This window comes from Cobetia sp. MMG027 (genome assembly GCF_027947415.1).
GTDB classification, from domain to species: domain Bacteria; phylum Pseudomonadota; class Gammaproteobacteria; order Pseudomonadales; family Halomonadaceae; genus Cobetia; species Cobetia marina.
Map to the genome: position 1 here is coordinate 287,395 of NZ_JAQJIO010000003.1, position 115,343 is coordinate 402,737.

Below are 115,343 nucleotides of genomic sequence, written 5' to 3' on the forward strand. Positions count from 1 at the left end.
ACGAAGCGATATTCCACCGCACGACGACTGACGGGGGCCTTGTCGCTCGCCGGGGCAGACAGCGACAGGCGGTAATGATGCCAGCCATCCGTGATGCGGGCGTTGGTCTCGTCGGCACACTGCGGGTGGATCAGGCGCTCATGGCTGAATTCGGCCAGTGCCTTGCGCACCAGCAGGCGATTGGCCTGCTGCCAGTCCGGCCCGGTGAGATGCTGGCCGGCCGCCGCCGGATTGGCGGTGATGGCGGTATCCAGTCGCGGGCTGCGGCTCGCCAGGGCGGCGCGGAAGTCCTGCGGGGTGCAGAAGCACAGACGCGCGGGCTTGCCGTCGAGATCCAGCGGGCCGTGATCGACGAAGCCGACGGCGGCATTCAGCGGGTGAATGGCGGTATTGCGGCTGTCGGGTTCGACCACCACGCGAGTGACCGGGCGGACTGCCTCACCGGTATCCGCGGCGTGCTCGTCACGGAACTGGCCGGCGAAGATCATCGCCATGATCGTTTCGATCACCGCACGCGAGAAGCCGCTGATGGGGGCTTGGTCATCGCTGCGCGGCGCGATGAGGAAGTGCATGCCGAAGTCGCCTGGCTGCACGGCGTAATGCTTGCCGAGCGGGTCGTGTGCCGGGTCATACAGCTCGACCAGAAACGCCGGCTGGTCGTTGTAGAGACCGAGCCAGCCCTGGGCGTGGCGACTGTCTTCCAGGCCCTGATAGAAATCGTGCTTGGTGGTGAGCAGGTCTTCGCTCATGCCCCAGAAGCTGGCGCGCGCGCCACTGGTCCACTCGTCCACCAGCGCCATGTCGGCGGCGAGATCCAGCGGGCGCAGCGCGAATTCCGCTCGCTCCGGCGTGCTGTCATCCTGCGGCTTGCGCAGGCGCGACTGGGCCTGTTCGAGCTCCACCGAGCGGCGCGAGAAACGTGTGCCGGGTACCGGGCTCAGCAGGTCGAGTGCCGGGGAGGTGTCCAGTGATGTCTCGCCGAAGATCTGCTGGGCCGGGGTCGCGGCGCTGTGGGCGTTGGCACGGGTGGTGGTGATGTCGACGGGCATGTTCATGCGGTGGTCTCCCGGTCTTGCGCTGCGCGTGAGGACTCGGTGGGGGCGGTGCTGGACGAGGCGGTCTTTTCGCTGGCTGCACTGGCATGCAGGTCGGTCTCGCCGTAGGCCAGATGGGCGGCGGGAAGAGGCGTGAAGCCGTTGCCGTTGCCCTTTTCAACGCCCGGGGCGCCGAAGCTCTGGAAGGCGATGCGTCGCTCGATGGGATAGACCTCACGCCCGGTGATGGCGCGCAGGATGCAGCTGTTGCGGTAGCAGGCCATGCCCAGGTCCGGGGCGGCCAGCGAGTGGGTATGCAGCTCGGCGTTCTGGACGAAGATCTCGCCGGCAAAGGGCGACTGGTCACCTTCATTGCCTTCGGCGTCTGCGGTGCTCTGCGCATCGACGGCGTAGAAGCGCCCGACGGCGTAGCGGCCTTCGGCGTCACGACGGATGCGTGATTCGATGCTCTTCAAGAAGGGCGGGGCGACGTAGTGATAGCCGGTGGCCAGTACCACGGCACTGGTCTCGTGGCGCCAGGCCTGCTGCTGTTCGCGCTGATAGAGCCCCAGGCTGAAGTCGCCATCGGCGCTCTCGCGAGTCAGCGAGGTCAGCTCGGTATTGGTCATCAGGGTGGTGGGCACCACGCCCTGCAGCTGCTTGGCGTAGAGGGTGTCGTAGATCTCGTTGATCAGTTCGAGATTGATGCCCTTGTAGAGGCCCTTCTGGGTCGCCAGCAGGGTGTTGCGCTGTTCGCGCGGCAGGGCATGGAAGTAGTCGATGTAATCCGGTGACGTCATCTCCAGCGTCAGCTTGCCGTATTCCAGCGGGAAGAAGCGCGGCGAGCGCGTGATCCAGTTGAGCTGGTAGGCGTGCTGGTCGATCTCGCGCAGCAGGTCGAGATAGATCTCGGCGGCGCTCTGGCCGGAGCCGATGATGGTGATGGCCGGCTGGGACGTCAGTTCGTCCTTGCGCGCCAGGTAGTGGGCGTTGTGGCACACGCGGCTGCCCGCCACCGGCACCTCGCCGCGTACCGCATCGGCAGCGCCGGGCAGATACGGCTGGGTGCCGGTGCCCAGCACCAGCTTGCGTGCGCGATAGGTGAAGGCCTCGCCGGTGCTGGGGCGAGTGCCGCGCACCACATAGATGTCGCCGACATGCTGGATGTCCTGGACCTCGTGATCGAAACGCAGGCTGGTCAGCTCGCGCGCCGCCCACTGGCAGTACTGGTTGTACTCGCGGCGCAGCAGGAAGAAGTCTTCGCGAATGTAGAAGTTGTAGAGCTTGTCATGCAGCTTCAGATAATTGAGGAAGCTGAAGTGGCTGGTCGGGTCGGCCAGCGAGACCATGTCCGCCATGAAGGGCGTCTGCATGCTGGCGTCTTCCAGCAGCATGCCCGGGTGCCAGTCGAACTCGGCCTTGCGCTCCAGGAAGACGCCGTTCACGTCCTCCAGCGGCTCGCTCAGACAGGCAAGGCTCAGGTTGAAGGGGCCGATGCCGATGGCGACGAAGTCGAGCACCTCATTGCGCGTTTCAGCTGTGTCGGTGACGTGAGGAGTCGAGGTGTCATGCATGACGGCTTTCCTTTGCTTCTGTGGTGTGGCTGCGACGGCTGGCGGCCGGAATGTCGGCCAGTGGTGCGCCATGGCCTGCCTGGGCCGTGGTGCTGACGGCGAGATGATGCGCCTTGACCAGCGCCTGACCATGCTGGCGGATCAGCTCGACCACCGCGGCGATGTCGTCGCGGGTGGTGTCCGGGTTGAGCAGCGTGAACTTCAGATACTGACGGCCGGAGACCTTGGTGGCGGCGACGATGGCTTCCCCGCTGCGCGACAGGCGCTTGCGGATCTCGCGATTCAGGGCGTCCCACTGTGCATCGCTGAGGGTGTCTTCGTTGGCGTCATGGAAGCGGAACACCAGGGTGCTGAGCTCCGGGGCCTGGACGACATCGATGTCCGGTGCCGCCGCGAGTAGCTGATGGCCCTCGCGAGTGAGGTCGATCACGCAATCGAGCATGTCGCCGAGGGCATCGGCGCCCATCAGGCGCAGCGTCAGCCACAGCTTGAGCGCATCGAAGCGCCGCGTGGTCTGCAGGCTCTTGTTGACCTGATCCGGCGTGCCCTCGCGGGCCTGGAGTTCCGGGTTGAGGTAGTCGGCGTGATAGGTGACGTGGCGCAGCTGGGTGCGATCACGCACCACGCAGGCGCTGCAGCTGACCGGCTGGAAGAAGGTCTTGTGGTAATCGATGGTGACGGAGTCCGCCATCTCGACGCCCTTGAGCCAGTGACCGTGACGACGCGAGGTGATCAGACCGCCGCCGTAGGCGCCATCGACGTGGAACCAGATGCCACGTGCATGACATTCACGGCCGATGGCCTGCAGCGGGTCGATGCTGCCGAAGTCGGTGGTACCGGCGGTCCCGACCACGGCCATCGGAATCAGGCCTTCCGCGCGCGCCTTGTCCAGCGCCTCACGCAGGGCTATCGGGTCCATGCGGCGACGCTCATCCACGGCGACGGGGATGACGGCGTTGTGGCCGAGGCCGAGCAGGGCACAGGCCTTCTGCAGGCTGAAATGGCTGATGCCGGAGGCGAAGACGCGCAGGCGCCCGGCTTCCGGCGGCAGGCCGTGGGTCTGGTTGCCGGGGTGGTTGGGCAGCTTCTCGCAGACCGCGTCACGCGCCAGCAGCAGCGCCATCAGGTTGGATTGGGTGCCGCCGCTGGTGAAGATGCCGTCCGCGGTCGGACCCAGGCCCAGTCGTTCGGTGGTCCAGTCGATCAGGCGCTGTTCGATCAGGGTGCCGCCGGCGCTCTGATCCCAGGTGTCGAGGGAGGAATTGATCGCGCCGAGCAGGCTTTCCGCCCAGACACCCGGCAGCACGACCGGGCAGTTGAGGTGTGCGATGTAGCGCGGGTGATGGAAATAGACAGCATCCTTCAGGTAGAGCGACTGGAGCTCCTCCAGGCCCGCTTCCAGATTCTCGAGGGGCGTCTCGAGATCCAGCTCGGCAAAGGCCGGGCGCAGGGCTTCCGGGGTGATGCCGCTGAAGGGTTGCTGAACGTTCTCGAGCTGTTCGGCGATCAGACTGCTGATGCGTTGCATGCCGGCCTGCCAGGCATCCATGTTGGCAGGTGAGAACAGGGCGGCGCTGGGCGAGCGGGACAGGGAGCTCGCGGCGGCAGCGGCCTGGGGGGCAGACGCGGGGGATCCTGCAGCCGCGCCATAGGTGGCGGCGGAATCATGAAGGCTGTGCATTACATAACCTTATGCGAATGTTCGCAGATAAAGACTTGGAAGAGACTCGCAGCCAGCCAGGGCAGGTGGCACAGGAGCGAGGACCAGTCAGGACATTCATCAAGTGCCGCGTGATGCGGTCGTTGTTGTTGGTGAAGTTGTTGGCAAAGCGGTTGGCGCGGTCAGACACGCCTGCCGTGGGCATCGGCAGAGAGTGAGTCGTCACCGAGCGCCCCTGTGTCGGGCAATCTCGATGTCATGTGCGGCACACGCCAGAGGTATCAGATGATGAGTGGTTCAGGGCGATGGTGCCGGCGACATCCTTGCCGCCGGCGGGTCATGCGGGTCGATTCAGAATCGACGGACGGCGGACGTGTAGGAATCAGAAATCATAGGTCAGTGTCGCGGTCACGCTGCGCTCGGCACCGTAGTAGCAGAAGCTGGTGCTGTAGCAGGACGCGATGTATTCCTTGTCGAACAGGTTGCTGACGTTGAGCTGCACGCTGGTGCCGCTCCAGCCGACCTGGCTCAGGTCGTAGCCTACCAGGGCATCGACGAGTGCGTAGTTCGGGACCTTCTCGGTGTTCTCGGAATCCGCCCACATGTCGGCGTAGTAACGCACGCCGAGGCCGGCATTCAGGCCGGTCAGAGGGCCCTCGTTGAAGGCGTAGTCACCCCAGACGCTGACCTGGTGCTTCGGCACCTGATTGGCATCGTTGCCTTCGGTGCCATCTTCCGCCTTGGCATAGGTCACGTCGGTGTAGCTGTAACCGGCCTGCAGCGCGAAGTCGCGGGTCAGCTGGGTGCGGGCTTCCAGCTCCAGGCCCTGGGACTCGATCTCGCCGTAGGACGTGTAGTAGCTGTCTTCCGGGTCCTTGGAGGCGACGTTTTCCTGATTGATGCGGAACAGCGAGACGCTGTACTGATCACGCGTGCCGTTGGGCTGGTACTTCATGCCGACTTCCACCTGCTTGCCGGTGGTCGGGTCGAGCAGGTCGCCATCCTCGTCGGTGTAGGAGTTCGGCGAGAAGGACGTGGAGTAGCTGACGTAGGGCGAGATGCCGTTGTCGAAGCCGTAGATCAGGCCGATACGGCCGCTCATCTCGTTGTCGTTCAGCTCACTGCTGGTGTTGTAGTCGCGATCGGTATTCTTGATGTTGACCCAGTCCTGACGCAGGCCGGCGGCCAGGTTCCAGCGGCCCCAGCTGAGCTGATCCTGCAGGTAGACACCGGTCTGATCCAGTTCACGCTTCTGGTTCTCGGTGGCATAGATGGAGACATCGGCATCGCTGCTGCTGGTGACGTCCAGCGAGCTGGCGGTGCCGTATTCCCAGTCCACGTCGTTGGTGCGGGTCTGATAATCGGCACCGAACAGCAGGGTGTGATCGATGTCGCCGGTGGAGAAGCGGGTCTCCAGCTGGTTGTCGACCGTCCAGGCACGCAGGCTTTCCTCGCCACCGGAGTAGTAGCGGGTCAGCTCGGTATCCGAGGCCCAGCCATAGGCGTAGACCTGCTCGAGATCCACGTCGGAACGCAGGTAGCGGAATTTCTGGCGCGCGGTGACATCGTCATTGAAGCGATGCTCGAAGTCATAGCCGAGCATGCGTTCGGTGCGATCGAATTCCTCGTAGTCCTCGTCGCCTTCGTAGAAGTCGTTGCCGAGCTTGATGCCGTCGTGGCTCACCACCGTGCCTTCGTAGGGGAGGCCTGAGTGGTAGCCGCCTTCCGGGTCCTTCTGGAAGTAGCCCATCAGGGTGACGGTGGTGTCGTCGGTGACATCCATGGTGATCTGCGGCGAGAAGGCATAACGCTCTTCGCTGACGGAATCGACCTGGGTGTCTTCGGCGCTGGCAAGGCCGGTCAGGCGATAGGCGATGCGCTTCTCGTCGTCCAGCGGGCCGGTGAGATCGAAGGCCGCGCTGCGCTCGTTGTCGTCACCGACGGTGAAGCGCACCTGGCCGGAGTCCTGGAACTCGGGGCGCTTGGACTGCATCGCGACCAGACCGCCCGGCGAGGAGCGGCCGTAGAGGACGGAGGACGGCCCCTTGACGACTTCGATGCTGTCGAGGAAGTAGGGGTCGATGGTCATCGAGCTGTAGGAGCCCGAGTCACCCATCAGCTTCAGACCATCCAGGAAGGTGTTGCTGACACTGCCATCGGAGAAGCCGCGCAGGACCAGATAGTCATAGCGGTTGGAAGCACCGATCTGATTGGTGAACACGCCCGGCGTATAGTCCGCGGCACGCTGCACCGTCTCGGCGGCGCGCTTGTCGATGTCATCACGGGTGATGGTGGAGACAGCCTGGGGAGTTTCCAGGTAACCGGTCTGCGTCTTGGTAGCCGCCGTGGTGGTGACCGTCATGGTATCCAGCTGCTCGTCCTGAGCATCCCGATGGTCGGCCGCCACGGCCTGCCCGGTGAAGGGTAGGCTCAGGGCAATCGCCAGTGCCAGCGGGTGCCGTGGCAGTGAAAGCAATGGGGATTGATGCGGGTGTCGCGTGGCGGAGTCTTTCATGAGTGACGATGTTCCATCCTGAATGATGTTTTTGCGAATGCTTCTTGTTTGTCGTTCTCTCATGAGGGAAGACGTACAGGGTTGGCATTTCTGAACCATGAATGAGAATTATTTTTGTTATCTGATGTCAGTGGGCCGTGCACGTGGCCTGGCGGGGGCTTCCGGTGGCGCTCAGACATGCAAAGACCGCCCCGAAGGGCGGTCTTTGTCAGAGGTCGGTCTTTGTCAGAGGGCTGTCCTTGGCAGAGGGGCACCTCGACGGAGGATGGCGCCGGCGGGGGATCAGCGGTCCTGCATCTCGCCCTGCAGCGTGATGGGAATATCGCCGACCAGATTGCCATAGCCCAGCAGGCCAAGCAGGGTACTGCCGACCTGGTTCTTGGCGACTTCCGCGCTGTCCAGCGCCATGGGCTCGGCGTTGGCGAAGCTCAGGCGGTCGGCACTCTCGCGGGTCACGTTCAGGGGCAGGGCATCGCGGTGAGTGCGGTTGCCATCGGTGGCCGTGAAGGGCACCTGCATGCGTGTCGTCCTGCCTGTCTCCAGCGCTGCCAGAGCCACGGGGTCCAGATTCAGTGTCAGGGTGGCGAGACGCATCTGACTGACGCCTGACAGCCACGGCGGCAGCTCGCCGACCTTGTCCAGCAGGTCGGTCTGACCGACGCTGAGCGGAATGCTCATCTTGCCGTCATCACCGACGGTGCCGCTCAACCCACGCAGGTGGTGGACGTGCTCGACATTGCCCTGCGCCTTCTGTTCGGTCAGCGTGGCGGTGGCGCCACTGGCATCCGGGATCAGCTGCCAGGCTGCCTGGCTGGGCACGCTGATGCCGATACCACTCATGGCAACGGCCAGGGCGAGGGCCTTGATAGGGGCGCGAAGGCGCTTGTGGAAGGAAGAGGTCCAGCGAAGAAAGGGAAATGACATGGTGACTCCTGATGGCTGGGCGCTACGAAGGGTGAGCTCTGTGCGGCGCATTGAGGCATTGGACACGCCAGTGGCGCAAGGGTTCGTGACAGGGTGGCAGGCGGGATGGGGCTGATCGGAGGCGGTGACGGCGGCTCGTGTCCAGCGAGGTCTATGTTGTTGAGTTTTCGGGCTTTCCTGACGCTTTGGCTTTCGCTATCATAGCGGCGCTGTCCGGGCCCATAGCTCAGTTGGTTAGAGCACTCGACTCATAATCGATTGGTCGCAGGTTCAAGTCCTGCTGGGCCCACCATCCCGAGGCGCTTTTCTGTAGCGCCTGCCAGGTCGCAATCGGCGGCTTTTTTTGTGCCTGCCCGTTTCGCCAGATCGATGGTTTTCCGCTTTCGGCTCTCCTCCGTGGCTCTTCGCCTTTCGCTGGCGGGGATCTCGGTTGCATGGGCTCGCATCAGCACGTCAGTCGTTCCGGCTCGCCTTCGCACCGCCAGATACCAGAACGCCCCGTGCCAGGTGGCGACGGGGCGTCGGCTCGAACGTCATAAAGGACTGCTCTGATGTCACTGCCTTGCGGGCGGCGACGAATCCTTCATGTCACTGCCACGAGAATGGCGCAAGACGCTTCGGTGTCAGTGGTGATCACTGAGTTTCGTCTGCCATCTCATCCTGGGCGTCATTGGCGGCACCGCTGATCGCGTTGCCTGCCGAGGTCAGGGCATTGGCGGTTGCCTGACGAGTGTCCTGCCAAGCGCTGGCAGCAGTGTCCTTGGTCTCATCCCAGGCAGCGGCCGCGCTCTTGCGAGTGTCCTGCCACCAGTCGGTGGTGTACTGCGGCTGTTCCTTGAGCTGAGCCTCATCCATGTTCACATGAATGCGATATTCGAGATTGTCGATGTCGTCACCCTGACGGGTTTCCAGCGTGAACTTGCCGGTCTCGACCACGTACTGCTGATCATCAAGGCCCAGCACTTCATCACTCTCGACCACCAGCGCGGCGACCTGCATGTTGTCGTCGAGCAGCACATCTTCCACTTCACCCACGACTTGCTGGTCGTCGTTCTGCAGATAGACGTCAGCATCCATCAGTTCATCAGCGGAGTAGAGTCCCTGCGGATTGGCCATGGCCAGGCCGGAGGTGGTCAGCAGAGTGGTCGCGGTGATCGCACCCAGAATCTGTTTGCGGTTCATCTTGCTCATGCCGTACTCCTTGCGTGTCGATTCTTCGTTGCCGTCTGCCCTGATGTAATCCGCCGGCGACTGCGTGGCGTGCTGCAGTGGTGGGCCAATCAGGACATGGTCGATGTCGGGCTGCCATCTCGTGCAGCCATGCTTCCTAAGATTCAGATGACGCGATCAAGTTTCAAGGGGGGAGCGGAAAAACTTGTACGGTAGTTCATGCGCTCGTCACGAATCAGGTGCACTTTTCGGCCAGCGAGATGCCGGCGTCTGGCGGGGCTACGGCGGTCTGCCGGCAGAACAGGAGGGCAAGGCATGGAGGTGTCCATCAGTGAATATCGACGGCCAACCGCGCTGTCATCCGTGCTGGCGGAGGAGAATGTCGCACTGTACCTGCAGTTTTCATTGCACGATCACTGAATTTGTAGCGAAGTGTTACGGTCGGGGCGTGACGATCGTCAGTGGTGAGATCGACATCTGCAGGGGGATCAACGCTGCGTAATCGCAGTTCAAGAGGGGAAGTTCAGGGTGTACGTTAGCTATACAGATACGTTTTGATACTCAGAAAAACTTGTACAGCAGTTTTCAAGTGTCTAACTTTGAGGGTGTCAGAGCGCAGCGAGGCCAACGATGAACGCCTCGCCAAGAGAGGGAATGGAGATCCGCAGCGTGCTTTTCAAGCCCTCGTCCTTTCCTTGCTCGAGATCTGGCAGGTCACGGTCGAATCTATTGAGGAAGGCCGTGAGAGTTTTCATCAAGGATCCAGCGGAGGGCATCGAGATGAACGCAGTGCGCAAGGTTCCCATGGAGTGTTCACGTTGTGGCAGCAATCGCGTCAATCTGGGAGAAAGCCCGGCAGATGACGATATCGTGAGCTGCGCCGAGTGCGACGAATTTCTCGGGGTGTGGTTCATGCTGCGCGACCGGCTTGAAGCCAGCGCTCGCAAGCGTGCCACCATCGACCCTGCCTTGATGGCCAACCAGGTGATCAAGCAGCTTGATGCACAGGCTTGAGATGTTCTACCCACTGACAGCCAGCAGGTGATACGGCATTCATCAGTCGTCCAGCATGCTGGTCAGTGAGATGTGAGAGTCAGGCTTCGGCAATCGTCATCCTTTCGGTCAATCGTCCATTGCCGTAGCCCCGAGCAAGTGCCTTGTCAGAGGCGACATGAATTCGTGATACCGCTGGCGACTGTCCAGCGTCCTGGTCGACCCCCTCGGTGAGCGTTGGCTCCCGATTCAGGTCCTGTTCTGCCTGAGAGTGTTTTCCCGGCCATTGGCCGGGATTTTTTTGTGTGTCATCCGACAAGGCAATCAGCGTGTTTCGAGACAGCCTTGATCTGCATCATCCGTGGGAGTGTTATTCGTTTGTAAGATTGTCCTGCCAGAATGAGGCGCGTCTGATGCCCTGTCGCGGATGAGACATGCTGGAGATGCCTCGAGATATCCGGGACATCAGCAGGGAATCTGATATTTCTAACATAAAGTGCAATGGAGTCTGCGGCCTCGTGTCTCCATCATGCGCACGCATGCTGAGCCATGTCTGCATGATCCCCTTATCGAGAGCCTGGTCATGACAACGTCACCTCTTGCGCCGAAAAGGAGTTCGCGCATGTTTTCTACTTCAATCCCGACCAGTAATGGTCCTCGCTGCCCCGAGTGCAATGAATCATTGCATTGGCCAGCCTGTGATCTCCCCGATGAGCACCTGTTGAAATGCCCGAATGGTCATGTCCTGTGTTCCATGGGGGACTTCCGACTGGCAGCACGTGAGATGGCACTCCAGGAAGAGTTTCGTCTGACGCGAGATGGTGCCCGCTCCCATGCGCAGCGACGCCCTCTGGAGCACTCCGCGAGAAATCGTCAGGATGCCATCGTCAGCGGTGAACGCATCAGCGCGGCTTGAGAGTTCGCGCATCCTGAGGTCTCCAGCTCAATGCAAAGCCCCCGCCCGCGTCGGGGGCTTTGCGTTCCTGGCACACGACGCGAGCGGGAAGGAAGTCGTGTGCAGGAGACAGGCAGCCGCCTAACAGCTGCTCTTCTCGACCTTCGGTGGCAAGCACGCCATGGGGTTGCAAGCAGGATGCCTGCCCCCATGTCTTTCACAACCGCATGGATCCTGCGCACTTCCCGTTCCCCGGGCTTGCGTCGCGGATGCATGCCTTCCAGAGACTGCACAGGAGGCTGTTACATGTCCGATCTATCCGAGGAACTGCGTATCCCCAAGCCGTGCCCCGACTGTGGTAGCAAGCGGATGCGCGTCTCTCAGGTGCACAATCCGGAAGACAAGGTCTTCTGCGCCTCGTGCGGCACTTACGTCTGCCTGTATGCGGATGTGGCCAGGATGCGCGAGGAGGGGGCGTCCAGTGAAGCCGAAGAGCTGCTGGAGCAGGCCGCCAACAAGGGTATCAAGAAGTAACGACATCACCGGGGTATCCGGAGATGCCACGCCCTGAAACGCAAGAGGCCCTCACGTCGGTGAGGGCCTCTTGCGTTTCAGGGCGTGGCGCGAATCAGCTTTCGTCAGAGCCTGTCGGCGTCGATGCCTTGGCGATGGCGCCGGTGTTGTCGGCGGCTTCCAGCTTGGCCAGCATGTTCTGTGACTCACGCTTGAAGGCGGCCAGCGCCTTGCCGGACAGTGACTTGTTGTTCGGCAGCTGGACGCGCATGGCATCGACCTGACGATTGTTGACCATCACCTCATAGTGAAGGTGCGGGCCGGTGGAGCGGCCGGTATTGCCGGACAGGGCGATCTTCTCGCCCATCTTCACGCGCTCGCCTTTCTTGACCAGGGGTCTGGAGAGGTGCAGGTAGCGGGTCTTGTAGCCGTTGTCCATGCGCAGCACGAGGTAGCGGCCCGCCAGCGGATGGTTGCCGACCAGTTCGACCACGCCATCAGCCGTGGACAGGACCGGTGTACCGACGCGAACGGCAAAGTCGGTGCCCTTGTGCGGGCTGATGCGACCAGTGACCGGATGGCGACGGCTCAGGTTGAAGGGCGAGCTGATGCGCGCCTTGTGAGCCAGCGGGTAGCGATTGAAGGCCGGGTCGAGCCCCTTGCCGTCCGGAGTGTAGTAGCGGCCATCGGCGGCATTGCGCACCACGGTCAATGACTTGCGGGTACCCTCGTAGCGCGCGGCCAGAATGCGCGAGTCGGTGCTGGTGCCATCGATCATGTCGGACTCGACCAGCACCTGGAACTTGTCGCCCTTGCGGGTATCGCGGCGGAAATCGATCTTCTTGCCCAGTACCTGGGTCAGCTGGGTGACATCCGCCACGCCAAGACCGGTGGCCTCCGCCGAGAGCGAGAAGCTGCCGCTGACGGTACCGGCGAACAGACGCTGGGTCGCTTGAGTGGCCTTCTCTATCTTGGCGACGCTGAAGGAATCCTGCTGTGGGTCACGCTTGACCATGAAGCCGCGACGCGCATCCTTCATGATGCGCAGCGCCAGCAGGTTGCCGTCCTCGTCGAGCTTGTAGTCGAGGCTGTCACCGATGCGCCAGTGGGTCAGCACACGCTTGTCCGGCAGCGACTTGATGATGCGGGTGGTCTCGCGATAGCCGAGCCCCAGAGAACGCTCCGCCATCACGGCAAAGGTGTCGCCCGCCTGAACGGTGTAGGTCTGCCATTCCGGGACATAGACTTCCTTGGCTGCCAGTTCGGTCTGCAGCGTCGGGCTCTCGCCCAGCTCGACCGGATCGACGGACAGATCATCGTAGGAGGTCCCGCCGGCCTGCTCATCGGTCGCGGTGGCGATCACCGCCTCGGCCGTCTTCACGGCAGAAGGTGCCAGTGCCACGATCGGGCCGGGCTCAGCTTCACCGGCAGGGTAGTTGGCGTCGGTCAACATCACCGGCATGTCGAAGTCGACATCGATGACCTCACTCGGCGTCAGCGCGGAGAGCGGCACCTCGCCAGCTGCGCTCAGTGCCTGATGCCCCGCATCAAGACTGGCCGTGGCCAGCGGAGCAGGCGTCTGTTGCGCGTGCGCGATGGCAACCGGCAATGCGTTCGTCACCTCCGAGCTGGCATTGGCCAGGTCGATGGCGAGGTGGCGAGAGGCAGGTGAGATCTCTTGAGAGTCCAGAGTTTCAAGAAGCTTGTGAGCGCCCAGCACGGTGACCATTGTGGCAACAGGTAAAAGAAGATACTTGTGCACGCGTGGGAGCGAATGAAGGATTCGCAGCATAGTTGACCGATGATGTGATGAAGTGAACAGAACAGAAGACGACAGATTCGCATCCGAACCTTAACCAAGCTTTTGCGCATTCGATAGGCTGGACACATGTCCAGTATTAGGAATTCAACCCTGTTTTGATCATCAGGGGTCGTGCTAGCGGTGTCTGTTTTATGAGGACAGTCGAAAATCCCGCCATTTTTGCTTAAGAAACGCTGTTCTCACAGTAATATCTGCTTGCTGTTAAATTTTGTAACTTCGTCGAAATATTCTGCAAGTCAGTGCGTACATCACGAGGATAGCGTCCTGTTGTCAGAGGATTGTGACGCAGAGTGGCGAACGTGTTGGCACATGATGCTCTGGCGTCGCAACATGAGATCTCTGAAGGGGGCGAAGATTGTCCAGAGGGACAGCAGGGTGGCGTCGCTCGTGTCGCCCTGTCTCGCCTTTCGTGCGCCCGCGTGGCAACAGGAAATCAGTGGAGAATGTCCGATGTCGTCTCGAGTGACTCTGGCCCAATGGCAGATGCTGGCCGCCGTGGTCGATCATGGCAGTTTTGCCCGAGCCGCCGAGGCCGTGCACAAGAGCCCCTCCACGCTCAATCATGCGGTGCATCGCCTGGAGGCGTTGCTGGGAGTGCCGTTGCTGGAGCCGGTGGGGCGCAACGTGCGCCTGACCGAGGCCGGCGAGATGCTCCTGCGTCGCGCACGCCAGTTGATCGAGAGTGCCAGCGCGCTGGAGGATGTGGCCCAGGCGCTGTCACAAGGCATGGAGAGCGAGATAAGCCTGGCCGTGGATCAGCTGTTTCCCTCGGACCTGCTGGCCCGTGCGTTGGAGGGGTTCTCCGCGGCCTATCCCCAGGTACGGATACAGCTGCACGAAACCACCCTGACGGGTGGCAGTGAGCTCTGGGATGCCGGCCAGGTCGATCTGCTGGTCAGCGCGCTGCCACAGGAAGGGCAGCTTGGTAGCCTGCTGGTGCGGGAAACCTTCGTGGCGGTAGCGGCGCCAAGGCATCCCCTGCATGCGCTGGGACGGCCGCTGGATCTGCGTGACCTCGAACAGCATCGGCAGCTGGTGGTGCGCGACAGCAGTCGCTCGACAGGCATGGATGCCGGCTGGCTGAAGGCAGAGGAGCGCTGGACGGTGAGTCATCTGGCGACGTCCGTCGATCTCGCCGAGCGTGGCCTGGGCTTTGCCTGGCTGCCGCGTTCACGAATCTCGCAGGCGCTGACCCAGGGGGCACTCGTGCCCTTGCCCTTGCTCAACGGCGGCGAGCGTGAGATCGACATTCATCTCTACCTGCCCGATGCCGACAGCGCCGGCCCTGGCGTGCGTGCGATGGTCGAGCAGCTGCATCACAGCGTTCAAGGGGGGTGAAGCACTCCTGAGCCACATGAGGAAGCGGCTGGGGATTGGAAAAGCCTCTGGGCGCTACCACCTGTCAAAGAGGCGTCATTCGTTGCGTGCGGGGACCATGGCTCCTCTGCGATCCCTTGAATGGCTATCCTCACCTTGCATGACAGGACATTTCCTCATGGGCTTACTGGTCGATGGCACCTGGCAGAACCGTGGTTACGATACCGACAGCAATGGCGGGGAATTCAAGCGCGAGAGTGCCAGCCTGCGTGACTGGGTCGTACCCCCAGGTGCGGCCGAGCAGGGCCCTGACGGCCAGTCTGCCGTGCCCGCCGAAGTCGGGCGCTATCATCTCTATGTCTCGCTGGCCTGTCCGTGGGCCCACCGTGCGCTGGTGATGCGCTCTCTCAAGGGACTGACGCCGGTCGTGGGCATGTCCTTCACCAGCCCCTACATGCTGGAACATGGCTGGAGCTATCTCGAGGAAGAGGGCTCCAGTGGCGATCCGATCAACGGCGTGCGCTACCACCATCAGCTCTACACCATGACTGACCCGCACTACACCGGCCGTGTCACCGTACCGGCGCTGTGGGATCGCAAGGCGGGGCGCATCGTCAACAACGAATCCGCTGACCTGGTGCGCATCTTCAACGACGCCTTCGATCCGCTGACCGGCAATGACCTGGATTTCTCTCCCGAGGACCTGCGCGGCGAGATCGACGCTCTCAATGCCGAGATCTACGACAAGGTCAACAATGGCGTCTACAAGACCGGTTTTGCCACCAGCCAGCAGGCCTATGAGCGTCACTTCACCGCGCTGTTCGCCTGCCTGGATTCACTGGAACGCCGTCTGGCCGACTCGCGCTATCTGGTCGGTGAGTGGTTGACCGAAGCGGACATCCGCCTCTTCACCACGCTGCTGCGCTTCGATGTCGTCTATCACGGCCACTTCAAGTGCAATCAGCGCCGCATCAGTGACTATCCCAATCTCTCGAATTACCTGCGCGAGCTGTACCAGTGGCCGGGCGTCGCCGAGACCTGCGATCTCGCGCAGATCAAGACCCACTACTACGGCAGTCAGCTGGCGGTGAATCCGACCGGTATCGTGCCCCTCGGCCCGATGCTGGATCTCGAGGCACCGCATGATCGTGAGCGCCTGACAGGGCAGGGCATTCGCCGCCACCACTGAAGCCATCGCTGCCGGGACGAGGCGTTCGGCCTCACGGCCTGGTTCGTCTGGCCTTGGCCAGCCAGCGGTCCAGCGCATTGCCGAAGTCGCGCTGCTCGCGCTGGCCATAGGCGGAGGGGCCGCCGGTGTGTTCGCCGCTGGAACGCATGCTCTCCATGAAATCGCGCATCTGAACCTTGGCGCGGATGTTGTTGGCATCCAGTGTCTCGCCGCGGCTCGTCATCACCAGGGCACCTTTCTCGATCGCCTCCAGCGCCAGCGGCAGGTCGGACGTGATCACCATGTCGCCGGGCCGGGCGCGCTCGACGATCAACTGGTCCGCCGCATCGGCACCGGCAGGGACGGACAGCGCCTTGACATGCACCGAGCGTGGCAGCGGCACCTGATGATTGGCCACGAACCAGGTGGGGGTCGCGGTCCGCTCCGCGGCGCGGACCAGGATGTCGCGCGCCGCGCGCGGGCAGGCGTCAGCATCGACCCACAGCGTGGTGATGGGCTCGGCGGGTGAGGGGGTGGTGGGGTCTTGCACGTCAGTCATGCCGTCTCCTGTCAGAGGGAATTGGCGAGTGTGGCCTGCGCCGATAGACGCCTGGCCTGCGACCAAGGTCAAAAGAAAGGATGCAGAATGCGCGAGGGACTGCTAGAATGCCAGCTCCTCGCATGTAGTGACCCACCATCCTGAGTAGCCGAAGCCGGTGATCGCCTTTCTTGACAGGCCTTCAGACGGTAATTTCGCGCCTCCCGGACCGAGTGGCGTAGCTTGCCCCGAGCCCTCCGTGACCCCTCGATCCTTCGATGTCCGGCCGCCGCGACGCAAGACCCGTCCCAGTCCACAGTGTGCATGATGGAGCGCCCCGAGACTCTCAAGTGGAGAGCCTCTGGTTGCTGTACGGTCGCCGCAGCGTTGTGCCTGATAGCGGAAATGCGTCTGCCATCAGAGCAACCCGGGCCCGTCCATGCCAAGACGTCCAAGCACTCGTACGTTTTTTCTGATGATGCCAGCGCCTCGTGCCTGACGGCATCGCCAGACGGAGCCCTTACGCTTCGTGTCGGTTCAAGCCGACCCATTCTTCAGCTACAAGCTTCACTTGTAGCCATTTAGGTGTGAGATATACATGACCACGACTTCCGTCGTCGATCGCTTCAGCGATCTTGCCCTGCTGCCTGCCGTCCTGACCTCTCTCGAGAAGCTGGGCTACGAAACACCGTCCCCCATCCAGGCCCAGACCATCCCGAGCCTGCTCGATGGCCGTGACATGATCGGTCAGGCCCAGACCGGTACCGGCAAGACTGCGGCCTTCGCTCTGCCGCTGCTGACCCGTCTGGACCTCGACCGCCGCGAGCCGCAGGTTCTCGTGCTGGCTCCGACCCGTGAGCTGGCTCAGCAGGTCGCTGTCAACTTCACTCGTTACGGCCAGTTCATGCGTGGCCTGGAAGTTGCCACCCTTTGTGGTGGTCAGGACTACCGCGAGCAGATGCGCAGCCTGAAGAGCGGCGCCCAGATCGTCGTCGGGACTCCGGGTCGTGTCATCGACCACCTGGATCGCAAGAGCCTGAAGCTCGACGGCCTGTCCGCCCTGGTGCTGGACGAAGCCGACGAGATGCTGCGCATGGGCTTCATCGATGACGTCAAGCGCGTCGTCGCCGATACCCCGAAGGAAGCACAGCGCGTGTTCTTCTCCGCGACGCTTCCGACCGAGATCGAGCGTATCGTCAACCGTTACCTGGTTGACCCGATCAAGGTGGCCATCAAGTCCGAATCCAAGACCGCTTCCACCATCGAGCAGATGATGGTGCGTGTCGAAGGCGGCGCCAAGCTGGAAGCGCTGTCTCGCCTGCTGGAAGTCGAGACCGTCGATGCCGCCATCGTCTTCGTGCGGACTCGTGCCGCCTGTACCACCGTCGTCGAGCAGCTGATGGCTCGCGGTATCTCCGCTGCGGCACTGTCCGGTGATCTGGACCAGTCCCTGCGTGAGCGTACCGTGACGCGTCTGAAGCGTGGCAAGGTCGACGTGCTGGTCGCGACCGACGTCGCCGCTCGTGGTCTGGACGTGGCGCGTATCACCCACGTCTTCAACTACGACCTGCCGGGTGACAGCGAATCCTTCGTGCACCGTACTGGCCGTACTGGTCGTGCCGGTCGTGAAGGTCGCGCCATCACCTTCGTCAGCGGTCGCGAGATGCGTAAGGTTCGCTGGATGGAGCAGGCCCTGGGCCAGCGCATCACCGAACGCCAGCTGCCGAGCGAAGAAGAGATCCGTGCTCACCGTGACGCGGCCTTCCGTGCTCGCGTCGTCGAAGCCCTGGGCAGCAGCTCCAATGGCCACCGCGCCCTGGTGCAGAGCCTGATCGAGGAAGGTCATGATCCAGTCGAGCTGGCCGCGGTCTTCGTCAAGATGGCTCGCGCCGAAGAGACACCGATCCAGTCCCTGCCGAAGCCGGGTGCGCGTCGCAACGAGCGTCCTGAGCGCGGCGAGCGTCCGGAACGTGGTGAGCGTCGCAACTCTGCGCCGGTCGCACGTGAAGGCATGAAGCTCTACCGTGTGGCCGTCGGCCATCGTGACGGCGTCAAGCCGGGCCAGCTGGTTGGCGCTCTCGCCAACGAAGGTGGCATCGAAGGTTCGCGCATCGGTCGCATCGACATCCGCAACACGCACAGTGTCGTGGAACTGCCGAGCGGTCTGCCGACCAGCATCGTGTCCAAGATGGCGCGCGCTCGCGTCGCTGGCCGTCCGCTGGAACTGGCAGAAGACGGTGCGGGCGCTCGTCCGCAGCGCCGTGAAGGTGGCAACGACGACCGTCGTCGCGCCTGATCAGGCCTGAGTCTGGCCGGCGCTGAACACAGTGCTGGCCACGGCTTCTGAAAAGACCGGTACCTCTCACGAGGTGCCGGTTTTTTTGTGCCTGGACGAAAGGCGCCACAGGGGCTGGTATCCTGTTCTGGCATAGCGGTGGAGCGTCCACCGTCCATCATTTCCCGAGGATGCCCACATGATCTCTTCACTCGATGCCCTGCGCCGTGGCCTGAAGGCCGCGCCCGCCCGCCAGCTGATACTGTGCGCTCTGCTGGCGACACCCTGGTTGTCGCTCAGCGCGGCCCACGCCGAGTCCGGCATGCCCGCCAGCAGCGCCACGCCGGAGATTCGCGTCCCGCTGGTCTCGCTGGAGGCCCTGCGGCTGTCACCGGTGGTCACGCCGCAGGGCGAGGTGCTGGGTCGGGTCGAGGATGTGCTCAGTGATACGCGTGGCCAGATCCATCGTCTGTTGATCCGTCCGGAAGGCGGTGACAAGGCGGCCAGCATCGACTTCACGCGCTTCACTCGTGAAGCCGTCAGTGATCCGCTCGCCGCCACGGCCCCCGGCGACATCCGCTACCGCCTGGTGCTCGACATGACGCTAGAGCAGCTGGCGGCACGCGCGGATCAACCGCTTTCCAATCGGCTCTCGCGTCAGCTGGAACGCAGCATGGGAGAGGTCGGCAACGGGCTGGACAGCTTCCGCAACCAGGCGGCGGAGGTGCTGCGTTCATTGGGCAAGCAACTTGAAGGTGAGGGCGATCGATAGCATCTGAGAGGGAGAGACCCGCAACCGCCGTGAGGGAATGCATGAGTAAGTGCATGAGTGAGTGGACGACAGCACTGCACGATTGGAATCTCGACCCTGCCGACGCCGTCGCCAAGCAACGCGAAATGGCGACGCGACTGACGCTGACGCCGCTCTGGGGAGCAAGCCCCGAGGACTGGCCGGCGACCATCACGGGGGTCGATATCGGCTTCGAGGATGCAGGCGAGGTGACACGTGCGGCGGTGGTGACGCTGGATCTGGCGACCCTGGAACCCCTTGAGCAACAGCTGATCCGTCAGCCGACCCGCATGCCCTACATTCCGGGCCTGCTGTCGTTTCGGGAGCTGCCCGCTGCCATCGCCGCCATTGAGGCACTCGAGCGGCCGCCCGAATGCCTGATGGTGGACGGTCATGGCATCGCCCATCCGCGCCGCCTGGGCGTGGCGGCGCATCTTGGCCTGTGGTGTGACCTGCCGTCCTTCGGAGTGGCCAAGAAGCGTCTGTGCGGCAAGCATGGTGAGCCGGGCGATGCGCGTGGTGACTGGGTCGCGTTGACGGATCGCTTACGCGAGGCGGATGCCGAGCTCGGCATCATCGAGGACACCGCGCTGCCCAGACGCGAACAGCGCAGCCAGCTGGGCGCCGTGCTGCGCTCACGGGCGAAGGTCAAGCCGGTGTTCGTCTCGCCGGGCCAGCGCATGAATCTGGAGACGGCGCTTTCGATGACCCTGCACTGTCTGGGCAAGACCAAGCTGCCCGAGCCGACCCGACTGGCGGATCAGCTTGCCAGCCGGCGTCTCAAGCGGCTCCGTGATGCCTAGCTTCGCATTACCTGTCTTCGCGTTATCTGTCTCTGCGTTATCTGTCTTTGCGAGGCCTGGCGACGCTTAGCCTTCGATCTCCAGACGGCTCTGACCGTTGCCCGAGGGGCGCACCGCGATACGCACCGGAATGCGTTCATGCATCTCGGCCACATGCGATATGACCCCGACGCGACGGCCGCTGGCCTGCAGGCCATCCAATGCCTCCATCGCCAGCGCCAGCGAATCCGGGTCGAGACTGCCGAAGCCCTCATCGATGAACAGCGATTCGATGCGCAGCTCGCCGGAAGCCATGCCCGCCAGGCCCAGCGCCAGTGCCAGCGAGACAAGGAAGGTCTCGCCGCCGGACAGCGAGTGAACGCTGCGCAGCTCGTCCCCCATCTCGGTATCCACCACCACCAGCCCCAGCGGGCTGGCGCCGCGGGCCAGACGATAGCGACGTGTCAGATTGGTCAGGTGCAGATTGGCATGCTCGATCAGGCGCTCGAGATTGAAGGCCTGGGCGATGGTGCGGAACCTGGCGCCGCTGGCGCTGCCGATCAGCTCCGACAGCGCCCCCCAGCGCTGATGTTCGGCACGCGCGGCTGCGAGACGCTCGGCAAGCGCGGCGCTGCCACTGCGGCGCTGATCATCATTGAGTATCGCCGCCTGTGCCGTCTGATGGGCCTCGCGCACGGCATCGAGCGGTGCCTTGAGTGCCGTGATCAGACTGGCCAGCGCCTCGCCAAGCTCGCGGGTGTCGTCCTCGGGCCCTGGCGGCGCATCCGTCAGTGTGCCAGCGGCTCCTTCTTCCGGGGCCTCCTGCAAGCGGGCCTGCAGACCAGCATGCAATGCCAATGCCTGCTTGGCCTGGCCGCGAATGACGCCGAGCTCTTCAGCTCCTGATGCACCGTCTCCCGCGGTACCGTCTGCCTGCGTATCGTCTCCAGTCGTGTCCTCGGCGGGCGCTGCCAGCTGTTCGAGTGCTGCCTGCCAGTCGGAGGTCCGAGCGGCCTGCCAGTGTTTGAGCTGACGCGCATTGCGCTCCTCACACAGGGCATCCGCGCGTGCGACTCGCTCGTGGGCGGTACGCAGTTGCTGGCGCAGTGCCTGCAGGTCGTGATCCTCGACGGCCAGCAACTCCTCGATACGCGCGTCATCCAGGCCAGGGTTCTCGGCCTGCCAATGCGCGCGTTCACTGTCGAGCGCGCGCTGCTCCTCTTGCAGCTCCGTTTGGCGTTGCTGCAGGTTGGCCTGCTGCTGCGTCAGCTGCTGTTGCTGGTCGCTCAGCTCTTGCAGCGCCTGACGCGCATCCTCCTGCTCATTGCGCATGCGGGTGGTCAGCGATTCGACCCAGTCGGACCAGTCGCTCACGCTGGCATGCTGTCGCCTGGGGTCTGCGCTCAGCTGCTGGGCAAGCGTGCCGCTCAGCTGCTCGATCTCGCTCGCCAGCGCCGCGATGCGTGCCTCACACTGCTGAAGCTGCGCTTCGCCATGCTGGCATTGCGTCGTCAGCGTGGCGTGGCGTGTCGCCAGTGCCTGGCGTTGCTCCCGCAGCGGCGTCAGCTGACGCAGCGTCGTCACCAGCGCGTTCTGACGGGCGTCCAGTTCGCCAAGGCGCTGCTCGATCAGTTCCAGTGCTCGTGCGGCAGGCAGCTGGGGCAGGGACTCAAGCAGCGGCTGCTCTGACAGCGAATGCCGAGCCAGAATGTCGGTCAGATTCGACTGACAGGTCTGCGCCTGCTGCTGCAGATGTTGCCGCTCCGTGTGCAGCTGCGCCTGTTCCTGCTGCAGGTAGCCGAGCTGCTGCTCGAGACGTGCGTGCTCGTGACTGGCCGCCTCCATGGCGTGCTGCGCGGTGGCCGTGGCCTGTCGGCGCTGTTCAAGGCGCTCGCGGGCCTGCTGTTCCAGCTGCGCGATCAGCGCCTCGGCCGGCGCGGCCTGGCCGGCGGCGGGGTGCTCATGGCTGCCACATACCGGACATTCCTCGCCATGGACCAGCCCACGGCGCAGCGCCATCACGTTGTCGCTGCGTGCCAGACGCTCCTGCTCCTGCTGGCGGCGCTCGGCGTCTTCCTCGTGGCGCGCCTGATCACGGGCCTGCAATGCCTGGGCCTGCCGGGCAGCCACATCGCGCAACGCCTCTTGCTGCCGAGGCAGCAGCTGCTCCAGCTCGACAAGGCGCTGCTGGACCTCATCACGGCGGGCCAGGCCATTGATCTGCTCACTGAGCACAGGTTTCAGCTGCAGCAATGCATCGCGCTGACGTTGCAGCTGGTCCCGATGGTCTTCGGCATCGCTCAGCGGCTGACCGGACTCGTCGACCAGCGTCGCCTGCAGCTGCTGGAGTTGCTGATCCAGCTGCTGGCGCTGGCGATCCTGTGTCTCCAGCTCCTGCTGATGGTGGCCGAGCGTGTCGCGCAGGCGTTGCTGCTCACTCTGCTGGCTGACATGTGTCTCGCGTTGTTGTGCCAGACGCGAGGCCACCTGACGGGCCTCTTCCAGCTTGGGCAGCTGCTCGCCACGCCAGGTCTCGCAACGCTGCATGCGTTCATCGGCGGCCTGCTTGTCGGCCCGGGCCTGCTCGGTGCGTGGTGACAGAGTGCCGAGCTGTTGCTGTACTCGGGTGAGCTGCGTGGTCAGCTGGGCATGCTGCGGCGAGATCGCCTTGAGGCGCAGCAGGGCAGGGCGAATCGGTGCGAGGGCTTCCAGAGCGCTGAGTTGCTCGCGCTGACGGGATAGCGCAGCACTGGCGGCGTGAGCCTCCTTCTGTTCAAGCTGCGCCTGACCCAGGGCCTGTTCGAGCTCGCCCGCCGTGGTGGTCCACTGGTGATAGGCCGTCAGCGCATCATGCTGTTCGCTGAGGCGGGTCATGGCCGTCTGGCGTAGACGGACCTCATCCTCGAGTGCCTGGCGCTCGTCCGGGCTTGCCGGCAGCTGGCCATCCAGCTGGCGTTCGAGCTCGTTGACGGCCTCGCGGGCGCTGCGCTCACGCTCGTGGGCGGCGATCGAGATATCGGAGTAGTGGCCGGTGTCGGTCAGTTTCTCCAGCAGCTCCGAGCGCTCGTTGTCGTTGGCGCGCAGGAAGGCGCTGAACTCGCTCTGGGCCAGCAGCACGGCGCGGGTGAACTGCTCGAAGTTCAGTCCCAGTCTGTCGATGATCAACGCCTTGGCGTCATTGCTGGTGGTATTGAGGGTCTGAGCTGACTGGGTGTCATCGGCCGTGGGCAGCAGCTGGAGATGTTGCTTGGCGTTCTGCAGGCGCCCGCCGGGTTTGCCGCGCGCGCGGCTGACCGTCCAGCCGGCGCGATAGCGCAGGCCATCGCGGCCGATGAAGTCCACCTCGGCCTTGCCTTCGCCGCAGCCGCGCCGGAGCAGGCTGCGCGGGTCCTTGAGGGTCAGCTGATGCTCGCCGACATCCTCCAGCTGACCGCCGCTCGGGGTCTGGCGCAGGCGTGGCGTGGTGCCGTAGAGCGCCAGACACAGGGCATCGAGCAGCGTGCTCTTGCCGGCCCCGGTGGGTCCGGTGATGGCGAACAGGCCCGCATCGGACAGCGGCGCCTTCTCGAAGTCGACTTCATGCGCGCCGGCCAGTGAGGCCAGGTTGTCGAGGCGCAGGGCGAGGATCTTCATGCCTGACCTCCCTTGGCCTTGTCTGCCGAGGCTGTCTTGTCGGCCTGGCGACCGGGCTTGGTGGCCTTGCTCGGTTCCCCTGCCAGGCGTGCCTCACGCGCGATCTCGACCTCCTCGAGCAGCTGGGCGAAATCCTCGATCAGCGTCGGGGCCGGCTCGCTGTCATAGGTGGCGCGATAGTGGCGCTCGAACAGCCCCATCGGTCCCAGCTCATCGAGCTTCACGCCCTTCGGCGCGCGATTCTCGGCGCTGGGCGCCGGATAGCGGGTGACCAGCTTGATCAGCCGCAGCGGCGCGTCTTCCAGCAGTGCCTCGATGCGCGCGCGCAGGTCGATGACGGGCGCTTCCAGCTGCACGCTTACCTCAAGCCACGGCCAGCGTGCCGGCTCGAGTTCACGGTCTGCCTCGGCGACCAGCGCCGTGAGCTGGGCGGTGATCTCGGTCAGCGGTGCAGGCCCGATGCGCGTGAGCGCGACATGGCAGGGCACGCGATGCTCCTCGACGCCCGCGAGCGTCTCGTCTTCGAGAGTGATCTCCAGCACGCGGTGACCGTAATCGACCTCGGAGAAGTCCATCGCCAGCGGCGTGCCGCAATAGCGGATACGCTCCTGGCCGCCCACGCGTTGCGGACGATGCAGGTGGCCGAGCGCTACATAGGCGATGTCGTCGGGGAACAGGCTGGTCGAGAGCGCCTCTTCGCCTCCCATCAGGATCGGACGCTCGCTGTTCTCGGAGACCTCGCCGTCTCGCATGTGCGCGTGCCCCATGGCGATCAGCGCCTCGCCGGGCTGGCGGGCGGCACGCGCCGCGCTGACCAGCTGCTCGTGCACACGGGCCACTCCCGCGCGATAGGCCTCGCTGCGGGTGCGCTCAGGCTTGTTCACGTCCTGCGACTCATCCTCGCCAGCTCCCAGGCCGGTGACCTCGGCCGGGCGCAGAAAGGGCACCGCCAGACACAGGGCGCGGCGCTTGCCGTCACGATCATGCAACGGCACCAGCAGATGCTGACAGTCGAGATGGTGGGCATCCCCTCCGTCGGCAGAATCATCGACCCAGCGCACACGGCCCAGTGCATGGGTCTTGAGGCGGGCCAGCAGGGCGGCTGGCAGCTCGATGCGCGAGCCGGAATCGTGATTGCCGGCGATCATCACGATCTCGAGCGCCGCGTCCTGCTCGTGGGCGCGCACGATGAAGTCGTAGAGCAGCTCCTGGGCGGCGAGGCTCGGATTGACCACATCGAACAGATCACCGGCGATCAGCAGGGCGTCCGGGGTCAGACACTTGAGCCGTGCCAGCAGCCAGTCGAGAAAGGCGGCATGTTCGACATGGCGACTCTGGCCATGGAAGCTCTGGCCGAGATGCCAGTCCGAGGTATGCAGAAAGCGGAAGCTCACGATGCGTTCCTTGCGGTGTCAGAAGGAGAATCACGAACCCGGTCGAGCTGACGTCCGAGTCTGGATGTGCTCAGTGTACGGATTGCGTCTGGTCGGGCGAAGGGGAGGGCATCATGTGTCGTGCATCTGGAGCGCATTTTCAGGCAGTTGATCTGGATCAATCCCGTTCACGGGCAAAATCGACAAAAGTCGCTACGCTGAAAGTCGAGGCCTGTGTCGAAATCCGACATGCCCCGGCGATGGCAGCGTCAGGGTGGCTTCAGAAAGGCAGGAATCGATGGACGACCAATGAACAACAATCAGGCCGGCAACATGGGAAGCCGTTGCCGATGCCCAGAGATGACAGGAAGGAATCGCAATGCGCCACGGTCTTTTTGCCTCACCTCGCCCCGATAACCTCGGCCTGCATGATGGGCTGCTGGCACCAGCCCCGAGTACCCCCAACGGGGTCAGCTCCCAGGCCTCCGACAGCAAGCATTACGTAGCGCCGCTCCCGATGCCGACGGACTGTTGCCTGAGCGCGATGGAGAAGATGCACAGCATCATCGAATCCATGGGGCATGCGGAAATCATCAGTACGGATGACGGTTATCTGCATGCGGAATTCCACACGCCCCTGCTGGGCTTCGTCGATGACGTGGAAATCGTCTGCAATGAACAGGAAGGCGTCTGTCATGTACGCAGCGTGTCACGCATGGGACATTCCGACCTCGGCAAGAATCGTCAGCGGGTCGAGGATATCCGTCATCGCCTAGAAGGCTGGGGTTACTGCAGCTGAAGCTGCCCCGAGAAGGGCATCGCTCACGTCGATGCGCCACCTTCACCTCGCCAATGCACCTGTGTGTCTCCCGACGACTTCCCATCACCCCGGTCGGCCTGTTCAGGCGCCGGGGTGTTTCGTCTGCGTCTTTCGTGCCTGATCTGCCTGGCCGGGCTTTCATGTCTCTTCGCGCGCTTGCGACATTTCGTGCCCCTCGCTGCAGAAACCGCCCGTAATCCGTGAGCGGGCGCTACCCAGCCACGGACGTGTTTGCTACTCTGGGTGCGTTACATGAGACGCATGACTGCATCGAGCAATATTGTGTTTTTCGCAATACAGTGATGCAGCGTACGCTGGCAGGATTCCGCACCATCGCCACGCCCGGGGCAACCCCGGTGCTTTCCGCCATTGCGCTCGCTAGAACGCCTGACCGTGGCGTCTGCGAGGCTTGTGCTGAAAGACGACACGACAACAAGATGCGCGACGCGTGAATCACTCTTGACCATCGCTGGACACCAGCCCCCGCTAACACAGAGATCCATGAACGATTCCGTCCCCGCAGCGGGCTCAGCCACCGCTGCCCACGATTTGCCCAACGAAAATTCGCTCAAGCGTGGTGATATCAAGGTACTTGGCCTGTCCGCACTCGGCGGCGCCCTCGAGTTCTATGACTTCGTCATCTTCGTGTTCTTCGCCACCGTCGTCGGTCAGCTGTTCTTCCCGCCCGACATTCCCGAATGGCTACGTCAGGTGCAGACCTTCGGTATCTTCGCCGCCGGTTATCTGGCGCGCCCGCTGGGCGGCATCATCATGGCCCACTTCGGCGATACGCTGGGTCGCAAGAAGATGTTCACGCTGTCCATCTTCATGATGTCGTTGCCGACCCTGCTGATGGGCATGCTGCCGACCTATGCCGTCATCGGCATGTGGGCGCCGCTGCTGCTGATCATCCTGCGCATCTTCCAGGGTGCGGCAGTCGGCGGTGAGGTGCCGGGGGCCTGGGTGTTCGTCAGCGAACACGTCGCACCGCGTCACAATGGTCTGGCCTGCGGCACCCTGTCGATGGGGCTGGTGGGCGGCATCCTGCTGGGCTCGCTGATGGCCAGTGCCATCAACAGTGTCTATACCCCCGAAGAGGTGAGTGATTTCGCCTGGCGGATTCCATTCATCATCGGTGGCGTGTTCGGGCTGTTCTCGGTCTACCTGCGTCGCTGGTTGCACGAGACCCCGGTCTTCGCCGAGATGCAGCAGAAGAAGGCGCTGGCCGCCGAGCTGCCCTTGAAGATGATCCTGCGTGAACAGCGTCCGGCGATTGCCGTGGCGATGGCCGTCACCTGGGTGCTGACCGCCGCCATCGTGGTGGTGATCCTGATGACACCGAGCCTGATCGCAGAGCTTGAGGGGCTGACTCGTGCCGCCGCCTTCTCCGCCAACAGTCTGGCGATCGTGGCGGTGTGCATCGGCTGCATCGTGTCCGGTTACATGGTCGATCGTATCGGTGCCGGGGTGACCCTGGTGCTGTGGAGCGCTCTGCTGGGCATCACCTACTGGGTCTTCCTGGCCACCATGCACTCGGACCCCAGCCTGCTGGTGCCGCTCTACTGCCTGACCGGCTTCAGCGTCGGCATCGTCGGCGCGGTGCCGAGCATCGCGATCCGCGGCTTCCCGCCGGCAGTGCGCTTCACCGGGCTGTCGTTCTCCTACAATGTCGCCTACGCCATCTTCGGTGGTTTCACGCCGATTCTGGTCTCGCTGATGATGACCGTCTCGCCGCTGTCGCCCACCTGGTACGTGGCGGCGCTGTCGCTGATGGGCGTGGTGCTGGGTCTGTGGCTGGCGCTCAGTCCGCGCGGCCGCGAGCTGATGGAAATCACGCGCTGAGCAGAGCACTGACTCGGCGCCAGGGCGACTGTTCCCGACCAGTCAGGCATTCATCTGTCTGAAAACGCGCATCACCCTCCGGGGTGGTGCGCGTTTTCGTTTGGGCCAGCGCCGAGGCGGCGCTAGGATGGAGGCACTCGTCACGCCTCGCTCTCGACTCGTCTCGCCTCGGCCATGAGGGCTCGGGGGCTTTGCCAGCAGGATGCCCGCATGTTTACCGTTCTTCACGCCAATCACCTCGAGGATCTGCGCGATCTGGCGCTCAAGGTGATCAAGGCCGCTCCCCAGCCTCCGCTGGTGCCGGAAACCTTTCTCGTCCAGTCCAACGGCATGGCCCAGTGGCTGAGGTTGTCATTGGCCGAGGCCGATGGCATCGCTGCCTCGGTCGATTTTCCACTGCCCTCAAGCTTCGTGTGGCGTGCCTATCGCGGGGTCCTGGGTGGCGTGCTGGGCGACGAGATTCCGGAGCTGTCACCCTTCGACAAGGGCCCGCTTGCCTGGCGTCTGCTGCGCCTGTTGCCGGGCCTGCTGGCCGATGAATCCCAGGCGGAATGCTATGCGCCGCTCAGGGATTACCTGTGTCGCGATGAGCGTGGCCAGCTGATCGAGGCAGTCGATGAGGGTGCCCTGCCTGCACTGCCCGAGGGGCCGGAGGCAGAGCGTCAGCAGTGGCAGCTGGCCTGCCAGCTGGCGGATCTCTTCGACCAGTACCTCAACTACCGTCCCGAGTGGGTGCGCAGCTGGGAGAGCGGGCTGGAGGATGACAACTTCCGCGATGCCTTCGCGCGTCAGCAGGCCGCAGGCGAGCTGCCCGCCAATCTGCTGCCGGACAACCTGCCCGCCAGCCAGAAATGGCAGCCGGCCCTGTGGCGCGCGGTACTGGCGGATGCGCCGCCCAGCAGCCGACAACATCACCGTGCCGCTCTGCATGGTCGCTTCGTCGCGGCCGCGCGCGCGCTGGAATCACTGCCCTCATCACGCCGCCACCCGTTGCCGCCACGGCTGTTCGTGTTCGGCATCTCGGCACTGCCGGGGCAGACGCTGGATGCGCTGCATGCGCTGTCCGGGGTGATGGACATCTACCTGATGATCACCAATCCCTGCCGTCATTACTGGGGCGATATCGTCTCCGACCGCGAAGCCGTGCGGCGCAGTATGAGAGCCGACAGCCTGCGCATGGACAGCGAGCGCGTCGCGCGACAGCGTGCCCGTCACCCCGAGGCACCGGCGCTGACCGGGCTGGCGGAGGAGGAGCTGCACCTCAAGGCCAATCCGCTGCTGGCCGGGCTGGGTGCCCAGGGGCGTGACTTCATCGTCAATCTGTATGAATTCGAGAGCGCGCTGTCCGGCCGCGATAGCGGTTTCGATCTCGAACTGGACGTCTTCGTGCCGCGCATCAACGAGGATACGCCGCCCGAGCACGCACCGCTGCTGCATCAGATCCAGGACGAGATTCTCGAGCTGGTGCATCCCGGCGAGCGCGCCCTGGCCGAGGGAAGTCCTCGCAGGCTGGAGGCGCAAGATGATTCCATCAGTCTGGTCAGCGCCCACTCGGCGCTGCGTGAAGTCGAGATTCTGCATGACCGCCTGCTGGCGGCCTTCGAACGTGCCCACGAGGCGGCCAGGCAGGGTGGGGGCGAACCGCTGCGGCCGCGCGACATCCTGGTGATGGTGCCGGACATCGACCGATATGCCCCCTATATCGAGGCGGTCTTCGGTCAGCTGCCGCCGGGCAATCCGCGCCATATTCCCTTCACCATCGCCGACCGAGTGGCCAGTCAGGCCAATCCGCTGCTCGGACTGGTCTTGATGCTGCTGGAGCTGCCGGAGCGCCGCCTCGGCGTCAGCGAGGTGCTGGATGCACTGGATGTCGCCGCCTTCCGGCGTCGTTTCGCCATCGAGGAGGGCGAACTTGAGCGCCTGCGGCGCTGGCTGGCCGACAGCGGCGTGCGCTGGGGGCTCTCCGGTGAGCACCGTGAGCAGCTCGGCTTCATGCCTCTCGACGAGAACAGCTGGCGCTTCGGGCTCGAGCGCATGCTGCTGGGCTACGCCACCGGGGCCCCGGCGGCCGGCTCCCCGGCGGCCGGTGCCCCGGAGGCCGGCGATCCGGCGGCCGGCTCCCCAGTACAAGGTGAGCAGAGCGCCGACCTGATGGACGGCCTGATGGACGGCCTTGTCGACATGAACGGCCTGAGCTTCGATGGCGTGGTGCCCTTCGATGAAGTGGCCGGTCTCGAGGCCGAACTGGCAGGCAAGGTCGGCGAGCTGATCGAGAGCCTGGATCGCTGGCGCCGCTGGCTGGACACCTCGCGTACGCCAGCGGACTGGGCGACTACGCTTCAGCGATTGTGGGAGGAGAGCCTCAGCCCGGACAGTGCCGAGGAATTCGACATTCTGGCGCGTCTGCAGGCGGCGCTTTCCCGCCTCGACAAGGGCTGGCAGCAGGCCGGTTTCGAGGGCTGTCTGTCGCTCAAGGTGGTGCGCGAGGCGCTGCGTGGCGAGCTGGACAGTGGCGGTCTCGCCCAGCGCTTCCTTGCCGGTCGGGTCAACTTCGCCACCCTGATGCCGATGCGTGCGATTCCCTTCCGCGAAGTGCACCTGCTGGGCATGAACGATGGTGACTACCCGCGCGTGCGCATGCCGCAAGATTTCGATCTGATGGCCAGCCGCCCTCAACCGGGAGACCGCTCACGGCGTGACGATGATCGCTACCTGTTCCTGGAGGCGCTGCTGGCGGCGCGGGATCGCCTGTCGATCTCGTGGGTCGGGCGTGACCAGCGCGACAATGGCGAACGGCCGCCCTCGGTACTGGTCGGGGAACTGCTTGATTACATCGAGCTGGGCTGGACCCCCGAGACGCATGCCGAGGCACCGGGTGTCTCTCGCGAAGCTGCCCTGCGCGAGCGTCTGATCACCGAGCATCCATTGCAGCCCTTCTCTCGGCGCTACTTCCATGCCTCTCAGGCAGCGGTCGTAGATCTGTTCAGCTATGACGCCAGCTGGTCGAGCCTGTATCGCGCGGCGGGTCAGGCTCCAACCTCAGAGGCATCCCCGGTGAATCAACGCGAGGCCAGTCAGGCGAGCGCGGCGGGGGCCGCCGCCTTGAAGCAGCTGGTGGAGCAGGCGCCGGAGTCCCATCTGCGTCTCGGCGCGGACTCGCTGGCGCGCTTCCTGCGTCGCCCCTGGCAGCTGGGGCTGGACCGCGTCGGCGTGCGCTTCCGCGATGCCGAGGTGCCGGATGAGGACAACGAACCCTTCGCCCCCGACGGGCTGGAGAACTTCACCCTGACCCGCGAGCTGCTGGACGCCGCGCTCACCGGACAATCCTTGCCGCTGGCCGCCGAACGTCTGCGCCGGGCCGGGCGGCTGCCGGCGCTGGGCTTTGCCGATGCCTTGATCGAACCGCGCCTCAAGCGTCTCGACCAGCAGTTGGCCAGCTGGCGCGACCAGCTCAGCGATGCCACCTCGCTGCTGCCGCGCACCCTCGAGGTACCGCTGATCATGCAGGATGAGGACGGCAAGCCCTTGCGGGTGACGCTCACCACGCGTCTGATCAGCCGTCGGCAACTGCGCGATGACGCCGAGGGCGAGAGCCGCCTGCTGGCCACGCTGGAGGCGACCCACTTCGGCACCCTCAAGCCTGGCAAGGAGGGCCGCTACAAGAAGCTCGGCAAGCCGCATCGTCTGCTGGCCGGCTATCTCGACTGGCTGATGGCCAACGCGCGCCCCGGCCTCGGGGAGGTGGCGGGTGATCAGGGCACGCGCCGTGAAGGCTATCAGTGGCTGGCGGTGTTCGAGGACCGCTGGCTGCTGTTCCCCGCGCTGCGCATCGAGCAGGCCGAAGCTTCGCTGCGCCATCTCGTCAAGGCGTATGCCCAGGGCTGGCAGGCGCCGCTGGCCGCCGCGCTGGAACTGGCGACCACGCTCTGGGAGGTAGTGGGCGAGGAGGATCGCAGTGCCTTGTTCGGCGCACTCAAGGCGCAGGCCGCTGACGGCACGCCAACGCTTGAGACGGCGCTGGCCGCCATCCACAAGCCCTGGCTTGCCGACAGCCTGTCGCGCGCCATGGAAACCCGCTTCAGCGAAGACATCTTCAAGGGCCCCCAGGCGCTCAGGCGACAGGAAGGCGCGCTGGGCGAGCTGTGGCCGGAGTTTGACGCCTTCGCCCGTGCGGGCGGCGTGCTCAACAGCGTGCAGCTCTATCAGCCGTTGATCGAGAGCATGATCGGCGTGCGTCAGGGCATTCTCGGCGAGCGCGCGGTGGAGCTTGCCACCGGGAAGGGTCAGTCATGAGCGATACCAGAGTGGAAGGCATGAGCGGTGTGGAGAGTGGCGTGAGGAGTGGCATCGCTCAGGACAAGGAAGCGGCAATGAGTGACGAGATGGATCAGAGCCAGCAGGGCCAAGCCCTCGATATTCCGACGCTGCCCCTGCTCGGTCAGCATCTGATCGAGGCGAGTGCCGGCACCGGCAAGACCTTCACCCTCGCCGCGCTCTACGTGCGGCTGGTGCTCGGGCCCTTGCCCGGGCAGGCGGCCAGCGTGAGCTATCCGCGTCCGCTGACGCCGCCGGAGATTCTGGTGGTGACCTTCACCGAAGCCGCCACCGCAGAGCTGCGTGACCGCATTCGCGCGCGTCTCAAGCAGGCGCGTGAGGCGCTGCTGGGGCGTGCCAGTCCTGATCCGATCCTGGCCGAATTGCTCGCGCCGCTGCTGACATCCTCACCTGCCGAGGACGCATCACGCCTCAAGGCCGCGGCGGCGCGGCGGCTCGATCAGGCCGCGCGCCTGATGGATGACGCCGCCATCTTCACCATCCACGGTTTCTGTCAGCGCATGCTCAGTCGGCATGCCTTCGATGCCGGCGGACGCTTCGGCGCCGAGCTGCTGCAGGATGGTCAGTCATTGCTGACACGTTGCGTCGAGGATTACTGGCGCTGCGAATTCTACCCGCTGGCCCGTGAGTGGCAGGCCTTGATCCGTGGGCGCTGGGCCGGCCCGGAAGCACTGGGAGAGGAGCTGCGCGGCCTGTTGCGTGACGGCACGCCACGCCCGCTGTATCGCGACGGTGAATGTCTTGAGGCCCCGCAAGACCTGAGCGAGCTGCTCGGCAATGCCGAACAGTGGCGTCAGCAACAGGAGGCCGCCCGGCGCGCCGTCGAGGAAAGCTTCGATGAGCCGGCCATTCGCGACGTGATGGGCGAGGCCTTCGCCAGCAAGGCCCTCAACGGCAACAGCTACAAGGAAGCCGAACTCGAGCCCCGCCTGGCGGCGACGGCCGCCTGGCTGGCCAGCGGCGAGCACGATTTCGCCGCCGACATGCTCGACAGCAAGAAGCTGTGCTGGCTGAGTCAGGCCAAGCTCGAGAAGGGCACCAAGAAGAATTGCCAGACGCCGCGTCACCCCTTCTTCGCGGCGCTGGACCTGCTGGCCGAGGTACCGGCACCGGACGCCGTGCTGCTGGATCAGGTCGCCGTGCACGCGCGTGACAGTGTCGCCCGCGCCCTGATCTGCGAGAAGCGCCGTCTGGGGCTCTGGGAATTCTCGGACCTGCTCAATGACCTCGACCACGCGCTGGACCCTTCGCTCAATGGCGAGGCCAGCCAGCGTCTGGCGCGTCAGGTCCGTCGGGAACTGCCGGTGGCGATGATCGATGAATTCCAGGATACCGACCCGGTCCAGTACCGCATCTTCCGGCGCATCTATCCGCAGACGGCGGGCGATGGCTCGTGCGATGGGCCGCTCGATGAGCAGCACGTTGACGCTACTGACAGCGACGACGCTGACGAGGTACCCAGCACGCTGTTGATGATCGGTGACCCCAAGCAGGCCATCTACGCCTTCCGCGGCGCCGATATCGATACCTATCTGGCGGCGCGCCAGGTCACCCCCTCGCGCTTCACCCTGCCGCGCAACTTCCGCTCCAGCGCCGCGATGGTGGCGGCGGTGAATGCGCTGTTCGCCCAGCATCCTGCGCCCTTCGGCAGTGAGGACATTCCCTTCCAGCCGGTCGAGGCCCAGGGCACGCGCACCCGGCTGGTGCTGCGGCATCCGGATGGCCGCGAAGAGGCCGCCTGTGCACTGAATCTGTGGTGGGCCAACGGTGAGCGCCTGAGCGCCGATGCGCATCGCCGCGACATGAGTCGCGCCTGCCGCACCCAGATCCAGACACTGCTCGAGGGCCAACAACGCCTGGCGGCGGGCGAGCCGGGACTGGTGTTCATGGACGCGGGAGATTCGACGGTGCGGGGCGTGGCCGCCAGCGATATCGCGGTGCTGGTGCGCAATGGGCGCGAGGCCGCCGCGGTGCGTGGGGCGCTTGCCGAAGGCGGTATCCGCAGCGTCTATCTGAGCGAGAAGAGCTCGGTGTTCGACACGCCGGAGGCCTTCGAGCTGCTGCAGCTGTTCGAGGCTGTCGCCCATCCGCGGGATGACCGTCGTCTGCGCGCCGCGCTGGCGACACGCCTGCTGGCGGATGACCTCTCGCTGGTCGAGCGTCTTGTGGTGGATGAGCTGGCCTGGGAGCGCGAGGTCGAGCGCTTCGATGGCTACCACCGTGACTGGCAGCGGCGCGGTGTGCTGCCGATGCTGCGCGGCGTGATGCGTGACTTCCGGGTCGGTGAGCGGCTGGCGGCCCGCGCCGGGGGGGAGCGTGCCCTGACCGACGTGCTGCACCTGGGGGAGCTGGCCCAGAATGCTGCCCAGCGGCTCGATGGCGAACAGGCGCTGCTGCGCTGGTGGCATCAGGCACTGGAATCCGGCCATGAAGCGCTGGACAGCGACAGCCTCAGTCAGCGACTGGAAAGTGATGAGGGGCTGGTGCGGGTCGTCACCATCCACAAGTCCAAGGGGCTTGAGTATCCCATCGTGCTGTTGCCGTTCATGGCCAGCTTCCGCGCCGCCGAGCCGGACAGGAATTTCGGCCTGCTGACCCTCAAGCAGCGCTGGCTGGCTGTGGCTGACGTGGGAGGTGATGACCAGGGAGGTGATGACCAGGGAGGTGATGACGAGGAAGTACCTGCTCGGAGAGTCGATCAGGAGGATGACGCGCTGGATGACAGCATCCTGGTCAAGAAGCCCTCCAAGGAGGCCATCGCGGCGGCCGACCATGCACGGCTGATGGAAGACGTGCGCCTGCTCTACGTGGCGCTGACGCGTCCCAAGTTCGCCTGCTGGCTGGGGCTGGCGCCCATCGGCAAGGGCGGCTTCAGCAAGCAGCTCAGCCTGCCCGTCACCGCCATCGGTTATCTGCTCGGCATGAGTGACAACGAGGAGATCGAGGCCAGCGCCATCGAGGCTGCCTTGTGCCGCTGGTGTGAACAGCAGTCGGCCGGACTCGCTCGCGTGTCCGGTCTGCCGGAGTTGCCCGGTCATGACTATCAGCCACCGGCGGAGCGCGATCAGCACTTCCATGGCGCGCGTCACTTCGCCGGCGGCATCGAGGATGACTGGTGGATCGCCTCCTACACCGCCTTGCTCACGGATGCCCGTCAGGTGACGGCGGCGCTGGAAGACACCGGCGATGCCGAGGATGACCGCGTGCCCGAAGGCGCCACCGAGATCGCGCTGGAAGAAGGCGAGCAGGGCCTGACCCGCCCGGACCGCGAGGTGGCGGGCCAGTCAGGCCCGCTGCTGGCGGGCGGCCTGCCGATGACGGTGGGCGAGATCCACCTGCATGATTTCCCGCGTGGGCCGCGCCCGGGGACCTTCCTGCACGGCCTGCTGGAGGCGGTGGATCTCGATCGGCTCGGTGCGGATGACTATCGCGGCGAGCTTGAGCGGCTGGTGGGCTCGCGGCTGCATTTCGGTGGCTTCGATGCCAGCTGGCAGCCACGTCTCACCGACTGGCTGGAGCAGGCGCTGACCCGCCCGCTGCAGGGCTTCGAGGGCGAGCCTATCCTGCTCAACCGGCTGGATGCCTGGCAGCCGGAGCTGGAATTCTGGCTGCCGGCCGTGCACGCGCGCAGTCTGCCGCTGGACGCCGTGGTCACCGCGCTGGAACCGTTGCCGCGCTCGCGGCCCAGGCTCGCGCCACGCCGCATGCACGGCATGCTCAAGGGCTTCATCGATCTGACCTTCCAGTCCGGCGGCCGCTGGTACGTGCTGGACTGGAAATCCAACTATCTGGGCGAGCGCCCCGAGGATTATCTTGGCGAGTCACTGGCCCGCGCCATGGTAGAGCACCGCTACGACCTGCAATACGTGCTCTACACCCTCGCGCTGCATCGCCTGCTCAAGGCGCGCCTCGGCGAGGACTACGATTACGAGCGCTGCATGGGCGGGGTGCTGTATGTCTTCCTGCGCGGCCTGGATGCCGGCGGTGACTCACCCGCGCTTGCGGTGGATGAGACTGAAGCGACGCCCGGCCGGCCCCTTGAAAGGACAGCGACGCCCGGAGTGTTCCAGCGCCGCCCATCACAGGCGCTGATCGAGGCGCTGGACCTCTGGCTGGGCGGTGACAGCTCCGCATTGGACAGCCTGCTCCTTCACACCACCGACACCTCGCCACTCACGCAAAGCGGCCAGCAGGGGGCCTTCGATGTCTGACGCCACGCCTTTGGAAACGCAGCAGCACAGCGCTGCCCCTGACGCCCCGACTGCCGAGACCCTGCTCGCGACGCTCGGCCTGTGGGTGGAGCTGGGCTGGCTCAGGCGAGTCGATGCCCATCTGGTGCGCTTCATGGCGCGTCATGTGCCGGAGGCCCCGGCCAGCGTGCTGCTGGCGGCTGCGCTTGCCAGCCACCAGCTGGGGCGCGGGCATGTGTGCCTGTCGCTGTCGCGGGCGCTGGCCGAGCCACGCGCGACCCTGTCGCTGCCACCGCTGGAGCAGTCCGAGGCGCATCTTGCCGAGGTCAGCGTGGCCCTGCCGGAAGCCTTCCTGGCGGATCTCGATGCCGGCCGCTGGGCCGAGCAGCTGGCGGAATCGCGGCTGGTCAGCGTGCTGGCGCAGGCCGATTCCCCGGCAGGCCATCTGCCGCTGCGCCCGCTGGTGCTGGTGGGCGAGCGCCTCTATCTGCGCCGTTACTGGCAGGCCGAGCGTGAAGTCGCGGCGGGGCTGCGTGCGCGGATGGGGCCGAGCGAGGAGGGCGAGACGCGGGTCAGCGATGCGCTGGGCGAGCGTCTGCGTGAGCTGTTCACCAGCAATCAGCCGGACCCCCACGGTGAGCCGGACTGGCAGAAGCTGGCTTGTGCCCTGGCGCTGCGTCAGCGCCTGACGGTGATTTCCGGCGGCCCCGGTACCGGCAAGACCACCACCGTCACGCGCCTGTTGGCACTGTTGCAGGCGCAGGCGCTCTCTGGTGGAGCTGGCGGTGTGGAGGTGGAGAGCGGTGTGGTAGGCAGTGTCGGGAGCGATGAGACAGGCCATCCGCATGAACGGCGGGCGCTGGATATCCGACTGGTCGCCCCGACCGGCAAGGCGGCCGCGCGGCTGTCGGAGTCGATCCGTGGCGCGGTGGCGAAGCTCGAGGTGCCAGACGCGGTGCGCGCCGCCATCCCGCGTGAGGCAAGCACCGTGCACCGCCTGCTGGGCGCACGTCCGGATTCCCGCCACTTCCGCCATCACGCCGGCAACCCGCTGGCGCTGGATCTGCTGGTGGTGGATGAAGCCTCGATGGTCGATCTCGACCTGATGGCGGCGCTGCTCGGCGCGCTGCCCGCCCACGCCCGCCTGATTCTGCTCGGCGACAAGGACCAGCTGGCCTCGGTGGAAGCCGGCGCCGTGCTGGGCGATCTCTGCGAGCATGCGCTGCCGCCGCGTTACTCACCGGCAGTGTGTGCAGACCTCGCCCGCCTGACCGGCGAAACGCTGGATGAGGCCATCGCCACGCCGGATGTCTCGGAGACGCAGGACACGGCAGACCGCGGCCGACTCGCCGATCACGTGGTAGTGCTGCAGAAGAGCTACCGCTTCTCCGCCGACAGCGGTATCGGTGCCCTGGCGCGTGCCTGCAATGCCGGAGACCGCCAGGCGTTGCGCGCCGTCTGGAAGACCGGTTATCGCGATATCGCCTGGCTGAAGCTCAGCGGCCCGGAGGACCGCGATCTGGAGACGCTGGTGATCAATGGCTATCGCCCGGCGCTGGAGGCCGTGCGTGAGCGGCGCCCGGCACGAGAGGTGATCGATCTGCTGCTCGAGTTTCAGCTGCTGTGTGCGCTGCGCCGTGGCCCCTATGGGGTCGATGGCCTCAACCAGCGGGTGGCGCGGGTGCTGATGCGCCGTGGCCTGATCGCCGAGGAACGCGGCTGGTACGCCGGGCGTCCGGTGATGGTGACGCGCAATGATCGCGCGCTGGGGCTCTACAACGGCGATGTCGGCATCACCCTGCCGGACCCCGCCGCCGGGGGGCGCCTGCGTGTGTTCTTCCCGGTCGAGGAGGAGGTGTCGTCAGACGCCGAGCGTGATGGGCAGGACACCGAGATCCAGCGTTTCCACCGTGGCGTGCGCGCGGTATTGCCGTCACGTCTCGAGGCGGTGGAGACGGTCTTTGCGATGACGGTCCACAAGTCGCAGGGCTCCGAGTTCCGCCATGTGGTATTCGTGTTGCCTGAGGGAGCCAACCCGATTCTGACCCGCGAGCTGGTCTACACCGGCATCACGCGGGCCAAGTCGCGGGTCACGCTGGCGGGCACCCGCCGCGAGACGCTGGAAGGCGCCATTGAACGACGCGTGGTGAGAGCCAGCGGGCTGGTGCTCTAGACCGGACGCCGACGGATGATCGTCAGGTCAGGCCCCGCTGCGCTCGACAGGAGGAGGGGACATGACGGATGTCAGCAGTCGCGTGAAGGGAAGGCCGCAGCCACAGAGCGAGATGATTGCCGTACCGCTGGCCACGGCGGCCAGCCAGCTCAAGGACCCGCAGGCGGTGGTGGCCGAGCTGGCCCGAAAGCTTGATGACTCGCTCGGTGGCCGCCAGCGGCTCGGCGGGGTGCTGTTCTTCTGCTCGGCGGATTACCCCCTCCCGGCACTGGGTCAGGCGCTGGCCGATGCCTTCGGTGAGGTAGCGGTGAGTGGCTGCACCACCGCCGGCGAGATCACGCCCGAGGGCTATGCGCGCGGCTCCATCACCGCCATCGGCCTGGCGCGCAGCGACTTCGCGTTGGCGCAGGTGTTGATCGATGATCTGAGCGGCTTCGACCTTCCGCGCGCCCAGACGTTGAGTGATGAGCTGCTGGCGCGCTGTCGCGAGCAGGCCGTGGCGCCGGTGATGGGCAACAGCTTCGCGCTGACGCTGCTCGACGGGCTCTCGAGCAGTGAGGAGCAGGTACTGGCGACGCTGGATGCGGCGCTGGGCAGCATTCCCGCCTTCGGTGGCTCCGCCGGGGACGACAACCGGTTGGCGCATACCTATGTCTACGCCGATGGGGTCTTCCATGATCAGGCGGCGGTCGTGGTAGTGATCAATACGCGGCTGCCGTTCGAGGTCATCAGTACGCACCACCTCACACCGCTGGCCGACAAGCTGGTGGTGACGGCGGTGGACCGCGATTCACGCCGCGTGCTGGAGCTGAATGCCGAGCCCGCCGCCGAGGAGTATGCGCGGCTGGCCGGTGTCGCGCCCGAGGCGCTGGAGGAGGCGGTCTTCGCGCGCTGCCCGCTGGCGGTGCGCATCGGTGAGGCGCATTACGTGCGCTCCATCCAGCGCGTGAATGCCGATGCCAGCCTGAGCTTCTACTGCGCGGTGGAGACCGGCATCGTGCTCACTGCCATGCAGGCCACGCCGATTCTCGCGCAGCTCGAGCAGCGGCTGGCCGAGGTGGAGGCGCGTCTGGGGCCGCCCGCGCTGACCATCGGCTGTGACTGCTTCCTGCGGCGCATGGAGATCGAGGCGCTGGGGCTGGAGGCAGAGGCTTCGCGTCTGCTCAGGCATCACCGGGTGATCGGCTTCAATACCTACGGTGAGCAGCATCACGGCATGCACATCAACCAGACCTTCACCGGCGTGGTGATCGGCCAGCGCCGTCTCGCGGCCGATGGCACGGGAGGGCAGGATGGCGCCTGATACGCCGCTGACAGATTCCCGAAAGGACGGCCTGAGCGCTGAACTCGCCGCCCTCAAGGCGCGCAATCGCCAGCTGGAGAAGATCAACGCCGCCCTGATCGAGCGGGTCGAATCCAGCAGCCCTTCACCGAGCGCGCCCTACGCCGCCTTCGAGCACGCCGTCCTGCTGGCGGATCAGGTGCGCGAGCGTACCGACACCCTGCACCGCACCCTCGATGAACTGGGGGCACTCAATCGACGCCTGACCGCCGCCAAGGCCGCCGCCGAGGCGGCCAATCACTCCAAGACCCGCTTTCTCGCCGCCATCAGCCATGATCTGCTGCAACCCCTGAATGCCGCCCGATTGTTCGCAAGCGCTCTGGAAGAGCAGCTGGCGAGGCTGGCACTTGATGACCCCACGCCGCGCGACGCTTCGCCGGGCGAGCTGGTGGCGCGGCTGGGGCGCTCGCTGGCCGATGTCGAGAGCCTGCTGGGCACGCTGGTGGACATCTCGCGGCTGGATGCCGGCGTGCTGACGGCCGATGTCGCCACCTTCCCGGTGCGTGAGCTGCTGGATGTGCTCGCCGAGGAATATCGTCAACTGGGCGCTGCCCGTGGGCTGGAGTTGCACTACGTGGCCAGTCACCTGAGCGTCGAGTCGGACCTGCAGCTACTGGCGCGCGTGATACGCAATTTCCTGAGCAATGCGCTGCGCCATGTCCCGGATGGCTCGACGCGCGGACGCGTGCTGCTGGGGTGTCGCCGGCGTGGTGACTGGCTGGAGATCACGGTGGCCGACAACGGCCCCGGCATCGCCGAGCATCAGCGTGAGGTGGTCTTCCAGGAATTCCGGCGTCTCGCACCGCGCCAGGACAATGAGCAGCGCGGCCTCGGGCTGGGGCTGGCGATCGTCAAGCGCATCACCGGCCTGCTGGAGCACCCCCTGTCGTTGGCCAGCACGCCGGGGCGCGGCGCTGCCTTCGCGGTGCGCGTGCCGATTCGACAGCCTGCCAATGTGATGGGCCCGTCGGCTGACGCGCCTTCTCCCGGTCAGCCTTGCGCGTCACCGCTCGCGCAGCCGCTGCTCGATACCGTTATGTGGGTGGTCGAGGATGATCGGGAGGTATGTGCCGGCATGCAGTCATTGCTCGAGGGCTGGGGCGCGAGTGTCCACTGCGCCGATACCGCCGAGGTGCTGTTGCGGCAGGCGCTGGCCGCGCCGCCGGAGGTGTTGATCGTCGATCATCAGCTGGGTGACGGGCAGCCCGATGGTCTGGCGCAGGCACAACGCCTGCGCAAGCGTTGGCCAAACCTGCCGGTGGTGGTGATCAGCGCGGACCATTCGGCGCCGCTGAAGGCCAGGGCACGCGCGCTCGGCTTCGGGTTCCTCCTCAAGCCGGTCAAGCCGCTGCGCCTGCGCCAGCTGTTGCTCCATTGTCGTTAGCCTTCGCGGGGGAGGAAGAGGCAGGAGGGATTGAAGGAGACTATCAGCTACCGCGCTGAATTTTAATGAGAACTAATCGTATTTAGCATGTATGCTCGTGTCATGACATCCCGCATCCCCTTTCTCTGTTCGCGGGCCATTGATCTGGCAGGTTTCCCCCCCATGCTGAATATCATGTCCGATAAATCCGTACGTCATGCCGCCAGCATGTCGCTGGGCAGTGAAGGTGAAGCCTCTGCTGCCGGCGGTGTGCGCACTGCATCCCCTCTGTCCCTTGCGGGACGCCTGCGTCGCGCGCTGCCGTTTCTCGGCCCGGCGATGATCGCCGCCGTCGCCTACATCGACCCCGGCAACTTCGCGACCAACATCGAGGCGGGCTCCCGCTATGGCTATACCCTGCTGTGGGTGGTGCTGTGGGCCAACCTGATGGCGATGTTGATCCAGACCCTGTCCGCCCGGCTGGGGCTGGCCACCGGCAAGAATCTGGCCGAGGTCATCCGTGAACGCTTCCCGCGCCCGGTGGTCTGGGCCTTCTGGGTGCAGGCGGAGATCGTGGCCATCGCCACCGATCTGGCCGAGTTTCTCGGCGCGGCGCTGGCCTTCAATCTGCTCTTCGGGCTCAGCATGCTGGAAGGGGCGCTGTTGACCGGTGCCATCACCTACGCGGTGCTGGTGATGCAGCGCTACGGCTTCCGCATGATGGAGATGATCATCGGGGCGATGATCCTGGCGGTATCAGCGGGATTCCTGCTCGAGATCATCCTCAGTCGTCCGCCGGTGGAGCCGATCATCTACGGCCTGCTGACACCAGGTTTCCCGGATAGCCATGCCATCTTCCTGGCGGCCGGTATCCTGGGCGCCACCGTGATGCCCCACGTCATCTACCTGCATTCCGCGCTGTCCCAGAACCGCATCCGGGTGCGTGACAGCGGTCAGCGTCGTCGCGTGATGGGTTACTACCGTCTCGATGTGATCATTGGCATGGCGCTGGCGGGGCTGATCAACATGGCGATGCTGGTGCTGGCCGCCAAGGTCTTCCATGGCAATGGCGAGACCGGCGTGGCTTCCATCACCGAGAGCTACAAGCTGCTGTCGCCGCTGATGGGCCAGAATGCCGCCAGTCTGATCTTCGGCTTCACGCTGCTGCTGGCGGGGCTGTCCTCGTCCATCGTCGGCACCCTGTCCGGGCAGGTGGTGATGCAGGGCTTCGTCAACTTCCGCATTCCGCTGTGGCTGCGCCGCGTGATCACCATGGCACCGGCCATCGCCATCATCCTGATGGGGCTGCCGGAGCAGCAGGTGCTGGTCGCAAGCCAGGTGGTACTCAGCTTCGGGATTCCCTTCGCGCTGGTGCCACTGTTGATGTTCACCGCCAATCGCCGCCTGATGGGAGACCTGGTCAATCGTCACTGGGTGACGGCCATCGGCATGCTGGTGGCAGCGGTCATCATCCTGCTCAATGGCTATGTGCTGGTCGGGGAGCTGATGTAGGGCGAGTCACTCTGTCCCGACACCTGATGGGCAACGCCCCGGTTCGCGCCTCATTCGTGAGCGTTGGACCGGGGCGTTTCGCGTCGTGGGGCGGCAGAGGTCTCACTCGGGCCTGACACGGCAGGCAGGGCGTGGCTGGCCAGCAGGATCGCCTGCACCCGGCTGGCGACCCCCAGCTTGTGCAGGATGGCGGAGACATGCGACTTGACGGTGGTCTCCGCCACGCCCAGCTGCCAGGCGATCATCTTGTTGGACTCGCCCTGCACCATGCGCTCCAGCACGCCGCGCTGCTTGGTGGTGAGGGTCTGCCAGCGCCGCGCGAATTCAGCATCGCTGAGGCTCGGCGCCAGTTGGGGCGCTGGCGGTGGCACTGGTACCGATGATGCTGGTGCCGATGATGCTGAGAGCGGCGCTGGACGCGGCGCAGCGCGCATCAACTGGGCAGGCACGTAGACCTCCCCGGCCAGCATGCGTGCGAGGGCATCGCGCAGGGTCTGCGCCGAACTCGACTTGGACAGATACCCCACCGCACCGAGCGCCAATGCCTCGAGTACCGTCTCGCGCGCCTCGTGGGCGGAGAGAATCGCCACCGGCAGCCAGTCTGCCTCCTCGCGCAGGCGCGCCAGGCCTTCCAGGCCGTGGCTGTCGGGCAGGTCGAGATCCAGCAGCAGCAGGTCGAGGCTGTCAGCATGATGAGCGATCACGCTGAGCGCTTCCTCGAGGCTGGCGGCCTGCAGCAGCTCGTATTCTGGCGTAGAGCCGTCAGCGACGGCCAGATTCAGGGTACGACTGATGGCATCACGGAACAGCGGATGGTCATCCGCGATCAGCAGACGGTACATGAAGGCTCCTGGCCGGTCGTTGGCGGGCGATGTTCTGGTCATGACGTTCCAGGCCATGGCTTTCCTGATCATGACCTTGCTGACAATAGCTACCCTGAGCATAACGTCATGGCGTGGTGTCGTGCCTTGCGGCCTTCGCGGTATGGCCCGTCTTTCCTGTCCCCACCTGTCTTCCTGTCCCATCTTTCTTGCCTGCCGGGTTTCTCCCTTTTCTCCTCCCAAGGGATGAGACAGTTTCCGCCCATGGGCGCATGTCGCGAATGCCACAAGTGAACAAGACTGTGAGGGTCGCCTGATCAAGCAGTTCTTGATGCAGTCATTGATCCAGTCGTTGACGGTCAGGCGAGGGACAGGAGTGCCATCTCCTGTCCACATGACTTACAACAACAGGTCGTCGATCACGAGCGCCACTCGTGAATCCGACCCACAGGAGTTCGCCATGATCTACGCCTCCCCGGGCAGCGCCGACGCGCTGGTCACGTTCAAGGACACCTACGGCAATTACATCGGCGGGCGTTTCGTCGAGCCGGTGAAGGGGGAATATTTCGACAATGTCAGTCCGGTGACGGGTGAGGTGTTCTGCCGTATCCCGCGCTCGAGTGCGGAAGACATCGATCTCGCGCTGGACGCCGCCCACAAGGCAGCCCCCGCCTGGGGCAAGACCTCTGTGCAGGAGCGTTCCAACATCCTGCTCAGGATCGCGGATCGCATCGAGCAGAATCTCGAGATGCTGGCGGTCGCCGAGACCTGGGACAACGGCAAGGCGGTGCGCGAGACGCTGAACGCTGATATCCCGCTGGTAGCGGATCATTTCCGCTACTTCGCCGGTTGCCTGCGCTCCCAGGAGGGCACCGCGGCGGACATCGATGCCAATACCGTCTCCTATCACTTCCACGAGCCGCTGGGGGTGGTGGGGCAGATCATCCCGTGGAACTTCCCGATCCTGATGGCGGCCTGGAAGCTCGGCCCGGCGCTGGCGGCGGGCAACTGCGTGGTGCTCAAGCCGGCGGAACAGACCCCGGCCTCGATCCTGGTGCTGGCGGAGCTGATCAATGACCTGCTGCCGGCAGGGGTGCTCAACATCGTCAACGGCTATGGCGCCGAGGCGGGACAGGCACTGGCGACCAGCAAGCGCATCGCCAAGATCGCCTTCACCGGCTCCACCCCCGTGGGCTCGCACATCCTCAAGTGCGCCGCGGAGACCATCATTCCCTCCACGGTGGAGCTGGGCGGCAAGTCCCCCAACATCTACTTCGCTGACATCATGAATGCCGAGCCCGAGTTCATCGACAAGGCCGCCGAAGGGCTGGTGCTGGCGTTCTTCAATCAGGGCGAGGTGTGCACCTGCCCGTCACGCGCCCTGATCCAGGAAAGCATCTACGACGACTTCATGGCCCGTGTGATGGAGCGCGTGAAGACCATCAAGCGCGGCAATCCGCTGGATACCGACGTGCAGGTTGGCGCACAGGCCTCCCGCGAGCAGTTCGACAAGATCATGTCCTATATGGATATCGCCCGTGAGGAGGGGGCCGAGGTGCTCACCGGCGGCAGCAGCGAGCAGCTGGAGAACGAGCTGGCCAACGGCTATTACATCCAGCCGACCCTGCTGAAGGGCCACAACGCGATGCGTGTCTTCCAGGAGGAGATCTTCGGGCCGGTGGTCGCCGTCACCACCTTCCGCGACGAGGCCGAGGCGCTGGCCATCGCCAATGACACCGAATTCGGTCTCGGCGCCGGTGTCTGGAGTCGCGACATGAATGTCGCCTTCCGCATGGGCCGCGGTATCCAGGCCGGTCGCGTGTGGACCAACTGCTACCACCAGTATCCCGCCCATGCCGCCTTCGGTGGCTACAAGAAATCCGGTGTCGGTCGCGAGACCCACAAGATGGCACTGGAACACTACCAGCAGACCAAGAACCTGCTGGTCAGCTACGACATCAATCCACTCGGCTTCTTCTAGGCCTGACCGTCAGCGCCACCGAGGCTAGTGGCGCTGAATCCACCTCCCGCGATGCCTCCTCGAGGAATTCCTCTCGATGCCCGCGCCAGATCCGACTTGCTTGATCTGGCGCAGGGCAGGGAGCACCGCGTCTGGTTTCAATGAAGAGGCAGGTCCGGGGCGTGCGCGAACACTAGCCCTCGCTCACGACCGGACGGGATCGCACTCTCCGCCTGATCTCTGGCTCGCCTTTCCAAGGTTCGTCTTTCGACAATGAATGAGGAGTCCATCATGGATAACAGCATGAAAGCCGCCGTGGTACGTGAATTCGGTGCACCGCTGGTGATCGAGGAAGTCGCGGTACCGCGACCGGGGCGTGGCGAGATTCTGGTCGAGGTCGCCGCCTCCGGGGTCTGTCACACCGACCTGCACGCCGCGCATGGCGACTGGCCGGTGAAGCCCAACCCACCGTTCATCCCGGGACATGAGGGAGTGGGGACCATCGCGGCGGTGGGCGAGGGTGTGACCCACGTCAAGGAAGGCGACCGGGTCGGGGTGCCCTGGCTCTACTCGGCCTGTGGCCATTGCGAGCATTGTCTGGGCGGTTGGGAGACGCTGTGCGAGAGCCAGCAGAACACCGGCTATTCGGTGAATGGCGGCTTTGCCCAGTACACGCTGGCGGATGCCGGCTACGTGGGGCGTCTGCCGGACAGCGTGGGCTTCGTGGAGATCGCGCCGGTGCTGTGTGCCGGGGTCACGGTCTACAAGGGGCTCAAGATGACCGACACTCGTCCCGGTCAGTGGGTGGTGATCTCGGGGATCGGCGGCCTGGGTCACATGGCGGTGCAGTACGCCCGCGCCATGGGCCTGAACGTGGCGGCGGTGGATGTCGATGATGCCAAGCTGGAGCTGGCCCGCCGTCTGGGGGCCACCGTGACCGTGAATGCCATGAAGGAAGATCCGGCAGCCGTCATCAAGCGCGAGATCGGCGGCGCGCACGGCGCACTGGTGACGGCGGTGTCGCCCAAGGCCTTCGATCAGGCCCAGAACATGCTGCGCCGTGGCGGTACCCTGGTGCTCAACGGCCTGCCGCCGGGTGACTTCCCGCTGCCGATCTTCTCCACGGTGCTCAACGGCATCACGGTGCGTGGCTCCATCGTCGGCACGCGTCAGGACCTGCAGGAGGCGCTGGACTTCGCCGCGGAAGGCAAGGTCGCGGCCACCGTGCAGACCGGCAGGCTCGAGGACATCAATGACATCTTCGGGCGCATGATCGACGGCAAGATCGAAGGGCGCATCGTGCTCGACATGAAGTCTTGAGGCGTTCAGTGTCCTGAACTTGAATCCTCTCCACCGACGACAGGTCTGCAGGAATCGGCAGGACTCGGCAGGCGGCAGGAGACCAGACACGACAACGCCAGCCCTCGGGCTGGCGTTGTCGTGTCTGGCATGGCCGTGTGCGTCAACTCTCACGCGGTCACTTCAAAGAGCTCTCCATGACGAGCTCGGGCTTCTGCTCATACCGTGCCGAATTTCTCGTTCTCACCCATGTCCGGGGTGTGGTCCTTGTCGAGGTTGGCGCGCGCAATCTCATAGAGTTGATACGCCTTGCTCTCCTTGGCCTTCCAGTGCTCACCGGATTGCACCTTGACCTCCAGCAGAGTGACATCGGGGTCATCCTTGCCTTCCGGGAACCAGGCGGCCACGAACGGATTCCAGAACTTGTCGATCAGGCCCTGATCGCGGTGCAGATTGGCATGACCGCTCAGCGACACATAGACGCCATCATCCTGATCGGAAAAGCTCAGGCAGACCTCGCTGTCCTTCTTTGCTTCAAACACCTTCTCGGCACTGGCTCGCGTGAAGAACCACAGGGTGCCGTCGTAGTCATCCTGCACCAGATGCATCGGGCGGGCATGTGGCATGCCGTCACCCTGCGTCACCAACATGCCGACCTTCACATCCTTGATCAGCTTCCAGATCTTCTGCTTGTGCTCCGGGCTCGACATCGTGTGTCACTCCTTTGCCTCATGCGAATGAAAATCCGGCTGGCTAGCCGTTGAACAAGACCTTGGAGCGACACCCCACAACTTCAAGGGATGATGGTGAAGCTTTCGCTTGATGAGTCAGCACTTGATGAATCAGCGCTTGATCAATCGGGGCTTGATTCAGGCGCCCGGGCGGCTCACTGCGCTGCCGGTGCCTGCCAGGCCTCGCTGCCCCACAGCGGCACGCTGCTCAGCGCATGCTTGAAGCTGCCGCTGGTTTCCTTGGTGCTGTAGGCGATGTAGAGCAGGCTCTGGGAGTCACGGTCCAGAATACGGCGGATCTTGAGGCTCTTGAGCAGCACGCTCTTGGACTTGCGATAGACCTCCTCGCCACTCTTGGAGGTGTCGATGTCGGCGAGCATCGCCGGGGTGATCGGGCCGGTCTGGCGGCAGGCGATGCTCATGTCGGAGGGGTCGGAGAAATCGAGATTCGCCTCGATGTTGCTCAGGTGACAGGTCACGCCCGGCACCTTGGGGTCGATCAGGCTCTCGATCTTGATGTCCTTGGTGGTGAACAGGCCCAGCGAGACATCCCCGACCTCATTGTCGTCACAGCCGACCAGCAGCAGGCCAGAGGCGATCACGCCCAGCAGGGCGGCACGAGGGGATAGGCGGCGCAGTCGAGTCATGGGGTCATCCTTGAGTCAGTGGGTAAGGCGAAAGCGGCAAGGCGATGATAGCGTGTCGGGCGACGTCCGGGCCTCACTCATCGCCGAAGACGTGCAGATTCAGCAGGTGGGAGCTGCCCAGCCACATCACGCCCTGGGTGTGATCAAAGAGATCATCACCGGTGCCGGCGTGCACGAAGATGTCCAGCGTGCCGCGATTGAGCGCCAGCCACGGGATGATGCGCCCGAAGTCTTCGGGAGCGAAGGACAGCTGACAGCTCCACAGCGGGTGCGGGCCTACCGGCTGCTCATGAAAGCGACCGACGCGCAGCGGAAAGTGCTGCTCGGCCTGGGCCGCCAGCTCGCGAGCGGCGGCCAGACTCTGCTCATCGGTGTAGTAGAGGTGTGCGTGGTAGTAGTGGATCTGCGGTGTCATGGCGTTGCCCCGATCATTCTCGAATGTCTGTCTGAAAGCGTGGCCCAGAAGGTCATGTTGGCTGGCGGCAGAGGTCGCCAGGCGTGATGGCGCGGGGAGATCAACCCCAGGCCTTGTAGATCAGCTGCACGCCGACCAGTGCCATCGCGAGGATGATCAGGCGGAAGAACAGCCTCTCGTTGACGCGGGATTGCAGCCACAGGCCGCTCCTGACACCTGCCCAGGCCACCGGCACCAGCAGCAGCGAGGTGGACAGACTGGTGAGGTTGACCTCGCCCAGCGCCACGTAGGGGCCCAGCTTCATCAGATTCATGCCTGCGAAGATGATCACCGTGGTGGCGATGAAGGTCTCCTTGGGATGCTGACGCGGAATCATGTACAGGTTGTAGGGCGGGGCACCGGCGTGGGCGAAGAAACTGGTGAAGCCGGCCGTGGCACCGGCAGGAATGGCCAGCCAGCGCGGCAGCGGGTTCCTCGCGGTGGGCTTGAACAGCATGTAGGCGGCGAACAGCAGCGAGATGACGCCCAGCAAGCCACGAATCATGTTCTCGTTCAGCTCATCGAACAGCACCACGCCCACCGCGATGCCGATGGCGGCGCTGGGCAGGATGATGCGCACCTCCGACCACAGCTGCTTGCCCCACCAGGCGCGAGCGCTGAGAAAGTCCATCACGATCAACAGCGGCAGCAGGATGCCGGCCGCTTCCAGCGGACCGATGGCGAGTGCCATCAGCGGCACGGAAAGCGAGCCGAACCCGCCGGCGAAGCCGCCCTTGGAGATGCCGGTCAGGTAGGTCGAGAAGACGATCACGCTCCAGGCCAGGGCGGAGTAATCGGGCAGGGTCAGCAGAGAGTCGAGAAGATCGGTCACGGGCAGCTCTTGTCAGTGGCAGTCAGGACGAGGCCGGGGCGTATCATTCTCGCCATGTCGCTCCCGTCATATCGTGCTCGCCATGTCGTGGTCAGGTGTCGTCACGCCGTCGGCGTCATGCCATTGTTGAACAATTCCGTCCGGTCTTCATCCCGACACGCTGCAATGAAGTCTTTCCCTTGACGCACCAATGCGCTAAAAGGCGCATGTCGCACAGTGTTTTCTTTCGAGACACTGGGCGAGCAGCCTGATCTGGCAGGAGCTGTCACGACGCCTGTCGCTCGTTGGTCGAACAATCTCTGAGGTGGCGATGTCACGCGCTCCATTTGAAATCAGCGGTACCCGCATCGCGCCGGGAACGCGGGCCCAGGTCGATGTGCCTGTCGCCAAGCTCTACACCCACGCGCCGTTGCATATCCCCGTCGAGGTGGTGCATGGCCGTCAGCCCGGCCCGGTGCTGCTGGTGTGCGGTGCCATCCATGGCGACGAGATCAACGGTGTCGAGATCGTGCGTCGCCTGCTCAAGAGTTCCAGCCTCGCGCGGCTGCGCGGCACCTTGATCGCGGTGCCCATCGTCAACGTCTTCGGCTTCGTGCAGCACACGCGCTACCTGCCGGACCGCCGTGACCTCAACCGCTGCTTCCCGGGCAGCGAGAGCGGTTCGCTGGGCTCGCGGGTGGCGGCGCTGTTCCGTGAGCAGATTGCCGATCAGGCCACCCACATCATCGACCTGCACACCGGCGCGATCCACCGCACCAACCTGCCGCAGATTCGCGCCACCATGAGTGGCAGCGACGCCACGCGTCAGATGGCGGATGCCTTCGGTGCACCGGTACTGCTGAACGCCGAGCTGCGTGAAGGCAGCCTGCGCGCCTATGCCAGTGGCCGTGGCGTGCCGGTCATCACCTATGAGGCCGGCGAGGCGCTGCGCTTCGATGAGTGGGCGATTCGTCCGGGGGTCAGCGGCGTGAAGCGCGTGATGCGCTCCATCGGCATGCTGGCCAAGGACCGCGACCGCAAGCCCAGCTCCCGCGCGGTGGAGATGTCCAACGGCTCCAGCTGGGCGCGCGCCTCCATCGATGGCATCGTCCAGAGCCGCGTGGGTCTGGGAGACCGCGTCGAGAAGCATCAGGTGCTGGGCATCGTCGCCGACCCCTTCGGCAACAGCGAAAGCGAGGTGTTGTCGCCCGCGGATGGCATCATCATCGGCATGGCCAATCTGCCGCTGGCCAACGAGGGCGAGGCGCTCTATCACGTGGCGCGCTTCCATGCGATCGATGATGCCGAGAGCGCCGTCGACAACTTCCAGCAGCTGTTCGTGCCGGACTCCATCTAGGCGGTTTGTTTCACTTCAGGCCACTTAATGGCCCTGTTGCTGGCAGTGACAACGCAAACGCCCCGCTCAATGAGCGGGGCGTTTGCGTTGTTGCAGCAGCCTGTCGTGTCGTCGTCGACAGTGAAGATGACGACGACTGCGAGATCAGCCGTGGCTGGTCTGGGTCTCGAGCGGGCCGTCATGACGCGCTTCCGCGCCGTGCATCCAGTCGACCAGCTTGCCGGCGAACACCAGCAACAGCAGGCCGCCGAGCACGCCCGTGATGGCGATGCCACCGAACACGCTCATGGCGCCGGCTTCGCCGACCAGCGAGCCGATCATCCCGGCCAGGTAGTTGGCCAGTGCCACGAAGGCGAACCAGGCGCCCATCATCAGCGCGCCCATGCGAACCGGCGACAGCTTGGTGACCATCGACAGGCCCACCGGTGACAGGCACAGCTCCCCCAGGGTGTGGAAGAAGAAGGCACCGACCAGCCACATCATCGAGGCGCTGCCCGCGGCTTTCTGCTCCAGCACCGCGCCGATCATGCACACGAAGCCGATGCCGAGGGCGATCAGGCCGAAGGCGAACTTGACCGGCGAGCTGGGCTCGCGATCATTCATGCGTGTCCACAGTCCCGCCAGCAGTGGCGAGAGCAGGATGATGAACAGCGGGTTGAGCGACTGGAACCAGGCCGCCGGGACTTCAAAGCCCATCAGCATGCGGTCGGTGTAGTCCTGCGCGTACAGTGCCATCAGGCCGCCGCCCTGCTCGAAACCGGCCCAGAACAGGATGGTGAACAGACCCAGCACCAGGATGACCTTGATGCGATCGCGCTCCTCGCGGCTCAGCGGTGTCCTGGTGGTGCTCCTCTTGCTCAGGCGAGCCTCGCGTCTGGCGCTGGGCTCCACGCCGAGCTCGCCCAGATGGCGTGGCGCGAAGATCAGCTGGATGGCGACCGCCAGCAGCATGCCGATACCCGCCACCAGGAAGCCGGCGTTCCAGCCATAGCCTTCCGCCATGGAGCCCGCGACGATACCCGACAGCAGCGCACCGAGGTTGATGCCCATGTAGAAGATGGTGAAGGCACCATCACGACGGTGATCGCCCTGTGGATAGAGATCGCCGACCATCGTCGAGATATTGGGCTTGAACAGGCCGTTGCCGACGATCAGCAGGCCGAGACCGACGTACAGCAGCATCTCGGCATCCAGACCACTCATGTCCGGTGGCACGGCCAGCACGAACTGGCCGGCCGCCATGATCAGACCCCCGATCAGAATCGCGCGGCGTGCGCCCAGCCAGTTGTCCGCCAGTGCGCCGCCGAACATCGGCGTGATGTACACCAGCCCCGTGAAGATGCCATACAGCTGCAGGGCATCGCCCTGATTCCAGCCCAGCCCGCCGCTGGTGACGGCATCGGTGAGATAGAGCACCAGCAGGGCGCGCATGGCGTAGTAGGAGAAGCGTTCCCACAGTTCCGTGGAGAACAGCAGATAGAGTCCGGCCGGGTGCCCGAACAGCTCACGGCTGTTGGCTCCGGAGGGGGAGGATGTGGACATGGAACCTCGAAGGATGTGTCAGCATGAGCAGCGCAGTCCGTCATGGGGGACTGCATGGACCGGTCCACAGGTCTGTGGGGGAAGCCGGTGACGGAGCCGTTGTATGGCCGTCAACACGTCAGCACGACGTGACGATGACGTGACCTGTTGTTGTCCGCATGGTCAGTCATTCTGCGCGAGACGCCCTTGTCAGACAATCAAACGAAAGTCATGCATGTCATTGGTATTAAAGGAGTTATCAGCTTATACAGCGACGCAGGGTTGCGTGTTTCGGCATCTGTGAATGTTCTGTCATCGCGCCTTTCCCGATAGGGGCTGCCGGTCGCTGGATCGACGGATCGACGGCTCGTTGGGGACGTTGAGAACATGGGAATGCCAGAACGACGACACCCGGCACATGGGCCGGGTGTCAGTGGACGGTCTTCTGGAAATGCTGCGTTCCTGAGGAAAGGGGCAGAGGCTGCCGGATCAGGCCTGTTCGGCCTGAGTCTCGGGCCGGTGCTCCGGCACGCGGGCCATGGCGTCATCGATCACCTCGATGCCCGCACCCGGCTTGTGGGCGTTCTCGGAGACATGGCGGCGGAACTGGCGGCCGCCCGGCTGTCCCTGGAACAGCCCCAGCAGATGGCGGCTGATGTGATTGAGGCGCACGCCCTCGGCGAGACGCTTCTCGATGTAGGGGCGGAAGGCACGCAGCGCATCGTGGCGGCTGGTGTGCGGATTCTCGGCCTCGCCGTACAGCTCGCTGTCCACCGTCGCCAGCAACCAGGGGTTGTGGTACGCCTCACGGCCGACCATCACGCTGTCGACATGCTCCAGCTGCTCGTGCAGCTCATCCATCTGCTTGAGGCCGCCGTTGATGCCGATATGCAAGGACGGGTGCGCCTGCTTGAGACGGTGCACGCGGCCGTAGTTCAGCGGCGGCACATCGCGGTTCTCCTTCGGCGACAGGCCCTGCAGCCACGCCTTGCGCGCATGCACGCTGAAGGTCTTGCAGCCGGCGTCGGCCACGGTGGTGATGAAGCGCTCGAGATCGGCGTCCTCATCCTGATCATCGATCCCGATGCGGCACTTCACCGTCACCGGAATCTTCACCTGCGCCTGCATCGCCGCCACGCATTTGGCCACCAGCTCCGGATGGCCCATCAGGCAGGCACCGATCATGTTGTTCTGCACGCGATCGCTCGGGCAGCCGACATTCAGGTTCACCTCGTCATAGCCCCAGCTCTCGGCGATCGCCGCACACTCGGCCAGCGCCTGCGGGTCACTTCCGCCCAGCTGCAAGGCCAGCGGATGCTCCGTCTCGTCGTGGCCGAGGAAACGCTCGCGGTCCGGATTGAACAGCAATGCCCCGGTGGTCACCATCTCCGTGTACAGCAGCGTACGACGGCTCAACACGCGCGCGAAGGCGCGGTAGTCACGGGTCGTCCATTCCATCATCGGCGCGACGGAGAAGGTGCGGTCAATCGGTGTCATCGGCATGGCAGTCATATCGGCTGGTGTGGGAGCAGGGGACGGAGCATCAGGTGCAGGCGCTGTCGAGACAAGCGGGCGGTGATTCTAGCAGCATGTGAGGCGAAGCGCCGAGTCAGAGGGAGCCGTGAGCCAATGCTCCGCTCATGGCTCAATGCATGTTGTTGACCTTCAGCGCTTCGATATCCTGGGCGATGTCTTCGGCGAGCTGACGGACGGCTTCGCTTTCGCCTTCACGCTGGGCGTAGGCGCGCAGGCCCATGACTTCGGCCTGCAGGCGGCGACCGAGGCGTTCCGGCTGGTGAGCGGGGCGCTCGGGGTCGACGAGTTCACCGGCGTCGCGGGCGTCCGCGAAGGCCTGGCGGAAGCGGGCTTCCATGCCGGCGAGCAGTGTCTCGACCTTGTCGCGGGCGGCCTGTTCGCGCTCACCGAGTTCCAGCAGGCTCTTGGCCAGCATGCAGGCGCGTGACGGGACTTCGCTGTCACGCAGTCCGCCGAGCTTGCGGATGTAGGCGGCGAGGGCGGTCAAGGGCGAGTCGTGGCTGGCCATCAGACTTTCCATCTCGCGCAGGCTGCGCGCGGAGTAGCACTCCAGCGCTTCCTGGAAGAGGCCGTCCTTGCTGCCGAAGGTGGCGTAGATGCTGCCGGGACGCATGTCGAGCGCGCGCTCGATGTCCTTCAGCGAAGTGGCATGAAAGCCCTTCTGCCAGAAGAGATTCAGCGCCCGGTCGAGGGAGTCCTGGCGGTTGTGCAAGGTCGCGCGTGGCATGGCTGTCCTGACGATGGGGCTCGCGAGTGTCGCCTGACTCCACACAGTGTGGAGGGGAGGCTGATCCCGAGGAGCAAGGTATTGAGTGAGTACTCAATTTTAACTTGAATGACCGCTCAAATCCAGCTAGTGTGTCCCACGACAACGTAGTGAAGCGCATGAGCAGGTCTTTTTTTGAGCAATTGCTCATCATCATGGGTAGCGACGACGTTCACGACGCCTCCCCAGCCCTGCCATTGCGCTCATCTCGTCCATCATATTGAAGGAGTCATCATGACCGATTTCACGCTGCACACTGCCGATACCGCCCCGCAGGACAGCAAGCCGCTGCTCGACAAGTCCGTCAAGGCCTTCGGCATGGTGCCGGGTCTGCACGCCGTGATGGCAGAGGCGCCGGGCCTGCTGGAAGGCTATCAGGTACTGCACCAGCTGTTCCTCGACAGCAGCTTCAATGATGAAGAGACCACCGTGGTGTGGCAGACCATCAATGTCGAGCACAACTGTCACTATTGCGTGCCGGCACACACCGGTATCGCCAAGGCGATGAAGGTGGATGACGCCATCACCGAGGCGCTGCGCAACGAGACGCCGCTGCCGACCGAGCGCCTGGAAGCCCTGCGCACCTTCACGCTGGCCGTGGTGCGTGAGCGTGGTTTCGTCGATGACGCCACCGTGCAGACCTTCCTCGATGCCGGCTACACCAAGCGCAACGTGCTGGAAGTGGTTCTTGGCCTGTCCCAGAAGGTGATGAGCAACTACACCAATCACCTGGCCGAGACGCCGATCGACGAGCCGTTCAAGAAGTTCGAGTGGCACAAGCAGGGCTGAAGCCGCAGAACGGATGATGCATGACCTGCGAGGGGGGTGAAGCGCGCCGTCATTTAATCTTAATGAAAATATTTCTCATTAGTGTTGACGGACGCGTGCTCGCGACCTAATCTGGGGCCATCGCTTCCCCGCCATGGGCAGCGGTGCCCCGGTCAGTGGAGTCAGGCCCCTTTCCGGGAGGCTTCTCATCAGACGTTTTACGGTCCTTGCCAGCGGCTCCCCTCACGGGTGAGCCGCTTTTTTCATGCGCAAAAAAAGACGCCTCCTTCGCTTGCACGAGGGAGGCGTCCGGAAGCGCTTCTCGAGTCATTCGCTTTCCCTCTGCCAATGACAGGGAGGAAGGCTTGCGAGTCGAGCGGTGCTTCGTGCCCGCCAGAGTGTGGATGTCAGGTCCGAGGCGGGCGTCTCATCAGGCCAGTCACGACCTTGATATTCTGGCGGCATGATACGTCAGCTCATCGATGGAGGCCAGCTGTGATGGTGAGATAAACGCTGTCTCAATGATTAATGAAAATAATTCTCATTGGTATTGACGGGCGATCCGTCAGGGCATAATCTTGGGTCATCGCTTCCCGCCATGGAACGCGATGGCCAGAACAGCGGAGTCAGGCCCCTGTTCAGGTTTCTCCTCATCAAGCTAGTCACGGTCTTCGGGCGACTCTTCGAGTCGCCCTTTTTCTTGGCGGTGTCACGGCTGTCAGCGTCTGTCGCGCCTTTCTCCTGCCTCTGTCAGGCCCCGCACTCCCGGTATCTCGTCTAGAATGGCCCTTCCTTCAGGTCATTCACACGGGACCGTGCATGATTACCCTCTATCGCCTTCATGAAGACGGGCGCCTGCGTGGCGAGCAGATCGTGCTGCCCGACATGTCCGACAGCGAGGCGCCGCAGCTCGCCGACAGCCATGAGCAGGCCAGCGCCCTGCATGCCGAGCGGCTGGCCAGTGATGAGCTGGCACCTCCGGTACTGGTGCGTGGCGATGTGCTGTGGATCGACCTCTGCCAGCCCGATGAGGCCGAGCAGCGCTGGGTGAGCGAGCAGTTCAGCGTGGAGCTGCCGCAGATCGAGGAGCTCGAGGAGATCGAGTCGTCCTCGCGATTCTATCTGGCCGGCGATGGCATCCATGTCGTCTCGCTGTTTCCCCATCGCAGGGGGCGCGAACCGCAGACCGCCAACGTCGCCTTCCATCTGCATGGGCGGCAGCTGATCAGCATGCGTCACGAGGAGATCGGGCTGTTGCGGCTGTTCCGCAATCATCTGCGTCGCCAGCGCCTGAGTCCCCAGGATGGCTGGGACGTGCTGCTGGCATTGCTGGCGATGAAGGTCGATTACCTGGCCGATGAGATCGAGGACATCTATCGCGCGCTGGAGGTACTGGGCAAGCAGGCGGTGCACCCTGAATCGCTGGAGGACACCCTGCATGGCATCCTGCTGCAGGAGCGCTACAACGACAAGGTGCGCCAGGCCCTGCTGGACAGTCAGCGGCTGTTGCGTCAGCTGACGCGCCATCTGCCCGCCGAGCCGCATCACAAGGCTCGGCGTCAGGAAATTCGCGACATGCTGCGCGATGTGGATTCGCTCAATCCGCACACCACCTTCATCTTCGAGAAGGTCAACTTCCTGCTGGATGCCTCGATCGGTTTCACCAACCTCGACCAGAGCCGCATCATCAAGATCTTCTCGGTCGCGGCAGTGGTGTTCATGCCGCCGACCCTGATCGCCAGCATCTACGGCATGAACTTCCACTGGATGCCGGAGCTGGACAAGGACTGGGGCTATCCCTTCGCGCTGTGCCTGATGGGGGCATCGGCTCTCTCGACCTACCTGTTCTTCAAGTGGAAGAAGTGGTTGTAAGTCGCTGATCAAAGGCAAAAAAAAGCGCCTGGCGTCGTGAGACGGCCAGGCGCGCAAATAGCTTGCATTACTACACTGAAGATCGCCACCGAGGCCCGGGATGGGCCGACGGCGAAACCGCGCGTGCGGGTGTCGCCATGCAGACCAGTCACCGGGACCCGGTGGGATGAGCAGTGCAACTACCTGAGCGCGAACCTGAATCGCCTGACTGCGCCACGCAGGCCAGACGCTTCACGGTCTAGTCCGGAAGCAGACGGTCGATGCCGCGACGCGTCTGCTCCCGCATGTTCGAGGTGCCCAGTATAGGGCGACGCGCTTTGGAGAATAAGCGCGTACAATCGAAAACTAGGGTTTCCAATATGGAAACATGTTCGCGTGGTCACGCAGGACGCTCGTCAATGGGCGTCTGGAGCTGAATCAACTCTGGAGTATGGGATGGCGACGCTTGATGCCCTGCGGGTCTTCGTCGAGGTGGTACGAGCGGCGAGCTTCACGGCCGCCGCGAGACGCCTGGGAATTTCCAAGTCGCTGGCGTCCAAGCGCGTGGCGGCACTGGAGGAGCAGCTGGGGGTGAGTCTGATCAATCGCTCGACCCGCAAGCTGCACCTCACCGAGGCGGGGCGCATCTATTACGAGCACGGGCTGCGCATCCGCGAGGAGCTGGAATCCGCCGAGGCGCGGGTGCAGTCCGTCACCTCCCAGCCGATGGGCCAGCTCAAGGTCTCGGCGCAGGTGTCGTTCGGCTTCATGTATCTGGCCGCCCCGACCACCGCCTTCATGCGCCGTTATCCGGATGTCAGCGTCGAGATCCTGCTGGAGGATCAGCGCTTCGAGCCCATCGATGAGTCGGTGGATCTGGCGATTCGCATGGGGCCGTTGCCGGATTCCTCGATGGTCTCGCGGCCTCTGTGCAAGGTGGTCTATGGCCTGTATGCGGCACCGGATTATCTGGCGCGCGTCAATGCCCCGCCGGTGCAGCCGCAGGACATCCGCGCCTTCGATACCATCTTCTACGGCAATTACGATCTGGGTGCCCACTGGCGCTTCACGCTCAACGGGCAGCCCTTCGATGTGGAGCCGGAGTCGCGGCTGGTGATCAACAATCTGCTCGGCGTGGTGGAGGCGGCCAAGGCCGGTTTCGGTCTCGCCTATCTGCCGACCTTTTCCGCGCGTGCAGCAGTGGAAAGCGGTGAGCTGGTGCCGTTGCTGCAGCCCTACTGGAATGAGCACGGCTCGATGGTGGTGCTGTTCCGCTCGCGCAAGTACCTGCCCGACAAGACGCGTGCCTATCTGGACTTCATCACCGAATGGTTTCAGGAGCATCTGCAGCTCTGATCGCCCCCGCAGCCTCTCTCGCCCCCGCAGCTTCCGTCACCAGTCGATCGGCTCGCCGGCCCAGTCACGGAAGCCGCCGCTGTCCTCTGGCGACAGCTCACCCGCCACCCGCAGCAGGCGACGCGCCACGTAGCCTGGCGTGAACAGCTTGTGCTCGGGGACCCGCGCCTGAAAGGGGGCCGAAAGCCCGGTATCGGTGGTGCCCGGATGCAGCGCGACCAGCACAGCCTCGGGATTGCGGCGCGCGATCTCGATGGCGGCGGTCTTCAGCAGCATGTTGTGACTGGCCTTGCTGGCACGGTAGGCATACCAGCCGCCACTGCGGTTGTCGCTGATCGAGCCGACCCGCGCCGAGAGCGAGGCGAAGATCAGCGGCGTGCGCCGGCGCAGGCGTGGCGCGAGCATCCCCAGCAACAGGGCCGGGACGAAGGCATTGACCTGATGCAGGCGCGTCAGCGCGGCCATGTCGAGATCCTCGAGACGTTTCTCGGGCCACAGTGCCGCGTGCTGCTCAAAGGCTTCCTCATGCAGCAGCCCCATGGTGTTGAGGATCAGTGCCGGTGGCTGGCCTGGCCTGGGCTCGTTCTCCTCGTGCTTCTCCTTCTCCTTGTTCTCCTTCTCCTTGTTCTCTTCCTGCCCCGTGTCATCCAGTTGCTCGCGGAGCCAGTCTGCCAGCCGCGCCATGCCCTCGTCGGTGGTCAGGTCAGCCTGCAGTGAGGCAAGTGCGGGATGTGCCGGCAGACGCGAGACGTCACGGCTGACCGCCAGCACCCGGCCGCAGCGTTCGTGGGCGAGCAGCTCTTCGAGCATCGCGCGTCCGATACCGCCCCCGGCACCCGTCACCAGAGCGGTGAAGCCCTGTGGGAGGCGTGCAAAGGTGTCAGCGGCCAGTGGTTGATCCTTGAGTGTGGATTCCGTCATCGTCCCTCCCGCGATAGCGTTCAAGTCAGGCCTGATTCGTGGTGCGCGCCATCAGGCGTGCCAGCCGCGAGTCGGCCTGCAGTGTGGTCGGCGTGGCATCTTCCTTGAGTCTCCCTTCTTCCAGCAGTGCCAGACGCGCAAAGCGCTCAAGCCCCAGCGGCTGATGGGTGATCATGATCAGGCTGCGTCCCCGGCAGGCCGTGAGAATCGCGCTGATCACCCGCTCGGCACTCTCGCGATCCAGACCTTCACAGGGCTCGTCGAGCAGCACGATCGGGGCGGGCGAGAGCAGCGCCCGTGCCACGCCGAAGCGACGCAGCTGGCCTCCGGACAGCGAACGGCCCCCCTCATCCGGGAAACCGGCCAACCCCTGCGGCTGTCGGGCCAGCCACTCGCCAAGCCCCAGGCTTTCCAGCATGTGGATGAGTGTCTCATCACTGGCCTCAGGCGCGGCCAGGCGCAGATTGTCAGCGTAGCTTGCGCAGAACAGATGCGTGTCCTGCGGACAGACGGCGAAGCTTGCGCGCAGTGTGGCCTCGTCGAGCGACTCAAGCGCCACACCGCCCAGATGAATGCTGCCGGAATTCGGGGCATGGAAGCGGCTGAGCACTTCCAGCAGGGTGCTCTTGCCGCTGCCGGAGGGGCCAAGCAAGGCCAGATGCTCGCCCGCTGCCAGGCTCAGCGACAGCTGCTCAAGCACCTGAGTGTCGCCATGCGCGACATTCAGGTCATGGATCACCAGTTCATGCCCGACAGGCGTGGCGGCGGCGGAGTCCTCCGGAAACTGTGGCGCCGGGGTATCGGCCTGTACCTGGTTGAGGCGCGCGGCCGCCGACAGGCAGCGGCCCAGCCCCTGCCAGGCCAGCGGCAGGGGGGCGAGGGCTTCGAAGGCACCGAGGATCGCCAGCAGAAACAGCGCCAGCAGGCGGCCGTCGAGCAGCTCGCCGGCATGGGCGGTCACGTCACCGACAGCCGTCTGCGTCTGGGGCGCCATCTGCATGACGCCGAGTAGGGCGACCCCTGCCAGCGTCAGCCCCAGCAGGGTATGGCTCAGCCAGGTGACCAGCGCCTGACGACGCGCCTGGGAGCGCTCGATGCGATCACGCTCGGCCTGTTGCTCCGCCAGGCTGGCAAGTTCTGCCTGCCAGCGTCCGTAGATGACCAGCTCGCCCAGGCCCTGCAGTCGCTCCAGCAGACGGGCACGCAGGTGACTGGCGGAGGCCTGATGGCGCATGGCATCGCGGCTGCCAAGATGCCAGGCCAGCCACGGCACCAGCCCCCCGGTCAGCGCCAGCCCCAGCACGGTGATCAGCGCCAATGTCGGCGCGAAGACACCGATCAGCGTACCGGCGGCGAGGATGGCACACACCGCCACCAGTGACGGAATCAGCACGCGCACATAGAGGCTGTCGAGGGCATCGACATCCGCGCCCAGACGCGTCATCAGCTCGCCCTGCCCGGCACGCTGCAGAGCGGCGGGGGAGAGGGGTTCGATGGCGTCGAACAGACGACGACGCAGGCTGGCCAGCAGGCGCAGCGTGCCTTCGTGGGTGGTGACGCGCTCGCCATAGCGTCCGGCGGTGCGCGCCAGTGCCAGTCCGCGCACGCCAGCTGCGGGAGTGAAGAAGTTGAAGGCCTGGGTCGCCGCGACGCTCACGCCGGCCACGGCAGTCGCGGAAAGAAACCATCCCGACAGCGCCAGCAGCCCGGTGGCTGCCAGCAGGGTGATCAGCGCCAGCAGGGCACCGACACCCAGCCAGCCCCGGTGCTCGCGCATCAACGCCAGATAGGGACTCAGTTCGCCAAGCGATGGTGGCCGGGCGGTCGGGGGGACGACAGGGGGTGTCATGCATCACCTCGCGGGCTGGAGGCCTGCAGGTGCCGATCTTCCACCAGGCGGCCGCCTTCGAGACGGATCAGCCGCTGGCAGAGTGGCAGCAGTTCGGGACGATGCGTGAGCAGCAGCAGGGTGCGGTCTTCGCCGAGGCGTTGCAGTGCCCGGATCACGCGTGCCTCGCTCTCGGCATCCAGACTGGCGGTGGGTTCGTCCAGCAGCACCAGCGGCGCATCATGCAGGAAGGCGCGCGCCAGCGACAGGCGGCGTGCCTGCCCACCGGACAGTGGCTGACCGCCCTCGCCAAGCGGTGTCGCGAGTCCGTGGGGCAGGCTGGCGTGCCATGTGGACAGGTCGGCCTTGGCCAGCGCGGCCTCGAGTTCGTCGTCGCTGGCCTGAGGCTTCGCCAGTCGCAGGTTGTCGGCCAGCGTGCCGGACAGGACCACCGTTTCCTGGCCCACCCAGGTGGCCGTGCCGGCCGGGAGGCCCTGGGTCAAGGGATGTCCATTCAGAGACAGCATGCCGTCGGCGACCTCGACGAAGCCCAGCAGCAGGTTGAGCAGTGTCGACTTGCCTGCCCCCGAAGAGCCGGTGATGGCGATTCGTTCACCGGCGGCGATCTGCAGTGACAGCGGGCCCAGCGCGGGGGGCGTGTCCGGGAGCTGGCCGGCATGGCGCACGCTCACGTCCTGCAATCTCAGGGCGCTGAAGGTGATGGGGCGGGTCGCGCTCCGGGGTGGCGCGGTGTTCACGTCGTCAGGCGTCTGCTGACGGGAGAAGGGGGTGGCACCGACGATCGGCACCAGGTCGAGCGCGGCCGCTTCGGCCTCGGCCTTGGCGTGATAGTGCACGCCCAGCTCGCGCAGCGGCTGATAGAACTCGGGCGCCAGCACCAGAATGAACAGGGCGGTCTGCAGCGTCAGCGGTGCCTCGTCCCAGGTGCCGAACTGCAGATGACCGAGGAAGTGAAAGCCGAGATAGACCGCCAGCAGCGCGATGGACACGGCGGTAAAGAATTCCAGCACCGTGGAGGACAGGAAGGCGAGGCGCAGCACGCGCATGGTGCGCTTGCGAAAGGCGTGGCTGACGGCCTCGACCTGGGCGCCGCGTCTGGCGCTGCCGAACAGCTTGAGCGTCTTCAGGCCGGTGAGCAGGTCCATGAAGTGGCGTCCCATGCGGTCCATCTCCTGGAATTGCTCGCGGGAGCGCTTGCGCGCCGCGATCCCGACCAGAATCATGAAGATGGGCACCAGCGGGGCGGTGATCGCCAGAATCAGGCCCGCCGCCCAGTTGAGCGGAAAGACGACCGCCAGCAGCAGCAACGGGATGAGCCCGGCCAGGCGAGTCTGGGGGCGAAAATCGGCGTAATAGCCATGCAGCGACTCGACCTGGTCCCAGACACGGTTGGCGAGGCTGGCGCGGTGCTGGCGATGCACCCACAGCGGGCCGAGTTCGGCGAAGCGCTGCAATAGACGCTCTCGCAGGCGGCGACGGATCTGCTGACTGGCACGGGTGCCAGCGTAGCTGCGCAGCCCGCCAAGCGCGCCTCGCAGCGAGAGGCTGGCGGCGAGTACCGCGATGGCCGGCCACAGTGTCATGAGCGACTCGCGCTCGATCGCCACGCCCTGGGCGAGGCGCGCGATGCTCCACGCCTGTGCCAGCAGCACCAGGGTCGAGAGCAGGGCGCAGCCGATGGCGATGTTCGGCCAGTGGCCGCCAGCTCGGGCCAGGGTCTCCAGCCAGCGGCGTGGCACGAACTCAGGCGACGAGGCGTCAGCGTCAAGGGGGGAGGCAACATCAGACGAGGCGGTGGTTCGGGACATGCTGGCTCCTGCCGGTGGTGGCAGAGGGGATGGTGAGAAGGCGCGGGCGCCAGGCGTCACGGCGGACGATCATCGGGCGTCAGCTTACCGCCGTGGAGGCGTTGGCACACGGTGACGCACTGTCGCACATCTTCACCTTGCGTATAATATGCCCCCAGTACAGGCTGCCGAATTGAAGCGTGTTGGCCGGGCACCACTTGCCAGGCTGGTTCGAGATCTTGTCGCGCCTCGCGCCCGACCGTCATCTCGAGACGCTTTTCGACACCCTTCTTGACACTCCCCCTGAAATACTGGACTCCACATGACCGTTCGTACGCGTATCGCACCGTCGCCGACTGGTGATCCCCACGTCGGCACTGCCTATATCGCCCTGTTCAATCAGTGCTTCGCTCGTCAGCACGGTGGCGAGTTCATTCTGCGTATCGAGGATACCGATCAGACCCGCTCCACCGGTGAGTCCGAGCAGATGATTCTCGACTCGCTGCGCTGGCTGGGCATCGAATGGTCGGAAGGTCCGGATGTCGGCGGCCCCCATGGTCCGTATCGCCAGAGCGAGCGTGGCGACATCTATGCCGCGCATTGCCAGCAACTGATCGATGCCGGCCACGCCTTCAAGTGCTTCCGCACCAGTGAGGAGCTGGATGAGCTGCGTGACTCCCGCAAGGCCGAGGGTCTGCACATGGCGCTCAAGCCGTCCGATCTCGCCCTGCCGGCCGAGGAAGTGGCACGTCGTGAAGCGGCGGGTGCGCCCTTCGTCATCCGCATGAACGTACCGGAAAGCGGTACCTGTGTGGTCAAGGACATGCTGCGCGGCGAGATCGAGGTCGACTGGGCCCAGGTCGATGCGCAGATCCTGCTCAAGTCCGATGGCATGCCGACCTACCATCTGGCCAATGTGGTGGATGATCACCTGATGGAGATCACCCACGTGATGCGCGGTGAGGAGTGGATCAACTCGGCGCCCAAGCATCAGCTGCTGTATGAGTACTTCGGCTGGCAGATGCCGGAGCTTTGCCACATGCCGCTGCTGCGCAATCCGGACAAGACCAAGCTGTCCAAGCGCAAGAACCCGACGTCCATCCTGTATTACCGCCGCATGGGCTATCTGCCGGCAGCCGTGATCAACTATCTCGGGCGTCTCGGCTGGTCCATGCCGGACGAGCGCGAGAAGTTCACGTTGAGCGAGATGCAGGAGCACTTCGACATCCAGCGCGTCTCCCTTGGCGGCCCGGTGTTTGATGTCGAGAAGCTCAGCTGGCTGAACGGTCTCTACATCCGTGATCTGTCCGAGGACGAGCTGCTGAGCGAGCTGCGTCAATGGGCCTTCAACGAGTCCTACGTCAAGCAGATCCTGCCGGAAGTGAAGCCGCGCATCGAGACGCTGTCCGAGGCGATTCCGCTGGCGGGGCACTTCTTCTCCGGACTGCCGGCCATCACGCCGGACGACTTCGCCAAGGCCAAGCTTCAGGGCGAAGATCTGGTGCGTCAGATGCAGTTCCTGACCTGGAAGCTCGAGGCCGTGAGCACCTGGGACAAGGAGCACCTGCTGGCGGAAGTGAAGCTGCTGTCCGAGCACTTCGAACTCAAGATGAAGGACTTCCTGGCGCCGGTGTTCGTGGCAGTGACTGGCTCGGCGACCTCCACCTCGGTGATGGATGCGATGGTCATTCTCGGTTCCGACATGACTCGTGCACGTCTGCGTCATGCCGTGGCAGTGCTGGGCGGCGTCTCCAAGAAGGCTGCCAAGCGCTTCGAGAAGGAATATCGCGAGCTGTAAGGGTGTCAGTGATGCCTGAAGGGCCCCCATGGCGAACGTGTGTCATGGGGGCATGCGCTGCAGCAGGGCGCTGAGCCTTCTCAAGGCGCTGTCGGACTGCCCTGGTGGCCCTGATGAGGCGCGCGACGGAATTGTGTGAAAAAGAAGTTGACGACTACGAGGCGGGTCAGTAATATACGCCTCGTTCTTGAGAGACGGGGCCTTAGCTCAGCTGGGAGAGCGCAACACTGGCAGTGTTGAGGTCAGCGGTTCGATCCCGCTAGGCTCCACCAAGTTTCTCAAGCGACTGCGTCCCATTCGTCTAGTGGTCCAGGACACCGCCCTTTCACGGCGGTAACAGGGGTTCGAACCCCCTATGGGACGCCACTCTTCTGACATCTCGAGTCGCCTGTGATGGCCTCGGGAAGTCAACAAAAAGCACACCTTGCGGGGTGTGTTTTTTTTGTCTCTGATTTCGGCTTATGCACAGCCGGTGTGTCGCCCGAAACGCATGTTATCCCCAAGTCGCCCTTGACATCGCTGTTGTGTTGTCCACTGCGCGGCCAGGACGTGAACTTTCCTCATACTCCCCCTCGAAGTGCGGCCATCCGGTCTGCGCTTGCTCCTGCATGCCAAAATTTTCTTTTATATCAATGGCTTATAAGCTGGTTAAAAATTGTGCAATCTGTTGGTAAGCCCGCTGTCATGCAGGTTGGAAGCGCTTGTCTAAGGGTTATCAACGAGGTTATCCACAGATAGTGTGGAAAAAGGCAGCGCAGCGTGACGGTGACAGGGTTGTTGCAATGCGGCATCAAGAAAGCGCCGATTCCAACGTCTCGCTGACGCTGGAATCGGCGCTTTTCATCGGGCGGCTTGCACGGCTAGCAGGACGTCATTCGTTCAGTGCCTGATTCGCTGCGCGATGACGCGGGCGAGGCCGCTTCGAGAGGGGAGGGCTCGCCTCATCTGGCCAGGCGCTTGAGCAGCGAGGAGGTGTCCCAGCGGCCGCCCCCCATGCTCTGGACGTCGGCATAGAACTGATCGACCAGCGCCGTCACCGGCAGGCTTGCCTCGATGCGGCGTGCCTCCGCCAGACAGATGTCGAGGTCCTTGCGCATCCAGTCGACGGCGAAGCCGTGCTCGTACTCATCGCGGATCATGGTGGCGTGTCGGTTCTCCATCTGCCACGAGCCCGCTGCGCCCTTGGAGATCACCTCGATCACCGCCTCACGATCCAGTCCCGCCTGCTCGGCGAAGTGCAGTCCCTCGGAGAGCGCCTGAACCAGTCCGGCGATGCAGATCTGGTTGACCATCTTGGTGGTCTGGCCGGCGCCGGTCTCCCCGATACGCTTCACCATGCGCCCGTAATGCGCCAGTACCGGTGCTGCGCGCTCGTAATCTTGCGGGTCACCGCCGCACATGATGGTCAGCGCGCCATTGATGGCCCCCTGCTGGCCGCCAGACACGGGGGCGTCCACGAAGCCGACCGAATGCTCGCGCGCCGCCACGGACAGCTCTCGCGCCAGATCAGCGCTGGCCGTGGTGTGATCCACCAGCAGTCCTCCCTCCGACAGTCCGGCCAGTACGCCATCGGCGCCGTAGGTGACGCTGCGCACGTCATCATCATTGCCGACGCACATCAGCACGATCTCGGCGCCTTCCGCGGCTTCTCGCGGCGTGGCGTGATGGGTGCCGCCGTACTCCTCGCACCACTGTTCGGCGCGCGAGCGGGTCCGGTTGTAGACGCGCACTTCCCATCCTGCGCGTGTCAGGTGGCCGGCCATGGGGTGACCCATGACGCCGAGTCCGATGAAGGCGGCAATGCGTGGCGTTGCGTGTGTCTCTGACATACGAAGGGCTCCTGGCCATCTATCAGCGAAAGGCGGACTTGCTGGGCATGACGGCGGTGTCGGTACCGCGTGACATTACGCTAGCACGTCTGGCGTGGGGCGAGGGACTGTATATGACTGATGGCTTGTGCAGGAGGGGTGGCAGGGGCGTGAGGCAGGCGAGCAGGGTAGGGGCGTCAGCAACGAAAAAACCGCCTCCTGAGAGGCGGTTTCGGTCGGCTGCCGGGGTGCGACGTGGCTTACTTGGCCGGGTAGTCGCGCTGCGGGTGGCCGGTGTAGAGCTGGCGCGGGCGGCCGATACGATGGCCGCCAGCGATCATCTCGTTCCAGTGGGAGATCCAGCCGATGGTGCGTGACATGGCGAAGATGACCGTGAACATGTTGGTCGGGATGCCGATCGCCTTGAGGATGATGCCGGAGTAGAAGTCGACATTCGGGTACAGCTTGCGCTCGATGAAGTACTCGTCTTCCAGTGCGATCTGCTCCAGACGCTTGGCGATCTTGAGTTGCGGATCGTCGGCCATGCCCAGCTGCTCCAGCACCTCGTCACAGGTCTCCTTCATGACCTTGGCGCGCGGATCGAAGTTGCGATAGACGCGGTGACCGAAGCCCATCAGCTTGAACGGGTCATCCTTGTCCTTGGCCTTGTCGATGAAGCGCTGGATGTTCTCCTCGGAATCCTCACCGATCTCATCGAGCATGTTGAGCACGGCCTCGTTGGCGCCGCCGTGTGCCGGGCCCCAGAGTGCCGCGATGCCGGCGCTGATGCAGGCGAACGGATTGGCACCGGTGGAGCCTGCCAGACGCACGGTGGAGGTCGAGGCATTCTGCTCGTGGTCGGCGTGGAGCATGAAGATGGTGTCCATCGCCTTGGCGAACACCGGGTTGATCTTGTACTCCTCACACGGATTGCCGAACATCATGTACAGGAAGTTCTCGCCGTAGGAGAGGTCATTGCGCGGGTACATGAACGGCTGGCCAATGTTGTACTTGTGGCACATGGCCGCAAGGGTCGGCATCTTGGCGATCAGGCGCACCGCACTGACGTAGCGTTCCTTCTCGTTGTTGATGTTCAGATTGTCGTGATAGAAGGCGGCCAGGCCACCGACGACGCCACACAGGATCGCCATCGGGTGGGCATCACGACGGAAGCCCTTGAAGAAGTTGACGATCTGCTCGTGCACCATGGTGTGGTTGCCGATCAGTTGCGCGAACTTGTCGTACTCTTCCTTGTTCGGCAGCTCTCCGAACAGCAGCAGGTAGCACAGCTCTATATAGTTGGAGCTCTTGGCCAGCTGGTCGATGGGGTAGCCGCGATGCAGCAGGACGCCTTTCTGGCCATCGATGAAGGTGATGGAAGATTCGCAGGCGGCGGTGGAGACGAAGCCCGGGTCGTAGGTGAACATGCCTTCGGCGGTCAGGCCGCGGACATCGATGACGTCCTGGCCGAGCGTGCCGGAATAGACCGGAAATTCGATGGTCTTGTCGATACCGTCTACCGTCAGTGTCGCTTTCTTGTCAGTCATGCCGACCTCCTCATTATTCGCGTAACTCTTTGACTTGCTTGCCATGCCGGGCTTGCATCAATCCCGCCCACTATAGAAGCCCGCCAAAGATTGTCAATTCGCCACTCGGCGTAGAGACGTGCGATGCTGCGCTGTGCGTCAGTTTCCCGACGTTTGTCGTTCCATGCCCTTCAGGTTGCGTCCTGATCGCCGCATTTTGTGCAATTCGTGGTTGCGGCTATGCGACGTCGTGTCATTTGTCATGCCAATGGCCAACCCCTATAATCCTCCGTCGCGCGACTGGCGGGAAATTCGGCTCGGTACCGTGGATGGCCTGCGCCCGAGACCCTTCCTCAAACCACCGCCCCTGCGGGCTTGCGTCCGTGTTGGGCCAAGAGAGTGTGTAAGAGCCGTGAATAGCAAACGACCCGTAAATCTCGATCTGACGACGATCAAATTCCCTCTCCCTGCCCTTACTTCAATCACTCACCGTATTACCGGCGTGATTCTGTTCGTGGGCCTGGTGTTCGCGTTGTGGGCACTCGATGCCTCGCTGTCCTCCCCGGAAGGGTTCGAGGCAGTGCGTGACACCCTGGCAACCAATTTCCTTGCCAAGATCGTGGCCTGGGGCCTGCTGTCTGCCCTCGGTTTCCATTTCGTGGCAGGTATCAAACACCTGCTGATGGACATGGATATTGGTGTCGAACTTGAAAGTGCGAATCGCAAGGCGCAGGTCACTGTCGTGATCAGTGCCGTTCTCGTGGTCCTGGCGGGAGTCTGGGTATGGTAAACAACATCACCAATTTCAGTCGCAGTGGTCTGTCTGACTGGGTACTGCAGCGTGTGTCTGCCGTGGTTCTGGCAGCCTATTCCGTGTTCATGGTCGGCTATCTCCTGCTGCACCCGAACCTCGATTACGCCACCTGGAGTGGTCTGTTCGAGAACACGGCAATGCGCATCTTCTCTCTGATGGCATTCATCGCGATTGCCGCACACGCCTGGATCGGTCTGTGGACCGTGGCGACCGATTACATGAAGCCGACCGCGCTGCGCTTCGGTTTCCAGGTCTTCGTCATCCTTGCGTTGTTCATCTTCTTGGTCTGGGGCGTTCAAGTCCTGTGGGGAGCCTGATACATGTCCACCATGCGTAGCCTGACATTCGACGCGATCATCATCGGCGGCGGCGGCGCTGGCCTGCGTGCCGGTCTCGAACTGTCCCAGTCCGGCAAGAAGACTGCCGTGCTGTCCAAGGTCTTCCCGACCCGCTCGCACACTGTCTCTGCCCAGGGCGGTATCACCTGTGCCATCGCCTCTGCTGATCCGAACGACGATTGGCGCTGGCACATGTATGACACCGTCAAGGGCGGCGATTACATCGCTGACCAGGACGCGGCTGAATACATGTGTACCGAAGGCCCGAAGGCGGTCTTCGAGCTGGAGCACATGGGTCTGCCGTTCTCTCGCTTCGACAATGGCCGCATCTATCAGCGTCCGTTCGGTGGCCAGTCCAAGGACTTCGGCAAGGGTGGCCAGGCAGCACGTACGTGCGCCGCGGCTGACCGTACCGGCCACGCGCTGCTGCACACGCTGTATCAGGCCAACCTGAAAAACGGCACCGTCTTCCTCGACGAGTGGTACGCCATCGATCTGGTCAAGAATGCCAACGGCGACATCGTCGGCGTGATTGCCCTGTGCATCGAGACTGGCGAGACCGTCGTCGTCAAGTCCAAGGCCACCGTTCTGGCCACCGGTGGTGCGGGCCGTATCTACGCCTCCACCACCAATGCCCTGATCAACACCGGTGACGGTATCGGCATGGCACTGCGTGCCGGCCTGCCGGTCCAGGACATGGAAATGTGGCAGTTCCACCCGACCGGTATCCACGGTGCGGGCGTGCTGGTCACGGAAGGCTGCCGTGGTGAAGGTGGCTACCTGGTCAACAAGGACGGCGAGCGCTTCATGGAGCGTTACGCGCCGAATGCCAAGGACCTCGCGGGTCGTGACGTCGTCGCGCGCTCCATGGTCATGGAGATCCTCGAAGGTCGTGGTTGTGGCGAGAATGGCGATCACGTCTTCCTGAAGCTGGATCACCTCGGTGAGGAAGTGCTCAACAAGCGCCTGCCGGGTATCTCCGAGCTGTCCAAGACCTTCGCGCACGTCGATCCGACCAACGCGCCGATCCCGGTCGTGCCGACCTGTCACTACATGATGGGCGGTATCGCCACCAACGTGCACGGTCAGGCCATCGCGCAGAACGAAGACGGCACCGACCGCATCGTCAACGGCCTCTATGCCGTGGGTGAAGTGGCCTGCGTCTCCGTTCACGGTGCCAACCGTCTGGGCGGCAACTCGCTGCTGGATCTGGTTGTCTTCGGCCGCGCGGCAGGCAAGTACATCGAGAGCGCGCTCAACGAAGGCATCGAGTACCTCGAGCCGACCCAGAACGACATCGATTCTGCCCTGGTGCGTCTGAATCGCTGGAACGAGTCCGAAAGCGGCGAGTCCGTGCCGGAACTCAAGCGCGAACTGCAGCAGATCATGCAGAACTCCTTCGGCGTCTTCCGTCAGGAAGACAAGATGGAAGAAGGCGTCAAGCAGCTGTCCGAGCTGCGTGAGCGTATCGCCAAGGCGGGTCTGGCTGACAAGTCCCAGGTCTTCAATACCGCGCGTATCGAAGCCCTTGAGCTGGACAACCTGATGGAAGTGGCGGAAGCCACCGCCATTGCGGCCCTGACCCGCAAGGAAAGCCGTGGTGCCCACTCCCGTTACGACTTCCCGGATCGTGATGACGAGAACTGGCTCAAGCACTCTCTGTTCTTCCCGAACGAGAAGCGTGTCGGCAAGCGTGACGTGAACTTCGCGCCGAAGACCGTCGAGCGTTTCGAGCCGAAGATTCGTACCTACTGAGTCTGACAAGCACCAGTTCGCACTCGCTCGAGTTCACGCTCGCTTGAGTTCGCCGTGATCCAGGTGCGTGCAGGGCATCGCACGCACCTGACCCGTTTGCCCGGAGGGGAAACCATGCTTCAGGTATCCATATACCGCTACAACCCTGAAACCGATACTGCGCCGTACATGCAGGAGTTTCAGGTCGACACCCAGGGCCGTGACCTGATGGTGTTGAACGTGATGGAAATGCTCAAGGAACAGGACAGCTCGCTGGCCTATCGTCGCAGCTGCCGCGAAGGTGTCTGTGGTTCCGACGGCATGAACATGAACGGCAAGAACGGCCTGACCTGTGTCACCGCGCTGTCCGAAGTCGTCAAGGACAACAAGCTGGTGCTGCGTCCGTTGCCGGGCCTGCCGGTCGTGCGTGACCTGGTCGTCGACATGAGCCTGTTCTACAAGCAGTACGAGCGCATCCAGCCGTACCTGCTCAACGACACGCCGGCCCCGGCCATCGAGCGTCTGCAGTCGCCGGAAGACCGCGACAAGCTCGACGGTCTCTATGAATGCATCCTGTGTGCCTGCTGCTCGACGGCCTGCCCGTCCTTCTGGTGGAACCCGGACAAGTTCGTCGGTCCGAGTGGTCTGCTGCAGGCCTATCGCTTCCTGGCCGACTCGCGTGACACGGCCACCAAGGAGCGTCTGAGCGAACTGGACGACCCGTTCTCCGTATTCCGCTGTCGCGGAATCATGAATTGTGTCGCGGTTTGCCCGAAAGGTCTGAACCCGACACGTGCCATCGGCAAGATTCGTGAGCTTTTGCTGGCAAACGCCACTTAAAAGCCGAGCGCTAGCTTGTTATGATTGCACGTCAGCTGCGGCAGGGTGTCACACCTTGTCGCAGCGCACAGCTTGCTGGAGCCGGTGCCTTGTGCACCGGCTTTTGACGATAAAAGAAGACTCAGATGGTGAAGGCCTCCATGGTTTCGCCATACAGGGCATAATCGAGTGACGCCGACAGCGCTTGTCCGGCGCCTACCCCACCCCATCAGTCAGGGTGACCGAGAGATGCAAGAAGGCACAATGGAGTTGATGTGGCGCACTTCCCATATGAGCGGCGGGAATGTCCACTACGTAGAAGATCTCTACGAGCGTTATCTTGTCGACCCGAACGAGGTTCCCGACGAGTGGCGCAACTACTTTGATACTCTGCCGCGTCATGACGGCAGCCCCTCCCAGGATGTTCCGCTGACCCCGATCCGTGAGCAGTTCTACGAGATGGGTCGCAACAGTCGCCGCTCGGTGGCTGTCTCGGCGGGCGAGAGCAGCGAGAACAAGAAGCAGGTTCGTGTTCTTCAGCTGATCAACGCCTATCGCTTCCGTGGCCACCAGAAGGCGGACATCGATCCCCTTGGTCTGCGCAAGCCGGCACCGATTCCTGATCTTGAGCTTTCCTTCCACCAGCTGTCCTCCGCTGACATGGACGTCGAGTTCCAGACCGGCTCGCTGTTCCTCGGCAAGGACGTTGCACCGCTGAAGGAAATTCACGCCGCGCTGGAGCAGACCTACTGCCGCAGCATCGGCGCCGAGTTCATGCACATCGTCAATACGGAAGAGAAGCGCTGGCTGCAGCAGCGTTTCGAGTCCGTGCGTTCCAAGCCGAACTTCTCACGCGATGTCCGCCATCACGTGCTGGAACGTCTGACCGCCGCCGAAGGTCTCGAGAGCTACCTCGCCAGCAAGTACCCGGGGACCAAGCGCTTTGGTCTGGAAGGCGGCGAATCCTTCATCCCGATGATGGATGAGCTGATCCAGCGCAGCGGCAAGTACGGTACCAAGGAAGTCGTGATCGGCATGGCCCACCGTGGCCGCCTCAACCTGCTGGTCAATCTGCTGGGCAAGAGCCCGTCCGAGCTGATCGAGGAATTCGACGGCAAGAAGCAGATCGCCAAGGGCTCCGGTGACGTGAAGTACCACCAGGGCTTCAGCTCGAATGTCATGACACCGGGCGGCGAAGTCCACCTGGCACTGGCGTTCAACCCGTCGCACCTGGAGATCGTCTCTCCGGTGGTCGAGGGCTCGGTGCGTGCCCGTCAGGATCGTCGTGAAGACGCCGAGGGTGACAGCGTACTGCCGATTTCCATCCACGGTGACGCGGCATTCGCCGGTCAGGGCGTGGTGATGGAAACCTTCCAGATGTCGCAGACCCGTGCCTACAAGACGGGTGGTACCGTTCACGTCGTCATCAACAACCAGGTGGGCTTCACCACCTCGCGTGCCGATGACGCGCGTTCCACCGAATACTGCACCGACATCGCCAAGATGGTTCAGGCGCCGATCATCCACGTCAATGGTGACGACCCGGACGCCGTGCTGCACGCCGCCCAGGTCGCCATCGACTATCGCCAGCAGTTCAAGCGTGACGTGGTGATCGACCTCGTGTGCTACCGCAAGCGCGGTCACAACGAGGCGGACGAGCCGTCCGGCACCCAGCCGCTGATGTACGCCAAGATCAAGTCCCAGAAGACCGCTCGCGAGAAGTATGCGCAGCGTCTGGTCGAGGAAGGCGTGCTCAGCGAGGAAGAGACCCGGCAGCTGGTGGATCAGTACCGCGCGGATCTCGATGCCGGCAATCACGTCGCCAATGCCCTCGTGAAGCAGCCGAATACCGGTCTGTTCGTCGATTGGACGCCGTACCTGGGCCACGAGTGGACCGGCGATGCCGATACCTCGATGGACATGAAGCAGCTGCAGGCGCTCGCCAACAAGATGTGCGAAGTGCCGGACGGCGTCTCGGTCCAGCGTCAGGTCAACAAGATCTACGAAGACCGTCGCAAGATGGCCGCCGGCGGCATGCCGCTGAACTGGGGCTTCGCCGAGACGCTGGCCTACGCCACCCTGGTGGATGCCGACCATCCGGTACGCATCACTGGCCAGGACGTGGGTCGTGGCACCTTCTCCCACCGTCACGCGGTGGTGCACAACCAGAATGATGGCAATACCTACGTGCCGCTGCAGCACATCAAGGATGGTCAGGCAACCTTCACCATCCATGACTCCTACCTCTCCGAGGAAGCGGTGCTGGCCTTCGAATACGGCTACGCCACGACCATGCCGACGGCATTGGTGGTGTGGGAAGCCCAGTTCGGTGACTTCGCCAACGGTGCCCAGGTGGTGATGGACCAGTTCATCTCCTCCGGCGAGAGCAAGTGGGGCCGCCTGTGCGGTCTGACCATGCTGCTGCCGCACGGTTACGAAGGTCAGGGGCCGGAGCACAGCTCCGCGCGCCTCGAGCGCTATCTCCAGCTGTGTGCCGAGCACAACATGCAGGTGTGCATGCCGACCACGCCGGCGCAGATCTATCATCTGCTGCGTCGTCAGGTCATCCGCTCGCTGCGCAAGCCGCTGGTCGTGTTGTCGCCCAAGTCACTGCTGCGTCACAAGGAAGCGACTTCCACCCTCGACGAGCTGGCCGATGGCCGCTTCGAGATGGTGCTGGCCGACAAGGGCAATCTTGAAGCTTCCAAGGTCAAGCGCGTCGTGCTGTGTGCCGGCAAGGTCTATTACGACCTGGCAGGCTATCGCGCCGAGCAGGGCCGTGAAGACGTTGCCATCATCCGTGTCGAGCAGCTCTATCCCTTCCCGAAGGAAGAGCTCCAGGCCGCCATCGCCGACTACGAGAATCTCGAGCAGGTGATGTGGTGCCAGGAAGAGCCGCTCAACCAGGGTGCCTGGTATCAGAGTCAGCACCACATGCGTCAGGTCGCTGATCAGCATCGTCAGGGCCTCGGCATGAGCCTGGCCTTCGCCGGACGCCCGGCCTCTGCGGCGCCTGCCGCGGGCTACATGTCCGTTCATAACGAACAGCAGCGCCAGCTGGTCGACGACGCCTTCAACAAGTAAAGGCCCGCGACCCGCAAGGGCACCGAGAGAGAATCGAGTTAAGGAACTCCAATGGCTATCGATATCAAAGCGCCGTCTTTTCCGGAATCCGTCGCCGAAGGCACAGTGGCGACCTGGCACAAGCAGCCCGGTGACAGCGTCGAGCGCGACGAGCTGATCGTCGAGATCGAGACTGACAAGGTGGTGCTGGAAGTGGTGGCACCGCAGAACGGCACCCTGGGCGAGATCAAGGTCCAGGAAGGCGAGACCTGCGAGTCCGAGCAGGTACTGGGTACCATCGGTGACGCAGACGCCGCATCTTCCGACGAGAAGAAGCAGGCGCCCGCTGAAGGCAAGGACGACGCCAAGGCCGAGAGCAAGCCGGCCGCCGGTGGCGAAGGCGAGACGCTGGAAGTCAAGGCGCCGAGCTTCCCGGAATCCGTCGCGGAAGGCACTGTCGCCACCTGGCACAAGAAGGTCGGTGACGCCTGTGAGCGCGATGAGCTGATCGTCGAGATCGAGACTGACAAGGTCGTGCTGGAAGTCGTGGCTCCGGCAGATGGCGCCCTGAGCGAGATCAAGGTTCAGGAAGGCGAGACCTGCGAGACCGAAGCCGTGCTGGCACTGTTCAGCGCTGGTGCTTCCGGTGCCGCTGCTCCGGCCGCTGAGGAAAGCGACAGCAAGTCCGACGAAGGTCAGGACGAGAAGGTCGGTGACAAGATTCTCGCGCCAGCCGCTCGCAAGATGGTCGCCGAGCACGATCTGGACGTCAGCAAGCTGGTCGGTACCGGCAAGGGCGGTCGCGTGCTGAAGGAAGACGTGGCCAAGGCCGTCAAGGAAGGCACCGCAGCCAAGTCCGCTGCCAAGCCTGCTGCCGCACCGAAGGCCGCTGCACCGAAGGCCGCTCCGGCCTTCGAGGGCGAGCGTCCCGAGAAGCGCGTGCCGATGAGCCGCATGCGTCAGACCATCGCCAAGCGCCTGGTCAATGCCCAGCAGACCGCCGCCATGCTCACCACGTACAACGAAGTGGACATGAGTGCGGTGATGGAGCTGCGCAAGCAGTACAAGGACACCTTCCAGAAGGTGCACGACACCAAGCTCGGCTTCATGGGCTTCTTCGTCAAGGCGGCCACCGAAGCGCTCAAGCGCTTCCCGGACGTCAATGCCTCCATCGACGGCACCGACATCGTCTACCACGGTTACCAGGACATCGGCGTTGCCGTGTCGTCCGATCGTGGTCTGGTCGTGCCGGTCCTGCGTGATACCGACAGCATGAAGCTTGCCGATGTCGAAAAGACCATCGTCGACTTCGGTCAGCGCGCGCGCGCCGGCAAGCTGGGCATCGATGAGATGCAGGGCGGCACCTTCACCATCACCAACGGCGGCATCTTCGGTTCCCTGATGTCCACGCCGATCCTGAATCCGCCGCAGACCGCCATCCTGGGCATGCACAAGATCCAGGAGCGCCCGATGGCCGTGAACGGTCAGGTCGTCATCCGTCCGATGATGTATCTGGCGCTGTCCTACGACCACCGCATGATCGACGGCAAGGATGCAGTCCAGTTCCTCGTCGCCATCAAGGACCTGCTGGAAGATCCGGCTCGTTTCCTGCTCGACGTCTGAGACTGCAACGCCTCACGCCCGGGGCTTCCCCGGGCGTGTGCGGCCCCGATGGGTGACAGGTTGCCCATCGGGATGCCAATCCGAATCGAACTGCACCAACAGGAAGAGACATGGCCGATAAATTTGATGTAATCGTCATTGGCGCGGGCCCCGGTGGCTATGTGGCTGCCATCCGCGCGGCTCAGCTGGGTCTGAAGACTGCCTGCGTCGAGAAGTGGGTCAACAAGGAAGGCAAGACCGTCCACGGCGGCACCTGCCTGAACGTCGGCTGCATCCCGTCCAAGGCGCTGCTGGAAACCTCTCACAAGTTCGTCGAGGCACGTGACGAGTTCGCCGAGCTGGGCATCAAGGCCGATGGCGTCGAGATCGACGTGGCCAAGATGATCGAGCGCAAGGCGCAGATCGTGAAGAACCTGACCGGCGGCATTTCCGGTCTGTTCAAGGCCAATGGCGTGACCGCCCTGGAAGGTACCGGCAAGGTGCTGCCCAACAAGCAGGTCGAAGTCACCGGTCACGACGGCGAGAAGGCGACCTACGACGCCGAGAACATCGTCATCGCGTCCGGTTCCGTGCCGGTCGAGATTCCGCCGACGCCGCTGACCGAAGGTTTGATCGTCGATTCCACCGGCGCCCTCGAATTCACCGAGACGCCGAAGCGTCTGGGCGTCATCGGTGCCGGTGTCATCGGTCTCGAGCTGGGTAGCGTGTGGAGCCGTTGCGGTTCTGAAGTCACCGTGCTGGAAGCGGTCGACAGCTTCCTGCCGATGGTCGATGCCGCTGTCGCCAAGGAAGCCCAGAAGCTGCTCAAGAAGCAGGGTCTGGACATCAAGCTCGGCGCCCGCGTGACCGGTTCCGACATCAAGGACAGCGAAGTCGTCGTCAAGTACACCGACGCCAACGGCGAGCAGGAACAGACCTTCGACAAGGTCATCGTCGCGGTCGGCCGTCGTCCGTACACCCAGAGCCTGCTCGACAGCGATGTCGGCATCAATCTGGACGAGCGTGGCTTCATCCACGTCGATGACCAGTGCGCGACCAGCGTGCCGGGTGTCTACGCCATCGGTGACGTGGTACGTGGCCCGATGCTGGCCCACAAGGCCTCCGAAGAGGGCGTGATGGTTGCCGACATCATCGCCGGCCACAAGGCCGAGATGAACTACGACGCCATCCCGAGCATCATCTACACCTTCCCGGAAGTTGCTTGGGTCGGCAAGACCGAGCAGCAGGCCAAGGCCGAAGGCATTGAAGTCAAGACCGGCAGCTTCCCGTTCGCGGCAAGCGGTCGTGCCATGGCCAACAATGCCACTGAAGGTCTGGCCAAGATCATTGCCGACGCTGAGACTGATCGCGTCCTGGGTGTTCACATCATCGGCCAGCATGCCGGTGAGCTGATCGCTCAAGGCGTGACGGCCCTCGAGTTCGGCGCCAGCGCCGAAGACCTCGCGCTGATCTGCACGGCTCACCCGACACTGTCGGAAGCCGTACACGAAGCCGCGCTGGCCGTTGACGGGCATGCGATTCACATCGCAAACCGCAAGAAGCGCAAGTAAGCGTCCTTCCGAACAAGAGGCGCGTCGCCCCGGCCAGGCCGGGGCGAACGGTGGCAGCCGCATCTCGCGACTGCCGTTCGAGTCTAATGCAACCAATGGCATGACACGATGAACCTTCACGAGTATCAGGCAAAACAACTGTTTGCCGACTATGGCCTGCCGGTGTCCAAGGGCTTCGCCGTTGACACCCCGGAAGACGCTGCTGAAGCGTGCAAGAAGATTGGCGGCGACAAGTGGGTCGTCAAGGCACAGGTCCACGCAGGTGGCCGCGGCAAGGCCGGCGGCGTCAAGCTGGTCGAGAGCGCACAAGCCGCTTCCGACTTCGCTTCCCAGTGGCTGGGCAAGAACCTGGTGACCTACCAGACTGACGCGAATGGTCAGCCGGTCACCAAGATTCTCGTCGAGAACTGCACCGACATCGCCGAAGAACTGTACCTGGGTGCCGTCGTCGACCGTACCACTCGTCGCATCGTCTTCATGGCTTCCACCGAAGGCGGCGTGGAAATCGAGAAGGTTGCCGAAGAGACACCGGAAAAGATCCTGAAAGCCGAGATCGATCCGCTGGTCGGCGCTCAGCCGTACCAGGCGCGTGAACTGGCCTTCAAGCTGGGTCTGAACCCGACCCAGATCAAGCAGTTCACCAAGATCTTCCTGGGTCTGGCGAAGATGTTCGCCGACAAGGATTTCGCGCTGCTGGAAATCAACCCGCTGGTCATCACCGACGAAGGCAACCTCCACTGCCTCGACGGCAAGATCAACATCGATGCCAACGCCGTCTACCGTCACCCGGACCTGCAGGCGATGCACGATCCGTCTCAGGAAGACGAGCGTGAAGCGCATGCTGCCAAGTTCGAACTGAACTACGTTGCCCTCGACGGCAACATCGGCTGCATGGTCAACGGCGCAGGCCTGGCGATGGGCACCATGGACATCGTCAACCTGTCTGGCGGCAAGCCGGCCAACTTCCTCGACGTGGGTGGCGGTGCTACAAAGGAACGCGTTGCAGAAGCGTTCAAGATCATCCTGTCCGACGACAACGTCAAGGCTGTTCTGGTGAACATCTTCGGCGGCATCGTGCGTTGCGACATGATCGCCGAAGGCATCATCGGTGCCGTCGAGCAGGTCGGTGTCAACGTACCGGTCGTGGTGCGTCTGGAAGGCAACAACGCTGAACTCGGCGCCAAGAAGCTGGCCGAAAGCGGTCTGAACATCATCGCTGCTACCAGCCTGACTGACGCGGCGCAGCAGGTTGTCAAAGCTGCGGAGGGCAAGTAATGAGCATTTTGATCGACAAGAACACCAAGGTGATCTGCCAGGGCTTCACTGGCGGCCAGGGTACCTTCCACTCTGAACAAGCCATCGCCTACGGCACCAAGATGGTCGGTGGCGTGACGCCGGGCAAGGGTGGTCAGACTCACCTGGGCCTGCCGGTGTTCAACACCGTCGCGGAAGCCGTTGCCGAGACTGGCGCTGAAGCGTCCGTCATCTACGTGCCGGCACCGTTCTGCAAGGATTCCATCCTTGAAGCGGCCAATGCAGGCATCAAGCTGATCGTCTGCATCACCGAAGGCGTGCCGACTCTCGACATGCTGGAAGTCAAGGTCAAGTGCGACGAGCTGGGCGCGCGTCTGATCGGTCCGAACTGCCCGGGTGTCATCACTCCGGGTGAGTGCAAGATCGGCATCATGCCGGGTCACATCCACCAGCCGGGCAAGGTCGGTATCGTGTCTCGTTCAGGCACCCTGACCTATGAAGCCGTCAAGCAGACCACTGACCACGGTTTCGGTCAGTCCAGCTGTGTCGGTATCGGTGGCGACCCGATCCCGGGTTCCAACTTCATCGACATCCTCGAGCTGTTCGAGAAGGACCCGAAGACCGAAGCCATCGTCATGATCGGCGAGATCGGCGGTTCCGCTGAAGAAGAAGCGGCTGCCTACATCAAGGCGAACGTCACCAAGCCGGTCGTCTCCTACATCGCTGGTGTGACTGCGCCTCCGGGCAAGCGCATGGGCCATGCAGGCGCCATCATCTCCGGCGGCAAGGGTACTGCCGACGAGAAGTTCGCGGCTCTGGAAGAAGCTGGCGTCAAGACTGTGCGTTCACTCGCAGAGATCGGCGATGCCATCAAGGAAGTCACTGGCTGGTAAGCCTGTGATCTCCTGACAGCGCTCGGCGGCAACGCTGATTGCATGTCACCGAAAGGGCAGACCCACCGGGTCTGCCCTTTTTTCATGTCTGTCATTCGGTGAGGGAGTCATTGTCGGGAGCGATAGCTCATGCAAATGCGCATCACATCGCCTTCGCCACCCCAGACGGCAGGTGCGTTTGGATCAAGCAATTGCTAATCTGATGAGGTTCATTGGCACCTGACCAAGCGACACGTGCAGATGCCCCACGGCGAAACACGACTCACTGATAAGGATGTTCCATGCTCAAGACCTTCCCCGCTGTCACGCGTTCCGCCCGCCTGCTGGCGCTGCTGTCTCTGCCGTTGGTTACCGGCATTCCGCTGATGGCCAGTGCAGATTCCGGCGCCGCGGCAGCGTCCGCTCCTGAAGCCTCGGCGAGCATGCAGGTGCCTGCCAAGGGCATCGAGTCCGTGACCAGTCGTGAGGATGTCGCCACCGTCCAGGCGCGTCTGGAGAAGGCGCTCGAGGCCAAGGGGCTGACGCTGTTCAGCGTCATCGAGCATGAGGCGGGTGCCGAGAAGGTGGGGATGGAGCTTCCTGCCACGCATACCGTCATCTTCGGCAACCCCAAGGTCGGTACCCTGTTGATGCAGTGCAATGGTTCGGCTGCGCTGGATCTCCCGCAGAAGATGCTGATCCGTGCCGTGGAAGGGGGCAGCGTGATCGAGTGGAATGATCCGCAGTATCTGGCCAATCGTCATGACCTGGGTGACTGCAAGCTGCCGCTGGACAAGATCGGTGGACTGCTCAAGGGTCTGGCGGCCGAGGCAGCGGGGCAATGAGACGTGAAGACGCCATGTTTCAGCGCTGATCCTCCCAGTCTGGACGACACTGACACGAGCACTGACATCAGACACTGACATCCGTTTCTGACATTGCGCAGGACGAAAAAAGCCGGACTCCCTGAGGAGTCCGGCTTTTTCATGTGTCACCGCTCGCTTTTCTGCAAGCCGTCCTGCCGTGAGTTCTACAGGGCTTCGCCGTTGTGCTTGAGCCACTGTACCGCGCGGTCCGGGTAGTCCGTGAAGACGCCATCGACATCGGCGTCGACGAAGAACACGCGCAGCATGTCATCATAATCGCTGGCCCAGTCAGGGATGCGACCCTCATCAAGCCGGAAGGTATAGGGCATCACGATCAGGCCTGCTGCATGCGCTTCCTTGACCAGCGGCGTGACCTTGATGTCGTCCCGGGTCGAGCTGTCCTCGATCACCATCGGCTTCCACGGCCCGATGCCATCGGCATAGCCGGCAATCCGCTGCATGGCCCCATCCTGGTACATCCAGTCATAGCTGTAGGGCTCGAGCTTGCCATCCGAGCCCGGCTGGAAGGTCATGTCCCAACTGGTCTCGCCCATCAGCTGCACCAGTCGCAGGTCCATGCCCAGCTCGGGCTGCAGCGTGTCGTGGATGCGTTCGAGTCCATTGGGATCAAAGACCTGCACGATGGCATTGTCGTCATGGTCCAAATAGCCGTACTGCTTGAGCGTCTCGAGGACGGCTCTGGAGATTTCCTTGCCCTCGGACTGATGGAACCAGGGGGCCTTGATCTCGACATACAGGCCGACATCACGGCCCGTGGAGTGATTCAGGCCCTGGATCATCTCGATCTCCTCGCTCAGCGTATGCAGACCGAAGTGGGACTTGCCCAGCGGGAAGCGCTCGGGGTAGTCCGTGACACGCTTGCCATCCTTGACGGTGAAGCCCTCGCTGAAGGCCAGCTTGCGCAGCTCATCCAGGGTGAAGTCGATGGCATAGTAGCGGCCATCCTCACGAGCGCGGTCCGGGAAGACATCGGCGACATTGGTCACGCGATCCAGAAAGCGATCATGCAGCACCACCAGCTGATCATCCTTGCTCATCACCACGTCCTGCTCAAGGAAGTCGGCACCCTGGGCATAGGCCATCGACTTGGCGGCCAGCGTGTGCTCGGGCAGGTAGCCCGAGGCACCACGGTGAGCCACGACGACCTTGTCGGTGCCATGGCCGGGGTCGATGCTGCGCAGCGTCGCGTCATCGGCGAGGGCAGTGGAGGCCGTGGTCACAAGCAATGCGCCCATCACGCCAAGACGCGTGAGTGAGCGGTGAGTCAGGAAATGAGGGGAGCCGGACATGTGGGATCACCTTGGATGTGGTTATTGTATGGACGTTCAACATCGAATCATTACCATAACAAACACTTATCCAAATGGCGATGAGCAATGGAAATGAATGATGATGCGCTGGAGCTGTCCGGCAGAGGTGGGTCGCTGGGGGTCAGGCCGAGGGCGAGCGACGATTGAGCAGGCGGGCCAGCATGCCGCGTCCCGCCATCACGAAGAACACCGGGGCACCGGCGATCAGGTAGAAATAGAAGGTGACGGCGCGCCAGATGACGACGGCGGCAGCGGCGGTGGAGGCACCGATGACAGGCCCCAGCAGTGCCGTGGACGAGAGTTCGGCACCGCCTGCACCACCGGGCAGCAGCGTCAGTTGCCCGGCGGCGAGCGAGAGCATCTGCACGATGAAGGTCCAGCTCCAGTCGATGTCGCGCCCAAGTCCCGCGACGGCCAGATAGAGGATGGAATAGCGCAAGAGCCAATGGGCGCAGCACAGCAGAAAGATCAGGCTCAACGTCAGGCGAGGCAGGGCGAGCGTCTCGATCAGTGCATGACGGAAATGGATCAAGGCACGCGCCAGTCTGAGGCGCGAACGATGGCGTACCTTGAGCCAGCGCAGCAGGCGGCCACTGGCCTTGATCAATCGTCGATGATGCTTGCCGAGCGCCGCCAGCAGGCCGAAGCCGATGATCAGCAGCAGCGCCGGCACGGCCAGCATCCAGCCCAGGCGTAGATCGATGGTATGCGACAGTGCGTAGAGCCCGATGCTGGCGAGCGCCGAGAGAAAGAACAGCATGTCGGTCATCTGGTCGACGGCAAACACCGCCGAGGCGTGTGCCGGGCGTACCCCCTGACGTGCCAGCAGCCCCATCAGGGTGAGCGGGCCGCCACTGCCACCCGGCGTGGCGCTGATGGCGAACTCGGTGGCCATCACCATGCCCAGTGCACGCCGCTGTCCGAGGTGGCCGCCACGCCCGGCCAGCAGCAGGCGCAGGCGTCCGGCATTCAGGTTCCAGCACATCACGATCATGCCCAGCATCAGCGCGAAGGTCTCGAGGGGGAACTGGCGCAGCTGGCTCCCCAGCCCACTGCCGCCCAGCACCAGCGGCACGGCGATGACCAGCACCAGGCCGGCTCCCAGCATCCACAGGGCGCGATTCATGGTGGATTCTCGTGTTCAGGCGATGGGTGGAAGGGCATGGTGCCCAGGGCATGCTGCGGGAACTCAGGCAGCACTGTCGGCATTCCGTCGATCGGCGGTGAGCAGCCCCTTGTGTGTCAGCCAATCGAGCTTGGTCATCGGCAGGTAGCCATCATCCAGCAACCGTGTGACAAGTCGTGCCCAGTAGTCTCGCGAGCCCGTGTGGCGCATGTCGACCGGATGCAGTCCGAGGCGCAGGACATCGGCGTCACGCTCACGCGCCATCTTGCGTTCCGTGACCCAGCGGGACATGGCGCGCCGCGGCGCGGAGCGCGCGCTCCACACCAGTCCCGGAGCATCGATGGGGGTGAAGTCCGGCAGGCGATAGAGGTGCTGAGGGTCGCTGGTGTATTGGAAGTCCAGTGCCTGCAGGGCGCGCCGTGTGCCGTCACTCATCAACCAGGCCGGTGCCACGAAGCCCGACAGCGGCCAGCCGAGCCGCTTGAACAGGGCAGCGCCTTCCTGAAGACGCCGTCTGGCTTCGCTCTCATCGAGGGGGTAGAACTCGCCTTCCCAGGTCAGTACGCGGCGCATCACGTAATCGCGTGGCGTGCGGGGCGGCGGCGCATCATCGCAATGATGAAAACCATGCAGCGCCAGTTCATCGCCCTGCTGTCTGCGGGCCTCCAGCAGGGCGATGAACTCGGGAGCGTTCTCGAGAGGGTTGCGATGGTGGAAGTCCGGCACCACCAGCCAGGTGATCGGGCAGGGATGGCCAAGTCGCTCCTGACACAGCTCATCCATCTGATCGACGAAATCGCGATAGTCCTGCCAGGTCTCGGGAGCGATGTCGTGGAGGACCAGCAGGAAATGCTTTCTGGCGGCTGGAGACTCACCCATGTGTCACCTCTTCCAGTATCGGTTGCAGCTGAGTGCCGGTGACGGCGCGATAGTGATCGAGCAGTCCATCCACCACGCGGTCCCAGTCATGGTGCTTCTCCACATGACGACGCGCCTGGCGACCCAGGGCCGCCGGGTCATTGGCGAAGATGTCCTGAACGGCACGCGCCATGGCATGCGGTGCATGAGGATCACACAGTTGGCCACAGCCCAGCGGAACATTTTCCGCCAGCGCACCGGCGCGAGCGGCCACCACTGGCGTGCCGCAGGCCATGGCTTCCAGCACGACCAGACCGAAGGTCTCCTGTGTGCCGGCATGCAACAGCACATCGACGGAGGCGACCAGTCGTGCCACCTCCGCGCTGCTGCAGAAATGGCCGGTGACACTGACATTGTCCGGCAGGTGGCGAGGCATCCCGGAGCCGATCAACAGCAGATGGTAATTCGGGCCAAGCAGACGGGCGACTTCCAGCAGCTCGTCGAGATTCTTCTCGCGTGAACCGCGGCCGGCGAAGGCCAGCAGTCGCACGTGATCCGCCAGGCCAAGTTCACGTCGCAGGTCCTGATCCCGGCAATCGGGGTGGAAGGTGTTCAGATCGACGCCCAGTGGCTGGATGTGGACATTGCGTACCCCGAGTCGATCCAGTCGCCTCGCCATCACGTCACTGGGTGCCAGCACGCGATCGAAATGGCGATAGAGGCGCTGCACATAGCGATCGACATTGGCCCCCGACCACTCGCCGAGACGGTTGGTGATCAGACGTGGCAGATCCGAGTGATAGAAGCCGATCACCGGGACATCCAGCTTGCGGCCTGCATCCAATGCCGCCCAGGCGGTGACGTAGGGGTCACCCGCCTCGATCACGTCCGGCTGCAGTGCCAGCAGGGTGCTGACCCAGCCTCCACGCCTCAGCGGGAAGCGGTAGCCATTGCCGAAGGGTATCGGGGGGGCCGGGACGTGATAGAGGTCATCGCTGACACTGGAGGACTCTCCGGGAACCAGCAGGCTGTGACGAATGCCTGGTCGGCTTCGTAGGCGTCGTCGCTTGGCTTCCAGATAGGTTCTCACGCCGCCGCTGGACGGCGCATGAAACATCGTCATGTCTGCAACGTGGAGCATCTATTTGATTCCGTTGTGTTTTCTGGCAGACAGCGCCGAAAGGTCAATTCTTGTGCCCAGTCTGAGTCTGCTATTGATCTGGGGGGGAGAGGGGTGGGCTTCAAGTAGGCTTTTGGGAACGCGGAAGTCATGTTGCGCAACTGGCTCTGCTTTCCGGTCGCTGGCTACCCCCTGCACTCAAGAGTGAGACGCCAACCCTACGCCACGGATGGCGTGACCCATGTGACAGCGGCCGGAGGATTTTGTGCGATGCCAGCCGAGGAGGCGTCATGCTGGCCCAGCAGCGAATGCGCTCGCGGGCACAACACGGTTGCGGCGTTGGTGAGCCGCGGTGCAGACAGAACGTGATGCGGGGGGAGTGATTCAGGGGAGTGATGCGGGTAGGGGACTCAGGGGACTGATGCGGGAAGGACGTGATACTGGAAGAAAGTGATCAAGGGAGAGAGTGAAAAAGGGAGAGAGTGAAAAAGGGAGAAGCGACGGGACACCTGGCCATGCCATGGCAAAAAAAATCCCACCCGGGCAGTCGGATGGGAAAGTTGCGTGCACTACAGGAATTCAGGGGGATACGCGGATGGATTCCCGAGGCCTTCTCAGACGCGGACTACGCCTGGGAATGCCTCAGGACTCATGAGAATGATTGAGCGGACAGGAAGGACATCGTCTGGCCCAGCTCTTGGGAGAAGGCGGCTTCGGGCTCGGCGGGACGTTGACTGGCGAGCAACACGAGGCTCAGCAGCATGCCGGCTGCGAGCAGCAGGCGATTGCGTGTCCGGCGGCGGTCCCGCTCCAGCAGCATGGCCACATGCTCCATCGCCTCCTGCTGGATCTCACGCTGTCGCTGTGGCGTGACCGCGTCACGCGAGTGGCCATCTGACGGCTGATCGGTAACACGTGCCAGGACCATGGCCGGCTGGCGCACGATGGCGGCGTGTTCTGCAGCATGACGCTGTGAGGCAGCAGGCGAGCGATGGAATTTCATGGGAGGTCCTCTCACGGCAAGTGGCAGCATGGACAGATGGCAATGACTGACTCGGTACTTGACTCAATCAACGTTGGCGCGAGGAGTGTGGATGCCTCGTGTCTCGATGAAATGAGTGTAACGTGATTTTCTGTTTCATAAAATTACAATTTATCACGATGCGATCACGCTTTGAATACGTTGCGTTGCAGCAACGAAAACGCCCCGGGCGCAGAGCGCTCCGGGGCGTGGGGTACCGCCATCCTGTCAGACGGCGGTGAGCAGGTCGCGGCTTATTCGGCCGGACGACCCACCAGTGAACGACGTTCTTCACGGGCTTCGGTCAAGGAGACCTTGATGATGTCGCCCAATGAGTAACGCAGCTCGTCTTCGATGCGCACACGGCCTTCCTTGTCATCGATCGCGACCTTCTTGCGATCAGTGTGGATCAGCGGTGCCGGAATGAAGACGCTGGCGCCATTCTCTTCCAGGCGCACACGCATGCCACCGCGGCGGATATCGATGATCTCGCCAGTGAAGATCTGCTGCTCTTCGGCGGCCTTGGTCAGGTAACGCACGTAGAGCCAGTCCTTGACGTCGCGCTCAGCCATGCGGTTGAGACGACGACGTTCACTGAGGTGTTCGGTCAGCTGCTCGGTGGCTTCGGCCGGAGCATCCTGACCCAGAATCACGCGCTTGATCAGGCGATGGTTGACCATGTCGCCGTACTTGCGGATCGGCGAAGTCCAGGTGGCATAGGCCTCGAGACCCAGACCGAAATGCGGGCCCGGCTGGGCAGACATCACGGTGTAGCCCTGGAAGCGACGCATGCGCACGTCCAGCCAGGTATCCTCGCGGCTGTCCAGCTCCTGGCGCAGCAGGCGATAGCCTTCCAGGCTGCCCAGCTGTTCCGGCGTCGCGGTGATCTCCTGGGTGGCCAGGAATTCGATGGTGTCGTCGTACTTCTCCGGTGCAAAGCCCTGGTGCACGTTGAAGATGCCGTGACCGATGTGCTTGGAGAGCAGACGGGCGCAGCTCAGGTTCGCGGTGATCATGGATTCTTCGATCATGCGATTGCTGATGCGGCGATGGTCGGCACGCACGTTGAGCACGTTGCCTTCCTCATCCAGCTCGAATTCGAAGTCCGGACGCTCGCGGAAGATCTGGGAGTTGCGTGCACGCCAGGCGATACGCGCCTGAGTGAAGGCTTCCAGCTGACGCAGGCCTTCGGCCAGCTCCTCGGTTTCCGGCTTCCAGCTGCCTTCCTGGCCTTCGATCCAGTCAGAGACGTTGTCGTAGGTCAGGCGGTGATGCGAGCGCATGGTGGCTGCGAAGAACTTCGGCTCACCGATCACGCCGTCGGTGTCGATGTCGACGATGCACATCAGCGTCGGACGGTCTTCACCTTCCTTCAGCGAGCACAGGTCATCGGCCAGGATTTCCGGCAGCATGGTGACGTTCTGGCTCGGCAGGTAGACGGTGAAGGAGCGCGTGCGCGCCTCTTCGTCCACGCGGCTGCCTTCCGGCACATAGGCGGTCGGGTCAGCGATGGCGATGCTCAGGGTCCAGCCGCCTTCCGGGCGCTCGACGATGTGCAGGGCGTCATCCATGTCACGAGTCTTCTCACCATCGATGGTGAAGAAGGGTACGTGAGTCATGTCTTCGCGGGTCAGACCTTCCTCCAGCAGCGGCCAGTCGTTGCCGCCCTCCGGAGAGGCCTGTTCCAGCGCGTGACGCGCCAGGGTGACACGCCACGGCACGCGCGGGTTGTCCACCTCGGCGATGACTTCCTCGATCTGGGCGAAGAAGCTGCGGTCATCCTTGCGCATCGGGTGACGCAGCAGACGAGCCACGACCCAGTCGCCATCATTGAGGCTTTCCTCATTGATGCCGCGCTTCACGCGCGCTTTCATGCGCGTGTTGATGGACGGGTGATCCGGCATCACGTTGAGGCGACCGTCACGCTTGCCGACACGAGCGACGAAGCGGTCGACACCCGTCTCGATCAGCACTTCCGGCTGTACGGATTTCTTCTCGCCTTCGACCTTGACGGTCGCTTCGACGGTATCACCGTGCAGCACCTGCTTCATGGCGGGCGGCGGCACGAAATACGACTCGCCATCCTCGCACTCGAGGAAGCCGAAGCCCTTGTCGGTGCCTTTGATCACCCCCGTGACACGGGGAATTTCCTGGCGGATTTGATCTTTCAGCTGCGCCAGCAGCGAATTGTTCTGCAGCATTTCGGAAGTTCTGTTGGCGGGGTCAGTGGCTCACTATACGGACATGACGCATGGGGGGAAAGCGGCCAGAGACTCCGACGCCCGCACGGGCTGCGTGCGGGCGTCGGCAGCTGGCCGAACGAGTGGCGATGACGCCGCCGGTGGCGGTGCGTCGCTTGCGCCAGATGCGGCTTCAGACCGTGGCAGCAGCGTCCTGCAGCAGGCTGGAGACCGATTGATCACCATCGAACAGCGTGAAGACCGGTGCCTTGCGATGGCGACCTCCGATCTCGCGCGCCTGCATCACGCCCAGCAGGAATTCCGCCACGTTGGCGCGTGAGACCTGCATCTCGTCGGACTTCTCCGCGTCCTGGGTCAGCTTGCCGTTGCCGGCTTCCTCGGTGAGGCGGCCCGGTTTGACGATGACGTGGCGCAGTCCGCTCTCGGCCAGGCAGAGATCCGCCGCCTTCTTGGCCGCGAAGTAGGGACGCATGGCCGCCGGGCCTGCCAGCGGGGTCTCGGAGCGGATCGAGCTGACCTGGATCACCCGCGAGAGGCCGAATTCCGCGGCCAGTTCCGCAGTGCGCATGGCACCGTGCAGGTCGATGGTCAATGTCTTGTCAGGGCCGGTATGCGGGCCGGACCCCGCGACGAACACTGCCTGGTCACAGCCATAGAACGCCTGGCGCATCTCGCCTTCCAGGTCTCCCATGACGGTCGGAATGCCGCGTTCATGGAACCAGCCCTGCTGGTCCGTCGAGCGGATCATGGCGACGATGGGTTCGCCGGCGGCCTGGGCCTTCTCGCAGAGTTGACGACCGATCTTGCCATTGGCACCGATGATGAGCGTCTTGCGCATGTTGGCGACTCCTTGTTCGGGGGAACGAATGCAGCAGGCCGAGCCATCATCTCGAGAGAGCGATCCTCAAGCGATGACTCGGCGGGATACCGTCTTTCCTGCGGTCGGCCGGAGTGAACTTCAAGTGGTCCTGCCGTCGGGAGCCTGACAGAAGGTCAGGTCATGAGAGATGTGATGGGGGGAGTGGACAAAGCCGATCACACGCATGCGAGGCCGGCACTCGCAAGCCGCGCATGACTGATGTGAGCGCCGACACACCTACATGAGTCTTAGCTTATAAATACTGCGGTATTAAAGGCGCATGCCGGGGCTATGCCGTGACGTGCAGCCTGCTAGGATGGCGCTACAACACCCGAGAGCCCACGGCTCTCGGTCTCCACGACAGCATGAAAGACAAGGACGTCCGATGAGCGCCACGATGAATTCCGATGCCGCGCCCTCCCAGACACAAGGCAACGCCATTCGCGTCGGCCTGATCGGTTATGGCATGGCGGTACGTACCTTCCATGCGCCACTGATCGAGGCGACGCAAGGCCTGGCGCTGGTCGCGCTCTCGACCTCGCGTCCCGAGGTGGTCAAGGCCGAACGTCCCGAGCTCGAGGTGGAAGCCACTCCCGAGGCACTGCTGGCGCGTCAGGACATCGATCTCGTCATCATCGCCACGCCCAACGAGACCCACTACCCCCTGGCGAGTGCGGCGCTGGCGGCCGGCAAGCATGTGGTAGTCGACAAGCCCTTCACCGTCACGCTGGCCGAGGGTGAGGCGCTGGCCCGAGAGGCGGAGCAGGCAGAGCGGGTGCTGGCGGTGTTCCACAATCGTCGCTTCGATGCCGATTTTCTGACGCTGGTCGAGCTGATCGAGGGCGGTACCCTGGGGCGCATCGCCCACATGGAGTCCCATTTCGACCGCTTCCGCCCCAGCGTGCCGGACCGCTGGCGTGAGCAGGCCCTGCCCGGCAGCGGCCTGTGGTACGACCTCGGGCCACACCTTCTGGATCAGGCGCTGTGCCTGTTCGGCGAGCCTGCCAACATCCAGCTGACACGTCGCACCCAGCGCGAGGGAGCCGTCACCGATGATTTCTTCCATGCCGTATTGAGCTATGCCTCACATGCCATCTATCCCTCGCTGGTGGTCGAGCTGCACGCCAGTGCCTTGGCGGCCGCACCGACGGCACGTTTCGCCGTCCACGGCACGCGCGGCAGTTACGTGACGTTCGGTCTCGATCCTCAGGAGGCATGTCTCAAGGCCGGCAGCTTCCCGGCCCGTGACGAGGCCGAGCGGCTCGCGCAGCAATGGGGGCGCGACCCGCGCCCGGGCATGCTCACGGTGCTGGAGACGGCAAGGGAGGCCGGCGATGGGGAGCAGGTGCTGGTCGCCGGTATCCACCAGGGCCGCGATGGCGACTACCCGGCCTGGTATGCGCGGCTGCGCGACTGCATCCGTTCCGGCAGTGCCAACCCGACGCCCGCCGACGAGGCACTGCGCGTGATGAAATGGCTGGAAGCGGGGATCGCCAGCGAAGGCTGAGGCTGTTGGCGGTGAGATGACTCACGAAAACGCGCGCCCCGATGACTCGGGGCGCGCGTTCTGCTTTCAAGAGAGTGACAAGGATCAGCCTGCGATGCGCTCAGGCGTTGGCGTCGTCCTCGCCCTTGTCGGCCTTGCGCATGCGCGAGAACAGCTCCGCGCGCAGCTCGCCGATGCGCGGTACCTCCTCGGCATGGAAGGGGATGGGGCGCAGCAGGCGCATGGCACGCAGGCCCAGGCGTGCGTTCATCAGGCCACTGCCCAGCCCCTGTCCGGCCTTGGTGGAGAGGCGGCCGGCCAGATTCATCGACAGCAGATCCATGCTGGCCTCGGCGGCCAGTTCACTGGCGCCGGCGAAGGCCATCGACGCCAGCACCTCCTTGAACAGGCGCAGACGGCTGGCGTAGCCCAGCTCCAGTCCGTAGAGGCGCGACAGGCGCTCCATCATGCGCAGTCCGCGCCAGGCCACCAGGCTCATGTCGACCCAGGTCAATGGCGAGACCGCCACCATCACCGCCGTCTCGCCGCTCATGCGCGAGATCAGACGCCGCGCCTCACGGTCCCGCGGCCCCAGCACATGGAAGGCGAACAGCTCGCGGCGCTCCGACGGGGAGTGATGCGCTTCGCAGGCAGCGCGCCAGGCGCGCACGCCGGCATCATCCTCGCCCAGCTTCATCTGACGGCGCAGCTGCTCAAGCAGGTCTTCCTGCTGGCTGTCGGCCTTGCCGCCTGCCTTGTTCGAGCCCTCGTCAGGCGTGGACGGCGCATCACCGCGCTGGCCAAAGCTTTTCTGGCCAAAGCCTCCTTGACCAAAGCTCTCCTGGCCAAAATCATCCTGCTGATGTTCTTCCAGCTCGGCACGCAGCGCGACGTGCTTGCGCAGATGACGCAGTCGGAAGAGCTCCTTGCCCAGTGCGCGGGCGCCGAGCCCGATGGCACCAAGCCCCAGCAGGCCCCAGGCCCCGGCGATCAGGTCACCGCCCATGGCCGCCTGATACAGCGCATGGCCGGCCTCGACACCACCGAGTGTCAGGGTGCCGAGCAGCAGCCATTTGAGGCCACGATGGCGTGGCCTGGCGCTCAGCGTTGCATCGAGTCCCGGCGTGGCGGGCTCCGGTTCGGCCGCGGCCAGTGGCTGGCTTTCCATCTCCGGCGAGAAGTGGCGCGCGCCGCGCAGGGCCTCTGCCGCGCTCTCGGTGGGGCGCTCGGCGTAAGCCGTCGAGGCGGCATCGGCCTGCGCCGAGTCGGCAGAACCGGGACTCGTGAAGCGTTTGCCCGGGCGCGGGTGGCGGGATTCGGTGGTCATTTCAGGTGGTCTCCCAGCAGCCAGTCGAGCACCGCGTCCATGCGAATGTGAGGTGGTGCCTTGCCGTCGACCTGCGGCGGCGCGAAGTGGGGGAAGTCGAAGCGGCTCTCGGCCCAGAAATTCGGGTCGGGCAGCCGTGAGGGCACCTCGCCCGGGAACAGCAGCACGGACTCGCGGCCAGCGCCCTGCGTGCCTGAGTCGCTCGACCCTTCGTGCTCACCGAGCAGGTGTCCCGCCAGCGCCGGATGACGCTGACCATTCTCGACCACTTCACGCGCCTCGCTGGCGCGGATGGCGGCGATGGTGAAGGCCTTGAGCGGCACGTCGCGATAGCGCAGGCGTTTGAGCGGGCCCGCCAGCAGCTGCTCTAGCAGGTCGCGCATCGCGCCATGCTGCTCGGGGGTGACGTGGTCGGCCTTGGTGGCGGCGATGGCCAGGCGGTCGATGCGACGGTCCATCAGGCGCGCCAGCAGGTGACGGCGGCCATAGGCGAAGCTGTCGAACAGCTTGTCCAGCGCGCGGCTCAGGTCGCGGAAGGGTGCCGGGCCGGCATTCAGCGCACCCAGCACGTCGATCAGCACGATCTGGCGGTCAAAGCGCCGGAAGTGGTCGTGATAGAAGGGACGTACCACGCGGCGGCGATAGTGATCGAAGCGCCGCGCCAGGATGCGGTACAGGCTGGTTTCCGGCAAGGCTGCCAGCGCATCGGCTGTCCAGTCGCCAAGCCCCGGCAGCGGGAAGAATTGCAGCACCGGTGCCTCATCCAGCTCGCCCGGCAGCAGGAAACGGCCCGGTGTCAGGTCGACGAAGCCCCCCTTGCGGCGTGCGGCGTGCAGATAGTCGGTATACAGGCTCGCGATCTCGGCGAGGCGGTCTTCATCCACTTCGCTGTCCGGCGTCAGGCCCGCGATGGCGCCCATCCAGTCATGCGCCCAGTCGCCGCGCCCATCGGCCAGCTGCGTCTCGCATTCGCTGCTCCAGGCGGTGAAGTCCTGCTCCAGCATCGGCAGGTCCAGCAGCCATTCGCCGGGATAATCGATCAGGTCCAGTGTCAGGGTGGCGCGCTGGCTGTCGAGCATGCGCGCGGCGCGTGAGGTGGGGCGAAAGCCGATCTTGAGACGCAGCTCGCTGATGCTGCGGGTCGGCGTCGGCCATTCGGGGCCATGGGGCGAATGCTGGCCGGAAAGCGAGCGCAAGCCGGCTTCCAGCGGAAAGCGCGGGATGGAAAGATCCGGCTGACTGACACGCTCTGCCCCGAGCAGACGGCCATCGCGGGCGGCAGGCAACAGCTCCAGACGCGCGCCGAGTCCTGCGTGGCGCAGCTGCTCGATCAGCGAGACGAGAAAGGCCGTCTTGCCGGCACCGGACAGACCGGTGACGGCAAGACGCAGCTGACGATCGAGGCCGCGCTCCAGCAGGTCATGGGCTTCGCGGCCCACCTCGCGGGCAAGCTGGCGGGCGTTGCGGGTCATGGTGTTGAACATCAGGCATTCCCTGTCAGTGGGGGCGAGGCGGCGGCGCGACGTGATGGCGTCCTGGCAGCTGATGATGAGCTGGGTGATGGCCGGGACTTGTCAGTGTGCGCCGCACGGCTCGCCATCATCCCTCTATCTGCGGGCGATCGGCGCGCAAGGCAAGCTGACGCCACGCCAGAAGGGCGATGGGCAGCAGGCAGGCGGGGATCAGCAGCAGGTTGAGTAGCGCCCAGCCCAGCGTGCTGACCAGTGGTCCGGCCAGCAGTGCCGTCACCGCGCCTGTGGTGAAGACGAGGAACTCGTTGGCGGCCTGGGTGCGGGCCTTCTCGTTGGGGCGATGACAGCGGGTCAGCAGCGTGGTGGCGGGCAGGAAGGTGAAGTTCCAGCCGATGCCGAGCAGGATGAGGCCGAGGAAGAAGCCCTGGGTGCCGGTCAGATAGCCGGCGGCCAGCAGCTGCGCGGTGCCAAGGCTCGCCAGCAGGAAGGCGCAGCCGGTGATGATCATGGTGCCGGTGCCGAAACGTGCGGTCAGGCGTCCGGTGAAGAAGGAGGGCAGGAACATCGCGACCACATGCCACTGGATGGTGGTGGCGACGTGATCGAAGCCGTGTCCGGCATGCGCCATGGCCAGTGGCGTGGCCGTCATCGCCAGGTTCATCACCCCATAGCCGACCATCGCGCTGAGCACGGCCAGCAGGAAGGTCGGTTGGCGCAGGATCACGCCCAACGGGCGCGCGGGTTCGGGTTCATCATCGCCGTCCGACTGGGCGCTGCCTTCGCTGGGCAGCCGAATGAAGGCCAACAGCAGCAACGCCACCAGATACAGCGCCCCCAGCCCGAGAAAGCTGCCCAGGAAGGGCGTGTCGGCCAGTGCATGACTGGTGCGGGCAAGCCAGGGGCCGAAGAAGGCTGCCAGCACGCCACCACCCATCACCAGCCCGATGGCGCGCTCCCGCTGCTCCGGGGGCGCGGCTTCCATGGCGGCGAAGCGATACAGCTGGCCGAAGCCGATCCCGATGCCCACCAGCCAGGTGGAGAACAGGAACAGCCCGAAATGCTGCAGGTGCAGCGCCAGCACGGCCAGCCCCGCGCCTGCCAGCCCGCACAGATTGCCGAGCACGAAGCCGCGGCGTCGTCCGAGGCGTGCGGTGATCAGCGAGGCAGGGATGGTGGCGCACATCAGGCCCAGCCATTGGGTCGCGACCGGCGCGGTCGACCAGCTGCTCGAGGCAAGCTGGGCACCGATCAGCGGCGAGACCGCGATCAACAGGATGTTGCCGCTGACCAGCAAGGCCTGGCACAGCGACAACAGCGTGACGGCCAGCGGCAGGCGGGCCCGACCGGCAGTGGAGGATGAGGATGACATGATGACGCAGCTCCGACGGATTGCGGCGCCTGGTGCGCCTGTCCTGATTATGCCTGTGCTCCGCTCAGGCGTTCCAATTCTCCGTCAGGCGTCGAGGAGTCCGGGGCGGGGCGCGTGATGACTTGCATGCCTACTCTCCCGCCCATTCCCGCAGGCTACCCTTGCGCACCCGACGGACAGCGTGTGACAGCTCGCCCTGCTCGGCAAGTCGCTGGATGACCGCAGGCAGCGCGGCGCGGACCTCATCGGCTGACATGCCGGGGGAGAGCTCAGGGGCATAGAGCATCTTGAGCAGCACGTAATCCAGCGGACTCAGCCAATGATCCACCGTGACGTCGCTGAAGATGGAGGGAAACACCGCGTCCGAATCATTGGGCAATCCCATCAGCTGGGCGCTTTCCTCGACGACGCAGTCCACCAGGCGTGCCTTCTGGCGGGCGTAGTCGACCGGAATCAGGATCAGCCCACTGGCGATGGCCTGGTCGGCCCCGGTCTTGAACAGTGTCAGGCACACGCCTTCCCGCAGTGCCTTGCGCATGCCCGGGGTGGCGGCCTGCTGCTTGCCGACGTAGGCGGCGGCCTCGCGAGTCATGTGGCCCCGAGTGATGAAGGCGATGCGCAGGTTGGCCTCTCTGGCGGAGGACACGAAACTCAGCGGCTGGCCGGTGATGGCGGAGAGATGACGAAACTGGACCTGGCTCAATTGGCGTTGCAGGCGGGCGTCACCCAGCTGCGAATCGAGCCAGACCGTGATCGGCACCTGCCAGCGGGTGAGCGAGGCGCTGCTGCCGGGCTGGTATTCACGCTTGAGCGCCACTTCCATGAAACTGTCCGTCAGCACATCGGCGCGCTGCCAGCGCTCGGCGGCCTGGCTGACAGGCACCGACATCAGTGAGGCGAGCAGGGAGATCGACAGTGACAGCACCTTGAGGCGCGGACGACGGCTACGCAGGCGACAGCGGGACATGGGAGACCTCGGTGATGAGCGACTCGTCCAGCATGCCTGAAAGCGGTGCAGCAAATGCACAAATGCACGAATGCCCCGGCTGTCCGGGGAGACAGGGCGGGGCATTCGTGTCATGGCGGATGTGCTGCTCGCGGGGCGAGTCAGCAAACGGCGCGGGTCAGATGAAGGCCAGATAGATGGCGATCACCAGCACGACCAGCAGCAGCGCACAGACCTTGGCACCTTTCCAGGGGGTCATGTCGATGGCGCCGACATCCTGCTGGATCCATGGCTCGTTGCGCGGTGCCAGCTTGCCGATGATCAGCATCATCGCGATCAGCAGCACGAACACCAGGCCGACGAAGTGGAACTCGTGGATCACGTCCAGCACGCCGGAGAAGGCCGGCACGAAGTAGACCACGCCGATCACGCTGCAGCCGATCAACAGCGCCAGGTTGGCGGCGATGGTCGGCACGCGACGCGTCAGCAGGCCCATCAGTACCACGGCGAAGATCGGGATGAAGTAGATGGCATTCATCTTCTGCAGGTAACCGAACAGGCTTTCCTGACCGGCCAGCAGCGGCGCGAGGGTCATGGAAGCGATCGCCAGCACCCAGCCGAAGCCCTTGGAGACCTTGACCACTTCCTCGTCGCTGGCATCACGGCGCAGGTGCGCCTTGTAGATGCCGGTGGAGAACAGCGTGGTGGTGGCGTTCAGCGCCGAGTTGAAGGACGACAGGATCGCCCCGACCATCGCGGCGGCGAAGAAGCCGGTCAGCGGTGCGGGGAGCACGTCGAACACCAGCTGGCCGTAGGCGCTGTCGGCCTTGACGCCGGAAGAAGCGTAGAGGTGATAGGCGATGATGCCGGGAATCACCAGATACAGCGGGCCCAGCAGCTTGAGCGCGCCGGTCAGCAGCACGCCTTTCTGGCCCTCGGCGAGGGTCTTGGCGGCGAAGGTGCGCTGGATGATCTGCTGATTGGTACACCAGTAGAAGAAGTTGATGATCATCACGCCGGTGAACAGGGTCGAGAAGGGCACCGACTGGTCTTCACTGCCCATGGAATTGAATTTCTCGGGATTGGCGGCGGTCAGCGTGTCCCAGCCAGCCATCACGCCCTGGCCGTCGCTCACGGCATCGAGACCGAACCAGACGATCAGCATGCCGCCGATCAACAGTCCCACGCCGTTCAGGGTGTCGGAGATGGCGATGGAGCGCATGCCACCGAACAGCGCATAGATGGCGCCGATGATGCCGACCACCCAGATGGTCATCCACAGCAGTGCATTGGGTGAGCTGATGCCGGTAAGAGAGGGCAGATCCAGCATGCCCTGCAGGCCGATGGCACCGGAGTAGAGGATGATCGGCAGCAGGATCACCGCATAGGCGAACAGGAAGATGAGGTTGGTGATCAGCTCGGTGCTGCGCCCGTAACGCAGCGCCAGCAGTTCCGGCAGGGTGGTGATGCCGCTCTTGAGGAAGCGTGGCAGGAAGAACAGCGCCATCACCACCATCGCCAGCACCGCCATGACCTCCCAGGCCATCACCGACAGACCATCGGTGAAGGCGGCGCCATTCAGACCGACCATCTGTTCGGTGGACAGGTTGGTCATCAGCAGCGAGCCCGCGATCAGCGGGAAGGTCAGACTGCGTCCGGCGAGAAAATAGCCGGTGGAATGCGAGGTGTCATCGCGATGTGTCCACCACCAGGTCAAGGCGGCGACCAGGCCGGTAAAGAACACGAAAGAAACAAGGGTAAGGGCGTGCATGGGAGGAGGGTTCCTTGATGCTGGCTGGCGCGACGTCTGGCTCACGGGCACTCGGTCCGCGCGGCGATTCGGCGATCAGTCCAGCAGTATCGATGCAATGCACACAGCGAGCTGTGTCATCGTCCGTGACGAGACTCACCGGTAACATTCGCGGCAAGTCTGGCGACAGTGTAGGTATCTCCCGAGTTCCTGCTATCCGCCATTTGTAGAACATACGTTGGTTTCGGGGCTTGGCTCGCCCCTGTCGGCGTGATGGCGGGCAGGGGAAACGTGTGTCAGGCCCGCCTTGTAAGGCCGCCTTGTGAGCCCCGCCTTGTAAGACCCGTGACGCGAGACCCGCCGCGCCGCGCAACGCAAGCGCCCCGTCTCGGCGAGGAGAACGGGGCGCAGGCGGCCAGGGGGACACCGTCAGGTCATGCAGTGCTCAGCCGGCGAAGGCCAGATAGATGATCATCACCAGTATGAGAAGAATGATGCTGGCGATGCGCGTGCCAGCCCAGGGCGTCATGTCGATGGCACCGACATCCTGCTGGATCCAGGGTTCGGCACGCGGTGCCAGCTTGCCGATCACCAGCATCAGGGCGATCAACAGCACCAGCACGATGGCGATGAAGTGGAAGTTGTGCACCTTGTCGACCAGCTCGGAAAGCACCGGCACGAAGTAGAACAGGCCGATGACCGCACAGCCCAGCACCAGCGCCAGATTGGCGGCGATGGCTGGCACGCGCCTGGAGAGAAGTCCGACCACGATCACCGCCAGCAGCGGGATGTAGTAGATGGAGTTCACCTTCTGGATATAGACGAACAGGCTTTCCTGAGTCGCCAGCAGCGGCGCGATGGTCATCGCGGCGGCCGCCATGATCCAGCCCGCCCATTTGGACGCCTTGACCACCTCTTCATCGCTGGCATCCGGCTTGAGGCGTGCCTTGTAGACATCGAGACTGAACAGCGTGGCGGTGGAGTTGAGCGCCGAGTTGAAGGACGACAGGATCGCGCCGACCATCGCCGCGGCGAAGAAGCCGGTCAGCGGGGCAGGCAATACGTCGAAGACCAGGCGACCGTAGGCGGCGTCAGCCTTGATGCCATCACCGGCGTAGAGCTGGAAGGCGATGATGCCCGGCAGTACCAGGTACAGCGGGCCCAGCAGCTTGAGCGCGCCGGTCAGCAGCACCCCCTTCTGGCCTTCGGCCAATGTCTTGGCGGCGAAGGTACGCTGGATGATCTGCTGGTTGGTACACCAGTAGAACATGTTGAGCAGCAGCACCCCGGTGAACAGGGTCGAGACCGGCACCGACTGGTCATCACCGCCCAGCGAATTGAGCTTCTCCGGGTGGGTCTCCTTGAGTGTCTCCCACCCGGCGAGAATGCCGTTGCCATCACTGATCCGATCCAGCCCGTAGTAGACGATGATCATGCCGCCGATCAGCAGCCCGATACCGTTCAGGGTGTCGGAGATGGCGATGGAGCGCAGACCGCCGAAGAGGGCATAGATGGCCCCTGCGATGCCGACGGCGATCACGGTACCGGTCAACAGCACCATCTGGGAATCGATGCCGGTCAGGGCATGCAAATCCAGCACGCCCATCAGGCCGAGGGCGCCGGAATAGAGGATGCTGGGCAGCAGGATGATGGCGTAGGCCAGCATGAAGATCAGGTTGGCCAGCAGCTGGGTGGTGCGATCGAAACGCAGTGCCAGCAGCTCCGGCAGGGTAGTGATGCCGCTCTTGAGGAAGCGTGGCAGAAAGAACATGGCCATCGCGACCAGCGAGACCACGGCCACCACCTCCCAGGCCATCACGGAGAGGCCATCGGTGAAGGCGGCCCCGTTCAGGCCCACCATCTGCTCGGTGGAGAGATTGGTCATCAGCAGGGAGCCTGCGATGATCGGGAAGGTCAGACTGCGGCCGGCAAGAAAGTAGCCGGTGGAATGGCGATGGTCGTCACGACGGGTCAGCCACCAGGTGATCACGGCGACCAGCCCCGTGAAGAACACGAAGGAGCTCAGGGTGAGGGCATTCATGGCGTTATCCTTGTTGAACAACAGGGCTCGGAGGCCTGCCTGCTCAGTTGCCATCACCCGATTGGCCTGCCTCACCGTTGGCGCGCGGTACCTCGAGGCAGGCGGTCAGTGATCGACAACCAGCGTGCCGATCAGTGTCAGAGAAATGCGCTCACCTCTCCATTGACAATTTGTCTGACATTTTTCCCCAATTGTCTGAAGCGTGCAGACATAGCAGCGTGGCCGGATGTCCTCTTCCGGCGCAGCGGTCTTCTCGAGTGGCTCTGGGGAAGGCGGCACCCGACAGGCGGCCCAGACAGACGAATGCCCCGTGCACTCGAGAATCCGCCCTCGGGATCCTGTCGTGCACGGGGCATTCGGGGTAGGGCGTGAACCGCGTGTGTCGCGGCAAGATCAGCCCATTCGCGACTCAGGCGTCAGCACCTTCTGATAGAGCGAGGCGCCGTGGATATCCTTGAGCGTGACGGTCAGTGCTTCGCTCTCGGGATCGAGATCCACCTGACCGAAGAACTGGAACCCTTCGCTGGGCGACATGTTGGCACGGCCTTCTGGCGGTGCCTTCACGAATTCCAGCCTTGGCCCGAAGGTATTGTCCAGCTCGCCAGGGCCGTAGGTGCCGGCATGGATCGGCCCGCTGACGAATTCCCAGAACGGCGTGAACTCCTTGAAGACGGCGCGCTCGGGCGAGTAGTGGTGCGCGGCGGTGTAATGGACATCCGCCGTCAGCCACACCAGGTTCTGGATGTCGTGATCGCGCACGAACTTCAGCAGCTCCGCGACTTCCTGTTCGCGTCCCAGCGCCTCACCATCGCCATTGGCACCGTTCTCGAAATTGTCGCCGTCACGCACCAGCAGGCCGATGGGCATGTCGGAGGCGATGATCTTCCAGGTGGCGGTGCTGGCCTTGAGCGACTGCTTGAGCCATGCCAGCTGATCGCGCCCCAGGAAGTCGGTCTCGGGGCCACGCCCGGACTGGCGATTGGCGGAATTGGGGCCGCGGAAGCTGCGCATGTCGAGCATGAACATCTCGAGCCCCGGGCCGAAGCTGAAGTTGCGGTGGATGCGTTCCGGCGCGGCTGGACCGGTCCGCAGCGGCATGTTCTCGAGGAAGGCACGACGCGCATTGGCGGACAGCACGTCGAGATTCTTCTCGGTGTAGCGATCATCCTCGAGAATCTCGCCCGGATACCAGTTGTTGGTGGTCTCGTGGTCATCCCACTGGGCGAACATCGGCACCTCGGCATTGAAGCGACGCAGGTTGTCATCCATCAGGTTGTAGGCGTACTGACCACGATACTCGTCCAGGGTCTCGGCGACCTTGGACTTGGCCGGTGTGACGATGTTGCGCCACAGGCTGCCGTCGTGCTGAGTGACGCTCTCCTCGAGCGGGCCATCGGCGTAGATGGTGTCGCCGGAATGCAGGAAGAAGTCCGGCTTGACCTGACGCATCGTCTCGTAGAGGCGCAGGCCACCGAAATCCGGGTTGATCCCCCAGCCCTGGCCGACGGTGTCACCGGACCACACGAAACGCAGCGCGCGCGGTGTCTGAACGCCGGGCGGCAATACCAGACGCCCGGTGGTCGCTTCACTGATGGCGCGGTGGTCATCCAGTGCCGCATAGCGTACCCGGTAGAAGACTTCACCGCTGGCATTGGCGCGGGTGTTGATGCGGGTCAGATCCAGCTTGCTGATCAGGCCGTCGGCCGGCAAGGCCACGGGGCCGCGCATCTGGAAGGCGCCACGCATCTCGATGTTGTCGGCCAGCTCGATCAGCATGCGGGCCGGCTTGTCGGTCTGACTCCACAGCATGGCGCGGCTGGCGGTCACGTCGCCGCTCATCACGCCAGAGGGCATGCCCGGGCGACGGCCCTCGGCCATCACGATGGCCGGGGCGCCCAGCAGGCCTGAGCTTGCCAGCAGGCCCACGCCGGCACCCTGAAGGCCACGGCTCAGCAGGCGTCGGCGGTCCATTCGCGAAGGTGCGCCGGCGCGTGCGGCATGCGAGTCACCGGGGCTCGCGTTCGCGTCGTCCTGCGAGGTGGGCGAGGCAGGTGTCGTGCGCGAGGAGCGGGAAGGTAGCAGATCAGACAGACGGCGGGACATGAAGGGCTTCCTTGTTACGGTCTGGCATCAGGATGGCAGCGGCGGCAAAGGTGCCGTGGTGGCTGACAGGGCTCACGGGAGAGGCTACTTTCCATGCTCAAGATGACGATCAGGTGTCAGAACCATGATCGCCATGCAGTCCCGTGAACCGGCAGCGCGACGTCCGGCCGTCAGAGCCTCCTTGCGGTGTTGCGGATTCTCTTTGCCTTGTGGCCGCTCTCTCTCTTTCTCGCTCTCTTTCTCGCTCTCTTTCTCTGTTTACCTCTTCTTTTTGCGACTTGCTGTCACTTCATGCCACTCCCGGATCAGGACACCTTTCATGAGTCCCTCACGCCCCTCCAACCCGACACCTCCATCGTCTACCCCCGCGCCATCGGATGCCGACAGGCTGATCGCGGATAGCCATCATCAGGCACGGCCGGTGCTCGCACATTGGTTCACTCGACTGACGCCCAAGGACTGGTTTCGCAAGAGCGAGGCCCTCGATGCTCAGCTGCGCGAACGGTTCGCGGAGCTGCTCGAGCAGGCGCAGGCCTGTGAACTGTGGGAGTGGCGCACCACTCCCGGTGGTCGGCTGGCGGAAATCCTGGTGCTGGACCAGTTCGCGCGCAATATCCATCGCGATACCCCGCGTGCCTTCAGTGGCGACAGCCTGGCACTCGCGCTCTCCCAGCAGGCCGTGGCGCTGGGGGATCTCGAACGCCTCCCGCTGGCCTGGCAACCCTTCGTCATCATGCCGTGGATGCACAGCGAGTCGTTGCGTGTCCATGAACACGCTGAAGCGCTGTTTGCACGCCCCGGGCTCGAGGACACGCTGCGCTTCGAGCGACGGCATGCGGACATCGTGCGTAGATTCGGCCGTTACCCGCACCGCAACGCGATTCTCGGCCGTGTTTCCACGCCACAGGAGGAGGCATTTCTTCGCCAGCCCGGCTCCTCGTTCTGACAATCGGGAAATCTGACCCTTTTAATTTCGCGAGATCGTCTCCAAGACATGTTCATCGGGCGTACAGCGCCACTTCATCCGCAAGAAAGGAGACAGCAGATGGGTATCATTCTTGGATTGATCATCGGTGGTCTGGCTGGCTGGATCGCAGGCAACATCATGCGTGGCGGCAGCTTCGGCATTCTCGGCAACATCGTCGTCGGTGTGGTCGGTGGCCTGCTGGGCAGCGTCATCTTCAAGCTGCTGGGGCTGGCCTCCACCGGCATCATCGGCTCGCTGGTCGTCTCGATCGTGGGGGCGGTGGTATTGCTGTGGATCGTCTCGAAGGTCAAGTCCAAGGCCTGACGACGCGGCGCCGGCGAACATCGTCAGGCGTTCCACAGCAGTTCAGGTCGCAGGTGCATCAAGTCCCACGTGGGTGTCCTAAGGGATTCATTCGAGACACCCGCCGCATGGAAGTCGCCTGTCATCGGTTGCCCCTGACATCCAGACGGTCCTCGTGACCGTGGCAAGGCAGCCTGACAGGACATCGCAAGGCCGAATCAACTTCGACGCCATCCCGGATGGCGCGTTGCAGATCTAGCGAAAACAGGAGCGTTTGAGCATGGCGAGCAATGAGCACGATTCAGCATCCTCACCCCAGTCAAATGCCGACAGCGCCAAGTGCCCGTACCACGAGGGCCAGAACCGCTCGGCAGACGCGGAGAACCCCTATACCCATCCCAATCGCAACGGGCCACATGACACCCAGCCCAATGCCGGGGATGGCAAGGCCAAGGACGAGGCGCTGGAGACCTATCGCGCGGATGCCGAGGGGCATGACCTGCGTACCAATCAGGGATTGCGCATCGCGGACAACCACAACTCGCTGAAGGCGGGGGAACGCGGTCCGACCCTGATGGAAGATTTCATCTTCCGCGAGAAGATGAACCACTTCGACAACGAGCGTATTCCGGAGCGTATCGTCCACGCGCGTGGCGCAGCCGCGCACGGGTATTTTCAGGCGTACGACAATGCCGCCAGGTACTCCAAGGCCGGCGTGTTCCGTGATCCGTCGAAGAAGACACCGGTGTTCGTGCGTTTTTCCACCGTACAGGGCTCGCGCGGCTCCAATGACACCGTCCGTGACGTGCGCGGCTTCGCGACCAAGTTCTATACCGATGAAGGCAACTGGGATCTGGTCGGCAACGACATCCCGGTGTTCTTCATCCAGGATGCCATGAAGTTTCCGGACTTCGTGCACGCGGTGAAACCGGAGCCGCACAACGAGATTCCCCAGGGGCAGTCGGCCCACGACACCTTCTGGGATTTCGTGTCGCTGATGCCGGAAACCACCCACACCGTGCTGTGGACCATGTCGGATCGTGCCTTCCCGCGCCATTACCGCAACATGGAAGGCTTCGGCGTGCATACCTTCCGTCTGATCGACCGTGAAGGCGTGTCGCGCTTCGTCAAGTTCCACTGGAAGCCGGTGGCGGGTACCTGCTCGCTGATCTGGGATGAAGCCCAGAAGCTGTGGGGACGTGACCCGGACTTCAATCGCCGCATGATGTGGGATGACATCAAGAACGGTGCGCCGCTGGAGTGGGAACTGGGCATCCAGGTGGTGGAAGAGAAGGATGAACACAGCTTCGATTTCGACATCCTCGACCCGACCAAGCTGATCCCCGAATCGCTGGTGCCGGTGGTGCCGATCGGCAAGATGGTGCTGGATCGCAATCCGGACAACTACTTCGCCGAGACCGAGCAGGTGGCCTTCAATCCGGCCAACATCGTGCCGGGTATCGACTTCTCCAATGACCCGCTGCTGCAGGGGCGTCTGTTCTCCTATCTGGATACCCAGATGCTGCGTCTTGGTGGACCCAACTTCCACGAGATCCCCATCAATCAGCCGGTGTGTCCGTTCCACAACAACCAGCGCGATGCCCAGCATCGTCAGACCATCAACACCGGGCAGGCGTCCTACGAGCCGAACTCCATCGATGGTGGCTGGCCCTCCGAGACGCCACCTGCGGATGAACATGGCGGCTACGAGCCACATCATGAGCGCATCGAGGCGCACAAGGTGCGTGCGCGCAGTGCCTCCTTCGGGGATCACTACTCCCAGGCCACCCTGTTCTGGAACAGCCAGACCGAGGTGGAGAAGGAGCACATCATCGCGGCCTACACCTTCGAGCTCTCCAAGGTCGAACGCCCGTGGATCCGTGAGCGGGTGATCACCGAGATCCTGCCCAACATCGATCTGGAGCTGGCGCGTCGTGTCGGTGAGAACCACGGTATCGAGGCGCCCACCACCCAGCCGGCGCCGAAAGGGGAGCTGGGCACCAGTCAGGTCGAGAGCGACCCGGCGCTGAGCCTGATGGCGCGCATGCCCGACAGCATCGCGACCCGCAAGGTGGCGATTCTGGCGGCCGATGGCGTGACGATGGAAGATGTGCGCTCCATCCAGAAGCAGCTCAGCGATGAAGGCGCCGAAGGGCTGCTGATCGCGCCGAGCATGGCACCGATCAAGGCCAGCGATGGCAGCATGCTGGCGCCGGACGCGATGCTCAATGGTCTGCCGTCCGTGGCGGTGGATGGCGTGGTCGTGGCCGGTGGCGAGGGTAGCGTCAAGGCGCTGGCCGCATCAGGGCTCGGCCTCTACTACGTGCAGGAGGCTTACAAGCACCTCAAGCCCATCGTGGCGATCAGTGAAGGCAAGGAATTGCTGGCCGCCGCGCGCGTGCCGGTCGAGGAGGGCGTCATCCTGGTGGATGATGTGCTCGCCGCCAGCCTGCCACTGCGTGATGCCCTGTTGGCTCACCGTGTGTGGTCGCGTGATGCGCGTGCCAATCAGATGCCAGCATGAGGCGCTGACGCCCCAAAAGGCATGATGTGAGCCACCAAGCCCCCTGACCTTTGAAGGTCAGGGGGCTTTTTCATGGTCATGATGCGGTCATTTGTGGGCGTGAAGATGGGGTGGCGGTGAAAGGTGTAAACAAGGTTGGTGATGCCGTTGGGTTGAGTGCCGTCCTGCGGTTCACGCCGCTGAGAGTGGCTGATAGGCTCGGTGATAGGGGCTGATTATCGAAGGCATGCTGGTAATTGATTATCGCTAGAAGCACCAGGTGCGTAAGGTAAGCAGGCATCAAGGGGCCACAAGCCAGCACATGCCGGGCAGGCATCGGCCCCGACCCGATTCGACAATGGGCTGCAGGCTTTCACATCAAGCAGCGCATGAAAATGTGACATCAGCAGCATCTGGCCTTGCCAGTCGAGTTTGATAGCGCTTTTTTCTACCTGACAGGAGAACGTCAACATGTCCCAGACTCCACGCTATACCACTGGTAACGGCGCCCCGGTGCCTCACGATGACATCAGCCAGACAGCGGGCCCGAATGGCTCACTGACCTTCGACAACTGGCGTCTTTTCGAGAAGCTGGCGCACTTCAACCGTGAGCGCATTCCGGAGCGTGTCGTCCACGCCCGCGGCGTTGCCGCCTACGGCACCTTCACCCTGACCCGTGACCTGTCTGACCTGACCATTGCCCGCTTCCTGCAGGGCGTCGGCAAGCAGACCCCGATGCTGGCACGTTTCTCCACCGTGGCCGGTGGTCAGGACAGCGGCGACAACACTCGTGACGTGCGCGGCTTCTCCCTGAAGTTCTACACCGAGGAAGGCAACTGGGACATGGTCGGCAACAACACGCCGGTGTTCTTCATCCGCGAGCCATCCAAGTTCCCTGACTTCATCCACACCCAGAAGAAAGACCCGCGCACCAACATGGTCGACTGGCAGAACCGCTGGGAGTTCTGGGCCAACCATCCGCAGGCGCTGCATCAGGTCACCATCCTGATGTCCGACCGCGGTATCCCGAAGTCGTTGACCACCATGAACGGCTACAGCTCGCATACGCTGAGCCTGTGGAACGACAAGGGCGAGCGTGTCTGGGTCAAGTGGCACTTCAAGACCGACCAGGGCCACGAGACACTGACCGATGACGAAGCGGCACAGGTCGCACCGGACTTCCACCAGCACGACATGTTCACCCGCCTCGAGCGTGGCGAGCGTCCGAGCTGGACCGTCAACCTGCAGGTGATGACTGAGCAGCAGGCGCGCGACTACCACATCAACCCCTTCGATCTGACCAAGGTGTGGCCGCACGGTGACTTCCCGCTGATGGAAGTCGGCAAGATGGAACTCAATCGCAACCCGGAGAACTACTTCGCGGAGGTCGAGCAGTCCGTCTTCTCACCGTCCAACTTCGTGCCGGGTATCGGCGCCTCCCCGGACCGCGTGCTGCAGGCACGTCTGTGGGCCTACGCCGATGCACACCGCTATCGCGTCGGTGCCAACGCCGAGCAGCTGCCGGTCAACCGTCCGGTCTGCCCGGTCAACCACTACCAGCGTGATGGCGTGATGGCGGGCATGTGCCCGGTCACCGGTCACGGTGGCGGTCCGCTGGGCGGCCAGGTCGGCCAGGGCGTGCCGGGAGAGACGAAGGAAGGTGGCCAGTACTCGCGCACCAACTTCTACCCCAACGAGCGTGCCGATCACGGCGCCCCGGTGCCGGACGCCACTGTCGCCGAGCCGCCGATGCCGCTGGAGCAGAACGCCTGGATGGGCTATCACGACAACAGCGATGAGGATAACTACAGCCAGGCCGGCAATCTCTACCGCCTGTTCGATGAAGGTCAGAAGTCGCGCATCACGGACGTCATCGCCGGCACCATGGTGGGTGTCAGCCACGTCGTGCAGGACAAGATGATCGCGCACTTCCGCCAGGCGGATGCCGACTACGGCGAGCGTGTCGCGACCAAGCTGGCCAGACTCGATCCGCGCTGAGTCAGTCATGTTGCACCCTTCGTCAGGTCAGTCATGACCCTTTGAACTGACGAAAACCTCAAGGCCCCCGCCGGTTACCCGGCGGGGGCCTTGTCGTAGGCGAGTCGCAGAGCGCCGTGCGAGCGTCAGCCGTTGCTGCGGGCGGTCGTTTCGCTGCCTGCTTTCTCACACACGCCCAGTGCCCACAGCAGGAAGGCATCCTGCCGGGCGTTGTCACGCCAGGCCTTGAAGCGACCCGAGGCACCGCCATGACCGGAACTCATGTCGGTGCGCAGCAGCACCGGATGCGGCGTGCAGTCCATCTGGCGCAGGCGGGCATAAAGCTTGGCCGGTTCCCAGTAGGGCACGCGGGTATCGTGCCAGCTGCCCTGCAGGAACAGCGGCGGGTAGGGGGCGGCGCTCAGGTTGTCCAGCGGGGAATAGGCGCGGATGCGACGCCGCGCCTCGCTCTCGTGCGGGTTGCCCCATTCGGTGTATTCCGCGGTGGTCAGCGGCAGCTCCGGATTTTCCATGGTGCGCAGCACGTCCACGAAGGGCACATCGAGCACCGCGGCGCAGAAGGCCTCGGGGCGCTTGTTGAGGCTGGCCCCGACCAGCAGGCCACCGGCGCTGGCACCGTAGGCGGCAATGCGCTCCGCGGCCCCGACGCCTTGCTCGACCAGCGCATCCCGCGCGGCGAGGAAGTCATTGAAGCTGTTTTCCTTGTGCTCCAGCTTACCGGCCAGATACCAGGGCTCGCCACGATCCCCACCGCCGCGCACGTGGGCGACGGCAAAGGCAACGCCACGGCTGAGAAGCTCCAGCCGCGCGATGGAGAACCACGGGTCCAGTGTCTCGCCGTAGGCACCATAGCCATAGAGCAGTACCGGCAGCGGGGCGTGGGGGATACCCTCGCCATCACACAGGTCACGGCGCATCACCACCGAGACGGGCACCTGCTCGCCATCGTCGGAGGTGGCCCACAGACGACGGCTGATCAACTGCTCTGGCGCGAGATCGCCATGCACGGTCTGGCGCTTGAGCAAGGTGCGCTCACCCGTGTCAAGATCCAGCTCGATCCAGCTCGGCGGCGTGGTGAAGCTTTCCTCACGGATGCGCAGGCGGCGAGCGTCGAAGTGCGGGCAGTCGCCCAGCCCCTGGCTCAGCGGTTGCTCCGGCATCGCCAGGCGTTCGTCGCGGCAGATCGTTTGCGTAGGCGCCGTGCCCTCGAATTCGATCACGCGCAGCCAGGCCTGGGCCTGACGGTGATCGCGTTCATCGACCATCAGGCCCCAGGAAAACGCCTCCACGCCTTCCAGCGTCACGTCGTCGCGAGTGGTGATCAGCGGCTGCCAGTCGCCGGGGGCATGCTCGGCGGCGATATCCAGCTGGAAATGCGGCGCCTCCTTGTTGTGCAGCACATAGAAGTGGCCGGGGCGGTGATCGATGCCATATTCGACGCCGGTCTCGCGTGCGCGCACCAGCGTCATCTCGCCCAGTGGTGTCGCGGCCGGCAGCAGCCAGGATTCACTGGTGTCCTTGGACGCGGTTTCCAGTACCAGCCAGTCCCGTGAACGGGTCTTGCCCATGCCGACCCAGAATTCGCTGTCTTCCTCACGGTAGAGCAGCGTCTCGGCACGGCTCTCGATGTCCAGACACCAGATCTCGAAGGGGCGCTGGGTGCTGTCATAGCGCGTGAACAGCAGGTGCTGACCGTCCTCGGCCCACACCAGGTCCGGCCCGATATCCTCCAGCAGACATTCATCGTCCTGCCCTGCAGGCCGGGCCCGGCCAGGCTGGGCCTCGCCAGACCGGACCTCGCCACGCACTGGCGTGCGCGCGTCGCGGTCAACCGCGCTCAGTGTTGCAAGCCGCAGGCTGAACACCTCGTCGCCGCTGGTGTCCAGAGTCCATGCCAGTCGTTGCTCATCGGGCGAAATGGCCATGTCGCCCAGTTCGACGAAATCGTGATGGCGCGACAGGGCCTGCAGGTCCAGCAGACATTCATGGCGCGAGCGATCCGTGGGGTCCGCCTCCAGCGGATGGCGCCACCAGACGGGATACTCCGCGTCAGCGGCGGTCTCGCTCCAGTAGACGTGATGGTCGAGGGCTTCCGGCAGACTGGAAACGGCGAGTTCGCGACGGGCCAGATGTCCGGTGTAGAGGGCGTCAGTCAGTGACTCGAGTGGCGTGAACCAGGTATCGCTCTCGGCATTGGCGGCCTCGAGAAAGGCCTTTACCTCTGGTGTGTCGCGCGCTTCAAGCCAGTGCCAGTGGGGGTCTTCGGCACGATAATGACGCTGGACGGGGCTGTCGGACATGGCTACCTCTTGAATGTCGTGTGCCCGAGTGTGTCGGGCGGGCTTGGAGTGTAACATTGAGCCTGTCCCACAGCGTTCGCAAGCCCTTGCCGCGAGCGGCATGTCGCGTCCCTGGTTGGCGATGAGCCGTGTCTGACGTCATGCGGTGAGCGGCCCCCCTGAGTGGGGAGGATGTGATGGCTGGCCTTATATCGAAGACCTGACACAGGTCTCGCCAGGAAGTTCTGACAGGAGTGAAGGGCATGTTGATTTCGGATTCTCTGCCGCAGATGTGGCTGATCTATCTTGGCCTGGCGGCAGTGGTCTTGGTGACCGGGTATCTGGCGGTTCGCGCCTTGCCGCGCTTCGTACGCTGGATCGTGGTGGGAGCGGTGGCCGGCATGATCGCGGTGCCGACCGGTTTTCACGTGACGGCCAGCGTGCCGGAAGATTCCTATGGTGGTACGGCGCCAGCCATCGTGGCCTTCGCGGTGAGCCTGATCCAGAAGGATGGCAGCGGCATGGCCTCGGCCTTTGCCATGCTGGTACTGGGCATCGGAGCGGGCGTCGCGGCGGGTCTCGGCATCTGGTGGCTGGGTCGTGGCCGTGAGCAGCGTCGGCGTGAAATGGCCCGCTCGCGTCAGCGTCGCGCGTCAAGTGCCGACGAAGAAGAGAACGACGACCTGCACGGAGAGGGCCTGCGTGCCGAGCGTCGTGACATGTCCGCCGGTGGCGCCACACGCTCGCGCGCCGCGCGGGATCGTCAGGAACCTTCTCTCTGATCAACGCTGCCCGGGCTTGCCCATGGGTGGAACAAGGATCTGCAATGGCTCGTGATGTGAATGCCTCGTCTCTCGCTCGTCCCGTCGTTCGGCGCGCCCGCCGGCGCCCGTCAGATCCCCGTGCGTGGCGCCGGCGCCCGTCAGATCCCCGTGCGTGGCGCCGGGGGCTGGCCGGTCTGGCCATCTCGCTGCTGAGCGCTTTCTCAGGGCTGGGGGCCACCGCGGCATGGGCCGAAGAGTCAGCCTCTGCCCCCAAGGTCGCGGCTTCAGCGAGCGGGAGACAGGAAGGCGCAGAGGTGTCGCCCAGCGAAGTGTCGCCCAGCGAGGCGGCAGCGCCGGGCAAGACACCGGATCTGCGCCTGGCCATCGATGTCTCGGGCAGCATGAAGCACAACGACCCGGCCAATCTGCGCGCCAGTGCGCTGGATCTGCTGGTGACGCTGTTGCCGGAGCGCTCGCATGCCGGGGTATGGGGCTTCGGTGAGCAGGTGCAGTCACTGCTGGCGCTGGGAGCGGTGGATGCCGGCTGGAAGCGGTCTGCCCGCGGACTCGAGAGCCGTCTCGACGACTACGAGCAGTACACGGATCTGGAGGCGGGCCTGCGCGCCGCTGCTCGGGGGAATGATGCTGGCGTGGGTGGTGATGCACCGCGTCAGATCATCCTGCTCTCCGATGGCATGGTCGACCTGCGTGAGCCGAGCACCCGCAAGGCCGCCGCGGACAGCGCCTCGCGTCAGCGCATCACGGATGAGCTGACGCCGCAGCTTGCCGCCCACGACATCACGGTGCATACGGTGGCGCTGTCGCGCAATGCCGATGTGGATCTGCTTCAGCAGATCGCGGACGGTACCGGCGGCCTGGCGACGGTCGCCGAGAGCCCGGAAGACCTGTTGCGTGCCTTCCTCGCGGCGCTGGATCGCATCGTGCCCGGTGAGCAGGTACCGCTGAACGACAAGCGCTTCGTGATCGATGACAGCGTGCAGGAATTCACCGCCCTGGTCTTCCACGGCCCCGATGATCGCTCGCCGGTGCTGATTTCGCCGCAGGGCCAGCGTTACCGTCTCGCCGACCAGGCGTCACTGCCGGAAGGGGTGCGCTGGGAGCACCAGCCGCGTTATGACCTGATCACCGTGACGGATCCCCAGACCGGCAAGTGGCAGCTCGAGGGTGAGGTGGGGGCCGATAGCCGCATCACGATCGTCTCGGAACTGGCATTGGTATCACGGCCCCTGCCTGCCACGCTCTATCGGGGTTTCGACTACTCGCTGACCGCATCGCTGGTCGATGGCGCGCGCGCCGTCAATGATGAGGACTTCCTGGCGACGCTGGATGGCAATGCACGTCTGGTGCCGGAGCAGGACGTGCAGGAGGGAGAAGGCGCGGCGGAGGATGTCACCACCGCGCAGCAGCGAGGCCTTGAGCGTGACGGCGCCGACTTCCATGTCGACATGCCGGCCCCCGACCAGCTCGGTGGCGCCCGCCTGACCCTGACCGTGATGGGCTATCGCGACAATGCCTCCTTCGCGCGCCAGCTCAGTCAGCGTACCAGCGTGGTGGACCCGCTGCTGGTCGAGCCCGTCGGCGCTGACCCGCGTACCGGCAAGTCGCCTGACGCGCTGGAAGTCAGTGCGCGTCATCCGCTGCTCAATACCGCCAACACGCGTCTGGTCGCGACGCTGCATGGGGAGGCCCTGAGCGTGGCGGAGGATGGCGAGCGGCAATGGCGCATCGACCTGCCGCCCCTGGACTCGGACGTCCAGGCGGATGTGCAGATCAGCGCGCGTCTCGCGCTCGACGGAGCTCCGCCGGTGCTGGACCTCGCGCCCTATACCCTCAATGCGGACGCGGCGCGTCGGGCGGCCAATCTGGATCGCACGCCCATCGAAGGGGAGCGCTTCGGTGAGATCGAGGGGCTGGATCAGGCCGGGGAAGATGCGCCGGAAGACCTCAACGCCCTGTTGATGAAGGGCCGTCTGCCCATCGACAAGGTACCGGCATTGATCGGCCAGTGGTTCGAGGGCGCTTCCGACTTCGCGCGCCAGGAAGCCGGCTCTGCCCGGAGCCGCATGATCGCCTATGCCGTGGCCGGCGCATTCGGCCTGCTGATGCTGATCCTGCTGGTGCGCCGCATGACACGCAAACCGACCCGACGGGAGGAACCCCATGTGTGAGCTGCTTGGCATGAGTGCCAATGTTCCGACCGATATCTGCTTCAGCTTCGCGGGCTTTCTGCAACGCGGGGGTGGCACCGGCCCGCACCGCGATGGCTGGGGTATCGCCTTCTATGAAGAGGGTGGCTATCGCGAATTCCGTGACCCGCACCCTTCAGTGGATTCGCCCATCGCGCGGATGATTCTCGACTATCCCATCAAGTCACAGATGGTGATCAGTCATATCCGCCAGGCCAATGTCGGCCAGGTGACGTTGGCCAATACCCACCCGTTCACGCGGGAGCTGTGGGGGCGCCAGTGGTGCTATGCCCACAATGGGCAGCTGGCGGACTGGCAGACGCTTCCCTTGCCGTACTATCGCCCCGTGGGCAGCACGGACAGCGAGCATGCTGCCTGTTTCCTGCTCGGCGAGATCCGCCGTGCCTTCCCGGAACCGCCCTCTCGCTGTGAGGACCTGTGGCGTCACCTGCATGCCCAGTGCGAGCGTCTGCGTGCGCTGGGGGTCTTCAATCTGCTGCTCTCCGATGGCGTGCATCTCTACGCCTACTGCTCCACCAAGCTTGCGCACATCACGCGCCGAGCGCCCTTCGGGCAGGCGAGCCTCACCGATTTCGAGATGAGCGTCGACTTCCAGCAACACACCACCGATGCCGATGTGGTGTCGGTGATCGCCACCGACCCGCTGACCGACAACGAGCAATGGCAGCGGCTGCTGCCCGGGCAGCTGGTCGTGTTTCGGGAAGGTGAGCTGGTCGCCAGTCTTGGCGGTGAGTTGCCGCTGAGTCAGGAAGAGCAGGGGCAGGCCGAGAGCGGGGCGGTCGATCGCACCGCCACTGCGCGTCGCAAGCCGGACTGGCTGGCCTCGGACCTGAGTTGCTGATGCCTGAGCGCTAGAAAAGTCGTTCGATCGCCAGACACACGAAGGGCCGCAATCGCGGCCCTTCGTGTGTCTGGCTTCCCGGTCTTCACTGACGTTTGCGGTCAGCGGCAGGCATCAGATTCAGCCTTCGACATCATCGAACATGCCGGCGAACATCGGCGAGGACAGGTAGCGTTCGCCACTGTCCGGCAGGATGACGACGATGGACTTGTCGGCGTAGGCCGGGTCTTCGGCCAGGCGCAGTGCCGCGGTCATCGCCGCACCACAGGAGATGCCGCACATGATGCCTTCTTCCTGCATGATGCGACGTGCCATGGCCATGGCGTCTTCGCTGACCACCGACTCGACGCGGTCGATCAGCGTCAGATCCAGGTTATCGGGGATGAAGTTGGCACCGATCCCCTGGATCTTGTGCGGTGCCGGGGTGATGGGCTCGCCCTTGAGGCGCTGGGCAATGATGGCCGATTCCGCCGGCTCTACCGCCACGGCTTCCAGCGTCTGGCCACGCACCGTCTTGAAGTAGCGTGCGATACCGCTGATGGTACCGCCGGTGCCGACCCCCGCGACCAGCACGTCCATGTCGCCGTCCAGCGCATCCCAGAGCTCAGGGCCGGTGGTTTCCTCATGGATGCGCGGGTTGGCCGGATTGGAGAACTGCTGCGGCAGGAAGTAGCGCTCCGGCTCGGCCTTCTTGAGTTCGCAGGCCTTGTCGATGGCGCCCTGCATGCCCTTGGCGGGGTCGGTCAGCACCAGATTGGCACCCAGTGACTTCAGCACCTTGCGGCGCTCCATGCTCATGGAGGACGGCATGGTCAGGGTGACGGGGTAGCCACGCGCCGCACCGACGAAGGCCAGCGCGATACCGGTATTGCCGGAGGTCGGCTCGACGATCTCCATGCCCGGCTTGAGCTCGCCGCGCGCTTCCGCATCCCACACCATGCTGGCACCGATCCGGCATTTGACGGAGAAGGCCGGATTGCGGGCTTCCACCTTGGCGTACAGGCGCGGGTGGCGGCTGAGGCGGTTGATCTTGACCAGCGGTGTATTGCCGATGGCCTGTGAGTTGTCCTGGTAGATCTTTGCCATGGGGAAATCTCTCTGATCGATGAACAGTGACATGAGTGACGAGAAACAGACGCCGGGCATGCGGCTGCCACTGGCGTTCTGTGTGGATGGGCTTCAGAGTAAGAGGTAGCGCGTCGCGATTCAAAGGCCTTGAGAGCATAACGACATGTCAGCGTCGTCAGGGCCCCATGTGATGCATGCCGTCATGGCCGACAGCAGTCGATTCCCGTAATGTGAACGATGGTTTCAATCGATCGTTTTACAATCTCGAGGCGGCTGGTTAAGGTAGCCTGACAGCATGAGAGGGTGGGGTGGAGTGCCATCTCGGCATC

At 64.0% G+C, this 115,343-nt stretch carries 81 protein-coding genes and 3 tRNA genes (1 of these 84 running past the window's edge); 44 read left to right on the plus strand and 40 right to left on the minus strand.

Translation table 11 applies throughout. From position 1 onward, the window contains the following. The 5 genes from PJK54_RS05300 to PJK54_RS05320 all read right to left on the minus strand — a co-directional run. Positions 1-1,055: the 5' portion of a GNAT family N-acetyltransferase gene (locus PJK54_RS05300; RefSeq protein WP_271302399.1), read on the minus strand. Its footprint begins 1,627 nt before the window's first position; the window shows 1,055 of its 2,682 coding nt (coding positions 1-1,055); its start codon is at positions 1,053-1,055; its stop codon lies beyond the left edge, outside the window. After that, positions 1,052-2,608: a lysine N(6)-hydroxylase/L-ornithine N(5)-oxygenase family protein gene (locus PJK54_RS05305; protein WP_271302400.1), complete on the minus strand. Its 1,557-nt coding sequence runs from the start codon at positions 2,606-2,608 to the stop codon at positions 1,052-1,054. Before PJK54_RS05305 ends, PJK54_RS05300 begins: the two co-directional genes overlap by 4 nt. Beyond that, positions 2,601-4,289 carry a pyridoxal phosphate-dependent decarboxylase family protein gene (locus PJK54_RS05310; protein ID WP_271302401.1) on the minus strand — a complete coding sequence of 563 codons (1,689 nt, stop codon included), beginning with the start codon at positions 4,287-4,289 and terminating at the stop codon, positions 2,601-2,603. The genes PJK54_RS05305 and PJK54_RS05310 overlap by 8 nt, the downstream gene beginning before the upstream one ends. A gap of 361 nt (positions 4,290-4,650) precedes the next feature. Continuing rightward, entirely contained in the window at positions 4,651-6,783 is a 2,133-nt protein-coding gene (locus PJK54_RS05315) for a TonB-dependent siderophore receptor (RefSeq protein WP_136939027.1), read from the minus strand. A gap of 282 nt (positions 6,784-7,065) precedes the next feature. Next, positions 7,066-7,707 carry a hypothetical protein gene (locus tag PJK54_RS05320; protein WP_271302402.1) on the minus strand — a complete coding sequence of 214 codons (642 nt, stop codon included), beginning with the start codon at positions 7,705-7,707 and terminating at the stop codon, positions 7,066-7,068. 215 nt (positions 7,708-7,922) lie between these two features. Between PJK54_RS05320 and PJK54_RS05325 the strand changes: the two genes are divergently transcribed. Then, a tRNA-Ile gene (locus tag PJK54_RS05325) sits at positions 7,923-7,999 on the plus strand. A 341-nt stretch (positions 8,000-8,340) separates the two neighbouring features. Here the strand turns inward: PJK54_RS05325 and PJK54_RS05330 are convergent. Both PJK54_RS05330 and PJK54_RS05335 read right to left on the minus strand, forming a co-directional pair. Then, positions 8,341-8,898, minus strand: coding sequence for a PRC-barrel domain-containing protein (locus PJK54_RS05330; RefSeq protein WP_065392634.1), 558 nt, complete (start codon positions 8,896-8,898; stop codon positions 8,341-8,343). 587 nt (positions 8,899-9,485) lie between these two features. After that, positions 9,486-9,632 (minus strand): hypothetical protein, encoded by a 147-nt coding sequence (locus PJK54_RS05335; RefSeq protein WP_157109499.1) that lies wholly within the window; start codon positions 9,630-9,632, stop codon positions 9,486-9,488. Positions 9,633-9,657: 25 nt separating this feature from the next. Between PJK54_RS05335 and PJK54_RS05340 the strand changes: the two genes are divergently transcribed. From PJK54_RS05340 to PJK54_RS05350, 3 genes are all read left to right on the plus strand, one after another. Then, the gene (locus tag PJK54_RS05340) at positions 9,658-9,891 is read left to right on the plus strand and encodes a hypothetical protein (protein WP_065392415.1); all 234 of its coding nucleotides are present in this window, start codon (positions 9,658-9,660) and stop codon (positions 9,889-9,891) included. Between the two features lie 601 nt (positions 9,892-10,492). After that, positions 10,493-10,786, plus strand: coding sequence for a hypothetical protein (locus tag PJK54_RS05345; RefSeq protein ID WP_136939025.1), 294 nt, complete (start codon positions 10,493-10,495; stop codon positions 10,784-10,786). Positions 10,787-11,071: 285 nt separating this feature from the next. Then, a complete protein-coding gene (locus PJK54_RS05350; protein WP_077379159.1) occupies positions 11,072-11,299 on the plus strand; it encodes a hypothetical protein in 228 nt (75 codons plus the stop codon). Positions 11,300-11,393: 94 nt separating this feature from the next. Here PJK54_RS05350 and PJK54_RS05355 read toward each other — a convergent pair whose 3' ends face one another. Further along, the gene (locus PJK54_RS05355) at positions 11,394-13,007 is read right to left on the minus strand and encodes a peptidoglycan DD-metalloendopeptidase family protein (protein ID WP_240704272.1); all 1,614 of its coding nucleotides are present in this window, start codon (positions 13,005-13,007) and stop codon (positions 11,394-11,396) included. Positions 13,008-13,550: 543 nt separating this feature from the next. Here PJK54_RS05355 and PJK54_RS05360 point away from each other — a divergent pair. Beyond that, positions 13,551-14,438 carry a LysR family transcriptional regulator gene (locus tag PJK54_RS05360; protein ID WP_077379163.1) on the plus strand — a complete coding sequence of 296 codons (888 nt, stop codon included), beginning with the start codon at positions 13,551-13,553 and terminating at the stop codon, positions 14,436-14,438. Positions 14,439-14,595: 157 nt separating this feature from the next. Next, a complete protein-coding gene (locus tag PJK54_RS05365) occupies positions 14,596-15,606 on the plus strand; it encodes a glutathione S-transferase family protein (protein ID WP_271302403.1) in 1,011 nt (336 codons plus the stop codon). Positions 15,607-15,637: 31 nt separating this feature from the next. Here the strand turns inward: PJK54_RS05365 and PJK54_RS05370 are convergent, their stop codons facing one another. After that, the gene (locus PJK54_RS05370) at positions 15,638-16,144 is read right to left on the minus strand and encodes a YaiI/YqxD family protein (protein ID WP_077379167.1); all 507 of its coding nucleotides are present in this window, start codon (positions 16,142-16,144) and stop codon (positions 15,638-15,640) included. A 577-nt stretch (positions 16,145-16,721) separates the two neighbouring features. Between PJK54_RS05370 and PJK54_RS05375 the strand changes: the two genes are divergently transcribed. The 3 genes from PJK54_RS05375 to nfi all read left to right on the plus strand — a co-directional run bounded on the left by PJK54_RS05375 (position 16,722) and on the right by nfi (position 19,991). Beyond that, the gene (locus PJK54_RS05375; protein ID WP_271302404.1) at positions 16,722-18,419 is read left to right on the plus strand and encodes a DEAD/DEAH box helicase; all 1,698 of its coding nucleotides are present in this window, start codon (positions 16,722-16,724) and stop codon (positions 18,417-18,419) included. Positions 18,420-18,597: 178 nt separating this feature from the next. Next, positions 18,598-19,170 carry a PRC-barrel domain-containing protein gene (locus tag PJK54_RS05380; RefSeq protein WP_271302405.1) on the plus strand — a complete coding sequence of 191 codons (573 nt, stop codon included), beginning with the start codon at positions 18,598-18,600 and terminating at the stop codon, positions 19,168-19,170. Positions 19,171-19,223: 53 nt separating this feature from the next. Beyond that, entirely contained in the window at positions 19,224-19,991 is a 768-nt protein-coding gene (gene nfi / locus PJK54_RS05385; protein ID WP_271302406.1) for a deoxyribonuclease V, read from the plus strand. A gap of 66 nt (positions 19,992-20,057) precedes the next feature. On the opposite strand, the gene PJK54_RS05390 is transcribed toward nfi, so the two are convergent. Beyond that, positions 20,058-23,603, minus strand: a complete 3,546-nt coding sequence (locus PJK54_RS05390; RefSeq protein ID WP_271302407.1) for an AAA family ATPase — start codon at positions 23,601-23,603, stop codon at positions 20,058-20,060. Next, the gene (locus PJK54_RS05395) at positions 23,600-24,997 is read right to left on the minus strand and encodes an exonuclease SbcCD subunit D C-terminal domain-containing protein (protein WP_271302408.1); all 1,398 of its coding nucleotides are present in this window, start codon (positions 24,995-24,997) and stop codon (positions 23,600-23,602) included. The genes PJK54_RS05390 and PJK54_RS05395 overlap by 4 nt, the downstream gene beginning before the upstream one ends. A 358-nt stretch (positions 24,998-25,355) precedes the next feature. Between PJK54_RS05395 and PJK54_RS05400 the strand changes: the two genes are divergently transcribed. The 8 genes from PJK54_RS05400 (at position 25,356) to PJK54_RS05435 (ending at position 42,553) form a co-directional block, all read left to right on the plus strand. After that, positions 25,356-25,775, plus strand: coding sequence for a DUF1499 domain-containing protein (locus tag PJK54_RS05400; RefSeq protein ID WP_077379176.1), 420 nt, complete (start codon positions 25,356-25,358; stop codon positions 25,773-25,775). Positions 25,776-26,297: 522 nt separating this feature from the next. Then, positions 26,298-27,638: an MFS transporter gene (locus PJK54_RS05405; RefSeq protein ID WP_271302409.1), complete on the plus strand. Its 1,341-nt coding sequence runs from the start codon at positions 26,298-26,300 to the stop codon at positions 27,636-27,638. Positions 27,639-27,848: 210 nt separating this feature from the next. Further along, complete coding sequence (locus PJK54_RS05410) at positions 27,849-31,931, plus strand: exodeoxyribonuclease V subunit gamma (protein WP_271302410.1); 4,083 nt, start codon at positions 27,849-27,851, stop codon at positions 31,929-31,931. Beyond that, on the plus strand, positions 31,928-36,184 hold the full coding sequence (locus tag PJK54_RS05415; RefSeq protein WP_271302411.1) for a UvrD-helicase domain-containing protein: 4,257 nt from the start codon (positions 31,928-31,930) through the stop codon (positions 36,182-36,184). The genes PJK54_RS05410 and PJK54_RS05415 overlap by 4 nt, the downstream gene beginning before the upstream one ends. Next, the gene (gene recD, locus PJK54_RS05420; RefSeq protein WP_271302412.1) at positions 36,177-38,336 is read left to right on the plus strand and encodes an exodeoxyribonuclease V subunit alpha; all 2,160 of its coding nucleotides are present in this window, start codon (positions 36,177-36,179) and stop codon (positions 38,334-38,336) included. Before PJK54_RS05415 ends, recD begins: the two co-directional genes overlap by 8 nt. A gap of 112 nt (positions 38,337-38,448) precedes the next feature. Beyond that, a complete protein-coding gene (gene nosP, locus PJK54_RS05425) occupies positions 38,449-39,639 on the plus strand; it encodes a nitric oxide-sensing protein NosP (RefSeq protein ID WP_442870669.1) in 1,191 nt (396 codons plus the stop codon). Next, on the plus strand, positions 39,629-41,062 hold the full coding sequence (locus PJK54_RS05430; protein ID WP_271302414.1) for a hybrid sensor histidine kinase/response regulator: 1,434 nt from the start codon (positions 39,629-39,631) through the stop codon (positions 41,060-41,062). Before nosP ends, PJK54_RS05430 begins: the two co-directional genes overlap by 11 nt. Positions 41,063-41,236: 174 nt before the next feature. Next, positions 41,237-42,553 carry an Nramp family divalent metal transporter gene (locus tag PJK54_RS05435; protein ID WP_255303108.1) on the plus strand — a complete coding sequence of 439 codons (1,317 nt, stop codon included), beginning with the start codon at positions 41,237-41,239 and terminating at the stop codon, positions 42,551-42,553. Positions 42,554-42,603: 50 nt separating this feature from the next. Here PJK54_RS05435 and PJK54_RS05440 read toward each other — a convergent pair whose 3' ends face one another. Further along, complete coding sequence (locus PJK54_RS05440; RefSeq protein ID WP_271302415.1) at positions 42,604-43,395, minus strand: response regulator; 792 nt, start codon at positions 43,393-43,395, stop codon at positions 42,604-42,606. A 439-nt stretch (positions 43,396-43,834) separates the two neighbouring features. On the opposite strand from PJK54_RS05440, the gene exaC reads away from it, so the two are divergent. Continuing rightward, positions 43,835-45,355 carry an acetaldehyde dehydrogenase ExaC gene (gene exaC, locus PJK54_RS05445; RefSeq protein ID WP_271302416.1) on the plus strand — a complete coding sequence of 507 codons (1,521 nt, stop codon included), beginning with the start codon at positions 43,835-43,837 and terminating at the stop codon, positions 45,353-45,355. 270 nt (positions 45,356-45,625) lie between these two features. Further along, positions 45,626-46,654, plus strand: coding sequence for an alcohol dehydrogenase AdhP (adhP, locus tag PJK54_RS05450; protein WP_271302417.1), 1,029 nt, complete (start codon positions 45,626-45,628; stop codon positions 46,652-46,654). A gap of 197 nt (positions 46,655-46,851) precedes the next feature. Here adhP and PJK54_RS05455 read toward each other — a convergent pair whose 3' ends face one another. The 4 genes from PJK54_RS05455 to PJK54_RS05470 form a co-directional block, all read right to left on the minus strand. Further along, complete coding sequence (locus PJK54_RS05455) at positions 46,852-47,343, minus strand: pyridoxamine 5'-phosphate oxidase family protein (protein WP_084209317.1); 492 nt, start codon at positions 47,341-47,343, stop codon at positions 46,852-46,854. Positions 47,344-47,519: 176 nt separating this feature from the next. Next, positions 47,520-48,011, minus strand: coding sequence for a CreA family protein (locus PJK54_RS05460; RefSeq protein WP_271302418.1), 492 nt, complete (start codon positions 48,009-48,011; stop codon positions 47,520-47,522). A 73-nt stretch (positions 48,012-48,084) separates the two neighbouring features. Then, positions 48,085-48,426 (minus strand): DOPA 4,5-dioxygenase family protein, encoded by a 342-nt coding sequence (locus PJK54_RS05465; protein ID WP_271302419.1) that lies wholly within the window; start codon positions 48,424-48,426, stop codon positions 48,085-48,087. A 100-nt stretch (positions 48,427-48,526) separates the two neighbouring features. Continuing rightward, a complete protein-coding gene (locus PJK54_RS05470; RefSeq protein WP_254696411.1) occupies positions 48,527-49,297 on the minus strand; it encodes a sulfite exporter TauE/SafE family protein in 771 nt (256 codons plus the stop codon). A gap of 310 nt (positions 49,298-49,607) precedes the next feature. Here PJK54_RS05470 and PJK54_RS05475 point away from each other — a divergent pair, with 310 nt between their 5' ends. Further along, a complete protein-coding gene (locus tag PJK54_RS05475; protein WP_077379197.1) occupies positions 49,608-50,633 on the plus strand; it encodes a succinylglutamate desuccinylase/aspartoacylase family protein in 1,026 nt (341 codons plus the stop codon). 144 nt (positions 50,634-50,777) lie between these two features. On the opposite strand, the gene PJK54_RS05480 is transcribed toward PJK54_RS05475, so the two are convergent. The 3 genes from PJK54_RS05480 to PJK54_RS05490 all read right to left on the minus strand — a co-directional run bounded on the left by PJK54_RS05480 (position 50,778) and on the right by PJK54_RS05490 (position 54,417). Beyond that, entirely contained in the window at positions 50,778-52,175 is a 1,398-nt protein-coding gene (locus PJK54_RS05480) for a peptide MFS transporter (protein ID WP_077379199.1), read from the minus strand. Between the two features lie 468 nt (positions 52,176-52,643). Further along, the gene (gene dusA / locus PJK54_RS05485; protein ID WP_077379403.1) at positions 52,644-53,651 is read right to left on the minus strand and encodes a tRNA dihydrouridine(20/20a) synthase DusA; all 1,008 of its coding nucleotides are present in this window, start codon (positions 53,649-53,651) and stop codon (positions 52,644-52,646) included. Positions 53,652-53,799: 148 nt separating this feature from the next. Beyond that, positions 53,800-54,417, minus strand: coding sequence for a TetR/AcrR family transcriptional regulator (locus PJK54_RS05490; protein WP_077379200.1), 618 nt, complete (start codon positions 54,415-54,417; stop codon positions 53,800-53,802). A 273-nt stretch (positions 54,418-54,690) separates the two neighbouring features. Here PJK54_RS05490 and PJK54_RS05495 point away from each other — a divergent pair, with 273 nt between their 5' ends. The 3 genes from PJK54_RS05495 to PJK54_RS05505 all read left to right on the plus strand — a co-directional run bounded on the left by PJK54_RS05495 (position 54,691) and on the right by PJK54_RS05505 (position 58,431). Beyond that, positions 54,691-55,245 carry a carboxymuconolactone decarboxylase family protein gene (locus PJK54_RS05495; protein ID WP_077379203.1) on the plus strand — a complete coding sequence of 185 codons (555 nt, stop codon included), beginning with the start codon at positions 54,691-54,693 and terminating at the stop codon, positions 55,243-55,245. A gap of 798 nt (positions 55,246-56,043) precedes the next feature. After that, entirely contained in the window at positions 56,044-57,096 is a 1,053-nt protein-coding gene (gene corA, locus PJK54_RS05500) for a magnesium/cobalt transporter CorA (protein ID WP_077379205.1), read from the plus strand. A 435-nt stretch (positions 57,097-57,531) separates the two neighbouring features. Next, positions 57,532-58,431 (plus strand): LysR family transcriptional regulator, encoded by a 900-nt coding sequence (locus PJK54_RS05505; RefSeq protein WP_043333112.1) that lies wholly within the window; start codon positions 57,532-57,534, stop codon positions 58,429-58,431. Between the two features lie 36 nt (positions 58,432-58,467). Here PJK54_RS05505 and PJK54_RS05510 read toward each other — a convergent pair whose 3' ends face one another. From PJK54_RS05510 to cydD, 3 genes are read right to left on the minus strand one after another with little or no spacing between them, the layout of a single operon-like run. Next, positions 58,468-59,352 (minus strand): short-chain dehydrogenase, encoded by an 885-nt coding sequence (locus tag PJK54_RS05510; RefSeq protein WP_271302420.1) that lies wholly within the window; start codon positions 59,350-59,352, stop codon positions 58,468-58,470. A gap of 25 nt (positions 59,353-59,377) precedes the next feature. Then, entirely contained in the window at positions 59,378-61,201 is a 1,824-nt protein-coding gene (gene cydC / locus PJK54_RS05515) for a thiol reductant ABC exporter subunit CydC (RefSeq protein WP_271302421.1), read from the minus strand. After that, entirely contained in the window at positions 61,198-63,009 is a 1,812-nt protein-coding gene (gene cydD / locus PJK54_RS05520; protein ID WP_077379211.1) for a thiol reductant ABC exporter subunit CydD, read from the minus strand. The genes cydC and cydD overlap by 4 nt, the downstream gene beginning before the upstream one ends. A 301-nt stretch (positions 63,010-63,310) precedes the next feature. Between cydD and gltX the strand changes: the two genes are divergently transcribed. The 3 genes from gltX (at position 63,311) to PJK54_RS05535 (ending at position 65,152) form a co-directional block, all read left to right on the plus strand. After that, positions 63,311-64,786, plus strand: coding sequence for a glutamate--tRNA ligase (gltX, locus tag PJK54_RS05525; RefSeq protein WP_077379213.1), 1,476 nt, complete (start codon positions 63,311-63,313; stop codon positions 64,784-64,786). A gap of 196 nt (positions 64,787-64,982) precedes the next feature. Then, positions 64,983-65,058: transfer RNA gene (locus PJK54_RS05530), tRNA-Ala, on the plus strand. Positions 65,059-65,076: 18 nt separating this feature from the next. Beyond that, positions 65,077-65,152: transfer RNA gene (locus tag PJK54_RS05535), tRNA-Glu, on the plus strand. A 575-nt stretch (positions 65,153-65,727) separates the two neighbouring features. On the opposite strand, the gene PJK54_RS05540 is transcribed toward PJK54_RS05535, so the two are convergent. Together PJK54_RS05540 and gltA are read right to left on the minus strand one after the other, a co-directional pair. Further along, on the minus strand, positions 65,728-66,615 hold the full coding sequence (locus PJK54_RS05540) for an NAD(P)-dependent oxidoreductase (protein WP_077379215.1): 888 nt from the start codon (positions 66,613-66,615) through the stop codon (positions 65,728-65,730). Between the two features lie 239 nt (positions 66,616-66,854). Continuing rightward, the gene (gene gltA, locus PJK54_RS05545; RefSeq protein WP_077379217.1) at positions 66,855-68,141 is read right to left on the minus strand and encodes a citrate synthase; all 1,287 of its coding nucleotides are present in this window, start codon (positions 68,139-68,141) and stop codon (positions 66,855-66,857) included. A 391-nt stretch (positions 68,142-68,532) separates the two neighbouring features. Between gltA and sdhC the strand changes: the two genes are divergently transcribed. The 10 genes from sdhC to PJK54_RS05595 all read left to right on the plus strand — a co-directional run bounded on the left by sdhC (position 68,533) and on the right by PJK54_RS05595 (position 81,032). Further along, positions 68,533-68,910 carry a succinate dehydrogenase, cytochrome b556 subunit gene (gene sdhC / locus PJK54_RS05550; RefSeq protein WP_043333108.1) on the plus strand — a complete coding sequence of 126 codons (378 nt, stop codon included), beginning with the start codon at positions 68,533-68,535 and terminating at the stop codon, positions 68,908-68,910. Beyond that, positions 68,904-69,251, plus strand: a complete 348-nt coding sequence (gene sdhD / locus PJK54_RS05555; protein ID WP_077379219.1) for a succinate dehydrogenase, hydrophobic membrane anchor protein — start codon at positions 68,904-68,906, stop codon at positions 69,249-69,251. Before sdhC ends, sdhD begins: the two co-directional genes overlap by 7 nt. Before the next feature lie 3 nt (positions 69,252-69,254). Beyond that, a complete protein-coding gene (gene sdhA / locus PJK54_RS05560) occupies positions 69,255-71,027 on the plus strand; it encodes a succinate dehydrogenase flavoprotein subunit (RefSeq protein ID WP_271302422.1) in 1,773 nt (590 codons plus the stop codon). A gap of 114 nt (positions 71,028-71,141) precedes the next feature. Beyond that, entirely contained in the window at positions 71,142-71,846 is a 705-nt protein-coding gene (locus PJK54_RS05565; RefSeq protein WP_077379223.1) for a succinate dehydrogenase iron-sulfur subunit, read from the plus strand. Between the two features lie 228 nt (positions 71,847-72,074). Further along, a complete protein-coding gene (locus PJK54_RS05570) occupies positions 72,075-74,909 on the plus strand; it encodes a 2-oxoglutarate dehydrogenase E1 component (RefSeq protein WP_077379225.1) in 2,835 nt (944 codons plus the stop codon). Positions 74,910-74,960: 51 nt separating this feature from the next. Further along, complete coding sequence (gene odhB, locus PJK54_RS05575; RefSeq protein WP_077379227.1) at positions 74,961-76,511, plus strand: 2-oxoglutarate dehydrogenase complex dihydrolipoyllysine-residue succinyltransferase; 1,551 nt, start codon at positions 74,961-74,963, stop codon at positions 76,509-76,511. A gap of 110 nt (positions 76,512-76,621) precedes the next feature. Next, complete coding sequence (gene lpdA, locus PJK54_RS05580; RefSeq protein ID WP_077379229.1) at positions 76,622-78,061, plus strand: dihydrolipoyl dehydrogenase; 1,440 nt, start codon at positions 76,622-76,624, stop codon at positions 78,059-78,061. A 108-nt stretch (positions 78,062-78,169) separates the two neighbouring features. Next, entirely contained in the window at positions 78,170-79,336 is a 1,167-nt protein-coding gene (gene sucC / locus PJK54_RS05585) for an ADP-forming succinate--CoA ligase subunit beta (protein ID WP_077379231.1), read from the plus strand. Then, positions 79,336-80,208, plus strand: a complete 873-nt coding sequence (gene sucD / locus PJK54_RS05590) for a succinate--CoA ligase subunit alpha (RefSeq protein ID WP_065392579.1) — start codon at positions 79,336-79,338, stop codon at positions 80,206-80,208. Before sucC ends, sucD begins: the two co-directional genes overlap by 1 nt. A 281-nt stretch (positions 80,209-80,489) precedes the next feature. Then, positions 80,490-81,032, plus strand: a complete 543-nt coding sequence (locus PJK54_RS05595; RefSeq protein WP_103751477.1) for a DUF302 domain-containing protein — start codon at positions 80,490-80,492, stop codon at positions 81,030-81,032. A gap of 185 nt (positions 81,033-81,217) precedes the next feature. Here PJK54_RS05595 and glpQ read toward each other — a convergent pair whose 3' ends face one another. The 7 genes from glpQ to PJK54_RS05630 all read right to left on the minus strand — a co-directional run bounded on the left by glpQ (position 81,218) and on the right by PJK54_RS05630 (position 89,548). Then, a complete protein-coding gene (gene glpQ / locus PJK54_RS05600; protein ID WP_219815853.1) occupies positions 81,218-82,363 on the minus strand; it encodes a glycerophosphodiester phosphodiesterase in 1,146 nt (381 codons plus the stop codon). 142 nt (positions 82,364-82,505) lie between these two features. Beyond that, a complete protein-coding gene (locus PJK54_RS05605) occupies positions 82,506-83,510 on the minus strand; it encodes a lysylphosphatidylglycerol synthase transmembrane domain-containing protein (protein WP_077379233.1) in 1,005 nt (334 codons plus the stop codon). Positions 83,511-83,573: 63 nt separating this feature from the next. Continuing rightward, the gene (locus tag PJK54_RS05610; protein WP_077379235.1) at positions 83,574-84,389 is read right to left on the minus strand and encodes a DUF2334 domain-containing protein; all 816 of its coding nucleotides are present in this window, start codon (positions 84,387-84,389) and stop codon (positions 83,574-83,576) included. Beyond that, positions 84,382-85,491 (minus strand): glycosyltransferase family 4 protein, encoded by a 1,110-nt coding sequence (locus PJK54_RS05615; RefSeq protein ID WP_077379411.1) that lies wholly within the window; start codon positions 85,489-85,491, stop codon positions 84,382-84,384. Before PJK54_RS05615 ends, PJK54_RS05610 begins: the two co-directional genes overlap by 8 nt. A 646-nt stretch (positions 85,492-86,137) precedes the next feature. Next, entirely contained in the window at positions 86,138-86,491 is a 354-nt protein-coding gene (locus PJK54_RS05620) for a hypothetical protein (RefSeq protein WP_077379237.1), read from the minus strand. A 272-nt stretch (positions 86,492-86,763) separates the two neighbouring features. Next, the gene (locus PJK54_RS05625; protein WP_077379239.1) at positions 86,764-88,710 is read right to left on the minus strand and encodes an exoribonuclease II; all 1,947 of its coding nucleotides are present in this window, start codon (positions 88,708-88,710) and stop codon (positions 86,764-86,766) included. 172 nt (positions 88,711-88,882) lie between these two features. Beyond that, a complete protein-coding gene (locus tag PJK54_RS05630; RefSeq protein ID WP_077379241.1) occupies positions 88,883-89,548 on the minus strand; it encodes an NAD(P)H-binding protein in 666 nt (221 codons plus the stop codon). A 406-nt stretch (positions 89,549-89,954) separates the two neighbouring features. Between PJK54_RS05630 and PJK54_RS05635 the strand changes: the two genes are divergently transcribed. Then, a complete protein-coding gene (locus PJK54_RS05635) occupies positions 89,955-91,076 on the plus strand; it encodes an oxidoreductase (protein ID WP_271302423.1) in 1,122 nt (373 codons plus the stop codon). A gap of 100 nt (positions 91,077-91,176) precedes the next feature. On the opposite strand, the gene PJK54_RS05640 is transcribed toward PJK54_RS05635, so the two are convergent. From PJK54_RS05640 to PJK54_RS05670, 7 genes are all read right to left on the minus strand, one after another. Further along, positions 91,177-92,382 (minus strand): TIGR01620 family protein, encoded by a 1,206-nt coding sequence (locus PJK54_RS05640; RefSeq protein WP_103751478.1) that lies wholly within the window; start codon positions 92,380-92,382, stop codon positions 91,177-91,179. Beyond that, positions 92,379-93,866: a YcjX family protein gene (locus tag PJK54_RS05645; RefSeq protein WP_258038355.1), complete on the minus strand. Its 1,488-nt coding sequence runs from the start codon at positions 93,864-93,866 to the stop codon at positions 92,379-92,381. Before PJK54_RS05645 ends, PJK54_RS05640 begins: the two co-directional genes overlap by 4 nt. A gap of 115 nt (positions 93,867-93,981) precedes the next feature. Further along, complete coding sequence (locus tag PJK54_RS05650) at positions 93,982-95,187, minus strand: MFS transporter (RefSeq protein WP_077379419.1); 1,206 nt, start codon at positions 95,185-95,187, stop codon at positions 93,982-93,984. Positions 95,188-95,353: 166 nt separating this feature from the next. Further along, entirely contained in the window at positions 95,354-96,190 is an 837-nt protein-coding gene (locus PJK54_RS05655; protein ID WP_170877481.1) for a DUF2927 domain-containing protein, read from the minus strand. A 157-nt stretch (positions 96,191-96,347) separates the two neighbouring features. After that, on the minus strand, positions 96,348-97,940 hold the full coding sequence (locus PJK54_RS05660) for a solute:sodium symporter family transporter (protein ID WP_077379245.1): 1,593 nt from the start codon (positions 97,938-97,940) through the stop codon (positions 96,348-96,350). Between the two features lie 424 nt (positions 97,941-98,364). Further along, positions 98,365-99,960: a solute:sodium symporter family transporter gene (locus PJK54_RS05665; protein WP_077379247.1), complete on the minus strand. Its 1,596-nt coding sequence runs from the start codon at positions 99,958-99,960 to the stop codon at positions 98,365-98,367. A 393-nt stretch (positions 99,961-100,353) separates the two neighbouring features. Then, a complete protein-coding gene (locus PJK54_RS05670; protein ID WP_271302424.1) occupies positions 100,354-102,063 on the minus strand; it encodes an alkaline phosphatase D family protein in 1,710 nt (569 codons plus the stop codon). A gap of 319 nt (positions 102,064-102,382) precedes the next feature. Here PJK54_RS05670 and PJK54_RS05675 point away from each other — a divergent pair, with 319 nt between their 5' ends. From PJK54_RS05675 to PJK54_RS05690, 4 genes are all read left to right on the plus strand, one after another. After that, entirely contained in the window at positions 102,383-103,009 is a 627-nt protein-coding gene (locus PJK54_RS05675; protein ID WP_271302425.1) for a DUF924 family protein, read from the plus strand. Between the two features lie 99 nt (positions 103,010-103,108). Beyond that, positions 103,109-103,354, plus strand: a complete 246-nt coding sequence (locus PJK54_RS05680) for a GlsB/YeaQ/YmgE family stress response membrane protein (RefSeq protein ID WP_084209300.1) — start codon at positions 103,109-103,111, stop codon at positions 103,352-103,354. A 259-nt stretch (positions 103,355-103,613) separates the two neighbouring features. After that, positions 103,614-105,857 carry a catalase HPII gene (gene katE, locus PJK54_RS05685; RefSeq protein WP_084209299.1) on the plus strand — a complete coding sequence of 748 codons (2,244 nt, stop codon included), beginning with the start codon at positions 103,614-103,616 and terminating at the stop codon, positions 105,855-105,857. Between the two features lie 450 nt (positions 105,858-106,307). Then, positions 106,308-107,834, plus strand: coding sequence for a catalase (locus PJK54_RS05690; RefSeq protein WP_084209298.1), 1,527 nt, complete (start codon positions 106,308-106,310; stop codon positions 107,832-107,834). A gap of 125 nt (positions 107,835-107,959) precedes the next feature. Here PJK54_RS05690 and PJK54_RS05695 read toward each other — a convergent pair whose 3' ends face one another. Then, complete coding sequence (locus PJK54_RS05695) at positions 107,960-110,134, minus strand: S9 family peptidase (RefSeq protein ID WP_271302426.1); 2,175 nt, start codon at positions 110,132-110,134, stop codon at positions 107,960-107,962. A 242-nt stretch (positions 110,135-110,376) separates the two neighbouring features. Here PJK54_RS05695 and PJK54_RS05700 point away from each other — a divergent pair, with 242 nt between their 5' ends. The 3 genes from PJK54_RS05700 to PJK54_RS05710 all read left to right on the plus strand — a co-directional run bounded on the left by PJK54_RS05700 (position 110,377) and on the right by PJK54_RS05710 (position 113,946). Next, positions 110,377-110,895 carry a hypothetical protein gene (locus PJK54_RS05700; RefSeq protein WP_271302427.1) on the plus strand — a complete coding sequence of 173 codons (519 nt, stop codon included), beginning with the start codon at positions 110,377-110,379 and terminating at the stop codon, positions 110,893-110,895. 296 nt (positions 110,896-111,191) lie between these two features. Continuing rightward, entirely contained in the window at positions 111,192-113,066 is a 1,875-nt protein-coding gene (locus PJK54_RS05705; protein WP_271302428.1) for a VWA domain-containing protein, read from the plus strand. Then, positions 113,059-113,946, plus strand: coding sequence for a class II glutamine amidotransferase (locus tag PJK54_RS05710; RefSeq protein WP_077379264.1), 888 nt, complete (start codon positions 113,059-113,061; stop codon positions 113,944-113,946). The genes PJK54_RS05705 and PJK54_RS05710 overlap by 8 nt, the downstream gene beginning before the upstream one ends. 120 nt (positions 113,947-114,066) lie before the next feature. Here PJK54_RS05710 and cysK read toward each other — a convergent pair whose 3' ends face one another. Further along, a complete protein-coding gene (gene cysK, locus PJK54_RS05715; RefSeq protein ID WP_077379423.1) occupies positions 114,067-115,032 on the minus strand; it encodes a cysteine synthase A in 966 nt (321 codons plus the stop codon). Between the last annotated feature and the right edge of the window lie 311 nt (positions 115,033-115,343).

What these genes read in the sequence shown, in the direction of transcription:
- PJK54_RS05435 (WP_255303108.1), top strand. Translation starts at nt 41,237, where the DNA reads ATGTCCGATAAATCCGTACGTCATGCCGCCAGCATGTCGCTGGGCAGT.
- PJK54_RS05605 (WP_077379233.1), bottom strand. Translation starts at nt 83,510, where the DNA reads ATGAATCGCGCCCTGTGGATGCTGGGAGCCGGCCTGGTGCTGGTCATC.
- PJK54_RS05460 (WP_271302418.1), bottom strand. Translation starts at nt 48,011, where the DNA reads ATGACTCGACTGCGCCGCCTATCCCCTCGTGCCGCCCTGCTGGGCGTG.
- sucD (WP_065392579.1), top strand. Translation starts at nt 79,336, where the DNA reads ATGAGCATTTTGATCGACAAGAACACCAAGGTGATCTGCCAGGGCTTC.
- odhB (WP_077379227.1), top strand. Translation starts at nt 74,961, where the DNA reads ATGGCTATCGATATCAAAGCGCCGTCTTTTCCGGAATCCGTCGCCGAA.
- PJK54_RS05410 (WP_271302410.1), top strand. Translation starts at nt 27,849, where the DNA reads ATGTTTACCGTTCTTCACGCCAATCACCTCGAGGATCTGCGCGATCTG.
- sdhA (WP_271302422.1), top strand. Translation starts at nt 69,255, where the DNA reads ATGTCCACCATGCGTAGCCTGACATTCGACGCGATCATCATCGGCGGC.
- PJK54_RS05415 (WP_271302411.1), top strand. Translation starts at nt 31,928, where the DNA reads ATGAGCGATACCAGAGTGGAAGGCATGAGCGGTGTGGAGAGTGGCGTG.
- cysK (WP_077379423.1), bottom strand. Translation starts at nt 115,032, where the DNA reads ATGGCAAAGATCTACCAGGACAACTCACAGGCCATCGGCAATACACCG.
- PJK54_RS05660 (WP_077379245.1), bottom strand. Translation starts at nt 97,940, where the DNA reads ATGCACGCCCTTACCCTTGTTTCTTTCGTGTTCTTTACCGGCCTGGTC.
- PJK54_RS05365 (WP_271302403.1), top strand. Translation starts at nt 14,596, where the DNA reads ATGGGCTTACTGGTCGATGGCACCTGGCAGAACCGTGGTTACGATACC.
- PJK54_RS05615 (WP_077379411.1), bottom strand. Translation starts at nt 85,491, where the DNA reads ATGACGATGTTTCATGCGCCGTCCAGCGGCGGCGTGAGAACCTATCTG.
- PJK54_RS05390 (WP_271302407.1), bottom strand. Translation starts at nt 23,603, where the DNA reads ATGAAGATCCTCGCCCTGCGCCTCGACAACCTGGCCTCACTGGCCGGC.
- PJK54_RS05305 (WP_271302400.1), bottom strand. Translation starts at nt 2,608, where the DNA reads ATGCATGACACCTCGACTCCTCACGTCACCGACACAGCTGAAACGCGC.
- PJK54_RS05655 (WP_170877481.1), bottom strand. Translation starts at nt 96,190, where the DNA reads ATGTCCCGCTGTCGCCTGCGTAGCCGTCGTCCGCGCCTCAAGGTGCTG.
- glpQ (WP_219815853.1), bottom strand. Translation starts at nt 82,363, where the DNA reads ATGTCCGGCTCCCCTCATTTCCTGACTCACCGCTCACTCACGCGTCTT.
- PJK54_RS05505 (WP_043333112.1), top strand. Translation starts at nt 57,532, where the DNA reads ATGGCGACGCTTGATGCCCTGCGGGTCTTCGTCGAGGTGGTACGAGCG.
- PJK54_RS05320 (WP_271302402.1), bottom strand. Translation starts at nt 7,707, where the DNA reads ATGTCATTTCCCTTTCTTCGCTGGACCTCTTCCTTCCACAAGCGCCTT.
- PJK54_RS05625 (WP_077379239.1), bottom strand. Translation starts at nt 88,710, where the DNA reads ATGCTGCAGAACAATTCGCTGCTGGCGCAGCTGAAAGATCAAATCCGC.
- PJK54_RS05700 (WP_271302427.1), top strand. Translation starts at nt 110,377, where the DNA reads ATGTTGATTTCGGATTCTCTGCCGCAGATGTGGCTGATCTATCTTGGC.
- PJK54_RS05465 (WP_271302419.1), bottom strand. Translation starts at nt 48,426, where the DNA reads ATGACACCGCAGATCCACTACTACCACGCACACCTCTACTACACCGAT.
- PJK54_RS05635 (WP_271302423.1), top strand. Translation starts at nt 89,955, where the DNA reads ATGAGCGCCACGATGAATTCCGATGCCGCGCCCTCCCAGACACAAGGC.
- PJK54_RS05510 (WP_271302420.1), bottom strand. Translation starts at nt 59,352, where the DNA reads ATGACGGAATCCACACTCAAGGATCAACCACTGGCCGCTGACACCTTT.
- PJK54_RS05680 (WP_084209300.1), top strand. Translation starts at nt 103,109, where the DNA reads ATGGGTATCATTCTTGGATTGATCATCGGTGGTCTGGCTGGCTGGATC.
- PJK54_RS05710 (WP_077379264.1), top strand. Translation starts at nt 113,059, where the DNA reads ATGTGTGAGCTGCTTGGCATGAGTGCCAATGTTCCGACCGATATCTGC.
- recD (WP_271302412.1), top strand. Translation starts at nt 36,177, where the DNA reads ATGTCTGACGCCACGCCTTTGGAAACGCAGCAGCACAGCGCTGCCCCT.
- PJK54_RS05330 (WP_065392634.1), bottom strand. Translation starts at nt 8,898, where the DNA reads ATGAGCAAGATGAACCGCAAACAGATTCTGGGTGCGATCACCGCGACC.
- PJK54_RS05315 (WP_136939027.1), bottom strand. Translation starts at nt 6,783, where the DNA reads ATGAAAGACTCCGCCACGCGACACCCGCATCAATCCCCATTGCTTTCA.
- PJK54_RS05690 (WP_084209298.1), top strand. Translation starts at nt 106,308, where the DNA reads ATGTCCCAGACTCCACGCTATACCACTGGTAACGGCGCCCCGGTGCCT.
- PJK54_RS05355 (WP_240704272.1), bottom strand. Translation starts at nt 13,007, where the DNA reads ATGGTCACCGTGCTGGGCGCTCACAAGCTTCTTGAAACTCTGGACTCT.
- PJK54_RS05695 (WP_271302426.1), bottom strand. Translation starts at nt 110,134, where the DNA reads ATGTCCGACAGCCCCGTCCAGCGTCATTATCGTGCCGAAGACCCCCAC.
- gltX (WP_077379213.1), top strand. Translation starts at nt 63,311, where the DNA reads ATGACCGTTCGTACGCGTATCGCACCGTCGCCGACTGGTGATCCCCAC.
- PJK54_RS05640 (WP_103751478.1), bottom strand. Translation starts at nt 92,382, where the DNA reads ATGACCACCGAATCCCGCCACCCGCGCCCGGGCAAACGCTTCACGAGT.
- PJK54_RS05645 (WP_258038355.1), bottom strand. Translation starts at nt 93,866, where the DNA reads ATGTTCAACACCATGACCCGCAACGCCCGCCAGCTTGCCCGCGAGGTG.
- nfi (WP_271302406.1), top strand. Translation starts at nt 19,224, where the DNA reads ATGAGTGAGTGGACGACAGCACTGCACGATTGGAATCTCGACCCTGCC.
- PJK54_RS05440 (WP_271302415.1), bottom strand. Translation starts at nt 43,395, where the DNA reads ATGTACCGTCTGCTGATCGCGGATGACCATCCGCTGTTCCGTGATGCC.
- dusA (WP_077379403.1), bottom strand. Translation starts at nt 53,651, where the DNA reads ATGACACCGATTGACCGCACCTTCTCCGTCGCGCCGATGATGGAATGG.
- PJK54_RS05495 (WP_077379203.1), top strand. Translation starts at nt 54,691, where the DNA reads ATGACCGATTTCACGCTGCACACTGCCGATACCGCCCCGCAGGACAGC.
- cydC (WP_271302421.1), bottom strand. Translation starts at nt 61,201, where the DNA reads ATGACACCCCCTGTCGTCCCCCCGACCGCCCGGCCACCATCGCTTGGC.
- sdhD (WP_077379219.1), top strand. Translation starts at nt 68,904, where the DNA reads ATGGTAAACAACATCACCAATTTCAGTCGCAGTGGTCTGTCTGACTGG.
- PJK54_RS05475 (WP_077379197.1), top strand. Translation starts at nt 49,608, where the DNA reads ATGTCACGCGCTCCATTTGAAATCAGCGGTACCCGCATCGCGCCGGGA.
- PJK54_RS05375 (WP_271302404.1), top strand. Translation starts at nt 16,722, where the DNA reads ATGACCACGACTTCCGTCGTCGATCGCTTCAGCGATCTTGCCCTGCTG.
- nosP (WP_442870669.1), top strand. Translation starts at nt 38,449, where the DNA reads ATGATTGCCGTACCGCTGGCCACGGCGGCCAGCCAGCTCAAGGACCCG.
- lpdA (WP_077379229.1), top strand. Translation starts at nt 76,622, where the DNA reads ATGGCCGATAAATTTGATGTAATCGTCATTGGCGCGGGCCCCGGTGGC.
- PJK54_RS05565 (WP_077379223.1), top strand. Translation starts at nt 71,142, where the DNA reads ATGCTTCAGGTATCCATATACCGCTACAACCCTGAAACCGATACTGCG.
- PJK54_RS05595 (WP_103751477.1), top strand. Translation starts at nt 80,490, where the DNA reads ATGCTCAAGACCTTCCCCGCTGTCACGCGTTCCGCCCGCCTGCTGGCG.
- PJK54_RS05335 (WP_157109499.1), bottom strand. Translation starts at nt 9,632, where the DNA reads ATGAAAACTCTCACGGCCTTCCTCAATAGATTCGACCGTGACCTGCCA.
- gltA (WP_077379217.1), bottom strand. Translation starts at nt 68,141, where the DNA reads ATGACTGACAAGAAAGCGACACTGACGGTAGACGGTATCGACAAGACC.
- sucC (WP_077379231.1), top strand. Translation starts at nt 78,170, where the DNA reads ATGAACCTTCACGAGTATCAGGCAAAACAACTGTTTGCCGACTATGGC.
- PJK54_RS05670 (WP_271302424.1), bottom strand. Translation starts at nt 102,063, where the DNA reads ATGTCCCGCCGTCTGTCTGATCTGCTACCTTCCCGCTCCTCGCGCACG.
- adhP (WP_271302417.1), top strand. Translation starts at nt 45,626, where the DNA reads ATGGATAACAGCATGAAAGCCGCCGTGGTACGTGAATTCGGTGCACCG.
- exaC (WP_271302416.1), top strand. Translation starts at nt 43,835, where the DNA reads ATGATCTACGCCTCCCCGGGCAGCGCCGACGCGCTGGTCACGTTCAAG.
- PJK54_RS05570 (WP_077379225.1), top strand. Translation starts at nt 72,075, where the DNA reads ATGCAAGAAGGCACAATGGAGTTGATGTGGCGCACTTCCCATATGAGC.
- PJK54_RS05380 (WP_271302405.1), top strand. Translation starts at nt 18,598, where the DNA reads ATGATCTCTTCACTCGATGCCCTGCGCCGTGGCCTGAAGGCCGCGCCC.
- PJK54_RS05480 (WP_077379199.1), bottom strand. Translation starts at nt 52,175, where the DNA reads ATGTCCACATCCTCCCCCTCCGGAGCCAACAGCCGTGAGCTGTTCGGG.
- PJK54_RS05455 (WP_084209317.1), bottom strand. Translation starts at nt 47,343, where the DNA reads ATGTCGAGCCCGGAGCACAAGCAGAAGATCTGGAAGCTGATCAAGGAT.
- PJK54_RS05630 (WP_077379241.1), bottom strand. Translation starts at nt 89,548, where the DNA reads ATGCGCAAGACGCTCATCATCGGTGCCAATGGCAAGATCGGTCGTCAA.
- PJK54_RS05610 (WP_077379235.1), bottom strand. Translation starts at nt 84,389, where the DNA reads ATGGGTGAGTCTCCAGCCGCCAGAAAGCATTTCCTGCTGGTCCTCCAC.
- PJK54_RS05490 (WP_077379200.1), bottom strand. Translation starts at nt 54,417, where the DNA reads ATGCCACGCGCGACCTTGCACAACCGCCAGGACTCCCTCGACCGGGCG.
- corA (WP_077379205.1), top strand. Translation starts at nt 56,044, where the DNA reads ATGATTACCCTCTATCGCCTTCATGAAGACGGGCGCCTGCGTGGCGAG.
- katE (WP_084209299.1), top strand. Translation starts at nt 103,614, where the DNA reads ATGGCGAGCAATGAGCACGATTCAGCATCCTCACCCCAGTCAAATGCC.
- PJK54_RS05540 (WP_077379215.1), bottom strand. Translation starts at nt 66,615, where the DNA reads ATGTCAGAGACACACGCAACGCCACGCATTGCCGCCTTCATCGGACTC.
- PJK54_RS05340 (WP_065392415.1), top strand. Translation starts at nt 9,658, where the DNA reads ATGAACGCAGTGCGCAAGGTTCCCATGGAGTGTTCACGTTGTGGCAGC.
- PJK54_RS05370 (WP_077379167.1), bottom strand. Translation starts at nt 16,144, where the DNA reads ATGACTGACGTGCAAGACCCCACCACCCCCTCACCCGCCGAGCCCATC.
- PJK54_RS05620 (WP_077379237.1), bottom strand. Translation starts at nt 86,491, where the DNA reads ATGAAATTCCATCGCTCGCCTGCTGCCTCACAGCGTCATGCTGCAGAA.
- PJK54_RS05405 (WP_271302409.1), top strand. Translation starts at nt 26,298, where the DNA reads ATGAACGATTCCGTCCCCGCAGCGGGCTCAGCCACCGCTGCCCACGAT.
- PJK54_RS05360 (WP_077379163.1), top strand. Translation starts at nt 13,551, where the DNA reads ATGTCGTCTCGAGTGACTCTGGCCCAATGGCAGATGCTGGCCGCCGTG.
- PJK54_RS05665 (WP_077379247.1), bottom strand. Translation starts at nt 99,960, where the DNA reads ATGAATGCCCTCACCCTGAGCTCCTTCGTGTTCTTCACGGGGCTGGTC.
- PJK54_RS05400 (WP_077379176.1), top strand. Translation starts at nt 25,356, where the DNA reads ATGCGCCACGGTCTTTTTGCCTCACCTCGCCCCGATAACCTCGGCCTG.
- PJK54_RS05675 (WP_271302425.1), top strand. Translation starts at nt 102,383, where the DNA reads ATGAGTCCCTCACGCCCCTCCAACCCGACACCTCCATCGTCTACCCCC.
- cydD (WP_077379211.1), bottom strand. Translation starts at nt 63,009, where the DNA reads ATGTCCCGAACCACCGCCTCGTCTGATGTTGCCTCCCCCCTTGACGCT.
- PJK54_RS05430 (WP_271302414.1), top strand. Translation starts at nt 39,629, where the DNA reads ATGGCGCCTGATACGCCGCTGACAGATTCCCGAAAGGACGGCCTGAGC.
- PJK54_RS05345 (WP_136939025.1), top strand. Translation starts at nt 10,493, where the DNA reads ATGTTTTCTACTTCAATCCCGACCAGTAATGGTCCTCGCTGCCCCGAG.
- PJK54_RS05350 (WP_077379159.1), top strand. Translation starts at nt 11,072, where the DNA reads ATGTCCGATCTATCCGAGGAACTGCGTATCCCCAAGCCGTGCCCCGAC.
- PJK54_RS05310 (WP_271302401.1), bottom strand. Translation starts at nt 4,289, where the DNA reads ATGCACAGCCTTCATGATTCCGCCGCCACCTATGGCGCGGCTGCAGGA.